This is a genomic window from Actinoalloteichus caeruleus (assembly GCF_049311605.1).
In the GTDB taxonomy this organism is placed as follows: domain Bacteria; phylum Actinomycetota; class Actinomycetes; order Mycobacteriales; family Pseudonocardiaceae; genus Actinoalloteichus_B; species Actinoalloteichus_B caeruleus.
The window spans coordinates 3,684,097-3,799,439 of sequence record NZ_CP186005.1 but is presented as its reverse complement, the minus strand read 5'-3'; the positions used below and the strand labels follow the sequence as shown (position 1 = coordinate 3,799,439).

Annotated in this window: 76 protein-coding genes and 2 pseudogenes (2 of these 78 only partly in view); 46 read left to right on the top strand and 32 right to left on the bottom strand. The window is 72.6% G+C overall.

The features are described from left to right. The 4 genes from ACOJVX_RS15155 to ACOJVX_RS15140 all read left to right on the top strand — a co-directional run. Positions 1-131, top strand: partial view of a DEAD/DEAH box helicase gene (locus tag ACOJVX_RS15155; RefSeq protein WP_026419791.1) — the end only. The gene continues 2,653 nt to the left of window position 1, outside the view; the window shows 131 of its 2,784 coding nt (coding positions 2,654-2,784); its start codon lies off the left edge, out of view; it ends in the stop codon at positions 129-131. Positions 132-322: 191 nt separating this feature from the next. After that, positions 323-1,003: a DUF4333 domain-containing protein gene (locus ACOJVX_RS15150; protein ID WP_030105313.1), complete on the top strand. Its 681-nt coding sequence runs from the start codon at positions 323-325 to the stop codon at positions 1,001-1,003. 161 nt (positions 1,004-1,164) lie between these two features. After that, positions 1,165-2,376 (top strand): GNAT family N-acetyltransferase, encoded by a 1,212-nt coding sequence (locus ACOJVX_RS15145; protein ID WP_026419789.1) that lies wholly within the window; start codon positions 1,165-1,167, stop codon positions 2,374-2,376. A gap of 158 nt (positions 2,377-2,534) precedes the next feature. Continuing rightward, the gene (locus ACOJVX_RS15140) at positions 2,535-2,912 is read left to right on the top strand and encodes a phage holin family protein (RefSeq protein ID WP_026419788.1); all 378 of its coding nucleotides are present in this window, start codon (positions 2,535-2,537) and stop codon (positions 2,910-2,912) included. A gap of 58 nt (positions 2,913-2,970) precedes the next feature. On the opposite strand, the gene ACOJVX_RS15135 is transcribed toward ACOJVX_RS15140, so the two are convergent. Continuing rightward, on the bottom strand, positions 2,971-3,918 hold the full coding sequence (locus ACOJVX_RS15135) for a 5'-3' exonuclease (RefSeq protein ID WP_103056560.1): 948 nt from the start codon (positions 3,916-3,918) through the stop codon (positions 2,971-2,973). Positions 3,919-4,082: 164 nt separating this feature from the next. Between ACOJVX_RS15135 and ACOJVX_RS15130 the strand changes: the two genes are divergently transcribed. Then, positions 4,083-5,237, top strand: coding sequence for a M24 family metallopeptidase (locus ACOJVX_RS15130; protein WP_026419786.1), 1,155 nt, complete (start codon positions 4,083-4,085; stop codon positions 5,235-5,237). Beyond that, positions 5,234-5,686 carry an Lrp/AsnC family transcriptional regulator gene (locus ACOJVX_RS15125; protein WP_016697474.1) on the top strand — a complete coding sequence of 151 codons (453 nt, stop codon included), beginning with the start codon at positions 5,234-5,236 and terminating at the stop codon, positions 5,684-5,686. Before ACOJVX_RS15130 ends, ACOJVX_RS15125 begins: the two co-directional genes overlap by 4 nt. Positions 5,687-5,820: 134 nt before the next feature. Here ACOJVX_RS15125 and ACOJVX_RS15120 read toward each other — a convergent pair whose 3' ends face one another. From ACOJVX_RS15120 to ACOJVX_RS15100, 5 genes are all read right to left on the bottom strand, one after another. Next, positions 5,821-6,894 carry a GDSL-type esterase/lipase family protein gene (locus ACOJVX_RS15120; protein WP_026419785.1) on the bottom strand — a complete coding sequence of 358 codons (1,074 nt, stop codon included), beginning with the start codon at positions 6,892-6,894 and terminating at the stop codon, positions 5,821-5,823. Between the two features lie 54 nt (positions 6,895-6,948). Continuing rightward, positions 6,949-7,668, bottom strand: coding sequence for an ABC transporter ATP-binding protein (locus tag ACOJVX_RS15115; protein WP_026419784.1), 720 nt, complete (start codon positions 7,666-7,668; stop codon positions 6,949-6,951). Further along, positions 7,665-8,387: an ABC transporter ATP-binding protein gene (locus tag ACOJVX_RS15110; protein WP_103056561.1), complete on the bottom strand. Its 723-nt coding sequence runs from the start codon at positions 8,385-8,387 to the stop codon at positions 7,665-7,667. The genes ACOJVX_RS15115 and ACOJVX_RS15110 overlap by 4 nt, the downstream gene beginning before the upstream one ends. Beyond that, positions 8,380-11,013, bottom strand: coding sequence for a hypothetical protein (locus ACOJVX_RS15105; RefSeq protein ID WP_418154641.1), 2,634 nt, complete (start codon positions 11,011-11,013; stop codon positions 8,380-8,382). Before ACOJVX_RS15105 ends, ACOJVX_RS15110 begins: the two co-directional genes overlap by 8 nt. A gap of 108 nt (positions 11,014-11,121) precedes the next feature. Next, complete coding sequence (locus ACOJVX_RS15100) at positions 11,122-12,555, bottom strand: KamA family radical SAM protein (RefSeq protein WP_418154640.1); 1,434 nt, start codon at positions 12,553-12,555, stop codon at positions 11,122-11,124. A 192-nt stretch (positions 12,556-12,747) separates the two neighbouring features. Between ACOJVX_RS15100 and ACOJVX_RS15095 the strand changes: the two genes are divergently transcribed. The 5 genes from ACOJVX_RS15095 (at position 12,748) to ACOJVX_RS15075 (ending at position 18,475) form a co-directional block, all read left to right on the top strand. After that, entirely contained in the window at positions 12,748-13,281 is a 534-nt protein-coding gene (locus ACOJVX_RS15095; protein WP_051314193.1) for an FxsA family protein, read from the top strand. A 79-nt stretch (positions 13,282-13,360) separates the two neighbouring features. Then, on the top strand, positions 13,361-15,007 hold the full coding sequence (locus ACOJVX_RS15090) for an amidohydrolase (RefSeq protein WP_422646869.1): 1,647 nt from the start codon (positions 13,361-13,363) through the stop codon (positions 15,005-15,007). 191 nt (positions 15,008-15,198) lie between these two features. After that, positions 15,199-15,828, top strand: a complete 630-nt coding sequence (locus ACOJVX_RS15085; RefSeq protein WP_026419780.1) for a DUF1707 SHOCT-like domain-containing protein — start codon at positions 15,199-15,201, stop codon at positions 15,826-15,828. A gap of 75 nt (positions 15,829-15,903) precedes the next feature. Then, complete coding sequence (gene lnt, locus ACOJVX_RS15080; RefSeq protein ID WP_422646868.1) at positions 15,904-17,625, top strand: apolipoprotein N-acyltransferase; 1,722 nt, start codon at positions 15,904-15,906, stop codon at positions 17,623-17,625. A 52-nt stretch (positions 17,626-17,677) separates the two neighbouring features. Beyond that, the gene (locus tag ACOJVX_RS15075; RefSeq protein WP_026419779.1) at positions 17,678-18,475 is read left to right on the top strand and encodes a polyprenol monophosphomannose synthase; all 798 of its coding nucleotides are present in this window, start codon (positions 17,678-17,680) and stop codon (positions 18,473-18,475) included. Between the two features lie 111 nt (positions 18,476-18,586). Here the strand turns inward: ACOJVX_RS15075 and ACOJVX_RS15070 are convergent, their stop codons facing one another. After that, a complete protein-coding gene (locus ACOJVX_RS15070; RefSeq protein ID WP_016700176.1) occupies positions 18,587-18,931 on the bottom strand; it encodes an RNA polymerase-binding protein RbpA in 345 nt (114 codons plus the stop codon). A gap of 240 nt (positions 18,932-19,171) precedes the next feature. Further along, positions 19,172-19,933 (bottom strand): thymidine kinase, encoded by a 762-nt coding sequence (locus ACOJVX_RS15065; protein ID WP_026419778.1) that lies wholly within the window; start codon positions 19,931-19,933, stop codon positions 19,172-19,174. 106 nt (positions 19,934-20,039) lie between these two features. Here ACOJVX_RS15065 and ACOJVX_RS15060 point away from each other — a divergent pair, with 106 nt between their 5' ends. From ACOJVX_RS15060 to ACOJVX_RS15050, 3 genes are all read left to right on the top strand, one after another. After that, entirely contained in the window at positions 20,040-20,402 is a 363-nt protein-coding gene (locus ACOJVX_RS15060) for a hypothetical protein (RefSeq protein ID WP_026419777.1), read from the top strand. 84 nt (positions 20,403-20,486) lie between these two features. Further along, positions 20,487-22,472: a putative bifunctional diguanylate cyclase/phosphodiesterase gene (locus tag ACOJVX_RS15055; protein WP_422646867.1), complete on the top strand. Its 1,986-nt coding sequence runs from the start codon at positions 20,487-20,489 to the stop codon at positions 22,470-22,472. An 86-nt stretch (positions 22,473-22,558) separates the two neighbouring features. Next, positions 22,559-23,218 (top strand): VOC family protein, encoded by a 660-nt coding sequence (locus ACOJVX_RS15050; RefSeq protein ID WP_422646866.1) that lies wholly within the window; start codon positions 22,559-22,561, stop codon positions 23,216-23,218. 278 nt (positions 23,219-23,496) lie between these two features. On the opposite strand, the gene ACOJVX_RS15045 is transcribed toward ACOJVX_RS15050, so the two are convergent. After that, a complete protein-coding gene (locus ACOJVX_RS15045) occupies positions 23,497-24,546 on the bottom strand; it encodes a tyrosine-type recombinase/integrase (protein ID WP_418155834.1) in 1,050 nt (349 codons plus the stop codon). A 109-nt stretch (positions 24,547-24,655) separates the two neighbouring features. After that, positions 24,656-24,886, bottom strand: a complete 231-nt coding sequence (locus ACOJVX_RS15040) for a hypothetical protein (RefSeq protein ID WP_026419774.1) — start codon at positions 24,884-24,886, stop codon at positions 24,656-24,658. A gap of 179 nt (positions 24,887-25,065) precedes the next feature. Between ACOJVX_RS15040 and ACOJVX_RS15035 the strand changes: the two genes are divergently transcribed. The 3 genes from ACOJVX_RS15035 to ACOJVX_RS15025 all read left to right on the top strand — a co-directional run bounded on the left by ACOJVX_RS15035 (position 25,066) and on the right by ACOJVX_RS15025 (position 28,759). Continuing rightward, positions 25,066-26,205, top strand: a complete 1,140-nt coding sequence (locus ACOJVX_RS15035) for a sensor histidine kinase (RefSeq protein WP_026419773.1) — start codon at positions 25,066-25,068, stop codon at positions 26,203-26,205. Then, a complete protein-coding gene (locus ACOJVX_RS15030; protein ID WP_035292773.1) occupies positions 26,202-26,888 on the top strand; it encodes a response regulator transcription factor in 687 nt (228 codons plus the stop codon). Before ACOJVX_RS15035 ends, ACOJVX_RS15030 begins: the two co-directional genes overlap by 4 nt. A 218-nt stretch (positions 26,889-27,106) precedes the next feature. Next, a complete protein-coding gene (locus tag ACOJVX_RS15025) occupies positions 27,107-28,759 on the top strand; it encodes an NAD-dependent malic enzyme (protein ID WP_026419771.1) in 1,653 nt (550 codons plus the stop codon). A 45-nt stretch (positions 28,760-28,804) separates the two neighbouring features. Here the strand turns inward: ACOJVX_RS15025 and ACOJVX_RS15020 are convergent, their stop codons facing one another. The 3 genes and pseudogenes from ACOJVX_RS15020 to ACOJVX_RS15010 all read right to left on the bottom strand — a co-directional run. Continuing rightward, complete coding sequence (locus ACOJVX_RS15020; RefSeq protein ID WP_026419770.1) at positions 28,805-29,440, bottom strand: DNA-3-methyladenine glycosylase I; 636 nt, start codon at positions 29,438-29,440, stop codon at positions 28,805-28,807. 1,048 nt (positions 29,441-30,488) lie between these two features. Then, on the bottom strand, positions 30,489-31,955 hold the full coding sequence (locus ACOJVX_RS15015; protein ID WP_422646865.1) for a hypothetical protein: 1,467 nt from the start codon (positions 31,953-31,955) through the stop codon (positions 30,489-30,491). Positions 31,956-32,476: 521 nt separating this feature from the next. Next, a pseudogene (locus ACOJVX_RS15010) lies at positions 32,477-32,857 on the bottom strand (transposase); the annotation flags it as partial. 976 nt (positions 32,858-33,833) lie between these two features. On the opposite strand from ACOJVX_RS15010, the gene ACOJVX_RS15005 reads away from it, so the two are divergent. The 7 genes and pseudogenes from ACOJVX_RS15005 (at position 33,834) to ACOJVX_RS14975 (ending at position 52,326) form a co-directional block, all read left to right on the top strand. Further along, positions 33,834-43,208 carry an amino acid adenylation domain-containing protein gene (locus ACOJVX_RS15005; RefSeq protein ID WP_422646864.1) on the top strand — a complete coding sequence of 3,125 codons (9,375 nt, stop codon included), beginning with the start codon at positions 33,834-33,836 and terminating at the stop codon, positions 43,206-43,208. Then, positions 43,198-44,865: a phytoene desaturase family protein gene (locus ACOJVX_RS15000; RefSeq protein WP_422646863.1), complete on the top strand. Its 1,668-nt coding sequence runs from the start codon at positions 43,198-43,200 to the stop codon at positions 44,863-44,865. Before ACOJVX_RS15005 ends, ACOJVX_RS15000 begins: the two co-directional genes overlap by 11 nt. Before the next feature lie 32 nt (positions 44,866-44,897). Further along, a complete protein-coding gene (locus ACOJVX_RS14995; RefSeq protein ID WP_422646862.1) occupies positions 44,898-46,622 on the top strand; it encodes a phytoene desaturase family protein in 1,725 nt (574 codons plus the stop codon). Continuing rightward, positions 46,619-47,674 carry an MDR family NADP-dependent oxidoreductase gene (locus ACOJVX_RS14990; RefSeq protein WP_418155808.1) on the top strand — a complete coding sequence of 352 codons (1,056 nt, stop codon included), beginning with the start codon at positions 46,619-46,621 and terminating at the stop codon, positions 47,672-47,674. The genes ACOJVX_RS14995 and ACOJVX_RS14990 overlap by 4 nt, the downstream gene beginning before the upstream one ends. A 611-nt stretch (positions 47,675-48,285) precedes the next feature. Continuing rightward, positions 48,286-49,079 (top strand): annotated as a pseudogene (locus ACOJVX_RS14985) (SDR family NAD(P)-dependent oxidoreductase). 334 nt (positions 49,080-49,413) lie between these two features. Continuing rightward, positions 49,414-51,207, top strand: coding sequence for a thiamine pyrophosphate-requiring protein (locus ACOJVX_RS14980; RefSeq protein WP_422646861.1), 1,794 nt, complete (start codon positions 49,414-49,416; stop codon positions 51,205-51,207). A gap of 198 nt (positions 51,208-51,405) precedes the next feature. Next, on the top strand, positions 51,406-52,326 hold the full coding sequence (locus ACOJVX_RS14975) for an alpha/beta fold hydrolase (protein WP_026420698.1): 921 nt from the start codon (positions 51,406-51,408) through the stop codon (positions 52,324-52,326). Positions 52,327-52,357: 31 nt separating this feature from the next. Here ACOJVX_RS14975 and ACOJVX_RS14970 read toward each other — a convergent pair whose 3' ends face one another. Then, positions 52,358-52,927 carry a hypothetical protein gene (locus tag ACOJVX_RS14970; RefSeq protein WP_051314410.1) on the bottom strand — a complete coding sequence of 190 codons (570 nt, stop codon included), beginning with the start codon at positions 52,925-52,927 and terminating at the stop codon, positions 52,358-52,360. 334 nt (positions 52,928-53,261) lie between these two features. Between ACOJVX_RS14970 and ACOJVX_RS14965 the strand changes: the two genes are divergently transcribed. Beyond that, positions 53,262-53,828 (top strand): AAA family ATPase, encoded by a 567-nt coding sequence (locus ACOJVX_RS14965; RefSeq protein WP_051314426.1) that lies wholly within the window; start codon positions 53,262-53,264, stop codon positions 53,826-53,828. 1,026 nt (positions 53,829-54,854) lie between these two features. Here ACOJVX_RS14965 and ACOJVX_RS14960 read toward each other — a convergent pair. The 3 genes from ACOJVX_RS14960 to ACOJVX_RS14950 form a co-directional block, all read right to left on the bottom strand. Then, positions 54,855-55,799, bottom strand: a complete 945-nt coding sequence (locus tag ACOJVX_RS14960; protein WP_030106643.1) for a ribokinase — start codon at positions 55,797-55,799, stop codon at positions 54,855-54,857. A gap of 129 nt (positions 55,800-55,928) precedes the next feature. Then, a complete protein-coding gene (gene htpG / locus ACOJVX_RS14955) occupies positions 55,929-57,842 on the bottom strand; it encodes a molecular chaperone HtpG (RefSeq protein ID WP_026420695.1) in 1,914 nt (637 codons plus the stop codon). A 159-nt stretch (positions 57,843-58,001) separates the two neighbouring features. Next, on the bottom strand, positions 58,002-59,150 hold the full coding sequence (locus tag ACOJVX_RS14950) for a TetR/AcrR family transcriptional regulator (RefSeq protein ID WP_422646860.1): 1,149 nt from the start codon (positions 59,148-59,150) through the stop codon (positions 58,002-58,004). Positions 59,151-59,428: 278 nt separating this feature from the next. Between ACOJVX_RS14950 and clpX the strand changes: the two genes are divergently transcribed. Beyond that, positions 59,429-60,745: an ATP-dependent Clp protease ATP-binding subunit ClpX gene (gene clpX, locus ACOJVX_RS14945; protein WP_026420694.1), complete on the top strand. Its 1,317-nt coding sequence runs from the start codon at positions 59,429-59,431 to the stop codon at positions 60,743-60,745. 39 nt (positions 60,746-60,784) lie between these two features. Here the strand turns inward: clpX and ACOJVX_RS14940 are convergent, their stop codons facing one another. Then, on the bottom strand, positions 60,785-62,503 hold the full coding sequence (locus ACOJVX_RS14940; protein WP_418153769.1) for an IlvD/Edd family dehydratase: 1,719 nt from the start codon (positions 62,501-62,503) through the stop codon (positions 60,785-60,787). Between the two features lie 173 nt (positions 62,504-62,676). Here ACOJVX_RS14940 and ACOJVX_RS14935 point away from each other — a divergent pair, with 173 nt between their 5' ends. Next, entirely contained in the window at positions 62,677-63,696 is a 1,020-nt protein-coding gene (locus ACOJVX_RS14935; protein ID WP_026420692.1) for a zinc-dependent alcohol dehydrogenase, read from the top strand. Between the two features lie 21 nt (positions 63,697-63,717). On the opposite strand, the gene ACOJVX_RS14930 is transcribed toward ACOJVX_RS14935, so the two are convergent. The 5 genes from ACOJVX_RS14930 to ACOJVX_RS14910 all read right to left on the bottom strand — a co-directional run bounded on the left by ACOJVX_RS14930 (position 63,718) and on the right by ACOJVX_RS14910 (position 73,178). Continuing rightward, positions 63,718-64,473 (bottom strand): thioesterase II family protein, encoded by a 756-nt coding sequence (locus tag ACOJVX_RS14930; RefSeq protein ID WP_337661888.1) that lies wholly within the window; start codon positions 64,471-64,473, stop codon positions 63,718-63,720. Positions 64,474-64,475: 2 nt separating this feature from the next. Further along, entirely contained in the window at positions 64,476-65,207 is a 732-nt protein-coding gene (locus ACOJVX_RS14925) for an FMN-binding negative transcriptional regulator (RefSeq protein ID WP_081715752.1), read from the bottom strand. Between the two features lie 68 nt (positions 65,208-65,275). Next, a complete protein-coding gene (locus tag ACOJVX_RS14920) occupies positions 65,276-66,580 on the bottom strand; it encodes a lysine N(6)-hydroxylase/L-ornithine N(5)-oxygenase family protein (protein WP_035293191.1) in 1,305 nt (434 codons plus the stop codon). 362 nt (positions 66,581-66,942) lie between these two features. Next, positions 66,943-71,973 carry an amino acid adenylation domain-containing protein gene (locus ACOJVX_RS14915; protein ID WP_422646859.1) on the bottom strand — a complete coding sequence of 1,677 codons (5,031 nt, stop codon included), beginning with the start codon at positions 71,971-71,973 and terminating at the stop codon, positions 66,943-66,945. Between the two features lie 11 nt (positions 71,974-71,984). Then, the gene (locus ACOJVX_RS14910; RefSeq protein ID WP_051314402.1) at positions 71,985-73,178 is read right to left on the bottom strand and encodes a cytochrome P450; all 1,194 of its coding nucleotides are present in this window, start codon (positions 73,176-73,178) and stop codon (positions 71,985-71,987) included. A 470-nt stretch (positions 73,179-73,648) separates the two neighbouring features. Between ACOJVX_RS14910 and ACOJVX_RS14905 the strand changes: the two genes are divergently transcribed. Genes ACOJVX_RS14905 through ACOJVX_RS14895 form a run of 3 tightly spaced genes read left to right on the top strand, consistent with a single transcriptional unit; the run spans position 73,649 to position 79,501 of the window. Beyond that, positions 73,649-76,780 (top strand): amino acid adenylation domain-containing protein, encoded by a 3,132-nt coding sequence (locus ACOJVX_RS14905; RefSeq protein WP_422646858.1) that lies wholly within the window; start codon positions 73,649-73,651, stop codon positions 76,778-76,780. 7 nt (positions 76,781-76,787) lie between these two features. Then, positions 76,788-79,232, top strand: a complete 2,445-nt coding sequence (locus tag ACOJVX_RS14900) for an AMP-binding protein (protein WP_422646857.1) — start codon at positions 76,788-76,790, stop codon at positions 79,230-79,232. Then, a complete protein-coding gene (locus ACOJVX_RS14895) occupies positions 79,229-79,501 on the top strand; it encodes an acyl carrier protein (RefSeq protein WP_035293188.1) in 273 nt (90 codons plus the stop codon). Before ACOJVX_RS14900 ends, ACOJVX_RS14895 begins: the two co-directional genes overlap by 4 nt. 364 nt (positions 79,502-79,865) lie before the next feature. On the opposite strand, the gene ACOJVX_RS14890 is transcribed toward ACOJVX_RS14895, so the two are convergent. Both ACOJVX_RS14890 and ACOJVX_RS14885 read right to left on the bottom strand, forming a co-directional pair. Then, positions 79,866-80,915: a beta family protein gene (locus tag ACOJVX_RS14890; RefSeq protein WP_422646856.1), complete on the bottom strand. Its 1,050-nt coding sequence runs from the start codon at positions 80,913-80,915 to the stop codon at positions 79,866-79,868. Positions 80,916-81,228: 313 nt separating this feature from the next. After that, on the bottom strand, positions 81,229-84,426 hold the full coding sequence (locus ACOJVX_RS14885; protein ID WP_418153778.1) for a non-ribosomal peptide synthetase: 3,198 nt from the start codon (positions 84,424-84,426) through the stop codon (positions 81,229-81,231). Between the two features lie 448 nt (positions 84,427-84,874). Here ACOJVX_RS14885 and ACOJVX_RS14880 point away from each other — a divergent pair, with 448 nt between their 5' ends. Both ACOJVX_RS14880 and hutH read left to right on the top strand, forming a co-directional pair. After that, positions 84,875-86,365 (top strand): condensation domain-containing protein, encoded by a 1,491-nt coding sequence (locus ACOJVX_RS14880; RefSeq protein WP_103056578.1) that lies wholly within the window; start codon positions 84,875-84,877, stop codon positions 86,363-86,365. A gap of 85 nt (positions 86,366-86,450) precedes the next feature. Further along, the gene (gene hutH / locus ACOJVX_RS14875) at positions 86,451-87,986 is read left to right on the top strand and encodes a histidine ammonia-lyase (protein WP_026420684.1); all 1,536 of its coding nucleotides are present in this window, start codon (positions 86,451-86,453) and stop codon (positions 87,984-87,986) included. Between the two features lie 197 nt (positions 87,987-88,183). Here hutH and ACOJVX_RS14870 read toward each other — a convergent pair whose 3' ends face one another. After that, a complete protein-coding gene (locus tag ACOJVX_RS14870; RefSeq protein ID WP_422646855.1) occupies positions 88,184-88,849 on the bottom strand; it encodes an LmbU family transcriptional regulator in 666 nt (221 codons plus the stop codon). Between the two features lie 231 nt (positions 88,850-89,080). Continuing rightward, complete coding sequence (locus tag ACOJVX_RS14865; RefSeq protein ID WP_026420683.1) at positions 89,081-90,337, bottom strand: MFS transporter; 1,257 nt, start codon at positions 90,335-90,337, stop codon at positions 89,081-89,083. Positions 90,338-90,898: 561 nt separating this feature from the next. On the opposite strand from ACOJVX_RS14865, the gene ACOJVX_RS14860 reads away from it, so the two are divergent. Both ACOJVX_RS14860 and ACOJVX_RS14855 read left to right on the top strand, forming a co-directional pair. Beyond that, a complete protein-coding gene (locus ACOJVX_RS14860) occupies positions 90,899-91,732 on the top strand; it encodes an arylamine N-acetyltransferase family protein (protein WP_026420682.1) in 834 nt (277 codons plus the stop codon). Positions 91,733-92,169: 437 nt separating this feature from the next. Then, complete coding sequence (locus tag ACOJVX_RS14855) at positions 92,170-93,072, top strand: aminoglycoside phosphotransferase family protein (RefSeq protein WP_422646854.1); 903 nt, start codon at positions 92,170-92,172, stop codon at positions 93,070-93,072. Between the two features lie 74 nt (positions 93,073-93,146). On the opposite strand, the gene ACOJVX_RS14850 is transcribed toward ACOJVX_RS14855, so the two are convergent. Then, positions 93,147-93,980: a helix-turn-helix transcriptional regulator gene (locus tag ACOJVX_RS14850; protein WP_422646853.1), complete on the bottom strand. Its 834-nt coding sequence runs from the start codon at positions 93,978-93,980 to the stop codon at positions 93,147-93,149. 151 nt (positions 93,981-94,131) lie between these two features. Between ACOJVX_RS14850 and ACOJVX_RS14845 the strand changes: the two genes are divergently transcribed. Both ACOJVX_RS14845 and ACOJVX_RS14840 read left to right on the top strand, forming a co-directional pair. Then, positions 94,132-94,398 (top strand): Atu4866 domain-containing protein, encoded by a 267-nt coding sequence (locus tag ACOJVX_RS14845; RefSeq protein WP_026420678.1) that lies wholly within the window; start codon positions 94,132-94,134, stop codon positions 94,396-94,398. Further along, positions 94,395-95,129 carry an SDR family oxidoreductase gene (locus tag ACOJVX_RS14840; protein WP_026420677.1) on the top strand — a complete coding sequence of 245 codons (735 nt, stop codon included), beginning with the start codon at positions 94,395-94,397 and terminating at the stop codon, positions 95,127-95,129. Before ACOJVX_RS14845 ends, ACOJVX_RS14840 begins: the two co-directional genes overlap by 4 nt. A 120-nt stretch (positions 95,130-95,249) precedes the next feature. Here the strand turns inward: ACOJVX_RS14840 and ACOJVX_RS14835 are convergent, their stop codons facing one another. After that, the gene (locus ACOJVX_RS14835) at positions 95,250-95,822 is read right to left on the bottom strand and encodes a TetR/AcrR family transcriptional regulator (RefSeq protein WP_418153783.1); all 573 of its coding nucleotides are present in this window, start codon (positions 95,820-95,822) and stop codon (positions 95,250-95,252) included. A gap of 75 nt (positions 95,823-95,897) precedes the next feature. Between ACOJVX_RS14835 and ACOJVX_RS14830 the strand changes: the two genes are divergently transcribed. From ACOJVX_RS14830 to ACOJVX_RS14820, 3 genes are all read left to right on the top strand, one after another. After that, positions 95,898-96,362 (top strand): DoxX family protein, encoded by a 465-nt coding sequence (locus ACOJVX_RS14830; RefSeq protein WP_418153784.1) that lies wholly within the window; start codon positions 95,898-95,900, stop codon positions 96,360-96,362. A 584-nt stretch (positions 96,363-96,946) separates the two neighbouring features. After that, on the top strand, positions 96,947-99,439 hold the full coding sequence (locus ACOJVX_RS14825; protein ID WP_422646852.1) for a glycosyl hydrolase family 95 catalytic domain-containing protein: 2,493 nt from the start codon (positions 96,947-96,949) through the stop codon (positions 99,437-99,439). A gap of 195 nt (positions 99,440-99,634) precedes the next feature. Beyond that, positions 99,635-100,141 (top strand): GNAT family N-acetyltransferase, encoded by a 507-nt coding sequence (locus ACOJVX_RS14820; protein ID WP_245588983.1) that lies wholly within the window; start codon positions 99,635-99,637, stop codon positions 100,139-100,141. Between the two features lie 133 nt (positions 100,142-100,274). Here the strand turns inward: ACOJVX_RS14820 and ACOJVX_RS14815 are convergent, their stop codons facing one another. Beyond that, entirely contained in the window at positions 100,275-102,818 is a 2,544-nt protein-coding gene (locus tag ACOJVX_RS14815; RefSeq protein ID WP_418153786.1) for an alpha-L-arabinofuranosidase C-terminal domain-containing protein, read from the bottom strand. 78 nt (positions 102,819-102,896) lie between these two features. Further along, a complete protein-coding gene (locus ACOJVX_RS14810) occupies positions 102,897-105,887 on the bottom strand; it encodes a family 43 glycosylhydrolase (protein ID WP_422646851.1) in 2,991 nt (996 codons plus the stop codon). Between the two features lie 469 nt (positions 105,888-106,356). Between ACOJVX_RS14810 and ACOJVX_RS14805 the strand changes: the two genes are divergently transcribed. Further along, positions 106,357-107,343 (top strand): LacI family DNA-binding transcriptional regulator, encoded by a 987-nt coding sequence (locus ACOJVX_RS14805; RefSeq protein ID WP_103057159.1) that lies wholly within the window; start codon positions 106,357-106,359, stop codon positions 107,341-107,343. Positions 107,344-107,421: 78 nt separating this feature from the next. Here ACOJVX_RS14805 and ACOJVX_RS14800 read toward each other — a convergent pair whose 3' ends face one another. Beyond that, positions 107,422-107,979, bottom strand: coding sequence for a TIGR03086 family metal-binding protein (locus tag ACOJVX_RS14800; protein WP_026420671.1), 558 nt, complete (start codon positions 107,977-107,979; stop codon positions 107,422-107,424). Positions 107,980-108,463: 484 nt separating this feature from the next. Between ACOJVX_RS14800 and cas3 the strand changes: the two genes are divergently transcribed. The 6 genes from cas3 to cas1 all read left to right on the top strand — a co-directional run. Continuing rightward, positions 108,464-110,698, top strand: a complete 2,235-nt coding sequence (gene cas3 / locus ACOJVX_RS14795; RefSeq protein ID WP_418153788.1) for a CRISPR-associated helicase Cas3' — start codon at positions 108,464-108,466, stop codon at positions 110,696-110,698. Beyond that, complete coding sequence (cas5c, locus tag ACOJVX_RS14790) at positions 110,695-111,378, top strand: type I-C CRISPR-associated protein Cas5c (RefSeq protein WP_422646850.1); 684 nt, start codon at positions 110,695-110,697, stop codon at positions 111,376-111,378. The genes cas3 and cas5c overlap by 4 nt, the downstream gene beginning before the upstream one ends. Beyond that, positions 111,378-113,153: a type I-C CRISPR-associated protein Cas8c/Csd1 gene (gene cas8c / locus ACOJVX_RS14785; RefSeq protein WP_422646849.1), complete on the top strand. Its 1,776-nt coding sequence runs from the start codon at positions 111,378-111,380 to the stop codon at positions 113,151-113,153. Before cas5c ends, cas8c begins: the two co-directional genes overlap by 1 nt. 57 nt (positions 113,154-113,210) lie before the next feature. After that, a complete protein-coding gene (gene cas7c / locus ACOJVX_RS14780) occupies positions 113,211-114,110 on the top strand; it encodes a type I-C CRISPR-associated protein Cas7/Csd2 (RefSeq protein WP_418153790.1) in 900 nt (299 codons plus the stop codon). A 73-nt stretch (positions 114,111-114,183) separates the two neighbouring features. Beyond that, entirely contained in the window at positions 114,184-114,771 is a 588-nt protein-coding gene (cas4, locus tag ACOJVX_RS14775) for a CRISPR-associated protein Cas4 (protein WP_051314422.1), read from the top strand. Then, positions 114,764-115,343, top strand: partial view of a CRISPR-associated endonuclease Cas1 gene (cas1, locus tag ACOJVX_RS14770; RefSeq protein WP_418153791.1) — the 5' portion only. The gene runs 437 nt beyond the window's last position; the window shows 580 of its 1,017 coding nt (coding positions 1-580); it begins with the start codon at positions 114,764-114,766; its stop codon lies off the right edge, out of view. Before cas4 ends, cas1 begins: the two co-directional genes overlap by 8 nt.

The following is a 115,343-nucleotide window of genomic DNA, read 5'->3' as shown; positions in this document are numbered from 1 at the left end:
GGTGCCGGCAGGTGGTGGACCTCCTGGACCAGTTGCGGGACGTCGTGGGCGCCGGGAACCCGGTCGGGGCGGCGGCGGGGAGGGCGGTCCGTGCCGTGCGACGAGGTGTCGTCGCCATGGGTTCGGTGTGAGCCCACTCCCCGGGGTGACCTCCGGGGCACTCCGGTCCGTGACCGGGTCCCTCGGCGGTCCGGTGTCACAAGCTGAGCTACCACCACCCGAAGAAGACCTGATGGGAGCTATGGTTTGATCGGCGTCCACCGGTTCCGGTGTCCCGAAGCCGGCGCGCCCACGAACACGCACGCTCACGCCGGAGGCCAACATGACCAGCCCGTACGGACCGTCCGGGGGCAACGACCCGCACCAACAGTGGGGGCAGCCCCAGGGCTACCCGGGAACCCCCGCCGGTGGGACGCCGGAACAGTCGGCCGGTTACGGGCAGTACGGCCAGCAACCCGGTTACGGGCAGTACGGCCAGCAGCAGTACGGGGCGCAGCCCGGGTACGGTGACCCGGCGGCACAGCAGGGTTACGGGCAGTACGGCCAGCAACCCGGCTACGGCGACCCGTCCCAGCAGGGGGCCTACGGGCAGTACGGGCAGCAGTACCCGCAGCAGCAACAGTACGGCCAGCAGTACGGGCAGTACGGGCAGCAGTACGGCGGTTACCCGCCCCCCGGGCAGAACAAGAAGTCCGCACTGCCCTGGATCGTCAGCGGCGGGATCGCCGTGGTGCTGGGCGGGGTCGCCGTCCTCGGGTTCGTCTGGCCGGGCTGGTTCAACTCCAAGGTCTTCGACTCCGACGCCATGGCCGGCGAGGTCCAGCGGATCCTCACCGACACGTGGGGCATCGGCGACGTGTCGGGGGTGAGTTGTCCCAGTGACCAACCCCTGGAGGCCGGCCACAGCTTCCAGTGCGAGGCGACCATCGGCGGGAACCCCGTGCAGGTCGACATCCAGGTGAAGAACGAGGACGGCGACTACGAGGTCGTCCAGCCCTCCTGATCTCCGGTGCCCCGGCGGGCGCGGCCGGCGGCGGGGTCCCACCGGCTCCGACGCCGAGCCGTCGCCCGGGCATCCGCCGGTGCGGGCCGTCGCGGTGGTCGGGGGCGGACCGAGGGGAAAAACACGTCGCGTCCCGGGCTCGCCCCGGGCAGGATCGCCCCATGACCCGCTTTGACGTCGAGCCCGTTCCCGTCAGCCGGATCCGGGAGACCAACGAGCTGTTCCGTACGGCGCTGCACGCGCCGGTCTCCTCCGACGAGAAGTGGGAACTCGCGGCCCGCTCCTACCAGACCGGGCGGACCTGGGGAGTCCTCGACGAGGGTGAGTACGTGGGGACGGCGAGCTCGTTCGGTGCCCTGTTACGGGTCCCCGGTGGCGCGGAAGTGCCGATGGCGGCGGTCAGCAGGGTGGCGGTGCGCGCCGACCACACCCGGCGCGGCATCCTCACCGAGCTGATGCGCACCCAGCTCACCGACGCGGCCCGGCGGGGCGAGCCGACGGCGACCCTGCGGGCCAGCGAGACCGCCATCTACGGTCGCTTCGGCTACGGCGTCGCGGACCGGAGCCGTTCGGTCCAGGTGCGGGCGGACCGGGCCCGGATCGGTGACCTCGGTGGGGAGGGCACGGTCCGGCTGCTCCGGACCGACCAGCTGGCCACTGCGCCCCCCGAGATCTACGCCGGTTTCGGTCCGTACCGGACCGGCATGATCAGTCGCCCGGCCGAGTGGTGGGTGCCCAGGGTGGAGATGCCCCTGAAGGACGGCCGGAACCTGCGGGGAGCCGTCCACACCGGCTCCGCCGGCCACCGGGACGGCTACGTGCTGTACGAGGTGAAGGTCCCGGACGATGCGGGCTTCGACGGCGCCGTCCTCACCATCCACGACCTGCACGCGCCGGAGCCGGCGGTGCGGCGGCGGCTGTGGCGCTTCCTCCTGACGACTGACCTGGTGGGCACGGTCGAGATGCACACCGCACCCGTGGACGAGCCCCTGGAGTGGTGGGTCGGCGACCCCCGGGCGGTGCGCACCAAGGGGATCGAGGACGCGACGTGGCTGCGTCTCACCGACGTGCCGGCAGCGCTGGCGGCCCGGTCGTACGGGAACGCCGAGCCGGTCGTCCTCGAGGTGCGTGACTCCCTGCTGCCGGACAACTCCGGCTGCTACCGGGTGACGGCCGAGGGAGCCGCCCGCACGGACGCCGACCCGGACCTCCGGCTCTCCTCGGCGGCCCTCGCCGCCCTGTACCAGGGGGATGTCCGTGTCTCGGTGCTCGCCACCGCTGGCCTCGTGGAGGTGCTGGACGGCGCCGCGCTCGCGAGGGCGGACGTGCTGTTGGGGGCCGAGGAGACCCCCTGGTGCGGTACCTACTTCTGACCGGCCCGGGTGGGAGGTCGCCGCTCACCGGGTCGGGCGTCGGTCGGGGCTCCGTCCGGGAACTCCCGGCAGCTGCCCCGCGGCGTCGGCTACGGTAGCCGCGAAGACGATCGCGGCCGGGGGGTCGCGGAGCCGAGCCGAGAACGGGGTGCGTCACGGTGGTCCTGATCCTGCACGTCCTGATCACCGCCGTCGCGGTGTGGGCGACGACCCTGCTCCCCGGCGTGCAACTGGAGGGCGGGACCACCGGGGCGCGGCTGGGGACGCTGTTGGTGGTGGCGGTCATCGTCGGTCTGGTCAACGCGGTGCTCAAGCCGGTCGCGAAGACGGTGGGGTGCCTGTTCTACCTGCTCACGTTCGGCCTGATCGGCCTGGTGGTGAACGGCCTCCTCTTCATGTTCGCCAGTTGGATCGCGCAGCAGTTCGGACTGCCCTTCTCGGTCTCGAACTTCTGGTCGGCGGTGCTCGCCGGGCTCATCGTGTCCATCGTGTCCGCCGTGCTGTACAGCGTCACCAGGAAGGTCATCAAGTCCTGAACGCCCCCGACACCGAACTCCGGGCAGCGACCGCCCCGGGTGCGGGGCGGTCCCGGGGCTACCGGAGCGCGGCCGCCAGCCGATCCACCGACCGGCGCAGCCCCCACCGCCGCCCGAGTTCCACCAGCCGCTCGGGGTCGGAAGGGCTGTCCGGGACGGCGGAGTCGCGGTCGGTCAGCAGCGGAGCGTCCCGCACGACCCGCACCACGCGGGTGGCGCGGGCGAGGTAGTCCCCGGCGTCGACCAACGCGGCCCTGGCCCGGGGTGGGACGCGGGAGTCCCCGGCGCCGGCCGCCGCCTGCAGCTCCTCGACGGTGCCGAACGTGGAGATGAGCCGGGCGGCGGTCTTCTCGCCGATCCCGGGAACACCGGGCAGGCCGTCGGAGGGGTCGCCGCGCAGCACCGACATGGCCTCGTAGGCCGGTCCCGCGATCTCGACCGGGAGCTGGTAGCGCTCGGCGATCTCCGAGGGGCCGAAGAGTTCGGCCTTCGCCCAGCCGCGTCCGAGGTAGAGCACGCCCGTCGGCGTGGGTTCGGTACGGACGAGTTGGAAGAGGTCGCGGTCTCCCGTGACGATCTCCACCGGGTCGGCGCGTTCGCCGGCGGCCCAGGTGCCGATGACATCGTCGGCCTCGTGCCCGGCCGACTGGCTCGTCGCCAGTCCGGCGGCGGCCAGGACGTCGAGGATGATCTCGACCTGCGGCGCCAGCGTGTCCGGCACCTCCTCCGCGTCCGAGGAGCCCTCCGCGACGCGGTGCGTCTTGTACGAGGGGAGGGCCTCCACGCGGAACGCCGGCCGCCAGTCGGCGTCGAGGCACGCCACGAAGCGCCGGGGCCGCCGGTCGGTGAGGATGCGGGCGACGGTGTCGGTGAACCCACGGACGGCGTTGACCGGGGTGCCGTCTGGCGCGGTCAGGGACTCCGGCAGGGCGTGGAACGACCGGAACCACAGGCTGGCGGAGTCCAACAACACGAGTGGACCGTCGACGAGCCGACTACCGGACACCGCGAACTCCTCACCGCCGAACGGGACCGGGCGGAACCAGGGTGGTGGCCCGTCGCCTTCGTGACAGGGCCACCCTAGCCGCCCGGTGTGACGGACCGCCGAGCGTGACCGGACCGGTCGGTCGTCCTCCCCGCCGCCCCCGGCGCGTCGCTACGCTGTCGGCCATGGTCTCGCCCTCATCGTCTCCCCTGACCGAACCGCGGCTGTTCAGGGACCGCCTCTCGCGCGTGGCCGAGGCCGCGCGGCACGCCGACGTGGACGCGCTGCTCGTCGCGCCAGGCTCCGACCTCCGGTACCTCCTCGGAATCGACAGCGGATCGTTCGAGCGGCTGACGGCGCTCGTCGTCCCCTCGGCCCCAGGACGACGCCCCGCCCTGGTGACCCCCAAGCTGGAGGAGCCGGGGTTCGCCGCACTCGACACCACGGCCCTCGGCCTGGACCTGGTGACGTGGTTCGACGGCGAGAGCCCGTACGACCTGGTCCTGGAGCTCGTGACCAGGGCGGGCGCCCCGGCCCGGCTCGCCGTCGGTGACTCGATGACGGCGCAACACGTGCTCGGGCTGCGGGCCGCCGCGCCGGGCGTCGAGCAGGTCCTCGCCGGAGCGGTCATCCGCCAGATCAGGATGCGCAAGTCCCCCGAGGAGATCGAGGCCCTCGCCGAGGCCGGCGCGGCCATCGACCGGGTGCACGCCAGGATGGCCGAGTGGCTTCGCCCCGGGCGGAGCGAGGCGGAGGTGGGCGCGGACATCGCCGCCGCCATCGTCGCCGAGGGGCACGCCGAGGCGGAGTTCGTGATCGTGGGTTCCGGTCCCAACGGCGCCAGCCCGCACCACGAGCTCTCGGACCGGGTGATCCAGCCCGGCGACGTGGTGGTCGTCGACATCGGGGGCCCGACCCCGGCCGGGTACAACTCGGACTGCACCCGCACCTACGCGGTCGGCGAGCCAGCCGACGCCGACGTGCGCGAGGTGTACGCGGTGCTGGAGCGCGCCCAGCGTGCCGCCGTCGACGCCGTGCGGCCGGGGGTCACCGCGGAGTCGGTCGACGCGGCGGCCCGTGAGGTGATCAGCGCCGCCGGCTACGGCGAGTTCTTCGTGCACCGCACCGGCCACGGCATCGGCCTGGACGTCCACGAGGAGCCCTACATCGTCGGGGGCAACGGCGACGTGCTCGAACCGGGCACGACCTTCAGCGTGGAGCCGGGGATCTACTTCCCCGGCAGGTGGGGCGCCAGGATCGAGGACATCGTCGTGGTGACCGAGACCGGGGTGCGCCGGCTGAACACCGGACCCCGGGCGTTGACGGTGCTCTCGACGTGAGCGCCCAACTGGAACCCATCGACAGGTCCATCCTCCGCGAGCTCGCGTCGAACGGCCGGTGCAGCTTCACCGATCTCGCGGACCGGGTGGGGCTGAGCGTGTCCGCCGTGCACCAGCGGGTGCGCCGGCTGGAACAACGGGGGGTGCTGCGGGGGTACTCGGCGCGGTTGGACGGCGAGCAGGTCGGCCTGCCGCTGACCGCCTTCATCTCGCTCACCCCCATCGACCCGGCCGCTCCCGACGACTACCCGCAGCGCCTCCAACACCTGCCGCAGATCGAGTCGTGCTACTCGGTGGCGGGGGAGGAGTCGTACATCCTGCGGGTCAGGGTCGCCTCACCGGTCGGGCTCGAGGACCTGCTGCGCCAGATCCGCGAGGCGGCGAAGGTCGCGACCCGCACCACCGTGGTGCTGTCGACGCCCTTCGAGAACCGACCGCCCGCGGTCTGATCCCTCCCGTGGGCGGCCACCGTCCCGGCCCCATCCCGACACGGATGGGGCCGGGGTCTCCGGGGGCGAGATCCTCGGGGTGGGAAGGATGGCCGCCGCGCCTCGAGGTCGGCCCGGGGAGCGGGGCCGGCCGCTCAGCGGTCGTCGATCACCCGGTCGTCGGGCACCACCGTGAGCCGACCGTCGGGTCCTGCGACGCAGGCCGCGGACCGGGCGCCGTCGGCCAGGAAGTCGGTCAGGCAGCGCCCGAACTCGGCGTGCCCCTCGGCGTTGGGGTGGAATGACTCCTGGATGGCGTGCGGAGCCCGGTGGTCGTCCCCGAGGCCGTCCCAGTCGATCGTGAGCCGGGTGAACCACTCCTCGCCGTCGTCCCGGGAACAGGCCTCGCGGTCGAGGCCGGCCTGGGAGAGGTCGAGGAACCGGACCCGCGCCTGCCGGGCCACCTCGGCCAGGCCGTCGGACAGGGCGCGCACCGCGTCCCGCTGCATCCAGCTGGTGTCGCTCTCCCGGAAGGGGCAGCCGGCGAGGCCCCGCAGACCCGGGATGACCCTGGTGCCGATCGGGGAGGCGTAGGACTGGAGCACGAGTTCGTAGCTGGCGTCCGGATAGCCGTGCTCCCGCATGACCTCCCTGATGTCGGCGAGCGCGGAGCGCACCTTCGGCGCCATCTCGGCGACCCTGTCCTCCCAACTCGGGGACAGGGTCTCGCCGCAGTGACCGCCGTCCTGCTCGAACCAGGCGCGCACGCAGTGCCCGAGCACGTCCGAGAAGCGCGGGTCGTCGTTGGCGCCGACCGCCACGACGATCGCGGCGACCCGGTACTCGCCGGCCAGTTCCCGGAGCTGTTCCGCCTGGGAACCCTCCGTGTTGTGCACGGCGTCGCCCAGCCCCACGTGTTCGGCGCGGGCGCCGGAGCACGCGAGGTTCACCGTGCGGTCCACGCCGGGCACCCGCAGCTGGTGCACGGTGGCGTGGCTGGACCGGTGACACCAGTTGTCGTCCTCGCCGTCGGTGCCGGGTGCGTAGTCGCCCGCGCCCTCACCGGACATCGTGGAGTCGCCGAGGGCGACGACGACTCCCGGCGCGTCCCAGGGCGGTTCCGGCAGCACCGGGAGCGGCCGGTCGGACACGACCAGCAGCAGGGGGAGGGCGATCATCAGCAGGACGAGGAACAGGGACACCGGGCGGAACGGGGCGGGCGGGCGCATCCTGGACAGTTTATGTGCCCTTCCGTCCGGTTCGGGAGGAAATAAGGAGCCCACTCATCCGGTCTCCACCCTCCCGGCCGGGGCCGGGACGAGCCCGTCCGCCCCGACGAGACCGGGGACGAGACGTCCCTCGGAGAGCACCAGGCAGCGGTCCGCCACCGCGTGCACCTCGTCGTCGTGGGTCGCCACGAGCACGGCGGTGCCCTCGTCCGCCGCCGCTCGCAGCGCGACGAGCACAGTGGACAGGCTCGCGTGATCCAGGTGGGCGGTGGGCTCGTCGGCCAACAGCACCGCCGGACGCACCGCGAGCGCCCGTGCCAGGGCGACCCGCTGCCGCTGGCCGAACGACACCTGGAGCGGGTACCTGTCGGCCAGGGCGGCCACGCCCAGGCCTCCCAGCAGCGAGTCCACCCGGTCCGCCACCTCCTCGGGAGTGCGCGTGGTGAGCATCCGAAGCGGCAGCGCGACGTTCTCCGCCAGCGTCAACTCCTCCGACAGCCCCATCGTCTGCGGGAGCACCGCGAGGCTGGTCCACGGTGTCAGCGGGGTGACCTCGTCCCCCAACACCTCGACGGAACCGGAGTCCGGTCTGTCGAAGGCGGCCAGCAGGGTGAAGAGGGTGCTCTTGCCCGAGCCGGAGGGGCCGGACACCGTCACGACCTCCCCCGCGGCGACGTCGAGGTCGAGACCGTCGAGGACCTCGATCCGGCCGCCGCCCTGGTTGAAGCCCCGTCCCAGGCCCCGTACCCGGAGCCGTGCCTCCGCCACCGTCATGTCGTTCCCTCCTTCGCGGCCCCCGAGTGGAGGTGGCCGTCGCGGATGCGCACGACCCGGGGCCCCAGTTCGAGCAGCCTCGGGTCGTGGGAGGCCACCACCAGGGTGACCCCGAGCCCGTGCAGTTGGGTCAGCGTCTCCACCACCAGCTCCGCGGAGCGGTGGTCGAGCTGGGAGGTGGGTTCGTCGGCGAGGACGACGTCCGCGCCCGCTCCCACCGCGCAGGCGAGCGCGAGCCGCTGCTGCTGGCCACCGGAGAGCGCCTGCGTGGGCCAGGAGCCGGTCCCGCCGAGTCCCATCCGTTCCAGCAGGGCGGGCCCGGGGTCCTCCCGGCCGGCGAGCTGCGCCCGCGCCCGCAGGTTCTCCGCCACGCTGAGGTAGTCGAAGAGGTTGTCGCCGGGGTTCTGGTAGACGAGGGTGACCTGCCTGGAACGGAGACGGCGGAGCTCGGCGTTGCCGGCCCGGGTGACGTCGCGCCCGAGGACGTGGACCGAACCCGCCGCCGGGCGGGACACCAGGGCCAGCACCCGCAACAGGGTGGATTTCCCCGAACCCGAGGGGCCGGCGAGGATCACGAACTCGCCTCGGGAGACGGCCAGGTCGACGCCGCTGAGGACGGGAACCCGGGTCAGCTGCGTGGAGTAGGAGACGTCCACGCCCCGCAGGCGGAGCGCGGGTCCCTCCCCTGAGGGCGCCGGCGTCGTCATCTGCTCACTCACGGATCAGCTCTCCCACTCGGGCGGTGCGCACCGCGCGCACGGCCAGCCAGGTGGCCGCACCCACCACCGCGAGGGTGGCGACCAGGAGGACGGACAGGAACAGCACGGGGACGGGCGCCGCCGGAACCGGCACCAGGCGGGGCGCCGGGTCGAGCTGGCTCGCGGCGAGTTGGGCCGCGCCCCACCCGACGGCGGCGCCGACCAGGGCCGCGAGACCGCCGATCGTGCCCAGTTCCACCAGGTAGCTGGCGACGAGCGTCCTCGGCCGGACCCCCATCCGGAGGGACAGCGCGCCGGACAGCGCGTTCTGACGGCGCCGCACCTCGATCGCCAGCAGCAGGGAGGTGATGGCCAGCACGGCGAGCACGGTGCCGAGCACGGTGATGAACCCGAACGTCCACTCCATGGTGAGGAACGGCAGGCCGTCCAGGGACGAGGTCCGCTCCACGGACTGGATGGTCCACCCGCCCCCGGCCTGGATGCGGTCGACGACCTCGGCGGCGGGCAGCGCCGACAGCACGGTCCAGGTGTTCACCCGGAACCCGCTCGGGACGGTGTCCCGGGCGACCACGTAGGTGGGGGAGGTGACCCCGGGGAACCCGGTGACCTCGCCCACGGTGCTCAGCACCAGGCCGCTGCCCGCCCGCAGCTGGTCACCCCCGGGCGCGCCGGCCACGCGGACGGCGGGCACGGCGGCGTCGCCGGGTCCTCGGTCCGCTTCCCCTGCGCGCAACGCCGACAGGGCCTCGTCCACGGCGGAGGCGATGCGCCGGTCACCCAGCCAGCCTCCCCGGTGGAAGGTGTCCGGCTCGACGACGAGGACCGTGACCTCGCGCGATGGGTCGGCGATCGAGGTCGTGCTGCGACCGACCAGGGTGCTCCGCTCGGCGATGGAGGCGGGTACCGCCTGGTCGGCGTTGACGGTGGTGTTGCCCACGTCCACCGCGCTCTCACCGCCGACGAGCACACCGGACTTGGCGTCGAATGCGTCCCGCTGGGCACCGACGATGCCCCCGCCCACGGCGAGCACCCCCACGGCGAGCAACGCGAGGGCGGTGACCCCCACGGCCGTCCCGCCGGAGGCCGCCAGCCGGCGTATCCCGAACTGGAACGCCGGGCGCCGCCAGGCGCTGAGCCGGTGGGAGCGGACCAACGACCACCCGAGGCCCCGAGCGGTCAGACCGGCGAGCGTGACCACCACCAGCAGCGGGAACGCCAGCGCCACCGGGTCGACGCGGGGCAGCACCTCACCGGACTCGACCGTCAGCGCCCCCTCGGCGAGCCGGAGACCGGACCACACGGCGAGGGCCCCGGTGGCGAGCTCCCACGGGACCAGCCGCAGCCGGCTCACCGCCCGCGAACGGGCCCGAGGGGCGGTCTGGAAGAGCTGGTGCGCGCGGACCGCGACCGTGGCGACCAGCACCGCGAGCGATGCGACGACCAGCCCCCCGACGGCGAGCGCCGCGTCGACGAGGACTCCGTCCCGCAGCACGAGCGACGGTGCGTACAGGCCGCGCGCGAGGGTGGCCAGGGCCAGGCCGGCGGCCGAACCTACCAGGACGGGGAGTCCGAGTTCCAGCAGCGCCCTGGTGCCGAGGGCGAGGGGGGAGGCCCCGTGCGTCCAGAGCAGCCTGGCCTCCCTCGTGCGGCGCTGGAGCCACTGGACCGCCACGGCGGCCATGCCCGCCAGACCCACCAGGAGGCTGACCACGGTCAGGGGAAGCACCGCCAGGGTGACGGTGCGGCTGGACTCGTCGGCCAACTGGAGCGAACGCTCGAGGTAGACGCCCCTGCTGACGAAGTCCTCACGGGCCAGCTCGGCGGAGAGGTCGTCGACCACCGCCCGTGACCGGTCGTGGAGCGCGGCCGCCTCCTCGGGGGTCGAGGGGGCGTCGACCGGGAACCGCAGCGTCGTGGTGAAGGTCGCGTGGGAGACGTCCTCCCACTGGACCGCCAGTTCGTCGACGACGGCCGGCGGCGGTTGGAGGGAGGAGAGCACGTCCCGGTCCGGCACGAGGACGGGAGGAGCGCTCTGCCACTCGCTGTCCATCGGGCCGGGGACGACGAGCTTCTCCTCGCTGCACCAGTAGCCCTCCCCGGTCCGCTCCAGGTCCTCGTAGACGGCGGTGACCGGTGGCAGCTCGCCGAGCCCGGCCTGCCGGGGCCGGTCGCCGAGGTCCGCGCCGGTGAGCTCGGCCAGCGATTCGGGGATCCAGAGCCCGTCCGTGCCGCCGCCGCGCACCACCGTCACCTGCTCGGCGAGACCGTCGCGGTAGGCGAGCTTCGCCCGACCGGAGGACTCGCCGAAGTCCAGCATGAGGACGCCGCTGTACAGGCCGGCGACCACACCGTCGTCGAACCCGTGGTCGGCCGCCGACCGTTGGGCCAGTGAGGCGGCCTCGACGCTCCCGTCGAAGCGCATCGGGACCAGCTCGACGGCGGGGCCTCGCAGGTGGGGGCAGAACCGGCTCACGTTGTAGTCGACGGCCGCCGTGCGCACGCTGGACACGTGCAGCACGGCGGCGGTCGCCACGAACGCCAGGACCAGGCCCGCGAACAGGGCGACCAGGAGGCTCGACGGTTGTCCCCACGCCACCAGGGGCGCCCGTCTCCACGGCAGCTTCACGCGCGCAGAGTGACATACGTTACTCCGTGCGAGTAGGGATTACCGCGAAAAGGTCATCCCTTCGTAACGCGGGGGAAGGTCGTGCCGGCGACGGGGCCCGGGCCGGGGTCACTGGTCGGCCCACCACCGCTGTCCCCGCTCGTCGAGCGTGTAGATCGGGTCGTAGTACGGGTAACGCCTGGTGAGGGCGTCCGGATCCTCCGCCTCGATGCCGGTCCGGTAGTTCTTCGTCCAGTAGGACACCCCGTGCTCGTGGTCGTACTCGGCGAGCTGGTGCACCCACCGCTTCCCGACGTAGGGCACATCGCAGATCAGCCTCGGGGTGGCGTAACCGGGCAGGTAACCCATGATGGCGTGCTGGAGGCGCTGCGCCTCCCACACCGCCAGCCGCCAGTGCTCGGCGTTGGGGATCATGTCGCACATGTAGAAGTAGTAGGGGAGCACGCCGGCTTCGCCCTGGAGGGCGAAGCACAGGTCGAGCAGCGCCTCCGCGCTGTCGTTCACGCCCCGCATCAGCACGCCCTGGTTGCGGACGTCCCGCACCCCCACGGCGAGTGCCGTCCTGGCTGCCTCCGCGACGAGCGGGGTCACGGAGTTCACGTGGTTGACGTGGGTGTGGATGGCCAGGTTGACACCCCGCCGCGCCGCCGTCCTTGCGACCCGCTCCAGCCCTTCCACGACCTTCGGCTGGAGCCAGTGCTGGGGAAGCCCCGCCAGCGCCTTGCTCGCGAGCCGCACGTCCCGGACGGTCTCGATCTCCAGCAGCCGCATGAGGAAGCTCTCCAGCTGGTGCCACGGCATGTTGGCGACGTCTCCGCCGGAGACCACCACGTCGCGGACACCCGGGGTCTCCCGCAGGTACTGGATCATCCGGTCCTGCCGGTCGACGGGCTTGAGCCCCAGCCTGAGTTTGTCCACCTGGGGAGTGGAGTTGCCGACCAGGTCCATCCGCGTGCAGTGCCCGCAGTACTGCGGGCAGGTGGACAGCATCTCGGCGAGGACCTTGGTGGGGTACCGGTGGGTGAGCCCCTCGACCACCCACATCTCCGCCTCGTGCAGGGAGTCCCTGGAGGAGTGCGGGTGGCTCGGCCACACGGGGTGGCGGTCCGAGCGCACGGGAAGCATGTAGCGGCGCACCGGGTCGGCCAGGAAGGCGTCGGTGAAGGCCTCGGGATCGGTGGGGTCCTCCCGCGCCATCGTGTTGAGCATCTGCGGTGGGAGGAGCATGGACATGGTCGCCATCTCGCGGTGGTCCGCGTCGAGGTCCTCGTAGAAGCGCTCGGTCAGCAGGTCGCCCACCACCCGGCGCAGCTGGCGGATGTTGCGCACGCAGTTGACCCGTTGCCACTGGGCGTCCCGCCACTGCTCGGCCGTGACGTCCCGCCAGCCGGGGAAGCGTCGCCAGTCGGGCTCAACCAATTCCCGCCGCACGTACTCGTAGGGCTGTTCGGCCCGGCCACCCTCTCCGAGGTGGCCGTCGGTGTCGCCCCGGCCTTTCCCAAGATCGTCGCGCTGGCGGGCGATGGCTTCCTGGACAGTCATACTTGGCCTCCAGAATCGGTTCGACCGTAAAAACATCCTTACACACCCGGTCAACTCGGGAAATATTTCGCGTTCTGTGGGTGCGTTAGGCTGGTGTGAGACCGAGGTCCGCGAGGTGTCGGGAGCATTACGGCCCTCCTGTCCGTTGTCGAGACAGCCGTGTAACCGACTCGTGTGGGGAGTGCCCAGCCCGTGCCTTTCCTGCTCCTGGCCATCCTCGAAATCGCCACCCTGATCCTGGTGGGCAACGCCATCGGCGTGCTGCCCACGCTGCTGCTCGTCGTGGCCGGCAGCATTGGTGGCGGGCTGCTCCTGCGCCACGAGAGCACCAAGGCGGTCACCGCCGTCCAGGAGGCCGTCCGCCGCAAGGCGCCACCGGAGGGCGGTGCGAGCGCCACAGCCATCCTCGCCGCGATCATGCTGCTCGTCCCGGGCCTGCTGACCTCGTTCCTCGGCCTGGTGCTGCTCCTGCCGCCGGTGCGGGCCGTCTTCCGTCGCCGACTGCTCTCGCGCCGTGTCCGTTTCGCCCAGAACGCTGTGCGGTTCGCCAGCCGCACCGGCCACCACGGCGCCTCGGAAGGAGTGGTCGAGGGCGAGGTCGTCGACGTCGACGACTCGCACGGGCGGGCACGCCCCGCGGGTGGGGCTGGTGGACCCGAGTCCCCACGACGGCCCGGCGAGGACCCGCCGCAGGACCCCCGGGAACTGCCCGGTGGCGCCACCTGACACCCCTCGGGGGCGATGTCGGCCACTTCGGGACGGGAGCCGGGACAAGCGGCCCACCGCCACCCGGCAGACTGCACCCGTGACCCCCACGTACCACCGCCCCACCACCCTGCTGCGCGGCGGACGCATCCACTCACCCGCCAGCCCGGACGCGACCGCGATGGCGATCGTCGACGACACCGTCGTCTGGGTGGGCCACGACGCGGCGGCGATGGCCCTGTACGGGGACGACGCCGAGATCATCGACCTGGCGGGCGCGTTCGTGGCCCCGGCCTTCGTCGACGCGCACGTGCACGCCACCGCCACCGGGCTGCTGCTCCAAGGGCTCGACCTCACCGGCTGCCGTTCTCTCCCCGAGGTGCTCGACGCGCTCGCCCGCTACCGGGCCGACCACCCCGGTGAGGTGATCTGGGGGCACGGCTGGGACGAGACGTCCTGGCCGGAGCGCCGCGTGCCGAGCCGAGCGGAGATCGATGCCGCCTGCGCCGGCGCGCCGGTGTACCTCTCCCGGATCGACGTGCACTCGGCGCTGGTCTCGACCGCGATGCTCGACGCGGCCCCCTCGGCACGCACCAGCCCCGGCTACCACCCCACCGGCCCGCTGACGACCGAGGCGCACCACCTGGTCCGCCGGGTGGCGCAGGACAGCCTCACCCCCGCGCAGCGGCACCGCGCCCAGCTGGCGTTCCTCCGGCACGCCGCGTCCCGGGGGATCGCCGCGGTCCACGAGTGCGCGGGCCCCGACATCTCCTCCCCGGCCGACCTCACCGAACTCCTGGGCCTGTCGCTGGAACCCGACCTGCCCGACCTGGTCGGCTACTGGGGCGAGCTGGACGGGCTGGGCGCCGCACGGGAACTCGGCGCGGCCGGCCTCGCCGGGGACCTCTTCGTCGACGGCGCCCTCGGCTCCAGGACCGCGCACCTCCACTCCCGGTACGCGGACGCGGAGCACAACGGGCTGAGCTACCTCGACGCCGACCAGATCGCCAGGCATCTCGTCGCGTGCAGCAGGCACGGGCTCCAGGCCGGATTCCACGTCATCGGGGACGCCGCGACCAGCGCGGTCGTCCGGGGGTTCGAGTTGGCGGAGGACGTCCTCGGGTTGCCCGCGCTCGTGGCCGGACGGCACCGGCTCGAACACCTCGAGATGGTGGACGCCCACCAGGCTGCCCAACTGGCCCGGTGGGGCGTGGTGGCCTCCATGCAGCCGAACTTCGACGCCGCCTGGGGCGGCTCGGAGGGCATGTACGCGGCGCGGCTGGGCGCGGAGCGCGCCGCCGGCCTCAACCCCTTCGCGATGCTCGCGGCGGCCGGGGTGACCCTCGCGTTCGGCTCCGACACGCCGGTCACCCCGGTGGACCCCTGGTCGGCGGTGCGGGCCGCGGTCCACCACCGCACCCCTGGCTCCGGCATCTCCCCCCGGGCGGCGTTCACCGCGCACACGCGGGGGGGCTGGCGGGCGGCCGGGCAGGCCGACGACCTCCTCGGCACGCTGGTACCCGGGGCGCCGGCCACCTACGCCGTCTGGGAGGCGGGTGAGCTCGTCGGTCCCGCCACCGACTCCCGGGTCGCCCGCTGGTCGACCGACCCCCGGTCGCGGGTCCCGAGGCTGCCTCGGCTCGACGCGGAGGCCGAACTGCCCCGGTGCCTGCGCACGGTCCTGCGGGGACAGGTGATCTACGACCACGAATCGGCCGGGGACGCGACGCTGGACGCGGTCGGGTAGCGGTTCGACAGGCCGCCTCGCGGCACCGGCCGGACACCGGTCCCGCCGCCCCGAGGTCGGGCGTGGTGCCCGTCGAACCCCGTCCTCCGGCCTCCGTCAACCGGGTGATGGACCACCCGACCGAGCGAGGAGTGCGGTGTCTCGGATGAGGGCGCACGGTGGACGGTGAGCACGCCGTAAGCTCACCAACCATGGACGGCCCCGATCGGACGCCCGAGATCCGCGTCTCGGACAAGGAACGCAACGACATCGCCAGCCTGCTCAACGACGCCGTCGGTGAAGGACGCATCACCCTGGACGAGTACACCGAACGGGTGGGACAGGCCTACGCGGCCACCACTCGCGGTGAGCTCGACGTCCTCATCGCGGACCTGCCGGTCGCCCGCTCCGTGATGGGCGAGGGCGGTCCGTCCCCGGTGCCGGTCGCCGCTCCCGGTACCGAGGTCGACCAGCCCGAGGGCAAGCGCAAGTGGCGGATGGCGATCATGGGTGGCGACTCCATCAAGGGGCGGTGGCGTGTCCGCCGCCGTCAGGGCTTCTTCGCCCTGATGGGTGGGGACGAGATCGACATGCGCGACGCCCAGCTGGACGCGCCCGTGGTGGAGCTCGTGCTCGTCTCGATCATGGGCGGCCACACCGTGGTCGTGCCGAAGGGGGTCCGGGTCGAGCACGAGGGCGGGTTCAACCTGATGGGTGGCACCGACATCAAGATCGACGAGTCCGCCGTGCACCCGCATTCTCCGACCGTGCGCATCCGCTCCTACTCCTTCATGGGCGGCAACGAGATCAAGAACCCCAAGGAGAAGAAGAAAAAGAAGTGACCGGCCGGCGCGGGTCCTCCCGCACCCGACCGACCGCCCCGACGGCCGGCGGCCTCCCGTCCGTAGGCTGTCCGGGTGGTGTCTGAAGCCCTCGACGCGCCGGACGTTCCCGGGCGTTCCCCTCGCCAGGACCGCCGGTCACCCGTGCCGGGGTTGGTGGCGCGGTTGCTGGCCGTGGCGGGCGCCGGGGCCGTCTGGTACGCGGGGTTCCCGCCCCGGGACCTGTGGTGGCTCGCGCCGATCGCCTTCGCGGTCCTCTTCGCCGTCGTGTCCGGGCGTACCGCCCGTGCGGGCGCCGGGTACGGCCTGGTCTTCGGGCTCGGCTTTTTCCTGCCCCTGCTCACCTGGATCGGCGAGTACGTCGACGTCGGTGTCCTCGCGTGGGTGGTGCTCGCACTCCTGCAGGCGCTGTTCGTGGGGCTCGCCGGCGCCGGGATCGCCCTGGTGTCCCGGCTACCCGCCGCGCCCCTGTGGGCCGCCGCGTTGTGGGTCGCCGGTGAGGCGTTGCGCTCCCGCATCCCCTTCGGCGGGTTCCCGTGGGGGAAGGTGGCCTTCGGGCAGCCGGAGGGGGTGTTCCTCCCCCTGGTCTCACTCGGGGGAACCGCCTTCCTCGGGTTCGCCGTCGTCCTCTGCGGTTTCGGGCTCGGGGGCCTGCTGAGGCTCGGCGCCACCCACCTCGCCGCTCGCCGGACCCGGCGGGGCGACGGCACCGTTCCGGCTCCCCGGTCGGCCGCGCCCCTCGCCCGGCGCGCCGCCCCCCTCGTGGCCCTGGCCGCGCTCCCCCCGTTGGCCGGCGGGGTGGCCGGCGCGTTCGCCGGTGCCGCTCCCGCCGACGGCACGGTGACGGCCGCCGTCATCCAGGGCAACGTCCCCCGGATGGGCCTGGACTTCGTCAGCCAACGTCGGGCGGTGCTGGACAACCACGCCGAGCGGACCCGGTTGCTCGCCGAGGACGTGGCGGCGGGACGAACGGCCCAACCCGATCTCGTCGTGTGGCCGGAGAACGCCTCCGACATCGACCCGGTGCGCAACGCCGACGCCTACCAGATCATCGAGGCGGCGGTCTCGGCGGTCGGGGCGCCGACGCTCGTCGGAACGCAGGAGGCCCCGAGCGTGGGGGACCTGCACAACACCGCCCTGCTCTGGCTCCCCGGGCAGGGGCCGGTCGACTCGTACCGGAAGCGGGAGATCCAGCCGTTCGGCGAGCGGATGCCGATGCGCTGGTTCGTGCGCCTGTTCAGCGAGGACGTCGACCGGGTCCAGCGGGAGTTCCAACCGGGGGACGAGGCCGTGTCCTTCGCGATGGGGCCGGCCTCCGTCGGCGTCGCGACCTGCTGGGAGATCGCCTTCGACGACCGGGTCACGAGCACCGTCGGGAGCGGAGCGCAGATCCTGGCCGTTCCCAGCAACAACGCCACCTTCGGGTTCACCGAGATGACCGACCAGCAACTGGCGATGTCGCGGGTACGGGCGGTGGAGCACGACCGGGCGGTGCTGCTGCCGGCCACCAGTGGTGTGAGCGCGATCATCATGCCGGATGGCCGCGTGGTCCAGCGAAGTGAGATGTTCACCTCGACGGCGCTGGTCGAGGAGGTGCCGCTACGGTCGACCACTACGCTAGCGACCCGTCTCGGTGCGATTCCGGAGTGGGCGCTGGTGGCGACCGCCCTGGCCGCACTGGGATGGGTCGCCGTCCTGGGACGTCGCGCGCGAGGCGTGCGTCCCGCCCCGGAGTCCGCCGCCGCGCCGTCGTCCGCCGCGACCGCGCGGTCCGACGCCGGGCAGTCGGACGGCTGACCGCGAAGCACACGACGTTGCCGGCCGCACTGGGACCGGCGAGGAGGAACGGATGGCCGGAGAAGCCGACACCCCCGAGGACCGCCCGAGCAGCGTCGGCGCGGTACTGGTGGTGATCCCCACCTACAACGAGCGGGAGAACCTGGGCCCGATCGTGACGAGACTGCACGCGGCGGTGCCGGCGGCGCACGTTCTCGTGGTGGACGACGGCAGCCCGGACGGCACGGGGGAGCTCGCCGACGAGCTGGCGGCCGCCGACGAGCGGATCCACGTCCTGCACCGCACCGCCAAGGCGGGGCTGGGCGCGGCCTACGTCGCGGGCTTCAGCTGGGCGTTGGAGCGCGCCTACGACGTCGTGGTCGAGATGGACGCCGACGGTTCCCACGCCCCCGAGGAGCTGCCCCGGCTGCTGGACGCGCTGGGCAACGACCAGATCGGTGCCGACCTGGTCATCGGCTCCCGGTACGTGGCGGGCGGCAGCCTGGTGAACTGGCCGTGGCACCGCGAGTGGCTCTCGCGGGGGGCCAACATCTACGCGAAGCTGGCGCTCGGCGCGAAGGTGTCGGACATGACCGGCGGCTACCGCGCCTTCCGCCGCGAGGTGCTCCAGAAGATCAAGCTGCACAACGTCGCCTCCCAGGGCTACTGCTTCCAGATCGACCTGGCGTGGCGGGCGATCGAGGCCGGTTTCCAGGTGGTGGAGGTGCCCATCACCTTCACCGACCGGGAGGTCGGCACGTCCAAGATGAGTGGTTCGATCGTGCGCGAGGCCCTCATCAGGGTCACCAAGTGGGGGCTGCGGAGGCGAGGGACGCAGCTGCGCGCCCTGGCCACCGGCAAGCGCGCCTGACGGCCCCGGCCGAGCGGAGGTGACTCCGCGCACGAGGAAAGGCCGCCCGGGAGTTTCCCGGGCGGCCGGCGACGGTGTCAGGATCGACGTCCTCGTGGGGCGGCGTGGGCCTCAGGCGGAGCGGGTGCGGCGTCCGCGCAGCTCCTCCAGCCGCTCCGAGAGCAGTTCCTCCAGCTCGGGGATGGTGCGGCGCTCCAGGAGCATGTCCCAGTGCGTCCGGGCGGGCTTGGCCTTCTTGGGTTCCGGCTCGCTGCCGTCGATCATCTTCGACTCGCTGCCGTGCAGCCGGCATTCCCAGTTCCCCGGAACCTCGGCGTCATCCGAGAAGGGCACCTCGAAGTCGTGTCCCTTGGGGCAGGCGTACCGCACCGTACGGCGCGGTGCGAGGTCGTGGTTGCGGTCGGTCTCGTAGCTGACCGCTCCGAGCCGGCTGCCACGCAGAACGCGGTCGGCCATGACGGTGTCCTTTCGCTCGGTCCGAGGCTGGCGCCCCGGTCAACGTGCTCACCGAGTGCAACGACTTTCGCGTCGCCGTCGTTCCCGGTTTGGCCTAACTGGTTGCCCACGGTGACGTGTTTCACGCATCAACGAAGACTTCCTCCATAGGGATGCAGTCGTCTGCCGTTCGTGACGCGTTATCCGCCTTGTGACTACCATGACCACTCGAATGGGTGATAGTGCCAGAGTGGCACGCTATCAAGCCAGTGTGAGTTGTCCGTGCGCCGCGGGGATGGGACCCAGATCACCGGATCGGAAGTGTCGGCGGCACAACACTTGATAACGCACAGTAGTCGTGGCCTCGTTGTTGGGACCGCCCTCCTCCTCGGAGGGGGAGCCGTCACCCGCCGTGGTGTCCGCCACGAGCACGGTGTCGCCCGCCCGCACGAGTGAACCGTTCACCACCCTGCCGTTGAACCGTCCGGGGGAACCGCACCAGCAGAGCACCTCGACCTGCACCGCCTGCAGCTCGTCGGCCACCTCGAAGAGCCGCTGGGCCCCCGGAAACAGCCTGCCGCGGAAGTCGGTCGCGATGCCGAAGCAGTAGACGTCCAGGTGCGCCAGGTCGGCCAGCTCCGCGAGTTGCTCGACCTGGCCCTCGTTCAGGAACTGCGCCTCGTCGACGATCAGGTAGTCGACCCGGCGGCCCGCCGCCCACTGCGCGCGCACCAGACCCCGGACGTCGGTCGTCTCGTCCAACTCGATGGCCTGCCTGGCCAGCCCGATCCTCGTCGAGATGCGCGGGCTGCCGGACCGGTCGAAACGCACCAGCAGCAGACCGACCCGCCCCTGCCTCGCGTGGTTGTGGTCGATCTGGAGTGCCAGCGTCGACTTCCCGCAGTCCATCGGACCGTAGAAGAAGCGGAGGCGGCCGGGGACCGTCGCGGCCCGGCGGCCGGACTCGGCCGGGACGGCGGACAGCGCGTCGGTCGGATCGGCGGCGTCGGCAGGGGTAGTCACGGGCGTCGACCCTATCGGCCGCCCGTGTGGACGGGTCAGGCCGCGCGGTCGTGCGCTCCGGTGTGCCGACACCCTGTTCCGAGCGTGCTCGACTACGGTCGGCACCGTGGAAGGACCGCCCGAGACCACCCGCGTCGTCGCCCGGCGCGGCGAACCCAGGCACTGCGGCTGGTGCGGACGGTCCCTGGAACCAGCCGGCCGAACCGGCCGACCCCGGCGCTACTGCGGCCAGGCCTGCCGGCAACGCGCCTACGAACGGCGGTCGGCGGTCCAGCGAGGCAGGCTCCCCGAGGACTCCGTGGTGCTTTCGGCTGAGGAGGTGGCCGACCTCCAGGACAGGATATTCCAGCTCAGATGCGCCGCTGAGGACGTCGCCACCGGCGTGGAGGACGGCGCGGACCTCGGCGAACTCCGAACGCTGGCCACCGAACTGGTCGTCACCGCCCGGCGGCTCGAGCGGCTCCGCTGAGCGACACATGCCAGCGACCGCTTGCCGAGCGCGCCCCTCCGCCGCGACCATTGCTCCAGTAGGGCGGTTTACAAGGAGGGAAGGGTGACAGGAGACGACTCCGTTCAACACACTGTGTTGCACCATACGGACGTCGGATTTGCCATCACCGACTCACGTGGCCGGCTGCGCTGGGTCAACCCGGCGATGGCCGAGCTGCTGGGCATCGACGAGGCCCACGCGCGGGGCCGGTCCCTGCCCGCCCTCCTGCCCGCGGCCTGGGAGGGGGCGGAGGGCACGTCCACCGTCCAGCGGCTCACCACCACCAACAGGGGAGTCCGCTGGTTGGAGATCAACTGGCACCCGCTGCCGCCCAGCGACGCGCACCTGTGCCGCGTCGTCGACCTGACCGGCTCGCGACAGGAGGAGCTCGAGGTCGGCTCCGAGACCACCCGCCGGTCCCCGGAACGCAGCCGGATGGGCAACTGGGAGTGGGTCATCGCCGAGGACCGGGTGGTGTGGTCGGAGGGCATGCGGGAGATGTCCGGCTACCCGGCCGACGCCGAGATCGACTACGACGCCTTCATGCGCATGATCCACCCCGACGACGTCGCGCTGGTGACCAGGGTGCTCACCCGCTCGCTGGGCACCGGGGAGCCCTTCACCTACATCCACCGCGCTCGGGGCGCGGACGCGACGGATGTCCGGGTCTTCGAGTGCTTCGGGGAGGTGATCACCGACGATGACGGGAAGCCGGTGCGGCTCGTCGGCAGCGCCCACGACATCACCCAGGCGCACGAGGTGCACCACGAACTGCGCAGGATGGCCGAGGAGGACCCGCTCACCGGACTGCCGAACCGCCGGGCCCTGACGGCGAGGCTGGAGCGGGAGATCGCCTCCGGTGCCCGGGGAGCGCTGGTCGTCATCGACCTCGACAACTTCAAGGACGTCAACGACCTCCGGGGCCACATGGTCGGTGACCGGGTGATGTGCGCCCTGGCGACCGCCCTGCGCAACCGCCTGCCGGAGAACCACTACCTCGGGCGGCTCGGTGGTGACGAGTTCGCCGTCGTGATGCCCGGGGTGGACCAGGCGCTGGCCAAACGGACGGCCCAGCAGCTGGCCGCGGCCGTGGCCACGATCCCGGTCGCCGTCGCCGGGGTCACCATCAGGGTCACGGTGAGCACGGGCGTCGCCCCGTTCGACTCCGGACCCACCTGGGAGGCCGTGCTGGCCAACGCCGACCTGGCCCTCTACGCCTCGAAGGGCGCCGGCCGGAACCGTGTCACGGTCTACGACCCGGGGCACTACGCCGACACCGCGAAGCGGGTGGCCGTGCTGGAACGGCTGCGCACCGCCCTGACCGACGGTCACCTGGCGCTGCACGGGATGCCGATGGTCGACCTCCGCACCGGCCGAACCCTCGGCTACGAGCTGCTGCTCCGCCTGGAGGACGATCTCCTGCCCCGGCTGGGCCCCGGCGACTTCCTGCCCGACGCGGAACGGACCGATCTCATCCTGAACATCGACCGCTGGGTGCTCGGACAGGCCGTCGACACGCTCGCGGCGCACCCGGACCCCGGGCTGCGGCTGGACGTCAACGTCTCGGGGCGCACCCTCGACGACGAGGAGTTCGGCGACTTCGTCCTCGACCGGATCCGGAGCAGTGACGTCCCGCCCGGCCGACTCGGCCTGGAGATCACCGAGACCGCGGCGCTCACCAACCTCGACGCCGCACGACACCTCGCCACCCGGCTGCGGGAGGCCGGCTGTCGCATCACGCTGGACGACTTCGGGTCCGGATTCGGCTCCTTCGTCCACCTCAAGCACCTGCCGATCACGGGACTGAAGATCGACGGTGAGTTCGTCCGTGGTATCGATCGGAGTACCACCGACTCCGTTCTAGTGACAGGGATCATGGAGATCGCCAACGGCCTCGGGCTGACCACCGTCGCGGAGTGGGTCGAACGCCCCTCCCAGGTCAACGCACTCACCAGGCTGGGTGTCGAGGTGGCTCAGGGCTTCCACCTCGGGAAGCCGAAACCACTGTCCGCGATCGTGTTACGGCCGAACGGAGTATTGCCGCGTTAGGGGTGGCGCATCAGGATCAACTGACCGCACCGACGACCCGCGGAACCTGCCATCCGCGTGCTCTGCCCCACGGGAGAACCACCGAAGTGAACACCGCAGTGCCCGTCCGGGGCATCCGCCGGTTCGAACTGCTCACCGCCTCCCCGGAGGCGTCCGTCGAGTTCCACGCCGCGCTCCACGACTGGGTGCTGCTCTCCCGGGACGGCGGAGTCCAGAGCTGCTGGGTGGGCGACCGGCTGGCCGCCACCATCCGCTTCCCCGAACACGGCGAATCCCTGGGCTGGCGGGTGATCTTCGGGACCGGTCCGCAGGCCGAGGAGCCCTCGGCCTCCCAGCACCCCTCCGCCGTCGTCGAACCAGGCCGGGTGGCGCACGGGCCGTGGGCGCCGGCTCCCCGCTCCGGTGAGCCCTGCTGGGCCGAACTCGCCGCGGCGAGCGCCGACGAGCGCTGGACGTCGGCGGTCGGCTGGGAAATGGCCGAGGGGGCCTACACGCTCGAGGGCAGGGCGGTGTCCGGTCGCCGTCCGGTACCGGAGACCTCCCCGGAGGCGGGGGAGTGGACCTGCTGCCTGGCCACCGACGACCTCAGCAGGACGCTCGACCGCGTCCGGGACCTGGGCGGGACCGTGCTGGGGGAGGACCCCACCAACCCGCTGGGGCGCGCGGTGACCGTCGCCGACCCCGACGGCGCCCGCTACGCCCTGGTGGAACAACCGGGCGGCTGGGGTGGCGCGCTCGCCACGTGACGGCCCGGGGAACGCGGGCCGCACCACGGCCCGCGACGGCGGCGGGCCGCGCCCACCCGTCCTCCGCTCCCGGCGGTCGCCGCGAACCCGAGGACGGGGGAGCTCCGGGTTCGCGTGCCGACCGGGCCGGGTGCTCGGTTCCGGAGCGGGTGCGCGGTGCCCTCACCCCGCGCACCAGGGCCGCCGGCACCGCCAAGCACCCGCGTCCCCCGATCGGACGGGGGGACGCCGACGCGGCGTGCCAGGGAGTGGTCCGGGCCGGCCCGTGCCCGCCGAGCTCACTCCGCGTCGGGTCGCCCCGCCAGCTCGGACGCCCGTCCCGACGGGGAGCAGCCGGAGCCGTCCGCCTCCGACCGCTCGGTGGCCTCGGCCACCGCGGCCAGCGCCCGGTAGGTGCGGTTGCTGGCCGCGGCCGCGCGCTGCTCCCTTCCCGTGGCCTCGATGTAGTTCTGGCTGGTCGCCAGGCTGGCGTGCCCCAGCAACGCCATGATCTCGGAGGCATTGGCGCCGTCCTCGGCGAGCCTCGTGGCGAAGGTGTGGCGAAGCGCGTGCAGGCTCGCGCCGGAGGGCACCCTGTCGTGCAGGCCCGCCCACCGGAAGCAGGACTTCACCAGGTACTCGAGGGCGCCCCGACCGATCGGCTCCCCGCGCTGGTCCACCAGCAGCGCCGCCGAACGGCGCTGCCGGCGGTGCGGGAACCGCGTCCGGCAGGACGCCAGGTAGCGTTCGATCACCCGCTCCAGCGGCCCTTCGATGGGGATCGACCGTTCGCGGCTCCCCTTGCCCCGGACGTGCAGCCGTCGTTCCCCGGGACGCCCCACCACCGAGTCCAGGGTGAGCTCCCGCATCTCCCCGGCGCGCAGCCCGGTGACCAGGCCGAGGGACAGCACCAGGACGTCCCGCTCCGGCCACGGCCGGCGCGCCCGGCGCGCGCCGGCCGCCACCGCGCGCAACAACTGCTCCGGGGTCCCCTCACCGCGCAGCGGCTTGGGGGACAGCGGCGGGGTGCGCGGCCGGTCGATGGCCGCCATCGGATTGCCCGGGAGGATGCCCTCCGCCACGCAGAAGGTGAGGAACTGGTTCCAGGTGGACCACGCCCGCAGCACCGAACTCTTGGCGTGGGTGTCGGCGAAGCGGCCGAAGGCGGCGCGCAGCGCCTCCGCGTTGGCCCCCTCGATCCCGAGGTCCGCCACGGCGACCGCGTGCTCCTCGGCGAGCAGGCGGGTGATGCCAGCGAGGTCCCGCCGGTAGGCGGCCGTGGTGTGCGGTGAGTCCTTCCGGGGCCGCCTGGCCGTGAAGAACGCCTCCTGTGCCCGTAGCAACCGCATACCGATCTTGATACACCGCCGGCGATGAGCTCGCCGATGACCGGGGGGCGCGATGGTGACCAGGCGGGATGGGGCGGCCGGCCCCACCCCGCGACGGGACGGTCGCCCGTCAGCCCCTGCCCAGCCGGTCCGAGAGGACCATCAGGACGACCCCGAGCACGGAGACGGTCAGGTTCGCGTACACCTCCACGCCCGAGAAGGCCTCGAACCGTTCGAACACCTCGCGGTTGAGCCCGTTCAGCAGGAAACCCAGGATCGGCTGCGCCGCGAGGTGGTCGATCGTGCCGCTGATCCCCATGAGCGTCAGGAGGAACCCAGCCGCTCCCATCAACTTCGCCATGCCGGCACGCTAGCCACGGCGCGGCCCCGGGCGCCTCGGTCCGAGGGAGCGACCCTCCGGACGGAGGTGTCGACAGGGAGCCCCCACCTCCGTCGAAGGTCCCGCCCAGCACCGACTTCGGTATCGCGAACCCGGCCGAGGCGCCTCGGCCGTCGCCGGGGCTCCTAGGCTCACACCCCATGACCGCGGTGAGACGCTGGCGCCGAGGGCGTCGGGACTGGCTGGTCGATCTCGGGCTCTTCCTGGCCGCGGCCACCTACGGGCTCTGGACGGCGGCCCTCTACCGGCAGGACCCCACGATGCCGGGCTGGCTGTCCGCGACCGACCAGCTCCTGGGGGTGGCGGGGTGCGCGGTCCTGTGGTGGCGTCGATCCTGGCCAACGCCCATCGCGGTGGGCTTGGTCGTCACCGCCACCGTCGCGGAGACCGCGGCCGGTGCGATGGTCGCGGCGCTCTTCTCGCTGGCCGTCCGTCGCCCACCCCGGGTGGCCGTCGCCGTCCTCCTGCTCAGCCTCCTCTCGGCAGCCGTGTCGGTGGGGTGGCGCCCCGAACCGCCCGAGGGACGCCCGCTCGTCCTCCTGCTGGGGGTCGCGGTGCACTCCGCCGCCACCGCCTGGGGTATCACGGTGCGACAGCGCCGGTCGCTGTTCCAGTCGTTGCGCACCCGCGCCGAGCAGGCCGAGGCCGAGGCCGAGCTGCTCGCGGAGCGGGCCCGCCGGTCGAGCCGGGACGAGATCGCCAGGGAGATCCACGACGTGCTGGGGCACCGGTTGTCGCTGCTGAGCCTCCACGCCGGCGCCCTGGAGTACCGGGCGGACGCGACCCCGGAGGAGACGCGGCAGGCGGTGGGGGTCATCAGGAGCAGCGCCCACCAGGCCCTCCAGGACCTGCGGGAGGTGATCGGCGTGCTGCGCGCCCCGGAACCGGACCGCCCCCAACCCTCCTTCACCGACCTGCCCGCGCTGGTGGCGGAATCGAGCGCCGGCGGGGTCGACATCCGGTACCACGGCGAGGTGGTCGGCGCGGTGCCCGGCTCACTGGGCAGGACCGCGTACCGCATCGTGCGGGAGGCGGTGACCAACGCCCGCAAACACGCCCCGGGAGCCAGCGTCGTGGTGCGGGCCAGCGGCCGCGCGGAGGACGGGCTCACCCTCGACGTCGTCGATTCCGGGGGAGTGGCCCACTCGGCGGTGCCCGGGTCGGGCCAGGGCCTGCTGGGACTCCGCGAACGGGTCCGCCTCGCGGGCGGCGACCTTGAGCACGGCCCCCGGCCCGAGGGCGGGTGGCGACTGCGGGCCTGGCTACCGTGGCCGACATGACCGGTGTCCGGGTCCTGCTCGTCGACGATGACCCCCTCGTCCTGGCCGCGCTGACGATGATGTTGAAGGGCGCGGAGGGCATCGCCGTCGTCGGCCAGGCCGCCAACGGCCAGGAGGCGCTGCGGGCGGTGACGACCACCCCGGTCGACGTCGTGCTGATGGACATCCGGATGCCGGCGATGGACGGGCTGAGCGCCACCGAGGCGATCCGGGCACGCCCCTCGCCGCCGGAGATCATCGTGTTGACCACCTTCGACGCCGACCGGCACGTGCACCGGGCACTGTCAGCCGGCGCGGTCGGTTTCCTGCTCAAGGACACCCCGCCGGACCACCTCGTCGACGCGATCCGTCGCGCCGCCTCCGGCGACCCGGTGCTCTCCCCGTCGGTGCTGCGGGGGCTCATCCGGCGCTCCGTCGGCCCCGAGAACGGTGCGCGGTCCCGCCGTGCGGAGGAGGCGCGCGGGAGACTCGCCCCGTTGGCCGAGCGGGAACGCCAGGTGGCGCTGGAGGTCGGGCGGGGTCTGTCCAACGCCGACATCGCCCGCGCCCTCCACCTCAGCGTTCCCACCGTCAAGACCCACGTGTCAGCCGCGCTCGCCCGCCTCGGTCTGACCAACCGCGTCCAGCTGGCACTGCTGGTGCGGGAGGCGGAGCTGGACCAGCCCGACCCCGACCCCGGCTGACCAGCCTCGACGCGACCCCGTCGGGCCGGCGACCCGCGCCCGGGAACGGGAACGGGATCCGCTCCCACCTACCCGGCTCGGCCCGGCCAGAACCGCCCCGAGGGCCGCACCCCGGTCGGGACACCCGGCCACCGGGGGAGCGAGCGCCGCCCGCCGCGCATGCGCCACGGCCCCGGGAAGGCGATGATGCGGACACGGCCGGCCGGGAGGGGAAGCGGATGACCGAGGTACCGGAGGTCCTGCGGGATGCCCTCACCAACCAGGGCACGGCGTTCTCCCGGGCGGACCGGGAACGGCTCGGTCTCGTCGGCTGGCTGCCCGACGCGGTGCTCACCCTCGACCAGCAGGCGCGACGCGCCTACGAGCAGTGCCGAGCCCAGCCGGACGACCTCGCGGCGAACCTGTACCTCGAACAGCTGCGCGACCGGAACGAGGTGCTCTACCACCGGCTGCTCACCGAGCACCTCACCGAGCTGCTGCCCATCGTCTACGACCCCACCGTCGGCCAGGCGGTCCGCCACTACAGCCACGAGTACCGGTCCCCCCGTGGCGTCTACCTGTCGATCGACCACCCCGAGGACATCGGTCCAGCCCTCGACACGCGGGGGTTGGGACCCGAGGACGTCGACCTGCTGGTGGTCACCGACTCGGAGGAGATCCTGGGCATCGGCGACTGGGGCGTGCACGGCGTGCGGCTGGCCGTCGGGAAGCTCTCGGTGTACACGGCGGCGGCCGGCGTGCACCCCGCGCGGTGCCTGCCGGTGGTGCTGGACGTCGGCACCAACAACCAGGCCCTCCTCAACGACCCCCTCTACCTGGGGGCCAGGCACAGCAGGGTGACCGGCGAACGTTACGACGACTTCGTGGCTGCCTTCCTCGACGCGGTCGCCGACAGGTACCCGCATGCGTTGGTGCACCTGGAGGACTTCGGACCGGGCAACGCCCGGCGGCTGTTGGAGGCGTACGGGGACACCCGCCGCGTGTTCAACGACGACCTCCAGGGCACGGGGGCGATCACCCTGGCGGCGGTGATGAGCGCGCTCCGCGTCACCGGCACCCCCTTCCGCGACCAGCGGGTGGTGGTGTTCGGCGCCGGGACCGCCGGGGTCGGCATCGCCGACCAGCTGCGCGACGCCATGATCCGCGACGGGCTGAGCCGGGAGCAGGCGACCTGCCGGGTGTGGCTGGTGGACCGCCAGGGGCTGCTCGTGTCCGACATGCGGGAGCTGCGCGACTACCAACGGGACTACGCCCGGCCGCCCGATGAGGTGGCCGGCTGGGGCAACGGCGCGATCGACCTGTTCTCCACCGTGCGGCACGTGCACCCCACGATCCTCGTGGGCACGTCCACGGCGGCGGGGGCCTTCGACGAACGGGTCGTCGCCGCGATGGCCCAGCACACCGAGCGCCCCGTTATCCTCCCGCTGTCCAACCCGACCGAGCGCGCGGAGGCGAAGCCCTCGGACCTGCTGTCCTGGACCGGTGGACGAGCCCTGACCGCGACGGGCGTTCCCGTCGACCCGGTCGACCTCCGGGGCACCCGGTACGTGATAGCCCAGGCCAACAACGCCCTGCTCTACCCGGGCCTCGGGCTCGGCGTCATCGTCGCCCGCGCCGAACGCGTGACCTCGGGCATGCTGCTCGCGGCGGCGGAGGCGGTGGCGGGGCAGGTCGAGGAGGTGGGACCAGGAACGCCACTGCTGCCCCCGGTCCGCGACCTCCGCGCGTCCTCGGCCACCGTCGCCGCGGCCGTCGTCCGCCAGGCCGCGCGGGACGGCGTCGCCGGGCGGGAACCGGACGACGTCGTCCAGGCCGTCCAGGACGCGATGTGGTGGCCGGAGTACCCCGGGCCGGACGCCGGCCGGGCGTGAGCTCGGGCCGGACGCCGGCGCCACTCGCGCCTTCCGCGAGCCCGGTCAGCCCGAGGGCCACACCCCGGAGGTCCCCCGCCGGTGACAGCCCACGAGGTGGGTGTCGATCATGCCGACCGCCTCCATCAGCGCGTGCGTCGTGGTGGGCCCGACGAAGGCGAAACCGAGCCGTCGCAGCGCCGTCGACAGGGCGGTGGACTCCGGGCTGGTGGTCGGCACCTCCGCCGTGGAACGCGGTTCCGGTGTCCGCTCCGGTTGGAACGACCAGAGGAACGAGTCCAGTCCGCCCTCCGCCCGCAGGTTGAGGACGGCGACGGCGTTCGTCCGAGCCGCCTCGATCTTCCGGCGGTTGCGGACGATCGCCGCGTTGGTCATCAGGCGTTCCACGTCCTCGTCGGTGAAGGCGGCGACCTTCTCCGGGACGAAGTCGCAGAACGCCTGCCGGAAGGCGGCGCGCTTGTTCAGGATCGTCAACCAGGACAGCCCGGCCTGGAATCCCTCGAGGGTGATCCGTTCGTACAGCTCCTGCTCCCCGCGTACCGGCAACCCCCACTCGGTGTCGTGGTAGTGCCTGTTCACCGGGTGTGAGGCCGCCCAGACGCAGCGCCGCAGCCCGTCCTCACCGAGTGCGGCCTCCTGCCCGGCCCTGGTGGGGTCCGGTGGGGTGGGTGTGTCCGGCATCGGTGTCGTGCTCCCTCTCGTCTCGTGGGTTCTGGTCGTGCGCCCGCTGCCAGGGCAGCCCCGTCACGCGGGGCGTTGTCGAGGCGCCCACCTCGCGGGCCGCTGTCGGGGTCGGCGGCGCCGGGGAGGGTTCGCGGCACCGCGGGGTGGGGGGAGGCGGACGGCCCACCCAGGACCAGGAGGCCACCGGACCCACACGGTGTCGACGTGCGGTCCGCTCCGCCGGGAGACGACCGGGTCGAGGACGCGCTCGTCCCCCCGGTGCGTGCCCATCCGCGCGGCGGCGTCGCGGTGGTCCACCACCACCGCGTCCGGTCGGTAGCGGTCGACGACGGCTGGCGCCGCGGCGGCGGTGAGCGCCTCGCGACCCGGGCCGGCGCGAGCCAGCCGGGAGGCGCGGGCACGGGTCCGCCTCCAGCGTCCTCGGCGGCGCGCGTGTCGCGGTGGGGCCGCCAGTGCCGGCCGAGGCGCACCGACGTCCGACCACCACCGGGGAGCGTCGCCGCGTGGAGCGGCACCGGGCCCCGGGCCGACTCCCGGCAGGCGGCGACCAGGCGTTGCCGCCTGTGCGGGTCGAGCCAAGCCGGCACCGGCACCGCGCCCGAGGCGAGTTCGCGTCGGGCGGCGGGAAACAGGGCGCGCACCGAACTCCTCCACCAGGTCGTCCCCCGGCCCTGGGGCGGGCCGACGTCGACCGCACAGTAGCCGCGCCGCCCGACAACCCGTCGGGCAGCACCGGCACGGACCGTGATCGCGACTGTGCGGGCGGCGGCCCCAGCGGCGGGGTCCGGGTGCCGCCAGCGGGCGCCACCGGTGCGCCGTCCGTGTCCGTGCCCGTCCCACCAGGGGCGGGGTTCGCGGGTGTACCGGGCGGGGCGTGCTCGGCGACGCGGGCGTTCCGCCGCCGCGGGGCGGTCGCTCCGGTCCGTTCGAGGCGGGACGGTGCCGGCACGCGGTGGTCGGGACGCGGCGTGGCCGGTCCTGCCTCAGACGGCCGTAGCGAGCGCTCGCGAACGACCCGGTGGTCCGCCCCCGGGTGACCAGCCGCTCACCGGTGACTGCCGGGGCCGGACCGGTGAGCACCCGCTCCGACGGGAGAGGGCCGGAGGGAGTCCGCCATCTCCCGCACCAGCTCGCGCCAGGGAGCCGACGGGAACAACGCCCGCACGGCCTCGTGGTTCCTCCGCAGTGCCTCCACCGCGTCCCGGTCACCGGCCCGCGCCCCGGCCATCCACCGGGACAGCGCCGCCGCCGCGCCACGCGGTTCCGCCGGGTCGGCCACGACGCAGGTGACCCGCCCCTGGTAGACGGACTCGAAGGCGTCGTAGTCGGTGACGGCGCAGGGCACGTCGGCGAGCGCGGCCAGCGCCGGCCCCAGCCCCACCGTCTCGACGTCGGGCAGGTTGGGGGTGAACAGCACGGCGCCGCCGGTGGCCCGGCAGATCCTCAGCAGGTCGATCTCGTCCAGCCGCCAACGGTCGTCCTCCCGGTGACTGGTGAGCGGCACGCCGTCGAGGAAGCGAACGGAACCGGTGACGTCGAGGGCGCGGACGTGGTCGAGGACCTCGGCGGCGTAGGGCGGGTCCTCCTCCACGCTCCCGAAGACCAGCAACGCCGGGTCCGGATCGCCCGCGTCCCTCGCCGTGCGCAGCATCTCGGCGAAGACGGAGACGGAGATCTCCACGCCCTTGACCCGGAACAGGCGGACGGGTACCAGGACGACCGGCTGCCGGTCGGTCAGCCCGTTGTCGACGAGGAACTCCCGGTGGCGCGCGTCCAGCTCCGGGGACTCGGGCAGGACCGGGAGCACGTTGGGGGTGACCCGGGGTCGCGATGCCGTGGGGTAGCCGGCGGCCTCCTCGGCGAGGCCCTCGGTGACCACCGCCCACCGGTCGCTCGGGAGCCCTCCCGGCACCGGCGTCAGGCTGTTCGGCGCGGGTGGGTAGAAGCGCGCATCCCCCTCGGGGATGGCGCAGCTGCCGAAGAGGTCGTGGTCCCAGTAGAGGACACCGCCGGGCCTCCCGTCCCGCCAGTAGCGGGCGGCCGCCCGTCGGAGCGCCAGGTTCACCGGCACCGCGTCCGAGAGCGTCAGGTTGACCGCGATCACCCAGTCGATGTCGTGGTCGGACAACCACCTCGTGAAGTGCTCCTCGTAGGGGCGCGCGAGGCGGTCGATCCGCTCGCGCAGCCGTCGGGTCTCGACTTCGGAGAGGGTGGCGGCCCGTGCGACGGCGAGGCGGATCTCCGTCAGCTCCGCCATCAGGCTGGTGCGTTCCTGGTCCACCGGTACGGCGTCGGTGACCGTGAGCCAGTGGGGGTAGCGGGAACCAGCCATGCCCCTCGGGAAGTAGTCGGCCTTGTCCGCCCGCCACGAATAGCCGAGGTCGGCGGCCACCGGGGTGTGCAGCACGCCGTCGTCGACGGCGTGGTCCACGACGTTCCGGAAGACGGTGAGCAGTCCGCTCACCGGGAGGCCGTCACCCGACACCAGACCCCACCGCATCATCGAGCCCACGCACCGCCGTTCCTCGTCAGGGACTCTCCGGCGGCGGCGGCCCCCGAACGTCCTCCCCTCCCGGACCCCGGTCCTCGGTCCGCGTCGTGTTCTCCGGTCGAGCACGACGGATTCGAGGCTAACGCTGGTAAACGACGATGACAATGGCGCTCAGGTGAGCGCATTTCGAGGAGGTGGCGCAGGGAATGCCGATGTCTCACGTGGTCGGTCCCGTTCCTGGCCGGAGCCGCGAGGATTCTCGAGCGAGTCGTGGAATCCGGTTTAGGAGTCCGGGTAGTGCCAGGGAGTGGAGAGGGGAGGCGTGTCGCCAATCGAGACGAGTCGTGAACGACGAGTGGGTGCGGGGGAGCGCGGGTTCCCGGTCCGCGAGCGTGGCGGAAGGTCACGGTGACGGGGTGTCGGGAGCGGGGTGCTGAGGTGAATTCCGTAATACCGTCGGCGCCTCGGGTGGTGCTCGGGTCCCTCCCGGCTGCCTCGGCTCATTTCATGACCAGCAGTTCGTTTTCCGCTCGTGCCGGGAGTCGGGCGGCCGCCGCCGTGAGCACGCTCCGTGCCCAGACGCGCTCCGCCTGGTCCAGTCCTCCTCGTCGTACGGCGCCCTGGAGGCGCTGCCACACCCCGGCGTTCGACCACTCCTGGAAGCGGCGGTGGGCGGTGGGTGCGGACACGGAGAAGGACGCCGGGAGGTCGCGCCAGGCGCAGCCGCTGGTCAGGACGAACACGATCGCCGTGAGGACGGCCCGCTCGTTGACCCGGGCCCGCCCGCCGCCCTGTGGGCGAGGTCTCGGGGTGGGCAGCGTCGGTTCGACCAGCTCCCACAGCCAGTCGGGTACCAGGCGTCGGGCCAGGTCTCCTGGTGCGGCCTTGGTGTCACGCACGTTCACGGGCACTCCTGACGTCATGGGTGGGCGCGGTGGTGGGGGAGCGTGGCGGGCGGGGCGATCTCGCCGGGTCCGGGCCGGGCGGGGCTGGGGCACCGGGAGGGAGCCGGTGCCGGACGCCGGCGCACGACGGTGTGCGGGCAGGTCGGACCCGCGCGCCGCCGAGACCCGTCCGAGGGTCGACCGGTGGACGCGCGGTACGGCTGATCATGGCCCCGTTCGGGGTAACCGTACGTGGTCGCTGGTCCTGTGGGACAGCCGCCGCCCGGGTGATGGAACGGCGTCAGCGGATCGTGGCTGCCGACGGGTCGCGGACTGGGGATTTGGAGGGTCAGGATGTGAGGGTGCTTCGTATTCTTTGGGTGTCCGCTCGCCGAATGTGGCGGAGAATTCGGGAATAATGGCAGGTGTGGGATGGTGCCAATTGAGATGTCCCCTGCGGTTGGCTAAAGGGTGTCGGCGTCCGGGGTCGTGATTGTCGACCGAGCAATAACATACCCCCCTGCTCCCCCTAATGGGTGCATTGTTGAAGATTGCGTATAGCCCAATTGTGCAGCCCGTTGCTCGTGTGGGAGTATGCCTGCGCGGAAATGGTTCACATGGTCCGTAACTCGCAGGGAGTAGTAGCTCGCCGAACCAGTGGCAAACGAGTGTTGGTCAGTTTCCTACCTGATCTCCCATGTGACGCGTCGGAGGCTCACGTCTACGCGCGGTGCTGTGGGGCACCTGGGAGTGATGGCGCCGCGACCGCTGCGCCTCCGGAGTCCTTGCTTCGGAACGCAAGCTCCTTCGACGTCGAAGGCGGTCACCGGCGTTCCGTGTACCCGTTTCGCGTCCTGCCCACAGCGTGTTCGAGGTCCCGGCGCCACTGACCGTGGTCGGCCGCCGGTGCCGGTGACCTTGTCCGGCCGCCCGGCCAACAGCGCGGGCAGCCCACGCCCACTCTTCCCCGGCGCCGTCACGAGGTAACACGGCGCCACGACCCGAGGACTTCACGGTGACGGATTTAGGTAACGCCCCAACCGGCGACAGGATCGCGATCATCGGTATCGGTTGCCGGCTGCCCGGCGGCGCTTCCGACTACCGGACGTTCTGGCAGAACCTCCTGGCCGGCAAGGACTGCATCACCGACACCCCGGCCGACCGGTACGACGTGCGGACGCTCGGCAGCCGCGACAAGGCCAAGCCCGGACGCCTGGTCGGCGGCCGAGGTGGGTACATCGACGGCTTCGACGAGTTCGACCCCGCCTTCTTCGGGATCAGCCCGCGTGAGGCCGAGCACATGGACCCCCAGCAGCGGAAGCTGCTGGAGGTGTCCTGGGAGGCGCTCGAGGACGGCGGGCAACGCCCCGGTGAACTCGCCGGCCGCGACATCGGTGTCTTCGTCGGTGCCTTCACCCTCGACTACAAGATCCTCCAGTTCGCCGACCTCAGCTTCGAGACCCTCGCGGCCCACACCGCGACCGGCACGATGATGACGATGGTGTCGAACCGGATCTCCTACTGCTTCGACTTCCGGGGACCCAGCGTCTCGATCGACACCGCGTGCAGCTCCTCGCTGGTCGCGGTGCACCTGGCCTGCCAGAGCCTGCGCCGGGGTGAGACCGAGCTCGCGCTGGCCGGCGGCACCCTGCTGCACCTCACCCCGCAGTACACCATCGCGGAGACCAAGGGCGGGTTCCTGTCGCCGGACGGCCGGTCCCGCACCTTCGACGCGTCGGCCAACGGCTACGTCCGTGCCGAGGGAGTCGGAGTGGTCGCGCTCAAGCTCCTCGACGAGGCGATCCGGGACGGCGACCCCATCCACGCCGTCATCACAGCCAGCGGTGTCAACCAGGACGGCCGGACCAACGGCATCACGGTCCCCAACCCGGACGCCCAGGTCAGCCTCATCGAACGGGTCTGCGCGGACGCGGGCATCCGACCGGGCGACCTCCAGTACATGGAGGCCCACGGCACCTCCACCCCCGTGGGTGACCCGATCGAGGCCAACGCGCTCGGCCGCGCCCTCGCCGTCGGGCGGGCACCCGGAACGCGCTGCTACGTCGGCTCGGTCAAGACGAACATCGGGCACACGGAGTCCGCCGCTGGGATCGCCGGCCTCATCAAGACGGTGCTGTGCCTGGAGAACCGGACGATCCCGCCGCACATCAACCTGGACCAGGTCAACCCGGCCATCGACCTCGACTCCCTGCCCTATGAGATCCCCACCTCGGTCACCGACTGGCCCGAGCACGAGGGGCCGGCCCGCGCCGGGGTCAACTCCTTCGGCTTCGGCGGCACCAACGCCCACGTCCTGCTCGAGGAGGCACCGGTCCGCGCGTCCGGTGTGGAGCGTTCCACGCCCGGGGAGTTCGGCATCCTGCCCCTGACCGCCCGTGACCCCGAGGCGCTGCCCGAGCTCGCCGGGAACATCCGGGCCGAACTCGCGCGTGACCACGAACCCGTCAGCCTCGCCGACCTCGGCCACACCCTCGCCCGCCGCCGCCAGCACCTGGAGCACCGCCTGTCGGTCGTCTACTCGTCCCGGGAGTCCCTCCAGGACCGCCTCGCCGAGTTCGCCAGGGGCGAGGCGCACCCACACCTGCTCGTCGACCAGTGCCGGGACGCGGGGGACCGCCGGTTGGCCTGGGTGTTCACCGGCATGGGACCGCAGTGGTGGGCGATGGGCCGCCAGCTCTTCGAGTCGGAGCCGGTGTACCGCGAGGCCGTGGAACGGTGTGACGCCGCGCTCCGGCTGTTCGCAGACTGGTCGTTGATCGAGGAGATGAACGCCAGCGAGTCCGACTCCCAGATGGCCGAGACCTGGCTGGCGCAGCCGGCGAACTTCGCGGTCCAGGTCGGGTTGGCGGCCCTCTGGAGATCCCGGGGAGTCCACCCCGACGCGATCGTCGGCCACAGCACCGGGGAGATCGCCGCCTTCCACGAGGCCGGCGTCTACACCCTGGAGGACGCGGCGCGGGTCGCCGTGCACCGGTCCCGGCTCCAGCAGAAGCTGGTCGGGACCGGCACGATGCTCGCCGTCAGCCTGGCCGAGGAGGAGGCCGCCCGCCGGGTCGCCCCCTACGGCGACCGGGTCTCGATCGCCGCCGTCAACAGCCCGACCGGGATGACCCTGGCCGGCGACCAGGACGCGCTGGCCGAACTGGCCGGCGCGCTGCGGGACGAGCAGATCTTCGCGAAGTTCCTCACCGTCCGGGTGCCCTACCACAGCGCTCGCATGGACCCGATCAAGGAGGACCTCCTCTCCTCCCTCTCCGAGCTCGACCCGCGCCCTGCCCAGCTCCCGCTCTACCTGACCGGCGAGGAGGGACGGGCCCACGGCACGGAACTCGACGGCGGCTACTGGTGGAAGAACGTCCGCGACAGCGTCCGGTTCCGGGCCGCCGTCGACCGGATGGCCGCCGACGGGTACAGCGTGTTCCTGGAGGTCGGGCCGCACCCGGTCCTCGCCCACTCCATCAGGGAATGCCTCGGCGAGCACGGGGTGGACGGCCGCACGATCCCCTCGATCCGACGGCAGGAGGGCGAGGTCGAGCGGTTCACCCAGTCACTCGCCGCGCTGCACAACCTGGGCGTGGCCATCGACTGGGCGACGATCCACCCCACCGGGTCCACCGTGGCCCTGCCCCGCTACCCCTGGCGGCGCGACCGCTACTGGGTGGAACCGGAACCGGTCCGCCAGATCCGGCTCGGCGAGGTCGACCACCCGCTGCTCGGCCGCCGCACCGGCAACGCCGAGCCGACCTGGGAGGCGCGGCTCGACGTCGAGACCGTGCCCTATCTGGACGACCACCGCATCCAGGGCAACGCGTTGTTCCCCGCCGCCGGCTACGTCGAGATGGCGCACCAGGCGGTCCGCGCGCTGACGGGAGGGGCGCGGGCCACCGTCGCGGACGTCGAGCTCCGCAAGGCCCTCTTCCTGCCCGACTCCGAGGTGCGCACCGTCCAGTTCTCCCTCTCCTCCTCCGGCGCCGAGTTCCGGATCGCGACGGTCGCCGACGCCGGAGCGGAACCCACCGTGCACGCCACCGGGGTGGTCCGGGCCGGCCAGCGTCGACGCCTCAGCTCCACCCTGGACGTCGACCTCGTCCGCGACCGGGCGAGCCGGCACCTGGACGCCACGGCGTGCTACACGGGACTGGCCGAGGTCGGCTACCACTACGGCCCTGCCTTCCAGGGCATCGAGGAGGTGTGGATCGGGTCCGGGGAGGCCCTCGCCCGGATCCGGCCGACCCGGGACCTGGGCGCGGACGCCGAGGACCACCACCTGCACCCGGTCCTGCTCGACTCCTGCTTCCAGACGCTGCTCACCCCCTTCGTGCTGGGCGCGGAGGCCGAACGGCTCGACACCGGGATCAGACTGCCCCTCTCCATCGGCGAGGTCCGCGTCGACCCGGTGGGTGACCGTGCGCTGTGGGCGCACGCGCGGCTGGGCGTCGGTGACGGTGACGAGCTCATCGGCGACATCGACCTCTACACCGAGGACGGCACCCCGCTCGGCCGCGTCAGCGACTTCCGGGCCGCCGACGTCGAGAAGGCCTCCACCGCCGTCAGCGTCTCCACGATCGACGGGTGGCTGGCCACCCCCACCTGGGTCGAGGCCCCGTGGGAGCACGACCGGACCGCCGACACCCCAGCGGCGCCGGGGAACTGGCTGATCCTCGCGGACCGGGGTGGGCTGGGCGAGGCCCTGGCCGCCCTGGTCACCGGGCGGGGCGGGCGAGCGCACCTGGTGCGACCCGGGCCGGGTTACACGCTGGGCGCCGAGCGACCGGAGTCGACCGTCGCCCCCGGATCCCGGACCGACCTGCGCGCGTTGCTGGCCGACACCGCCGCCGACGGCGGCTTCGACACCGTCGTCCACCTGTGGAACCTCGACCTGCCCCACCTCGCCGACACCGGCCGGGAGGACCTCGCCGAGCACACCAGCCTCGGTGCCTACACCCTCCTCGCTCTCGCCCAGGCCCTGACGGACGAGGGGGCCTCCGCCCGCCTCCACGTGGTCACCCGGGGCACTCAGGCCGTACGCGCCGACGAGGCCGTCGAGCCGCTGGGCGCGCCTTCCTGGGGCGTGGCACGGGTCCTCTGGTACCAGGAGCTCGTCGACAACCGGGGCAAGCTGGTCGATCTCGACCCGGGCGCCCAGCACACCGGGCCGGACCTCCACGCCGAGGCCGAGGCCCTGCTGCGGGAACTCGCGGTCGACGACGAGCACGAGGTCGCGTTGCGCGGCGACCAGCGGCACACCAACCGGCTCCGCCCGCCCGAGAACCTGACCCGGCCGCTGCCGCCCCGGCTCCGCGCCGACGGCAGCTACCTGGTCACCGGCGCGTTCGGCGCGCTCGGGCGCCTGCTGTGCCGGACCCTGGTCCACCGGGGGGCGCGCCGGCTCGTCCTCGTGGCCAGGAGGACGCTGCCCGACCGGTCCCGCTGGAGCGAACTGGACCCGTCCACCCGCGAGGCCGAGACCGTCCGGTTCGTGCGCGAGCTGGAGGCGCTGGGCGCCCAGCCGGTCATCGCCCCCGTCGACGTGACGGACGAGGACGCGCTGTCGTCCTGGCTGGTCGAGCACCGCCGGAGCGGCGCCCCGCCCATCCGCGGTGTCTTCCACCTCGCCGGTCACGTCCGGGACACCCTCCTGCCCGAGATGGACCGGGACACCTTCGACGCGGTGCACGACCCCAAGGTCGTGGGCGGCTACCTGCTGCACAAGCACCTGCTCGACGACCCCGTCGAACACTTCGTCCTGTTCGCCTCGATCGCCTCGCTGCTCACCACGGCCGGGCAGAGCAACTACGCGGCCGGCAACGCCTTCCTCGACGCGCTCGCGCACCACCGGCGCGCCCAGGGGCTCCCCGCGCTCAGCGTCGACTGGGGGCCGTGGGCCACGGGCATGATCGAGGAACTCGGCCTGATCGAGCACTACCGGGTCAGCCGGGGGATGAGTTCCCTCGCCCCCGAGGCCGGGATGGCCGTCCTGGAGAGGGTCCTCGGTCTGGACCAGGCCCAGCTGCTGGTCGCCACGGTGGTGGACTGGCCGGTGTTCCTCGCCTGGTACACGACGCCACCGCCCCTGGTCGCCGACCTGGCCGCATCCGGAGGCGCCGGATCCACCGCCGGGACCAGCAGCTTCCTCGACGAGTTCCGCGCCGCGGACGAGGAGCTGCGGCGTGATCTGCTCGGTGCCCGCTTCACCGAGATCACCTCCTCGGTGCTGCGGGTGCGCTCCGACCAGGTGGAACCCGACTCGAGCCTGAACACGTTGGGGCTGGACTCGCTGCTGGCGATGGAGTTGCGCACCCGACTGCACACGGAGCTCGGTGTCGCGTTGCCGGTCGTGGCCCTGCTCAGCAGCTCACCGATCGAGGAACTGCTCGACGGCCTGCACACGCAGGTCCGCGACCTCGTCGCCGAGGACGGCGACCAGGGCCCGGATGCCACCGTCATCGAGGTGTACCAGGACGAGGGCGAGTACCCCCTCACGCAGAACCAGAAGGCGCTGTGGTTCCTCAAGCAGCTGCACCCCGACGGTTTCGCCTACAACATCGGCGGTGCCGTGGAGGTCCGCACCGAGCTCGAACCGGAACTCATGTTCGAGGCGGTCCGGGCGCTGATCGACCGGCATCCCAGCCTGCGCACGAACTTCCTGCTGCGGGACGGGCAGGCCGTCCAGCGGGTCTCCCCGCGCGCGGAGGCCGACGTCGCCCTGTTCGACGTGGCCGACACGGCGTGGCCCGAGATCTACCAGATGATCATCGACGAGTACCGCAGGCCCTACGACCTGGAGCGGGATCCGCTGGTCCGGTTCCGCCTGTTCCGCCGAGGGCCGGACCGCTGGCTGATCATGAAGGCCGTCCACCACATCATCTCGGACGCGATCTCCACCTTCACCTTCATCGAGGAGCTCCTCGCCACCTACGAGACGATGCGGGCCACCGGGCGGAGCACGGCCGACGCCGAGCTGCTCGCGGCGGCCGGGTTGGCCCCGGTCGGCGCCCGGTACCTCGACTTCCTGAACTGGCAGAACCGGTTCCTGGCGAGCGCGGACGCGCGCCGGATGCGCGAGTACTGGCTCAACCACCTGCCGGCCGAGGTACCGATCCTGAACCTGCCCACCGACAAGCCCCGGCCACCGGTGCAGACCCACAACGGCGCCTCGGAGTTCTTCACGCTCGACGAGGACCTCACCGCCCGGGTGCACGCACTGGCCCGGGAGCACAACGTCACGGTCTTCGTGGTGCTCATCGCCGCCTACTACCTGCTGCTCCAGCGCCACTCCGGGCAGGACGAGGTGATCGTCGGCAGCCCGGTCACCGGGCGGACCGAGCAGCAGTTCTCCTCCGTCTACGGGTACTTCGTCAACCCGCTGCCGCTGCACGTCGACCTCGGGGGCGCGCCCTCCGTCACCGAACTCCTGGACCGGGTCCGCGGCACGGTCCTCAACGGACTCGACAACCAGGAGTACCCCTTCGTGCTGCTGGTGGACGAGCTCGGTCTCCAGCACGACCCCAGCCGCTCCGCCGTGTTCCAGGCGATGTTCATCCTCCTCGTCCACCGGGTGGCCACCGAGAAGTACGGCTACCGACTCGACTACATCGACCTCCCCGAGGAGGAGGGACAGTTCGACCTCACCCTCTCCGCCTACGAGGACGAGGCCGAGCACCGCTTCCACTGCGTCTTCAAGTACAACACCGACCTCTTCCTCCCCAGGACCATGCGGCGACTGGCGGAGCACTACGTCAACCTGCTGACCGGGCTGACCTCGGCGGCGCCCGCCGAGCCGGTCGACCGGCTGCCGCTGTTGGGTACCGAGGAACGAGCGGAGATCCTCGACGGCTGGAGCGGGGCGAACCGGATCGAGGCGGCCGCCCGCCGCCCGGTCCACGACCTCATCGCCGAGGCGGCGGCCAGGACGCCCGACGCCGTCGCGGTCTCCCTGCCCGTCGAGGACGGCCCCAGCCAGCAGCTGCGGTACGGGGAACTGATGCGGAGGGCCGACGAGATCGCCGGCCACCTGCGGGCCAGGGGAGCGCGCCCCGGAGCGGTGGTCGCGCTCTGCCAGGAGAAGTCACCCGAGCTGATCTGCACCGTCCTGGCCGTGCTCCGCACCGGCGCCGCCTACCTGCCCCTCGACCCCGGGTACCCGGCCGAGCGCCTCGACTACATGGTCAGCACGGCCTCCGCCGCGCTGGTCGTCGCCGACCCGCCGGTCCGCGACCGGCTCACCGCGCTGCCCTGCGCGGTGGTCACCCTCGACGAGCTCGCCGCCGACCCCGACCCCGGGTTCGTGCCGGCACCGGTCGACCTCGACTCGCCGGCCTACGTCATCTACACCTCCGGATCCACCGGCAGGCCCAAGGCGGTGCGGGTCAGCCACCGCAACCTCGCCTCGGTCCAGGAGGCCTGGCGCACCGAGTACCGGCTCGACGACGAGGTGCGGGTGCACCTCCAGATGGCCAGCTTCTCCTTCGACGTCTTCACCGGTGACCTCGTCCGCGCCCTCTGCTCCGGCGGAACCCTGGTGCTGGTGGACCGCGACCTGCTGTTCGACACGGCACGTCTGCACCGGACGATCCTCGCCGAGCGGGTGGACTGCGGCGAGTTCGTCCCCGCGGTCGTGCGGACCCTGGCGACCTACTGCGAGAACGAGGGGGAGCGGCTCGACTCCCTCCGCCTGCTGATCGTCGGTTCCGACGCCTGGAAGGTCGAGGAGTACCAGCGGCTGCGGAACCTGTGCGGGCCCAGCACCCGCCTGGTGAACTCCTACGGGCTGAGCGAGACCACCATCGACAGCGCCTACTTCGAGGGTTCGGTGGACCACCTCGAACCCGGACAGATGGTCCCGATCGGACGGCCGTTGCCCGGCAGTGAGCTGTACATCCTGGACGAGCGCGGCGAACCGACCCCCGCGGGGGTGCCGGGCGAGCTGTGGATCGGCGGCGAGGGCGTGTCCGACGGCTACGTCGGTGACCCGGAGCAGACCGACGCGCGCTTCGTCACCCGGGTGCTCGGCACGGCACCGGACGCCCCGGCGCTGCGGCTGTACCGCACCGGCGACCTCGCCCGCTGGGACACGGCTGGGGGGGTGGAACTGCTCGGCAGGGTCGACAACCAGGTCAAGGTGCACGGTCACCGCATCGAGACCGGCGAGATCGAGTCCCGGCTCACCTCGTGGGACGGGCTGTCCGAGGCCGTGGTCACCGTGCGCGCGGACGGCCGGGGGGAGAACGTCCTCTGCGCCTACTGCGTCGCCGTGCCCGACGTCGGGTTCGACCGGCGCGAGCTGCGCAGGCACCTCGCCGAGTACCTGCCCACCTTCATGATCCCCACCCACCTCGTCGAGCTGGACGCGCTGCCCCTCACCCCCAACGGGAAGGTCGACATCGCCGCCCTCCCGGCCCCGGACGGCGCCGACGACGAACAGCCCTACGAGCCCCCCACCACCCTGTACGAGGTCAGGATGGCCGCGCACTGGGAAGCACTGCTCGGCGTGGAGCGGGTCGGCCTCCACCACGACTTCTTCGAACTGGGCGGCGGGTCGATCAAGCTGATCGAACTGATCTACCACCTCCAGAACGAGTTCGCGGTCAGCATCCCCGTGAGCCAGCTCTTCCGGGTCACGACCCTGCACGGCATGGCCAGCGCGGTGCAGGACATCGTGACGGGTCGGACCGAGGGAGCGCTGCCCTACCTGCGGTTCAACCCCGACCGGGACGACACCGTCTTCTGCTTCCCACCGGCCGGCGGGCACGGTCTGGTCTACCGGCAGTTCGCGGCCCAGCTCGACGAGTACCGGCTCGTGGCCTTCAACTACCTCACCGGGGACGACAAGGTGGGTCGCTACGCCGACCTGGTCGAGTCCCTGCGGGAGGAGGGCCAGCTGCTCCTCCTGGGGTACTCCCTCGGCGGGAACCTCGCCTACGAGGTGGCCAGGGAACTGGAGGCCCGGGGCCGCGTGGTGCGGGAGGTGGTGATCCTCGACTCGCACCGGCTGACCGAGACCTTCGAACTGGCCGAGGAACACCTGGCGGTCTTCCAGGAGGAGCTCAGCGACCACCTGAGGCGGCACACCGGTTCCGACATCGTGAGCAAGGAGACGATGAGCCAGGCCAGGGACTACCTGGAGTTCTCCAGCCGCACCCCCAACACCGGCACGATCGTCGCCCCGATCACCCTCGTCTCGGACCAGGACCGCGTGGACTCCTACGCGGCCACCGCCCCGGGCAGCTGGTACGGCGGCTCCAGGACCCGCACCACCGTGCTGCGCGGATCGGGCACGCACGCGGAGATGCTCGACCAGGAGCACGCCGAGGCCAACGCCGACCTGCTGCGCGTCCTGCTGGCCGGGGGTGTCGTCGATGCCGCGTGAGAGGCGACCGGTGTGGGAACGCCGCGATCCCGTGCCAGGCGAACCGCCCCGGGTGATCATCATCGGCGCGGGTGTCAGCGGGATGGCGACCGGCTGCTACGGCCAGATGAGTGGCCTGGAGACCCGGATCTTCGAGAAGCACGTCCTGCCGGGCGGTTGTTGCACCGCCTGGGCCCGCGAGGGCTACGTCTTCGACTACTGCATCGAGTGGTTGATCGGAACGGCGCCGGGCAACGACGCCAACCAGGTGTGGCGGGAACTCGGGGCGCTGGACGGCAAGACCATCACCAACTTCGAGATGTTCAACCGGGTCGTCGACGAGGACGGGCGGGAGGTCATCTTCTACAACGACCCGGACCGCCTCGAACGGCACCTCACCGAGCTGTCCCCGGTGGACGCGCCGCTGATCCGGTCCTTCTGCCGGGACCTGCGGCGGTTCACCGAGTTCGAGCTGTACCCCTTCCTCACGCCGCCGCCCCTCCGGACCCTGCGGGAGCGGCTCCGGACCCTGCGCACCGTGCTTCCCCGCTTCCGGCTGTTCTGGCGGACCGCGGCGACGCAGATGCACACCTTCGCCGACCGGTTCCAGGACCCGTTGTTGCGCCGTGCGTTCCGCAACATCTTCTTCCAGGACCCCGAGACGTTCCCGGTGCTGCCGTTCCTGTTCAACATGGCCAGCGCCTACCACCAGAACGCGGGGTTCCCCCAGGGCGGCTCGCTGGGCCTGGCGCGTTCCATCGAGGACCGCTACACCGGTCTGGGCGGGCGGATCGACTACCGGAGCCGGGTGGAGCGCGTCCTGGTCGAGGACGGCCGGGCGGTCGGAGTGGAGCTGAAGGGAGGTGAGCGGCACTACGCCGACCACGTCGTCTCGGCCTGCGACGGGCAGACGACGATCTACCAGCTGCTCGGCGGCGAGTACACCAGCCCCCGGGTCGAGCGCCTCTACGACGAACTGATCGACCGGCCGGGGATCCTGTTCCCCGCGGTGGTGTCGGCCTTCGTCGGGGTGGACGGCCAGTTCGACGCGGCCGACCCGCACAGCTCCACCTACCTGCTCAGCGACCAGGAGGCGGAGCGGCTGCCCGGGGCCCTCCAACCCAGCCTGGTCGTGCAGCTGCGCTCGCACTACTCGGAGGGATTCGCGCCACCGGGCAAGTCGGTCATCCACTGCACCTACTTCAGCGACTTCCACTACTGGGCCGAGCTGCGGAGCACCGACCGGAAGGCCTACTGGGCCAGGAAGCGCGAACTCGCCGACTTCGTGCGTACGGTGCTCGTGGACCGCCTGCCGCACCTGCGGGACCGGATCGAACTCGTGGACATCGCCTCGCCCGCGACGACGCTGCGCTACACCGGGAACCACGTCGGCAGCATCCTCGCGTGGAAGGCGTTCTCCGACGCGGAGGACGTCGCCAACGAGCTGATCGCGAAGGACCGGATGCGACTGCCCGGTCTGGCGAACTTCTGGATGACCGGGCAGTGGGTGGGAATGGGGGGGCTGATCCGGGCCGCCTCCACGGGCCGGTTCGTCACCCAGTACCTCTGCGCCGAGCTGGGGCTGGGGTTCCGGGCCGAGGAGAGCGCCAACGTCGAGCCGTGGCATCCCGACCGCCTCGGTTCCCTGCCCCAACTCGACCAACGGCCCGTGCGGTAGCCAGGCGCCGGTGAACCAAGGAGCCACCACGCATGCCCAGCCCAGAGCACACACGAAAGACGATGATCATCATTGGCGCGGGCCTCGGCGGTCTGTCCACGGGGTGCTACGCGCAGATGAACGGCTACGAGTCCCGGATATTCGAGATGCACGAGATCCCCGGTGGGTGCTGCACCGCCTGGGACCGAGGGAACTACACCCTCGACTGCTGCATCAGCTGGTTGCTCGGCAACGGCCCCGGCAACGAGATGCACCAGATCTGGTTGGAGCTCGGCGCCCTCCAGGGCAAGGAGATGCGCCACTTCGACGTCTTCAACATCGTCCGGGGCCGGGACGGCCGAGCGGTCTACTTCTACTCCGACCCCGACCGGTTGGAGGCCCACCTGCTGGAGCTCTCCCCTGGGGACGCCCGGCTGATCCGGGACTTCTGCCACGGACTGCGCAGGTTCCGCAAGGCCATCAACGTGTACCCGTTCCTGAAACCGGTCGGGTTGATGACGACCTGGCAGAAGTTGCGCATGTTCGCCTCCTTCGCCCCCTACTTCAACACGGTCCGCAAGTCCATCTCCGTGCTGATGTCGGACTACTCGTCGAAGTTCAGGGACCCCCTGCTGCGCGAGGCCTTCAACTTCATCCTCTACGAGCGGCACCCCGCCTTCCCGGTGTTGCCGTTCTACTTCCAGCTCGCCTCCCACGCCAACCAGTCCGCCGGGGTGCCCGAGGGCGGGTCCCTCGGGTTGGCGACCTCCATCGAACAGCGCTACCGCCGGCTGGGTGGCACGGTCACCTACAACGCGAAGGTCGAGGAGATCCTCGTCGAGAACGACACCGCGGTGGGCGTCCGACTCAGCGACGGGCGGGAGGAACGGGCCGACATCGTGGTCTCCGCCGCCGACGGCCACACCACGATGACCAAGTTCCTCAAGGGGCGCTACCTGAACGAGGAGTACCGGCAGCTCTACACCGACACGATCACCAAACCCGGCATGGTCTTCCCCGGGTACTTCACCCTGTTCCTCGGTCTCCGGCGGCCCTTCCCTGAGGGCGACCCGTGCACGACGTACCTGTTGGAGGACGAGGAGGCGAAGGACCTCCTCGGCATCCGCCACGCCAGCATCAACGTGCAGTTCCGGAGCCGGCACTACCCGGAGTTGTCCCCGGAGGAGACCAGCGTCGTCTACGCCACGTACTTCTGCGACATCGAGCCGTGGCGGGAGATCGCGGAGGGGCCGGCGCAGCAGGTGCGCGTCCGCCGAGGGGAGGAGCTGCACACCCTCCCGGTCCGACGGGGGCGCGAGTACCACCAGGCCAAACGCCGGGTTCGGGACGCCATCACCCGCTTCCTGGAGGAGCGGTACCCGGGTCTCACCGAGGCGGTGGCCGTCCGCGACATGTCCACCCCGCTCACCCAGGTCCGGTACACGGGCAACTACGACGGCACGGTCCTCGGGTGGCAGCCGTTCGTGGACAGCGGCGAGACGCTGGAGGAACTGGTGAAGAAGTACGGGCCCGGGCTCCCCGGGCTGCGCAACTTCTACCAGTCCGGGGTGTGGGCGACCACGGGCGGCCTGATCCGCGCTGGAGCGGCGGGACGACACGTCATGCAGTTCGTGTGCCGGGACGACGGCCGGGAGTTCACCGCGAGCGTCGACGAGTCGGCGCCCCCACCGACCCATGTGGTCATTCCCGTTGGACCGGCGGCCGCGCCCGCCGCGGCGCCGAATACCGAGATCACCGTGACAGGGAGTGTGCGTTGAAGGTCGAGAAGTGGGTGGTTCGCGAGCACGTCGAGGGTGTCCCCGACGTCGGACGGGTCTACGAGAAGGTCGTCGAGGAGGTGGACGTCCGCCTCCGGGACCACGAGATGCTGCTGCGGACCCTGTACGTCTCGGTGGATCCCTACCTGCAAGGGATCGCGCTGGACACCCCGGTGGGCAACCACATGGGCGCCGACTCCGTGATGGAGGTCGTGGAGGCCGGGCCCCGCGCACCGCACCGGGTGGGGGACCTGGTGCAGGGGTTCGGGGGCTGGCGCAGCCACCTCGTCAGTGACGGTGCGGCCGAGCTGTGGCAGACCGGGACGTTCCCGATGGTGTTCCCCGACTACCGGCGGCTGGACCCAGCCTGGTATGACGAGACCCTTCCGCTGTCCACCGCCCTGGGCGTGCTCGGCGGGCCGGGCATGACGGCCTGGGGGATCATGAACAGGTTCATGACCGTCTCACCGGGCCAGACCATGGTCGTCAGCGGTGCCTCGGGGTCCGTCGGATCGCTGGTGGGGCAGCTCGCGAAGCGGGCCGGAGCCCGGGTGGTGGGCACGACGAGTTCGCCCGAGAAGTCCGACTACCTGCGGGAGCTCGGGTTCGACGAGGTGGTCCACTACAGCCAGGGCGATGACGCCGAGTCGGTGCGCGCCGCCCTGGCGGCGGCGGCGCCCGACGGGGTCGACCGGTACGTGGACTGCCTCGGCGGCAACGTCACCGACGCGGTCTTCGACCAGCTGAACGTCTACAGCCAGGTCGCGGTGTGCTGGCAGTGGGCGGCGCAGATCGCCAACGAGCACGTGGGACCCCGTCTTCTGCCGTACATCATGTTCCCCCGCACCACCATCCGAGGGATCTTCTCGTTGGAATGGTTCACCGACGAGAACTGGGCCGCGCTGCACGAGGAACTGGGCGGGCTGGTGCGCCGGGGCGAGATCACCTACCACCAGACCGTCCGGCACGGTTTCGACGAGATCCCCGCCGCCTACCGGAGCCTCTACGTCGACCGGGACGTGAACCGGGGCAAGGTCCTCGTCGAGCTCTGAACCGGCGCCGGGGCCCGGCTCGCCTGGTCCGGGCGCCGGCCGGTCGTGCCCGTTCGGGCGGGCCTCGGCCGTCGCGGGGTGACCAGGATCTCGGGGCGGCTGGTCCTGGACTCGTCCCGGGGGCGCGACCGGCCTGAGCCTGGCGGGCCGTGCGTCCCGCCCCCACTCGGCGGGAGCCGCCGAGTGGGGGATCGTCCTCGGTCGAGGTCCCGACCGGCGGTGTGGGCGCGGCGGGACCCGGCGGATCCTCGTGGCGTCGTGCGGCAGGGCGTCCGGTTCCGCGTCGTTCGGGACCGCGCGTTGGCCGGGCGGCCCGGCCAACGCGGCCGCCCTTCCGGCATCCGCGAGTCGGCGACGCCGGAGGCCCGGAGCTTCCTTCTTCCTTGTGCTCGCCGTCGCTTCAGTGTCAACCAAATTCAAGCTTCGAGCGCTCCCGCGAAGCCGATGCCACCACCCCACGCGCTCAGCCACCCTCCGGCGCCCTCCCGCAGCGGTTCCCCGTCCCGGCACCAGCTCCCACCCACCCCTCGTCGAGCGCTGCGGAGAGGAGGAGGAACCGGCAGGATGAACGCCGAACCCTGGACCCCGGGATGCCGGAACGAGGTGCGGTGATGAGGCTTGACCTGACCGGCCGGACCGCGCTGGTCACGGGCTCCACGCAGGGCATCGGGGCCGCGATCGCCGTGGGCCTGGCGCAGGCCGGGGCGCGGGTCGCGGTCAACGGGCGGCGACCCGGGACGGTGGCCGAGGCGGCGGACCGGGTCCGAACCGAGGTACCCGGTGCCGACGTGGTGCCCGCTCCCGCTGACGTGACCACCCCCGAGGGAGCGGCCGCGCTCACCGAACTGCTGCCCGAGGTGGACATCCTCGTCAACAACCTCGGCGTCTTCGGAGCCCAGCCGGCTCTGGAGATCAGTGACGCCGAGTGGCGCGGGTACTTCGACACCAACGTGCTGAGCGGCGTGCGACTCACCCGGTCCTGTCTGCCGGGGATGATGCGGCGGGAGTGGGGGCGGGTGCTCCACGTCGCCAGTGATTCGGCCATCGTGATCCCCGAGGAGATGATCCACTACGGCGTGTCCAAGACCGCCCTGCTCGGGGTGGCGCGGGGTTTCGCCAAGGCGGCCGCCGGCAGCGGAGTCACGGTGAACTCGGTGATCGCCGGTCCCACGCGCACCCGGGGCGTCGAGGAACTCGTGCGGCAACGGGTGGGCCCGGACGTCCCCTGGGAGCAGGCCAGCGCGCCTTCATGCGGGACCACCGGCCCCAGTCCCTGTTGCGCAGGCTCATCGAACCGGCGGAGATCGCGAACATGGTCGTCTACCTGAGTTCGCCGCTGGCGAGCGCGACGACGGGAGCCGCGGTGCGGGTGGACGGCGGCTACGTGGACTCGATCGTCCCCTGAACGGCGGTCGACCGGGGGGCGGGGCGGCTCATCGGGACACCGGTTCCACAGGGGGTGGCGGCCCGGGCCGAACGTTCCCGCGAGGGCGGGCAGGTGTGAGCCGGAGGCTGGTGGGTAGTCCTCGGGCACGGGTGGCGGTCGCTCCGCGTCGCGGAGAGCGCGGGCCGGGGACACCTGGCGGAGTGGTCGCGCCCGCCCTCGGTGTTCCGGACCGACCGGCGGCTCTCCTCCCCGGTGGGTGGTGCTCCTGGCCCAGTCGTCGGGGTATGAGCGCCGGAACGACCAGCCGCGCCCCTATCGCACGGAGTCCGGGAACGACAGGAAAGGGTGTGGCATGAGCGAGACCGTGGGTGACTACCTGGTTCGGCGGCTGCGGGACTGGGGGGTGCGGCAGGTCTTCGCCTATCCGGGGGATGGCATCAACGGCATCGTCGCCGCTTTCGGCCGGGCTGACAACCAGCCCCGCTTCGTGCAGGCACGCCACGAGGAGATGGCCGCCTTCCAGGCCGTGGGGTACGCCAAGTTCAGCGGCCAGGTCGGTGTGTGCCTGGCGACCTCGGGGCCCGGGGCGATCCACCTGCTCAACGGCCTCTACGACGCCAAGCTCGACCACGTCCCGGTGGTGGCCATCGTCGGGCAGACCGACCGCAGCGCGATGGGCGGCAGCTACCAGCAGGAGGTCGACCTCCAGACGTTGTTCAAGGACGTGGCCAGCGAGTACCTGGTGGAGGTCAACGTCGCCGAGCAGTTGCCCAACGCCCTGGACCGGGCCATCAGGGCGGCCGAGGCGTCGCGTTCCCCCACGGCGCTGATCGTCCCCGGTGACCTCCAGGAGGAGGAGTACACCCCGCCCCGGCACGAGTTCAAACAGGTCCCGTCGAGCCCGCCCAGCCACGTCCGGTCGGCCGTGTCGGCGCCGGAGAGCGACATCGCCGCCGCGGCCGAGGTGCTCAACGCGGGGGAGCGGGTGGCGATCCTGGTCGGGCAGGGCGCCAGGAACGCCGCCGCCGAGGTCCGCGAGGTCGCCGACCTCACCGGGGCCGGAGTGGCCAAGGCCCTGTTGGGCAAGGACGTCCTGCCCGACGACCTGCCCTACGTGACGGGCGCGATCGGCCTGTTGGGGACGCGGCCGAGCTACGAGATGATGCGGGACTGCGACACGCTGCTGATCGTCGGTTCCAACTTCCCGTACTCCCAGTTCCTCCCGAAGTACGGGCAGGCCAGGGGCGTGCAGATCGACATCGACGGCCGCTTCATCGGGATGCGGTACCCGACCGAGGTCAACCTGGTCGGCGACGCCGCCACCACCCTGCGCGCGTTGGCGCCCCTGTTGCGGCGACGCGAGGACTCCGGGTGGCGGGGGACCATCGAGAGGAACGTGGCCGACTGGTGGACCACGGTGGACCGGCAGGCCGCCGTTCCGGCCAGGCCCGTCAATCCGATGCGGGTGGTCTCCGAGCTGTCCAGGCGCCTGCCCGACAACGCGATCGTCACCGCCGACTCCGGCTCGGCCGCCAACTGGTACGCCCGCAACCTGCGGATCCGCGGTGACGTCCGGGGTTCGCTGTCCGGGACCCTGGCGACGATGGGGCCGGGGGTCCCCTACGCGATCGGCGCGAAGTTCGCCCATCCCGAGCGGCCGGTCGTGGCGCTCGTCGGGGACGGGGCGATGCAGATGAACGGCCTGGCCGAACTCATCACGATCGCCCGGTACCGGAACCTGTGGTCGGACCAGCGTTGCGTCATCTGCGTCTTCCACAACAACGACCTGAACCAGGTGACCTGGGAGCTGCGCGCGATGGGGGGTGCCCCGAAGTTCGAGGAGTCGCAGACCCTGCCGGACGTCGACTACGCGGCCTTCGCCCGTTCGCTCGGGTTGACGGCGATCACCGTGGACGATCCGGAGGACCTCGGAGCGGCGTGGGACCGGGCCCTGAGCGCGGCCACCCCGACGGTGCTCGACGTCCACTGCGACCCGGAGGTGCCGCCGATCCCGCCGCACGCCACCGCCGAGCAGGTGCGGTCGGTGACGGAGGCCGTGCTGAAGGGAGACCCGGAGGCCTTCCACATGATCGCGCAGGGGCTGCGGACCAAGGCGCAGGAGTTGCTTCCCGGGCAGCGGGGCTGAGGCGGATCGCCAGCCGGTCCTGGTGGGGCGGGACCGCCCCAGGCCCGTGGTCGGCGGGCCGTGGGATGGGCCGCCGATCGAAGCGGGGAGGGCGCCGGCCGGGTGCCGGAGCGGCTCGGACAGTATCCCACACCGGGTCCCGCCGCTCGGCGGTGTTGGGCGCTGGAGCGCGGCACGGCACCCGTTATGGTCCCGCGCATGGCAGCGGAGAACGGCACCTTCGTCCACTCCGGTCCGGTCCGCCTGTGGGCCAGGCGGGTCGGTGACGTGGAGCATCCCCCCGTGCTGCTGGTGATGGGGACCTCGGCCTCGTCGGTGCTGTGGCCGCCGGAGCTGGTGGACCGGCTCCTCGCCGCCGGTTGCCAGGTAGTCCTCTTCGACCACCGGGACACCGGGCTGTCCGACACGGTGGACTTCGAGCGCGATCCCTACACCGTCGCCGACATGGCGGGTGACTGCCTCGCCGTCCTGGACGCCTTCGGCATCGCGTCGGCCCATGTGGTGGGGATGTCGCTCGGGGGGACCATCTGCCAGTGGCTGGCCGTGCACCGCCCTGACCGGGTCCGCGGCCTGACGGCGGTCATGACGTCCCCGCTGGGGGAGGACCCGGAACCGGCCTGGCGGCGGGCGTTGGCGGGCCAGGATCCCGATCCGGGGGCGCTTCCCCCGCCCGCGCCCCGGTTCCTGCGCCATCTCGCCGCTCGCGCCGAGACCGGGGGCGAGACGCGTGCGGATCGCGTCGAGTCCGCCACCGAGACGTGGCGGGTCCTCCACGGGGAGGTGCTCCCCTTCGACGAGGCCGAGGCACGTCGGGTGTCGGCCCTCGGGTATGACCGGGACCGCGACCCGAACTCCGGGGACAACCACGCGCTGGCGGGGCGGATGACCGAGGACCGGCGGGTGGACCTGTCCCGGATCGCCGCGCCGACCCTGGTCGTGCACGGCACCGAGGACCCCGTTCACGCGGTGGAGCACGGCCTGCGGCTGGCGGCGTTGATCCCCGGCGCGCGGCTGCGCGTCGTACCGGGGATGGGGCACGGGCTGTTCTCCCCGGGACTGCCGACGACCGTGGCTGATCTGGTGGCCGGACACGTCGCTGACGTCGAGCGCCTCGGCTGAGCCGGAGCCGCCGTGGTGGGAGCGGCGGGGCTCAACCCGTCGGGGTCGGCGGGGGCGGCGCGGACCGTTCCTGGGCGGGTGGCCAGCCTGCGAGCACCTCCCGGGCCACCTCGGGGACGGACCGACCCGTGGTGTCGACCACCACCGTGTCGGGTCGGCCGGTGCGTCGTCGGATGGTCTCCACCTGGCGTGCGGTGCGGACCAGTTGCTCCTCGGCGCCGGACCCCACCTCGCGGCGGAGGACGCGGTCGGCCAGGGTCGACTCGTCCGCGGTGAGGCGAGCGACGGTGAAGGCGGCTCCGGGAACGGCGTGGGCGATCCAGGGCAGTTCCGAGGCGATGTCGGCGAAGACCCCGGTGAGGACGAGGCGGCTGTGACCGGCGGCGGCGAAGTTCCCCCAGATCGCCGCGAGGTTGCTGCCGGCCAGGCCGGCGCCGGGTGAGTCCGGTGGGGGCTGGGGGTGGACGCGGTCCAGTTCGTCGGTGTCGATCAGGGCGTGCGGCACGTCGCGGGCGGCGAGCAGGCGACCGATCTCGTAGGCGGTCGTCGTCTTGCCCACCCCGGCCGGTCCGCGGAGCACGAGGACGTGAACGGGTTCCACGTCCGGGATTCTGCCGGTGGCGGGAGGGTTGGGGCCATCGGATATCGCCGTGGTCCGCGCGGCCGGGATGGGAGCCCACCGTGTTCCCCGGGGAGAGGGTGCGGGCGGTGGTTGGGTGGCGGAGCGCCCGTCAGCGGTGAGGTGGGGCTGGAGATCGCGGTTCCCCGGAACCGGTCCGAAGGGCGGCAGCCGTGAGCCGCTCGTGGGCTGGGACGCGGGTGGCGGAACGGGTGACGCGGGGCGCCGGGGGAACGGGACCGCGCGGCCGGAGGGAACATGATCGACACCACTCCGGGGTGGGGAACATTCGGGTGGATTCGGCCGTTCTGTGGCCATGCGTCCTGCCAGTCCTGAATTGACCGAATTTCACGCGGTTCTCACGCGGAATGATCTCGTTGTGGTCGCGGGACTGCCAGGAGCCGGAAAGAGCACATTGTTGCGGAACGCCGAGAACACCGTCGGCGCGGTCATTCTCGACTCGGACCAGATGCGGAGCTGGCTGGGGACGACCCTGCCCTCGTGGGTCGGCTACCGTTGGTACCGGCCGCTGGTGCATCTCTGCCACCACGCCCGCATCGCGGTGTTCTGCGCGCTCAGCGCGCACCCGGTGGTCGCGCACGAGCCGGCCACCCGGATCAGCACCCGGGTGGTGCTGCTCCTCGTGGGTGCGCTGACGGGACGGACCTGTCATTTCGTGTGGGTGACCGCACGGGTGGGGGAGGCATTGGAGGGGCAGCGGGCGCGAGGTCGGGTCCTGGGGCGGCCGTCCTTCGCGCACCACGTGCGCCGGGCCCGGCGGGTGGAGCGGGCGTTGTTGGGGGGTCGCATCCGGGGATGGCGGTCGGTCACCGTGCTCCGGAGGCCGGACACCGGTGCCCGGCTCGTCCTGCGGAGGCGGTGACCGCACCGCTGGTCGCACCCTCGACCCTGGGTCTTCCTCGTCCCGTTCGGTTCGGGGAGAAGCCGGGTCAGCGCGGCCAACGGGCCGTGGGCGGGCGTTCGCGTCGTCTCGCGGCGACCCGTGCGCTGGGGGGCCCAGCACCCGGCCCAGCACCCACTCGTCGTTCGAGGTGAGCACGGCCCCCGTGCGGCACCGGAGGTCCGGGGGCCGTGGCGGGCGGAGCCCACCCCTCGGCCAGCGCGGAGGGGGCGGTCCAGCCGGCCGTGGAGTCCCCTGGTGCTCCGCGCGGGCGCGCCGTGGCGTCCCCAGGGGCGGGTCGGTGAGGTGAGGACGATCGCCTCAGGCCGACGCCGACGCCGACGCCGACGCCGACGGGGTCGAGGGCGTCGAGGGCCAGCGGGCGGTCGAGCAGGGCCGCCACGTCCGCCCCTGGAGGCGCCGCTCGGGAAGGACCCCGGTGCGGGGAGTCGAGTGCGGCGACCAGCTTCCTGAGGCCCTCGTCCAACACCACGTCCAGCGGGTCCGTCGGGAATCGAAGTAGTGGTGGAAGGAGCTCCCGCTCACACCGAGGGAACGGGTGATTCGATTCAGGTAGTGATATTCGTGGCCCGATTCCGAGAATTCCCGTGCGGCGGTGGTCAGCAGTCGTCGTCGCCGGTCCGGCGGTATGGAGATCCGCGTTTTCCTGGCGCACCGCCGCGGGTTGGCGATTCGGGTGGGAACTCGGGTGCCCTCGGCCGTTCTCCCACCGCGAGGGCGATGCGGGCGATGCCGGTGGCGCCGTCCGGGCGAGGGTGGTGGGCGGGGGATCCGCCGGGCCGCGTCGCCTGCCCGCCCAGACGCGACCCCCCGGCTGGTGACCACCTCGTGGCCCGCGCCGGGTCTCGGACGGCACCGGCTCCTTCGACGGCCCCCGTACCTCGGCAGCGGGGGTGGTCGACGGGGCCGACGTCCCAGCCGGCCGACGTCCCAGCCGGCCGGCGTTCGGCCGTGCCCCGGGGGAAGCCGGCTGTCCCCGCTTCCCGCTCAGGTCGGGCCGAGTTCGGCGGAACGGGCGAACGACGGCTGCGCGCCGGGCCTGGTCACCGAGAGGGCCGCGGCGCGCACGGCGGTCCGCGCGGCGTCGATCAGCGACGCGCCACCGGCCAGCCGTGCCACCAGCGCCCCCGCGAAGGCGTCGCCCGCTCCGGTCGAGTCCACGGCCCGCACCGGGGGAGCGGGCACCATGATCGGCTCCGCGTCCCGCTCCGCGACCACGGCCCCCGCCGGGCCGAGCGTCACCACCGCGGAACGCGGCCCGAGGGCCAGCAGGTCACGGGCGGTTCGCCGCGCCCGCACCGAGGGCGGTCCGGTCGCCTCGGCGCCGGGGGGACCGGGCAGTGCGGCGGCGAGCAGGTGGGACGCCTCGTGTTCGTTGACGATCAACGGGTCGAGGGCACCCAGGACCTCACCACCGAGGTCGGCGACAGGGGAGAGGTTGACCACGACCCGCACCCCGGCCTCGGTGGCCACCCGCACGGCCCGCCGCACGGCGGGGAGCGGCACCTCCAGGGAACAGGTGAGCACCGTCGCCGTGGCGATCCGGTGCGAGGCCGCGTCCACGTCGGCCTCGGAGACCGAGGAGTTCGCCCCCGGTGCCACGACGATCGAGTTCTCCCCGTCCGCCGTGACGGTGATGTAGGCGACGCCGGTGGGCCGCTCGTCGTCGCGCACCAGGTCGGTACCGACGCCGGCGTCCCGCAGTGACGCGCGCAGCAGGTCACCGTGCTGGTCCGTGCCCACGGCGGCGAGGAGGGACACCCGGCCGCCCAACCTGGCCGCGGCCACCGCCAGGTTGGCCCCCTTCCCCCCGGGGGCCACCGTGGTGTCCGAGCCGAGCACGGTCTCGCCCGGGCCGGGACGGCGGTCCACGGTGACCACCAGGTCCGCGTTGGCCGAACCGACGACCAGGACACCACCACGCTCGTCCACCAGCGCCCCCTCGCGCTCTCGATCGATCGGTCGGCCGTCGTCACCGGGCACCCCGCGACCCGTCGCCCGCCGGGCCGGCACGGTGCCCGGCCCGGGGCGGGAACCCTGTCCCGCCCCGGGCCGGCGGGGTCACAGCCCGCTGGCCAACCGGTCGGCCAGCAGGCGGGTGAAGCGCGGCGGGTCGCTCAGCTCGCCGCCCTCCGCGAGCAGCGCCATGCCGTAGAGCAACTCGGCCGTCTCGGCGATCCCCTCGTCGTCAGCCCGCTCCTCGTGCGCCTTGCGCAGCCCGCTGACCAGCGGGTGCGCCGGGTTGAGCTCCAGGATCCGCTTGGTGTGCGGAACGTCCTGGCCCATCGCCCGGTAGAGCTTCTCCAGCTCGGGCGTGACGTCGTGCTCGTCCCCGACGAGGCAGGCGGGGGAGGTGGTCAACCTCGAGGACAGCCGCACCTCCTTGAGGTTGTCCTCCATCAACGTGCCCATCCAGGACAGCAGGGCGGCGAACTCCTCCGCGCGCTGGTCGCGCTCGCTGTCGCCGCTCTCCTCGTCGTCCTCGGCCTTCAGGTCGGCCTGGCCCTTGGCGACGGACCGGAACTTCCTGCCGTCGAACTCGCCGACGGCATCCACCCACATCTCGTCGACGGCGTCGGTCAGCATCAGCACCTCCAGGCCCTTGGCCTGGAAGCCCTCCAGATGGGGGGAGTTCTCGATGACCGACCGGGTCCGACCGGTCAGGTAGTAGATCTCCTCCTGACCGTCCTTCATCCGCTCGACGTACTCGCGCAGCGAGGTGGTGGCCTCGGCGTCGTTCGTCGAATGGAAGGAGACGACGTCGAGGATCGCGTCCCGGTTCGCCGCGTCGTTGAGCAGCCCCTCCTTGACGACCGACCCGAACTCCTTCCAGAAGGTGCGGTACTTCTCGGGTTCCTCCGCCATCATGGTCTTCAGCGCGCCGAGGACGCGCTTGACCAGGCGGCGGCGCATCAACTGGATCTGGCGGTCCTGCTGGAGGATTTCCCTGGAGACGTTGAGCGAGAGGTCCTGGGCGTCGACGACGCCCTTGACGAAGCGCAGGTACTCGGGGAGCAGCGCCTCGCAGTCGCCCATGATGAAGACGCGCTTGACGTAGAGCTGGAGGCCGCGTCGTCCCTCCCGCATGAACAGGTCCATGGGGGCGCGGGAGGGCAGGAACAGCAGGGCCTGGTACTCGAAGGTCCCCTCGGCCTTGACGCTGATGGTGTCGAGGGGGTCGCTCCAGTCGTGGGTGAGGTGCTTGTAGAACTCGGAGTACTCGGCCTCGCTGACCTCGTCGCTCGACCGGGCCCACAGCGCCTTGCGCGAGTTGATGGTGGTGGGCTCGGGCTCGGCGCCCTCCTCCGCGCCGGGCGGCACGACGTCCATGCGGATGGGCCAGGTGATGAAGTCGGAGTAGCGGCGGACGATCTCCTTGACCTTCCAGTCCGCGGCGTAGTCGTGGAGCGCGTTCTCCTCGTCCACGGGCTTGAGGTGCAGCGTCATGGTCGTGCCCTGCGGCGCCTCGTCGACCGACTCCAGGGTGTAGGTGCCCTCGCCGGTGGACTCCCAGCGGGTGCCGACGGTCTCGCCGGCGCGACGACTCACGACGGTGACCCGGTCGGCGACCATGAAGCAGGAGTAGAAGCCGACTCCGAACTGGCCGATCAGTTCCTCGGAGGCGTTGGCGTCCCGCGTCTCCCGCAGTTTCCTCAGGAACTCGGCGGTGCCGGACTTCGCGATGGTGCCGAGGTTCTCCACGAGTTCGTCACGCGACATCCCGATCCCGTTGTCGCGCACGGTGAGGGTGCGTTGTTCCCCGTCGGTGGAGAGGTGGATGTGCAGGTCCTCGGTGTCGACGTCCAGGTCCTTGTCGGCGTAGGACGCGAGACGCAGCTTGTCGAGCGCGTCGGACGAGTTCGAGATCAGCTCGCGCAGGAAGATGTCCTTGCTTGAGTAGATGGAGTGCACCATCAGTTGCAGGAGCTGGCGAGTCTCGGCCTGGAACTCGAGGGTTTCCGTTTGCGTGTTCACTGGTTTCCTTTCAGGAAGGCCGCACCGCGGCCGAGGGTACGACCACCGTCGCCCCGGCACCAGGGTGCCCGGCCGGGGAGGTGTGACCGGGGCTGCCGTCGGGTGCGCGCCGGGAGCCGACGTCCTCTCGGACGGCCCGGTCGGGCGGTCTCGTCATCGTCAACCCGGGTGGCGGGACGGTCCCGGGGCGTCGTTCACGGCGGAGGTCCAGGCCGCCGCCACCGCCTGACCGGCGCCGAACCCCTCCGCGCTCGCCAGGACGCGGCCGTCCCGGACGAGGGCCGCCCGTTCCGTGGTGTCGCTGACCCCGTCGTCGCCCAGCTCGGCAGCGAGGGCGGTCGCGCCGGCGCAGATCACCCGGAGCCGGGGCCACGCGGCGCGGGGGAAGGACGAGCGGAGCAGGGTGCCCAGGCGGGTCACGGTGAGCCGGGCGAGCGGTCCCAACTCCGCCGGCTCCCCGGTGACGACGCCGACCGTGACCGGCGTGCCGGCCGGTGCCGTGCGGACGGCGGCCTCCACCGTGGCCAGCCGGTGCAGGCCCAGCACCAGCACCACACCGTCCTCAACCCGGGCCGGTTCCCCCCGGACCGCGTCCATGCCCACCGGGTACGCCCACGGGCGGTCGGTCGTGGTGGCCGGCGGGGGGTCCGAGGTCACGGTGATGCCCCGGTCGAGCCCCAGGTCGGGGAGGCGTTCGCAGGCGCGCACGATCGCGAAGGGTTCGACGTACCCCGGTGCTGTCGAGGCCAGCTGGCCCGCCCCGTGCAGGAGGGTGAGGGCGGTTTCCGCGAGGCCAACCAGATCGCGGGCCGGTGAGCCGGGAGGGTGGAGGTTCTCCAACGCCAAGCCGAGCAGGAGCGCGTCGAGCTTGGTCAACTGGGCGAAGGGGATCCGGGCGTGTTCGTCGGCCAGGATCTCCGGGAGCAGGTCCATGCTCAGCCGGGCACCGTCGTACCGCTGGTCGGTGGCCAGCGGCAACCCGCCGACCCAGGCCCTGGCGAAGGCGCTGAGCGCCTGCCCGGCGGAGGTCGCGGTGTCGGGGCCGTGGCCGGGGTGCGTGGAGGGGGCCTCCCCCGGGGGGACCACCGCCCGTCCCGCCCGCTCCGCCTCGTGGGCCAGCACGGCGAAGTACAGGGCTCGTTTGCCGGGGAAGTTCGAGTAGATGGCGCCGCGGGTCAGGCGGGCGCGGGCGGCGATGCTGTCGATCTTGGCGTCGCGGAACCCCCGGTCGGTGAACTCCGTCCGAGCCGCGTCCAGCACGCGGGCGCGGTTGCGTTGCCGCGTCTCCGCCCTGGTGAGCCGGCCCATCATCCACCTCGCTTCCGTCGCCGCTCAAGATACCGCCACCGTGTATATGATCGGATCATCTGACTGTGGCCGCCGCCCCGTGGAGTTCGCCATGACCAGCGTGGGTCGCGCCACGCCACCCCGTCCACCCGTCCCCGGCCCCGGGGTGTGGAGACCCGTGTTCCGCCAGCCCTCCGCCCTCCGGCGGTGCGGCTCGAACCCCTGGGAACCCGTCGGGCGCCTCGGCCGGCGTCCCCCGTGTTCCCTTCCGCCAGCACCCGGTGAGGAGACGTTTTCGAGTGACACGTATCGGTGACGGCGGCGGTCCGCTGCGGTGTTCGTTCTGCGGGAAGAGAGGGGAGCAGGTCAGACGGTTGATCGCGGGCGCGGTCGGCGTGCGGATCTGCGACGAGTGCGTGGGCCTGTGTCGGGAACTCCTGGCCGAGGAGATCAGCAGGTCCCCCGAGGAAACGCCCTCGGCGCCGCTGACCGAGTTACCCCGCCCCCGTGACATCCACGCCTTCCTCGACGAGTACGTGGTGGGGCAGGACGCAGCGAAAAGGGCACTGGCGGTGGCCGTCTACAACCACTACAAGCGGGTGCTGCGCCCGGAGGGGGAACCGGGCCGGCACTCCACCTCCCGGGAGGCCGTCGAACTCGGGAAGTCCAACGTCCTGCTGATCGGCCCAACCGGTTCCGGGAAGACCCACCTCGTCCAAACCCTCGCCCGGGTCCTGGACGTGCCCTGCGCCATCACCGACGCCACCGCCCTCACCGAGGCCGGCTACGTGGGTGAGGACGTGGAGAACATCATCCTGCGGTTGCTCCAGGCCGCCGACCACGACGTCAGCCGGGCGGAGAAGGGCATCATCTACGTCGACGAGATCGACAAGGTAGCCCGCCGGGGGGACAGCCAGAACGCGGCGAGGGACGTGTCCGGTGAAGGGGTGCAGCAGGCACTGCTCAAGCTCCTGGAGGGCACCGTCGCGAACGTGTCCCCGCAGGGGGGCCGCAAGCACCCGCAACAGGAGTACGTGCAGGTGGACACCACCAACGTGCTCTTCGTCCTCGGTGGAGCCTTCGCCGGTCTGGAGCACATCGTCGAGCAGCGGTCGGGACACCGGGGGATCGGGTTCGGCGCGGTCCTGCGCGGCGCCCAGGACCGGGAGCGCGACCGGGAGGCGGCGTTGCTCGACGTGCTGCCCGAGGACCTGGTGCGGTTCGGGCTCATCCCCGAGTTCGTCGGCCGGGTACCCGTCGTGACCACGCTGCGGCCCCTGGACCGGGCGGCGCTGGTGCGGATACTCACCGAGCCCCGCAACGCCCTGATCCCCCAGTACCAGAAGCTGTTCCGGATGGACGGTGCGGAACTGGAGTTCACCGGGGCCGCCGTCGAGGCGGTGGCCGACCAGGCCCTGCTCCGGGGGACGGGGGCCCGCGCCACCCGCGCCGTGCTGGAGGAGGTCCTGCTCACCAGCATGTACGCGGTGCCCAGCCGGGGGGACGTGGCCAAGGTCGTGGTCAACGAGGACGCCGTGCGGCACGGGGTCGATCCGGTGATCGTGCCCAGGCAGCGACCCCAGCGGCGTCGACAGCGCCGCGACCGGTCGGCCTGAGCACGGGGGCGGCCGCGCCGGTGCCGTGTGGCGGCGCGGTCAGTGGGACTCCCTGTGCACGGTCGAACCGCTCGAACCGGTGAGGAAGTCCAGGTCGGCGCCCCGGTCGGCCTGTTGCACGTGGTCGACGTACAGCCGTTCCCACCCCCGGGTGGGGCGGGCGTAGGCGTCGGTGGTGGCCGGGGGCGGTTGGCGTCGGCGCAGCTCCTCGGCGGGCACGTCCAGCCGCAGCTCGCGGCGGGGGAGGTCGAGGACCACCGGGTCCCCGGTCCGGACGAGGGACAGCGGCCCGCCCGCCGCCGCCTCCGGGGCGACGTGCAACACCACGGTGCCGTAGGCGGTGCCGCTCATCCGGCCGTCGCAGATCCGCACCATGTCCCGCACACCGCGTTCCAACAGCTTCCTCGGCAGCGGCATGTTGGCCACCTCCGGCATCCCGGGGTAGCCGCGCGGCCCGCACCCCCGGAGCACCAGCACCGAGTCGGCGTCCACCTCCAGATCGGGGTCGTCGATCCGGGCACGCAGGTCCTCGACGGACTCGAACACCACGGCGGGACCCCGATGGCGCAGCAGCTCGGGGGAGGCCGCCGCCGGTTTGATGATCGCCCCGTCCGGCGCGAGGTTCCCGCGCAGCACGGCGATCCCGGCGGACGGTCGCAGCGGGGCGGAGCGGTCCCGGACGACCTCCGGGTCCCACCGGGGGGCCTCGGCCACCAGGTCGACCAGCGGCGGGCCGGTGACCGTCAGGGCTGTCGGGTCCAGCAGGTCGCTGACCTCCCGCAACACGGCCAGCAGACCACCGGCCCGGTGCAGGTCCTCCATGAGGAACCGGCCGGCGGGTTGGAGGTCCACCAGCAGCGGGACGCCGGAACCGATGCGGTCGAAGTCGTCCAGGGTCAGCTCCACGCCCACCCTGCCGGCGATGGCCAGCAGGTGCACGACGGCGTTGGTGGAGCCGCCCACGGCCGCCAGGGCGACGATCGCGTTGTGGAACGAGGCCCGGGTGAGCAGGGTGCTGGGACGCCGGTCGAGGGCGACGAGGTCCACGGCCAGGCGCCCGCTCCGGTTGGCCTCGGCCAGTAACCTGCTGTCGGGGGCCGGTGTGCCGGCGAGACCGGGCACGACCATTCCGAGGGCCTCGGCGACCAGCGCCATCGTCGACGCGGTTCCCATCGTGTTGCAGTGCCCCCGACTGCGGATCATCGCCGACTCCGACGCGGTGAACTCCGCCGAGGAGAGGGTGCCCGCCCGCACCTCCTCGCTCAGCCGCCAGACGTCCGTGCCGCAGCCGAGGGGGCGGCCGCGGAAGGTGCCGGTCAGCATGGGGCCGCCCGGCACCACGACGGCGGGCAGGTCCACCGAGGCCGCTGCCATCAGCAGGGCCGGGATCGTCTTGTCGCAACCACCGAGCAGGACCACGCCGTCGACCGGGTTGGCGCGCAGCATCTCCTCCGCCGCCATCGCGGCCAGGTTCCGCCACAGCATCGCGGTGGGCCGCACCTGGGTCTCACCGATCGACATCACGGGCAGGTCCAGGGCTATCCCCCCGGCCTGGTGCACGCCGTCCCGCACCGCCCCGGCGACCTCGTCCAGGTGGGAGTTGCACGGAGTCAGGTCCGAGGCCGTGTTGGCGATGGCGAGGTGGGGCCGGCCGGAGAACGCGTCGGCGGGCAGGCCCCGCCGCATCCAGGCCCGGTGGATGTAGGCGTTGCGGTCCACGCCCGCGTACCACTGGTCACTACGCAGCTCACGAGTCACGGTTGGGGTCCCGTCGTCGGCTGTGCGGTCCTGCGTGCTGCCGGGGCGCCGACGCTAGCAGAGCAGGCCACGGTCCGGGAACCCGTCGCCACGCACCGTGCACCCCGGGGGCTGGCCCGGGACCGGGGCCGCCTCGTACCGTGGGTGCCGGTGCTCCCGGGGAACGGAGGCGCATGAGAGCGTTCGTGGTCGTCAGACCGGGCGCGGCCGTGGTCCGCGAGGTCGACCCGCCGGTGGCCGTGCCCGGGGAGGTGCTGGTGGACGTCTCCCGGGTCGGGGTGTGCGGGACCGACGTCGAGTTCTTCACCGGGGAGATGCAGTACCTGCGGGACGGGCACGCCCACTACCCCCTCCGGCTCGGCCACGAGTGGACGGGCACGGTGGCCGCCGTCGGCACCGGTGTCGACGAGGCATGGGTGGGACGGCGGGTGGTCGGCGACACCATGCTGGGTTGCCGCGCCTGCGACCGGTGTCGGCGCGGCCGCCGGCACGTCTGCGACCGGCGCGTCGAGGTGGGCATCCGAGGAGGCCGGGACGGCGCGCTCGCCGAACGGCTCGCGGTTCCCGCCGACTCGCTGCACGCGGTCCCGGACGCGGTGGACGACACCGCCGCCGCGCTGGTGGAACCCGGTGGGAACGCCCTGCGCGCGGTGCTGGCGGCACGTCTGGCCCCCGGGGACCGACTGCTGGTGCTGGGACCGGGGACCATCGGGCTGCTGGTCGCGATGTTCGCCCGGGCCGAGGGAGCCGAGGTCCACGTGCTGGGACTCCCGGGCGCGGCGTTGGACTTCGCCGCCGAACTCGGTGTCGCCGAGCCCCACACCCGTGACGCGCTCCCGCCGCTGACCTTCCACGCCGTGGTCGACGCGTCGAACGACCCCGCCCTGCCGGCGCTGGCCGTGGACCTCGTCGAACCAGGGGGCCGCGTCGTCTACGTGGGCCTGGCCGGCGCGCCGAGCCTGGTCGACACCCGCGCGCTCACGCTGCGGGACGTCACGGCGGTCGGGGTGCTCAGCGCCTCCCCGGCGTTGGCCGCGACGATCGACCGCTACGCCAGCGGGAGCGTGGACCCCCGACCGTTGGTGGCGGCGACCGTCCCGCTCGGCGGGGTGGCGGGCGTGCTGGGCGGCCGACGACCACCAGGGGCGCTCGGGGGCCCCAAGATCCAGGTCGACCCCCGCCTCCCCGGCTGACCGGAGCCCCTGGCCGTGTCCTCACCGCCGGTCGAGTTCGGCCCGGATCGCGTCCCCGATCGCCGTCACCCGTTCCTCGGTCACGGTGTGCCCGCCAGGCCAGAGGCACACCCGGCACCGGACGTCGGTCCGCCGCGCCCACCCGCGCAGCCCGTCCACGGTGCACAGGGGGTCGTCCTCGCCGCCGACCGCGAGGACCGGGACTCGGAGCAGGTCGAACGAGGGTCGGTAGGACACGCACAGTTCCAGGTCGGCCCGCAGGATCTCCAGGACGATCTCGCGGAGTTCCGGAGTCCTCACCACGAGGTCCGTCGAGGGGCCGGGTGGGAGCCAGGTGCGCAGCACCTCCTCATCCGGCAGCCGGGCGAGGTCCGGCCCCTCGGCCAGCGGTCCGCGTCCCTCGGCCTCGGACCACCCGGACACCACCAACAGTTCGGGTTGCCTCGTCCCGTCCCGGTGGGCGGCCGCGGCCATCTCCGCGGCGAGGAAACCGCCCATGCTGTGGCCGAACAGGACGTGCGGGCGGTCCAGCTCGTCGGCGAGCTCGGCCCGGAGCATCCTCACCAGCTCGGCCGCGTCCGAGGGCATCGGTCGGGAGAACAGGTTCTCCCGACCGGGCAGCTGAACCGGACGGACCCGCAGTCCGGGACCGAGCGCCGTCGGCCAGGAACGGTAGGTGGACGCGCCGGCACCCGCCTGCGGGAGGCAGAACACCGGCAGCGCGTCGTCGGTGTCGTCCTCGACCGACGGCAGGAAGGGGTTGCGGGGTGCTGGCACGGTCAGTGCTCCCCTCGGATGGCGTCAGCCGGCGGGGACATCCGTGCTGCGGACTGGGCGGGGCAGCCGGGAACACCGCCGGCGGCGTCGGGGGGGAAGCGCCGCATCAGCTCGGCGACGGCCCGCTGGTGTGGCGGCGCTCCCGGGGAGGTGAAGGCGGCCAACACCCCCTGCCGGGCGTGCCCGGGCTGTTCCTGGCCGAGTTTGAACATGCCCTCGACGGTGCCGACGTCCACCCGGAAGGCGCTGACACCGGGCAGCAGCTGCTCGAAGTAGTCCAACGAGCCGGTCATGTCCCAACCCGCGCCGAACCTGCGCTCGTAGAGCAGGGCGGTGGAGCGGACCACGTGGCGGGTGTCCTCCGTGCTGTCGAGCGGAGTGAGGTGACCGTGGACGTGCACGGAGGTGAAGTTCCAGGTGGGCGCGGCTGTGTCCCGCCCGTAGTGGGCGGGGGAGACGTAACTGTGGGGTCCGGTGAAGGTGAGCAGGCACGCGCCGCCACCCGCGAGGGCGTCCCGGTGCGGGTTCAGGCGGTTGAGATGCCCGAGGATCGTCAGGTCCGCCGGATCAGGGACGTCTCGCCCGGCGTCCGCGTCCGCGGCGAGCAGGACCGGGACGTGCGTGGCGAACAGGGCGCCGTCCGCGTGGGACACGAGGGTGGCCAGGGGAAAGGACCTGATCAACTCAACGAGGGGACGGGTGTCAGCCGCCCGGTACTGGTGGGGCACGAACATCGGTGGGCTCCTGGTCGGCGGACGCGGGCTGGGCGGGCCGTCCCCGAGGGACGCGGGGTCGGGCCGGGTCAACGCGACACGAGGGCGCGGGTGATCTCACCGCTGCGGACCGCGAGGTTGGACAACAGAGTCGAGGAGAGACCGTGGCTGTGTTCGGTACCGCCCTGGAGGTAGATGCCGGCCCGCACCGTCTCGGTGGTGGTGATCCGGTAGTCCCGCTCCACCCTCGGCCAGCCGTTCGCGTCCAGTTTGCACAGCGCGGCGAGCTCCCCGAGTGGACGCAGGGCGTCCCGGGGGCGGTAGCCGGTGGCGAGGACGACGACGTCGCACCTGCGGTTGGTGACCCGGCCGTCGGCCAGGGACCGCACCGCCACCGACACCTCGTCGTCCCCCTCCTCGGTCGCCACGACCCGCGACAGCCGTTCGAACAACAGCCGGGGCTCTCCGGCGACCCGTTCCTGGTAGGACCGCCGGTACAGCTCGTTGATCAGGCCCCCGTCCACCGCCGAGTAGTTGGTGCCGGCGTGGGTCCTCAGGAGGTTCTCCCGCGCGGGGAGCGCGGCTTCGAAGAACTCGTCCACACCGGCCGGGTCGAACAGCTGGTTCACGAACGGACTGTCGTCGGCCGGGGCGAAACCGTAGCGGGAACACACCGACCGCACCGTCGCCGTGGGGAAGGCATCGTGCAGGTGCGCCATCACCTCGGCGGCGCTCTGCCCTGCCCCCACCACCACGAAGCGGGGCCTGCTGGGAAGCAGTTCCCGGACCCCGTCCAGCCGGTGCAGCAGTTCGGAGCTGTGCCAGACCCGGTCGGACGGGGTGATGCCCTGGGGGAGCACCGGTTCGAGGCCGGGGGCGAGCACCACGTTGCGGGTCCGCACCCTCCGCGTCGCGCCAACGCCGCCGTGGGCGGCCACCACGTCGAAGGCGACCACGTCCGGCCCCTCGTTCACGGGGAGCACGTCCACCACCTCGTGGCCGTAGTGGACGGAGCCGGTGAAACGACCGGCCACCCATTCCAGGTAGTCGTGGTACTCCCGTCGGGACGGGAAGAAACTCTGGTGGTTGACGAAGTCGACGAGACGGTTCCTGTCGTGCAGGTAGGAAACGAAACCGAAGGAGCTCCGGGGATTGCGCAGGGTTACCAGGTCCTTGAGGAAGGACACCTGGAGCGTGGTGTCCGGCAACAGCATTCCCCGGTGCCAACCGAAAACAGGTTGACGTTCCAGGAATTGGGCTCGCAACCGCGTTTTCGGTGGTGCGGTCTCGTTGTGTTCGGCGATCGCCACGGCCAGGGCGAGGTTCGAGGGTCCGAAGCCCACTCCGACCACGTCACTGACCTGGTTCCCGTCGACCGGGACCGAGCCGTACATCGTGATTCCCTCCGTTGCTCGTCCGGTGGGTGCGAAGTCGTCGCACGGTGTGCGGGGGCAGGGGTTCCCAATTCCCCGATCCGTTCCACCGCTGGGGCGGGACCGTTTTCCGTCGTCCCGCCGGCGGGACGGGACGAGTGGTCCCGGGTCGGTTCAACGTCGAATCCAGTATCGGCGGTGAATTGGTCCCTCGGCCACGGGCGGGACCGACGATTCGCTGTGCCGGGCCCGGGTACGGGCGCACGGGCCGGGTGCGGACGCGTCCAGTGGCCCTCCGCCTCGCCGGCCCCACCCGGCGTCTCTGCTCGGGATGCGGACCGTGGCGGTAGGCCGGTCCTCGCGGGAGGGGGAGCCGGGCTGGCTCAGGCGGCACGGTCGTCGTCACCGCCCGTCACGCGGAGCAGGGCCGCGAGACCGGCGGCTGTGGTCGTCCCGAACAACGAGCGCAGTGGAACCGTCACGCCGACCAGGTCGGCCAACCTCGCGGCGACCTGGGGAACGAGCAGCGAGTGACCGCCGACGGCGAAGAAGTCGTCCTCGCCGTCCAGGTCGTCTCGACCGAGGACCTCGCGCCACGCGGCGAGCACGGCGGAGAGCCATCGGTCGGACTCGGCCGAGGTACGGGTCCGACCGCCGTGCCGAGGCCGGGGATCCGGGAGCCGCCGCCTCTCCAGCTTCCCGCTCGACGTCGTCGGCAACGCCTCGACCACCTCGAAGTACGAGGGAACGAGGGGGCGGGGCAGTCGTTCCCGCAACAGCGCCACCAGGTCGTGCTCGGCAGGAGGGCGGTCGGCGACGATCCAGGCGACCAGCACCGGTCCCGTCGACGAGCCCAGTTCCCGCAGCCCGACGGCCGCCGCCCGCACGTCGGGGTGCCGCACCAGCTGCGCCTCGACCTCCGCTGGTTCGACCCGCCAGCCCCGCACCTTGAGCTGGTCGTCCCGCCGGCCCGCGAGGGTCACCGACCCGTCGGCTCGGCGCACCCCCAGGTCCCCCGTCCGGTACAGCCGTGACCCGGGGGGCCCGAACGGGGCGGGCAGGAACCGCGCCGCCGTCAACCCGGGGGAGCCCCGGTAGCCCCTGGCCAACCCGGCTCCCGAGACGAAGATCTCCCCGACACAGCCTTCTGGCACTGGTCGCAGCCGCTCGTCGAGCACGTGGACCCCGGTGTGCCAGATCGGGACACCCCCCGAGGTGGGCCCAGCGGGCACCACCTGGGCGGCCACGCTGTCGCCGCTGGCCTCCGACATGCCGTAGAGATCCAGCAGCCGGGCCCGGGGGAAGACCTCGGTGAACCTCCTCACGAGCTCGGGACGCAGCGGTTCACCGCTGCTGATCCACAGCTCGCAACAGGACAGCCCGCCCCTGGCGGGGTGTTCCAGCAGCGCGGACAGCAGGCTGGGTACCACGGTGATCCGCCGGACGGAGTGCCGCCGCACCAGGTCGATCAGGGCCGTGACGTCCTCGGCCTCGTCATCGGTGGCCAGCACCACCCGCCCACCGTGCGCGAGTGGTCCGAGCAGTTCCGTCAGCCCGTCGGCGAACCCGATGGAACTCTTCGCGCACACGGGAACGTCCTGGCTCCACGGGTGCGCGGAGTGGAACCACGCCAACCGGTTGGTGAGCCCGCCGTGCGGACCCACCACCGCCTTGGGGCGGCCGGTCGACCCCGAGGTGTGCAGCAGGTAGGCCGCCGACTCCCGGCTGAGATGAGCCGGCGGGAGGCCGTCCTCGTCGGAGGCGGCGGGCACTCCCTCCGCCACGGCGCCGTCGACGACGATGGTGGTGGCCCCGGGAGCGCCCGGGACCGGCCAGCGGGGGTCCGAGGAGGTGAGGACCACGTCGGGTTCGATGTCGGACAGCAGCAGGGCGAGCCGCTCCTCGGGGGCGCGCAGGTCCAGTGGCATGGCGACCCCGCCGGCGCGGAACACCGCCAGCAGCGCGGCGACCATGTCGGGAGAACGGGGCAACGCGACCGCCACCACACGCTCGTCGGCGATGCCGGCGCCGCGCAGCATCCGGGTCAGGACGCGGACGAGGTCCTCCAACTCGGCGTAGGTGGTGGTGGTACCGCCGCACACCAGGGCGACCTCATCCGGCCGCAGCCGGGCCTGGTCGGCGACGAGGTCGGGCAGCGGACGCCAGGGCCCCTCGACGGGCGTCGCCGCGCGCCACTCGCGTCGCACGTCGTCGGGGCCGACGAGGAGGTCGGCGAGCGGCCGTTCCGGTTCGGTGGCGGCCGCGCGGAGCAGGTGGAGGAAGTCCTCGGCGATGCCGACGACGGTGGACTCGTCGAACAACGCGGCCGAGTAACCGAAACCGCAGCTGAGCCGCCCGTTGGACTTGACGATGCTCAGCGACAGGTCGAACTTCGACGGTGGCGCCACGCCGGCGAACCCGTCGATATCCAGTCCCGGGATGATCCCGGTCGTGTCGTCCTCGTGCTGGAGCTGGAACATCACCTGGAACACCGGGTGGTGCGTCAGGTCGCCGCCGGTGGCGAGCTCCTCCACCAGGCGTTCGAAGGGCAGGTCCTGGTGGGACTGCCCGTCGACGGCGACCTTGCGCACCCGGGCGAGCGCCTCGAGGAAACTTCCAGCCCTCGAGGAGGTCCAGCGCAGGGGTACCGGGTTGATGAACAACCCGACGAGGTCCGTCAACCGGGGGTCGGGGCGCCGGTCGAAGGGCACACCGACCACGATGTCCTCCCGGCGGTCCGCCGACCGCTGGGACAGGACCGCTCCGAAGGCGGTGAGGGTCGTCATGAACAGCGTGGCGTGCGCCCGCCTGCCCAGCTCCTCCAACGCCGATGTCAGCTCGGCGTTCACGACCAGTTCGAACTCGCCGTCCGAGCCCTCCCGCAGGTCGTGGTCGGGGTGGCGGGGGCGGTCGCTGACCAGTTCGAGCACCGGCGGCGCATCTCGCAGGTGCTCCCGCCAGTACCTCAGGTGCTCGGCCATCGCTGGGGAGGCCGTGGACCGCCGTTGCCAGACGGCGAAGTCCCCGTACTGCACCGGTACCGGTGCTGGTTCCTCCGTCCCGGGGGCGGCCTGGTAGTACTCGGCCAGCTCCCGGCGCAGCACGCCCAGCGAGGTCCCGTCGGAGATGATGTGGTGCAGAACGACGCACAGGACATGGTCCCGTTCGCCCAACCGGACCAGCGTGTGGCGCACGAGCGGTCCCGTCGCCAGGTCGAAGGGGCGGAGTTGTTCGCCGCCGACGATCCGCCGCGCCGCCTCGACGCGGTCGCCGTCGGCGGTGCTGACGTCCACCACCGGCAGCTGGACTGCCCACGGTGGCAGCACGCGTTGGTGGGGAACCCCGGCCTCGTCGGGGAACACCGTGCGCAGCGCCTCGTGGCGGGCCAGGGACGTGGAGAGCGCGGAGCGGAGCCGGTCGAGTTCCAGGGGGCCACGCAGGCGCAGGGACAGCATGTTGTTGTACATCGCGCTGTCGGGGAACATCCTGCCGAGGAACCACATGCGCTCCTGCGCGTGGGACAGCGGTGTGGGCTCCCCAGGATCCCTGGGACGCAGCTCGACCAGAGGGGGCACATCACCGACCGGTGCCTCGCCGACCCGCCGGACCCGGGCCGCCAGCTCCCGGACCGTGGGGAAGTCGAACAGCGCCCGCAGGGGCAGCTCGACGTCGAGGGCCTGCCGCAGGCGGTGCACGACCTGCGCCAACAGCAACGAGTGCCCGCCCAGCGCGAAGAAGTCGTCGCCGGGCGCGATCTCGTCCCGACCGAGGACGGCCCGCCACACCTCGATGATGGTGCGTTCGACCTCGTCCGGTGGGGCGGCCTCCGCCGGAACCACCACCTCCTCGGGGGCCGGCAGCCGGCGCCGGTCGACCTTGCCGTTGGCCGACAACGGCAGTTCGGGCAGGAAGACGACGTGGCGGGGCACCATGTGCGCGGGAAGCCGTTCCCGCAGGTACGCGCGCAGCGTGTCCGGTGTCGCCGCCAGCTCCGGCCCGCCGGCGGCGACCAGGTACAGGGCCAGTGAGGGGTCATCGGTGTCCAGGTCGCGGGCGACCACCACCGCCTCGTCCACGTCGCAGCGCTCCCGGACGAGCGACTCGATCTCCGCCGGCTCCACGCGGTAGCCGTGCAGTTTGATCTGGAAGTCGGCCCGACCCAGGAACTCCAGGGTGCCGTCCGCGCGCCACCGCCCCAGGTCGCCCGTGCGGTACATCCGCGCCCCCGGTCGAGGGGAGTACGGGTCGGCGACGAAGGTGCGGGCCGTCAGGTCGGGACGGCCGAGGTAGCCGCGGGCCAGCGGTGGACCACCGACGTGGATGACGCCGACCACGCCCACGGGGGCCAGGTTGAGGTCCCGGTCCAGGACGTAGATCCGCGATCGGGACACCGGGGTGGAGACCGAGGAGACCTCCGGCCCGACCACCACCTCGGCGGACGTCGACCGGGGGCAGGTGACGACGTTGACCTCGGTCGAGCCGTAGTGGTTGTCCAACACGGCTTCCGGCAACCCGGCGAACAGCTCGCGCACGGCGGGCGTCACCACTTGACGGTCCCCGGTCGTGATCACCTCGCGCAGGGAGGCGACCCCCTCCGGCGCGGCGCGGGTGTACCGGGCGAGCTGGTCGAGTGCGACCACCGGGAGCAGGACCCGTTCGATGCGGTGCCGGTGGATGAGCCCGGCCACCTCTGCGATGTCGAAGCGCTGCTCGTCGTCGGCGACGATCACGTGACCCCCGGTGCTCCAGGTCGCCCACAGCTCGTAGCAGCCCACGTCGGAGGTGATGGGGAAGTAGTGCAGGACCCGGGAGCCGTGCCGGTACTGGGCGCGACTCCACTCCATCAGGTTGACCTGCGGCAGGTGCCGCATCGCGATTCCCTTGGGCCGCCCGGTGGAGCCCGACGTGTAGATCACGTACAGCAGCGAGTCCGGACCGGCGCCGCGGACCACCGGAGTTCCGGGCGCCGTCGACAGTGCCTCCAGGTCGAGTGGTGCGGTCGGCGCGTCCGTCGACGACCGCACCAGCCGTTCCGTCTCCGGCTGGTGCAACACCAGGTCCGGTCGTGCGTCGGTGAGGACGAACCGGAGGCGGTCGGCGGGGTGGTCGGGGTCGAGGGGCAGGTATCCGGCGCCCGCCTTGGCCACTCCCAACACCGCGACCGCCATCTCCACGCCGCGACGGGTGCAGACCCCGACGAGCCGTTCCGGCCCGACGCCCTGGTCCCGCAGCGTGTGCGCGAGGCGGGTGGCCAGCGTGTCCAGCTCCCGGTAACTGAGGACCCTGCCGCGCGCCTCCAGGGCCGGGGCGTCCGGAGTGGCGGCGACGTGGTGGTCGTACCAGTCCAGCACGGTGCGGGTGCTCGCGGCGGTGCCGGGGGTGGAGGGAGGGGGCTGCTTCGTCGCGTGGACCATGACGTCCTCTCTCAGGAGGCGGAGAAGGTGACCGGGAGTTCGCGGGGGCCGCGCAGCATGGGACCGAGGGTCCAGGCGATGTCTTCGGGCGGCACCGCCAACGTGAGGTACGGCAGGCGCCGGAACAGCACCCGCAGCGCGGTTTCCGCCTCCAACCGGGCCAGTTGGGCCCCGATGCAGCTGTGGACACCGTGCCCGAAACCCAGGTGCCCGCCGTCCGACCGGTCGGGCAGGAACGCGTCCGGCTCGCCGAACCTCGCCGGGTCCCTGTTGGCGCCCGCGAAGGAGATCACCACCCGGTCGCCAGGCTCGATGACCGCCCCACCCACTTCGAGGCGTTCGACCGCGTAGCGGTGCACCGAGGACTGGATGGGGGAGTCGATCCGCAGGGTTTCGTCGACCACCGCCCGCAGCGCCCGGGAGTCGGCGAGGACAGCCGGTTCCCGGTACTCGGGCCGGGTCAACAACCGCAGGACCGCCGAACCCAGCAGGGGGACGGTCGTGGTGTGGCCGGCGCCCAGCAGCACGTACACGAGGCCGTGCAGTTCCTCCTCGGAACGCAGCCGCCCCTCGTCGAGCTGGTCCAGCAGGTGGCTGAGCAGGTCCGCGCCCCGGTGGTGCCGCTTGTACCCGATGAGCGCGGCCACGTAGTCGGCGGTCTGCTTCACCGCGTCCGGGTCGTCCGCGCCGTTCAGGTCGCTGCGCATGAACAGGTCCATGACGACCTCCGGGGGGCGCCGTTCCCTTGGAGGGATCCCGAGCACCTCGTGGATCACCGCCACCGGCACCGGCAACGTGTAGCCGGGCACCAGGTCCGTCTCCCCGGCCCGCTCCATCGCGTCGACGGCCCGCGAACAGATCCGTTCGATGGCTGGCTGGTGCGCGGCCAGCGCCCGGGGCGTGAACGCGGAGGCCAGGGACCGCCGGAGCCGGGTGTGGTCCGGGGCGTCGATCCCCAACAGGTTCCCCGCCACCGGAGTGCCATCCTCCGGTGGCGCGGGGTCGGTGTTGCTCAGGCGCTCGTCGGTGAGCAGCGCCCTGCCCACCTCGTAGGAGGTGACGAACCACAGCGGGGCGGTTCCCCCCGAGGCGGGCACACTGCTGACCGGCATCTCCCGCCGCAGCCAGGCCAGGTTCGGGTAGGGGTCTGGATCGCCGGGGGCGGTGCTGCTCTCCCGCTCCCCGGAACCGTTGATCGCAGCCATCAGCTCGTCCTGTTCGCTCGTGCTGTCGTCGGGCCCGCGCGGGTGTCCGAACCGTTCCGGGAAACCGTCCGCGTGAATGCGCGAACCGGTCCGGCGGAAAACGCTACGGCTCCCGGAACGCCGCTCCCAATATCGCGGCGAAGGGAATTCGTATCCGGGTCGCGAACGGCGGACGGCGGACGATGGTCGGTGTCACGCCGACGACGGTCCTGGTGGAAGCCTTGCCCGTCCCGCCGGCGGGACACCGCCGGGCCCGCCCGCCGGTGGCCAGGGGCACGGGAAAACGTGCCGTTCCCGCACTGTCGGCGCCGCTGAATTGCTGGGTAGCATCGGCCGCTGTCGATCCGCGAATAGCGCGGTCCCCGTGCCGTGGGGAGGTTCCGTTGGGCGAACACGCGTCGCGGGAGATTCGCGGTGCGCCGCCGGTCGGCACACCGCAGTCCCGTTCCCCGTCGGCGGTGCGCCGACCGATGTCGGTGGTGCAGCAGGGAGTGTGGCGCGCGCACCAACTCGAACCCGACGACCCTCGGTACACGGTGGCGGCGACGCTCACCGTGCGCGGCGGCCCCGACCCCGAGCTGTTCGCGGAGGCGCTGCGGGTCGTGTTCCGTGCGGCCGACTCGCTCCACGTGCGCGTCGAGGAGGACGGCGACGGCCCCTGGCTGGTTCCCGTCGACCCCGCCCGGTGGTCCCCGGACGTCGTCGACCTCTCCGACGAGACCGACCCCGCCGAGGCGACCCGGTCCTTCGTCGCCGCCGATCTCGCCCGGCCATTCGACCCCGAGACCGGTCCCCCGTTCGCCGAGACCCTGGTCGTGGCGGGCACTGGCACCGTCACCTGGTACCACCGAGCGCACCACCTGGTGCTCGACGCCACCGGTTTCGAACTGCTGCGGGAGGGCACCGAGGCCGTGTACGACGCGCTGCTCACCGGCCGCCCCCTCCCGCCGACCGCCTTCCCCGACGCGGCACGGCTGTCCGAAGCCGACATCCGATACCGCCGCTCGCGGGACCACGACCGGGACAGGCGGTACTGGACGAGCCGGTTCGCCGATCGCCCCCGTGCCGTCGGCGTCACCGCCGGTGCGGGTCGGGCGGCGGGGCGACCCCCGCGCGCCAGCACGGCGCTCCCCCCGAGCTGGAGGAACGCAGCTGGCTCCGACCTCCGGGCCGGGCCAGCCCTGTTCGTCGCGGCGACCGCCGCCTACCTGCACCGGCTCACGGGAGCGGAGGACGTGGTCCTGCGCCTGCCGATGACGGGCCGGCTGGACCCGGCCGCCGCCGCGGTCCCGGGTATGGCCGCCACCGTCGTCCCGCTCCGGCTGACCGTCGGCCCGGACACGTCCTTCCGCGAACTGGAGAGCACCGCGGCCACCGAGATCCTCCGCGCGACCAGGCACCAGCGTTACGGATTGGAGGAACTGCGACGGGAACTGGGGGTCGTCCACTCGGGACGGCTCCAGGGCGGAGCGATGCTCAACATCCTGCCGTTCAACCCCGCCCCCTCCTTCGGGCCCCACCCCGCCGAGCTGGAGGCACTGGCCAACGGTCCCGTCGAGGACCTCACGATCTCGGTGCGGCCCACCGCGGACGGTGGGTTCACCCTCGACGTGGACCTCCCGCCCATCGGGTTCACCGACGAGGACGTGGCAGCCCACCGCACCCGCCTCGTGGGGCTGCTCGCCCAGCTGACCACCCACCCCGACCTGCCATTGGCCGAGGCGGACCGACCGCCCCCGGACCTTCCGGACCCGCTCGCGGAGACGCCCCTCCCCGCAGGCGGGCCGTCCACCGTCCTGTCGGTGTTCGCGGCGACCGCCCGCCGGCTGCCCGGGCAGATCGCGGTCCGGGACGCGCGCACCAGCCTCACCTACTCCGCGTTGGACACCGCCTCCCGGCGACTGGCCGCGTCGCTCCTCGACCAGCGCCTGGACCCTGAGGACGTGGTCGCGGTCGTCCTCCCCCGCACGGTCAGCTGGTGCGTGGCGCTGCTCGCGGTACTGCGCGCGGGCGGCACCGCCCTGTCCCTTCCCGCCGAGGACGACCCCGACCAGCTGCGGGAGGCCATCCAGGAGCTGGGCGCACGACACCTGCTGACCACCGAGGAGCTGCTGCCCGGAGTCGAGCGGACGACGTCGGTGTTGCGGCTGGCGCACGACGGCGCCCCCACCCCGCCCCACGTCCACACCCGACCGTCGTCGGCGCCGGCACGGCAGGCCGCCCTCGACGCCCCCCGCATACCCCCTCGACGGGCGGCCTACCTGATCAGGACCTCGGGCTCCACCGGGCGGCCCAAGGGAGTCGTCGTGGAACACCGGTCGCTGGCGGCGCTGGCCGAGCGCCACCACGTGGCCCTGGGCGCCGGCGAACCCGGGAGGCGGCACCGCGTCGCCCACACCGCGCCGGTGAGCTTCGACGCCGCACTCGACCCGCTGGTGTTCATGATGGTCGGGCACGAACTCGTCATGGTCGACGACGCCACCCGACGGGATCCCGACCGGCTGGTCGACCTCCTCCGCGGCCGGCGGTGCGACGTCCTGTCCACCACCCCCTCCTACTTCCGGCAACTGCTGGCCGCCGGGGTGCTCGACGAACCCGACCTGGCCCTGGTCCTGCTCGGCGGGGAAGCGGTCGACCAGGCGTTGTGGACCCGGCTGCGCGCCACCCCTGGGGTGCGGGCGTGGAACCTGTACGGCCCCTCCGAGTGCACCGTCGACGCGATGGTGGCCGACACCTCGGACAGCGCCCTGGTCACTCTGGGGGGCACCGTCCCCGGATCCCACGGGTACGTGCTGGACGGGCGGCTCCGCCGGCTCGGCCCTGGGTCCACCGGTGAGCTGTACCTCGCCGGTGCCTGCCTGGCGCGCGGGTACCTCGGACGCGCGGGCCTGACCGCCGAGCGGTTCGTGGCGGACCCGTGGGGAGCGCCGGGCGATCGGATGTACCGGACGGGAGACCTGGTGTCCTGGACCCCCTCCGGGGTGTTGTCCTTCCTGGGCCGGGCCGACGACCAGGTCAAGATCCGTGGGGCCAGGGTCGAACTCGGCGCCGTCGAACGAACGTTGCTGCGGCACCCCTCGGTGCGGGAGGCGGCGGCCACCACCCGGCCCGACGCGCAGGGCGACGCCGCGTTGGTGGCCTTCGTCGTCCTCGAGACCCCCGGCGGATCGTCGTCCGGGGGCACCGGAGAGGCGAGCACGCCGCCCACCGCGGCCGAGTTGCGGACCTGGCTCACCAGGACGCTCCCCGAACACCACGTCCCGTCCCGCCTCGTCCCGTTGTCGGCCCTGCCCACCACGAGCCGGGGGAAGCTCGACCGGAACGCCCTCGCCGAGATCCCCCTGGAGCAGCAGGAACGCCCGGTCGAGCCCACCAGCGAACTGGAGGCGGTGCTGTGCGGTCTGTTCGCCGATGCCCTGTCCCTACCCGCCGTCGGAGTGCACGACGACTTCTTCCTGCTCGGAGGGCACTCGCTTCTCGCGAACCGGTTGCTGCGGGGCATCCGACGGCGGCTCGGCGTCCGCTGCACGATGCGGGCGGTGTTCGACACCCCGACGGTGGCCGGGCTGCTCGGACGTCCCGAGTTCCAGGATGCGAGGTGACCACGGCATGACCGACGACCACGCGCACCCGGCCCCCGCCCCGCCCGGCCCGACGTCACCACGCACCGACCACGCCGCCGCGGGCACGCCGTCGACACCACCGACCCTGCGGGCCTGCCTCGACCTCCTCCCAGCCGGGCTGCCGCTGGTGGACGGCCGCTCCGCCGGCGAGATCCGGGCCGACGCCGACCGGGCCGCCCAGCTGTTCACCGAGGCCGGCGTGCGGGGGAGGGTGACGGGGCTGCGCGTGCCCAACGGAGCCCCGTGGCTGGTGGCGTTGCTGGGCCTGCTCGACGCCGGAGCGGTACCGCTGCTCGTCGCGGCCGACACCCCCGTGCCGGAACTGGAACGCGTCCTGCGGCGCGCCGGTGGCGACCGTTGGGTGCGGGCGGTGGACGGCGTCGGCCGCCCGGAGCTGGAGACGACCAGCTCCGCCGGGCCGGGCGGGCCGGGGTCGACGACCACAACACCCCCGCCGCTGCTGATCAACACCTCCGGCTCGACCGGGACCCCCAAGAGCGTCGCCCGAGGTCAACGGTCCCTGCTGGTCGAGGCCGCGCACTACCGGGACCGCTTCGGGGTGCGTCGCGGTGACGTCCTGCTGCTCCCGCTGCCTCTCCCGCACGCCTACGCCCTGAGCTGGTTGGCCTGCGGGCTCCTCGTCGGCACCGACATCCGCCTGCCCGCGCCGACGGCGCTGCGCGCGGTGGACTCCGCGCTGCGGACCGAGGCCACGGTGGCCGCCCTGGTTCCCTCCGTGTCCCGGCTGCTCCTCGCCAGGGCCGGCGGCCGTCCCGCTCCGGACTCCGCGCCGCTGCGCGTCGCCGCCCTCGGAGCCGGAGCGGTGGACGCCTCGCTGGCCCGCGCCTTCCCCGCCACCTACGGTGTCGGGCTGTCCCGGGTGTACGGGTCGACCGAGACGGGGGTGATCGCCACCGCGCCTCCCCACGTGCCCCCGCTGACCGTGGGCGTCCCGGTGCCAGGGACGGTGACGCGGATACTCGACGCCGGGGGCCAACCCGTTCCCCCCGGTGTGGAAGGCACCCTGTCGGTGCGGATGGATCACCTCGACGGATGGGTGGACACCGGGGACGTGGTCGTCGGCGACGACCACGGCGTGCTGACCGTGCTGGGGCGGCGGTCGACGGCGATCCGCCGAGGGGACCGCTGGGTGTCCCCCGTCGAGATCGAGGGCGTCCTGCGGGAACACCCCGAGGTGGTGGAAGCCCGTGTCACCGGTTTGCGGATCGGCGAGGCCGGGGACAACGCGGTGCTCGCCGAGGTCGAGACGACCGGTCCGGTCGCCGTCGACCCGGCGGAGCTGATGCGGTTCGCCCGGGCCCGGCTCACCCCCTACAAGCTGCCCAGCGAGATCCGCCCCGTGGCCAGCCTGCCCCGGGCGTCGTCCGGGAAGGTCCTGGCCCGGCCCCGGTACCGGCCGGCGGAGCCGGCTGCCCTGCTCGCCGCGGCCAGCGCGCACCGGGTCTCCGACGTCGTGTTCGCGCTCGCGCGCTCCGGCCTCCTCGACGTGCTCGACGGCACCCGGGACGCCTTGGAGGTCGCCGCCGACACCGGGCTGCCGCCCGTCGAGGTGGAGGCGCTGCTCACCACGGCGGCCGAACTGGGACTGCTGCTCAGGGGGCCGGCCGAGGGCGGGCCGCCGCCGGGTTCCACCGGAGCGCTGGGGACGGCGATCGACGAGGAACGCCGCCGCCGCGCCGCACCGGACCTCCCCACGGCGGTGGCCCCACCACCCGGGGCGGACGCGCCGGCGGTCCAGGCGGCACGTCGGATGTCCTCGTTGCGCCGCGCCGTCCTGCTCGGCACCGCGCGGGACCGGGGCCGGCGAGCACTGGCCCGGGCCGCGCCACCCCCTGCCGCCCGGGTGTTGGAGGTCAGCGCCGACGGACCGCACTGCCTCACCACGCTCCTGGCGCACGACCCCCGGGCGTCGGGTGTGCTGGTGGACCTGGCGGCCGCCGTCGACGTCTCCGCCGTCCCCGGCCGGATCACCGTCGTCCACGAGTTCCCGGTGCCCACCGCCCCGACGCGGTGCGCGGACGAGGACTCCGTGGCAGCCGCCGACGGCTCGCGGGTCGTGGCGGGCCCGGAGGTGCGGGCGATGCGCTTCGACCTCTGCGTCGTCCGGGACGCCGTGCACCTGCCCGGGCCGGGGTCCGACGTCGCCGCGCTGCTCGCCGTGCTGCGCCCGGGCGGGACGCTGCTGGTCGACGACCTGTTCACGGAGGACCTGGGCCACGACGGCGGGGCGGCGGTGGACCGCGTCGCCAGCGGCGAGACGGCGTGGGCCAGCGCCCAGGACCTGGCGACGGGCCTGCGCCGCCTGGGGGCCGTCGAGGTGCGGGTCGGCGGCGACCACGACGGTCCGTGCCAGGTCGTCGCCCGCGCCCCCGCCACTCCCACCGGCCCGACGGAAGGACGCCCCGAGTGAACCACGACCACGACCACCTCGAGGATTCCCTGCGGGACCTCCTGGTGTCCACCCTGGAACTCGGCGGGGCACGCGACAGCGTGCCCGGGCGGGGGCTGCTCGACACCCTCGGCCTGGACTCCGTGTCCTGCGTGCGGTTCCTCCTGGCCGTGGAACGCGAGTTCGACATCGAGATCGGTGACGACGACCTCACCCCCCAACTGGTCGACGACCTCACCGTCCTGGCCGACTACGTGCGGACCCGGACCTCGCCGTCGAACACCCGGTGACCCGCCCAGCGGCGGTGACGGCGCCGGTGATCTCCCGGAGGACGTCGGCACGGAGGCGGCGTCTGGTCGTCCTCCCCTGGTCGCCGGGGTGCGCGCCCGCCGCGTGAGTGCGCACGGCGCCGGCCACGCCGGGGTGCCCGGGAGGGAAGCGCCACTCCCGACGAGGCCGCGAGGCAGCCGTCGCCCAGCACATGATCAGCAGCACCCGGTGGCACCTGCCCGAGGGGGACTCGACGGACTCGTCGCCACGACCGGGCCGGGGCAGGGGCCTCCGCCCGTGGACGAGGCCAGGCCCCTCGCGCCGTCGCCGCACCGGGACGGGCGCCAGGGCACGTGGAGGTACACGGGGCTCCCAGCGTGGTCCTCATCGGACGGGCGCACCGGGCGGGCGGTGGGACAGCTGGGCGAGGTGGTGGGAGGTCGCGTAGGCGATCCACGACTGCGCGGTACCCACCGAGATCCGAGGATCGGTCCGGCACCGGTGGAGGCACCGGTCGCCCCAGGAGAAGCCCGGTCCCGCGTAGTCCCGGTGCCCGACCACGTCCTCGGCGACCTCCCGGAAGTAGCGGGCCGAGGCCCCGCTCGGGACCACGCGTCCTGTCCTGCCCGGCACCCGGCGGGCGACGGTCAGCCGGTGCCGGAGCAGCGTGTAGTGCAGGTAAGGGTTCGGTGGAGCCTGGGGGGACGGCTTGGAGAAGGAGGGTGCGGGGTGGACGGCGCCGTAGTCGCCGTACCGCAACGGGAACCCGAGCTCGGGGTGGACCTGCTCCCACAGGTCCACCTCGGCCAGGGGGCGAACCACCCGGTCGTGCCCGCTCCGCTGCCGTGGTGTCGACCCGGCCAACAACGTCATCGAGCCCAGCGGGACCTCGCCCGCTACCCACCGCCCCAGCGAGACCACGCTCCGGACCCGCCAGGGTTCCACCCGTTCCACGAAACCCTCGTCGAGGACGAGGTGCAGCCCACCGGTGGGCAGCCCGAGGCTGGTGCTGAGAGCGCGCAGCCGGGCCACCAGCCACGCCGGGTCGTGCTGGGAGGCGGAGCGGCAGCGCACCGCCACCGGCCGCGCCTGGTGCTCCAGCAGGTTCCGAACGTGCCGCCGCTCGCGGTCGTCGGCCGTCGCCGCCACGACGGGGAGGAGGGGAGGGGCGTCGTGCCTGATCAGCCCCAGCGTGTCTTCGATGCGCCGTTCGAGTTCGCCGAGCGGGTCGCCGAACCGGGCGAGGGCGCTGTCCGGCCCCAGGTGGGTGGGGTCGATCCACAACGGACGGCCGTCCCACGCCGCCCGCTTGGCCGCGTCGACGAGCCCCGCCACCTGCCCGCCGTCCCGGCTGAGCTCCACCAGGATGTCGACCGGCCTTCCGGTCGTCGGTGTTTCCCGCAGTGCCCGAAGCTCCGCCTTCCTGCATTTCACCGCGAGCACCGCGCCCGCTCCGGCCGTCACGAGGGGACGGCGGTGTCGCACCCACCGGGCGGTGCGGCCACGCCCGAGCACGGTGGCGGATCCTGGGAGTGACGACGTCGTTCACCCACGCCCGCGTCCTCTCCCGGCCCTCCCGGCATGGGCCGCGATCGTCAGCTCTGGTTCCTGCCCTGGCTTCCAGGTTCCCAGGTGGACGCTTCGACCTCGATCGGCCGAACGGGTGCGCCGGGGCATGACATGGCATCGCTGGACGCTGGACGCTGGACGCTGGACGCCGGGCGCGGGGGCTACCCGGCCGGGTCCGTCACGTCCCCGCCTCGGCGGTGAGTTCCGCCAGGACCCTCGCGCGCACCGCCGCCGCCTGCGACGCCACCGTCCGGTGGTCGAACACGTCGCGGACCGTCAGGTCCACGTCGAAGATCTCCCCGAGGCGGGCGGCGAGGCGGGCGGCGGCCAACGAGTGCCCGCCGAGGGCGAAGAAGTCGTCGTGCACCCCCGGGGGCGCGGAGGTGAGGACCTCCGCCCAACACCCCGCGATCAGTTCCTCACCCTCGTCCCGGGGAGGCACGGACTCCACCACCGCGGTGGCGGGTTCGGGCAGGCGGGAGCGGTCCACCTTGCCGCTGCTCGTCATCGGCATGGTGTCCACGGGCAGGATGACGGTGGGCACCAGGTGTTCGGGCAGCCGGGCGCGGGCGTGCTCCGCGAGCTCCGCCACGGCGACGTCCCGCCGAAGTTCGACGTGGGCGACGAGGACGTCACCCCGACCGGAGGCTCCGACGACGGCCATCCGGACAGCGGGGTGCGCCAGCAGCACGGCCTCCACCTCGCCCGGCTCGATCCGGAACCCCCGCACCTTGACCTGCCGGTCGGTGCGGCCGTGGAACCGGAGTTCCCGACCCCACCAGCTGACCCGGTCTCCCGTGCGGTACATCCGTCCCCCGCTGGGCCCGAACGGGTCGGCGACGAACCGGGCCGCCGTGCCCGTCGGGTTGGCGACATAGCCCCGGGCCACCCCCGAGCCGCCCAGGTACAGCTCGCCGGGCGTCCCGTCGGGAACCGGGCGGAGCCACCGGTCGAGCACGTAGCACCGCACACCGGGAACGGGAGCGCCGATGGTCGTCTCGCCCCAGGGGGCCCGCAGGGCGCCACCGGCGGTGGCGACCACGGTGTTCTCGGTCGGCCCGTAGTGGTTGACGACCTCGATGTCGGCGCCCCTCGCCTCCCGTGCGTGCAGGACGTCGCCGCCGGTCAGGAGCCGGCGCAGCCCTCCCCGGGTCAGTACCGGGTGGTCGAGCAGGGCCTCCGCCAGCGGGGTGGGCGCGAACGCCGAGGTGACGCCACGGTCGGCGAGGTACGCGGCGAGCAGGTCGGGTCTGGCGAGCACGTCGTTCGGGGGCACCTCCAAGGCCGCTCCGGCGACGAGCGCGGGCCAGATCTCCCAGGCAGCGGCGTCGAAGGACACGCGGGCGAGTTGCGCGGTGCGCTCCCCTGGCCGGGGGCGGTACCGGTGCAGGTGCCACCGCACGAGACCGCCGAGGGTGCGGTGGGAGACCGCCACCCCCTTGGGGTGGCCCGTGGATCCGGAGGTGTAGACGACGTAGGCCAGGCAGTCGGGGTGCCCCACCTCGGACACGGCTGGCAGGGGAGGGGCGGCGACCTCGGCCGCCTCCCCGTCCGGGTCAACGACGACACCGGCGGCGTCGACCGCCACCACCGGTGTCGTGGGGAACCGGTCGGCGGTCGCGAGGTCGGTGACCACGCTCGTCGCGCCCGCGTCGGCGAGGACGTGGCGCAGGCGGGCCGACGGTAGTGCGGGGTCCAGCGGGACGTACGCGCCGCCCGCGCGCAGCACCCCGACGAGGGCGGTGACGAACGCGGCTCCCCGGGGCAGGCACACGGCCACCACCCGCTCCGGTGCGGTACCGAGGGCGGCGAGCCGTCGCGCCACCCGTTCGGCCCGTGCGGCCAGCAGCCGGTACGTCAGCTCCACACCACCCGCCGACACCGCCACCCGGTCCGGGTGCCGGGCCGCCGCGCGCGCGACGAGGGCGGTGACCGTGCCCTCAACGGCACCCTCGGGGTCCGGTGCGGAACCCGCGCATCCACGCTCGAGCAGTTCCCGCCGCTCCGGCTCGTCGAGCAGCGGGATGCGCGACAGCGGGAGGGTCGGGTTGCCCAACGCCGCGACCAACAGCCGCGAGTAGCGTTCGGCGAACCGGCGTGCCCAAGCCCCGGTGAACACGCCCGTGTCGTGGACGACACCGACCGACAACCCCTGGTCGGTGTACCGCAGGTGCGTCTCCAACTCGAAGTGGGCGGCGACCACGGGCGGCGGCAGCAGGGTCGTGTCACACCCGGGGAGGCGGAGCCCGCCCCCACCGGTGTCCGACCGTTCGTCGGTGACGTCGAACCAGTGGCGGAACAACGGGTTGTCCTCCCCGGACCGTTCCAGTCCGAGCCCTGCCACCACCTCGTCGAAGGGGAGTCCCTGGTGGTCGTGGGCGTCGAGCACCCCGTCACGCACCCGCGCGGACAACTCCACCAGCGACGGGTCCCCCGCCAAGCTGGTCCGGATCGCCACCGTGTTCACGAAGCACCCGAGGGTGTCCTCGACATCCGGGTCGAGCCGGCCGTCCGCGGCCGTGCCGACCACCACGTCCTCGACACCCCCCAACCACCCGAGGAGGAACGACTGCACCGCCATGCCCACGGCGAACGGAGTCACGCGGTGCCGCCGTGCGAACTCCGCCAACGCCGCGTCGAGGGCAGGTGGGAGCGGGAGGACCACCTCGGCCCCCGCCGGTCCGTCCGCCCGGCGGGACGCCACGTCCGGGGTGAGGCTGAGCACCGCGGCACCGCTCAGTTCCTCCCGCCAGTACGCGAGGTCCTCCGCGTCGTCCTCGGTGTCGCGGGCGGCGGCCTCCCGGGCCGCGTGCTCGAGGTACCCGACCCCGGCCGGCGGGAGCTCAGCTCCTCCGCCCCGCGCGGCGGCGTAGCCGGCGGAGAGCTCCGCCTCCAGGGTCGGCCTCGACCCGCCGTCGAAAACCAGGTGGTGTGCCGCGAACAGCAGCAGGGCGCGTGTGTCCGTCAGCCTGTACAGGACGACCCGGACGAGGGGCCCCGTGAGCGGGTCGAACGGGGCGGCGACCTCGTCCAGGACCCGGCGCCGGGCCTCACCCCGAGCGTCGCCGGTGCCCCGCAGATCCGCCACCTCCAACCGGACCGCCTCGGCCGGCCCGAGCCGTTGACCCGGCCAGCCCCCGTTCATGGTGATCCGGATCCGGAGCACCTCCTGCCGGGACGCCAGCGAGCGCACCGCCTCGGCCAGCGCCGGGACGTCGAGCTCCCCGGTGATCTCGTACAGCGCGGGCACGGTATAGGCGTCGCCCAGGCCGAGCTGGTGCAGGAACCACAGCCGCCGTTGCGCCGACGACAACGGGAAGACCGTGCCCTCGGCCGCCGTGTCCGTCGGCCGACAGGTCGTTGTGTCCTCTGTCACGGGATACCTCGAGAAGACGTGGGCCTCACCCGGGAGCGAACACGGGTTCGGCCGGAAAGCGAGGATTCCCGCGGTGCTCGGGTGTGGACGGACGGGGGAAACGTGCTCAGCCTACGAATGTCCCCCCTGCCCCCGGAACGGCGAGCAACCGCGACTTCCCGCTCAGCCGCGCCCCCGGGGGACTCCGAGAACCGCGAGTCGTCCCGCCGGCGGGACAGGACGGAATGGCCATCCTGTCCAGCGACAACGACGTCGGGTCGTCGGACGGACCTCGGCGCGTCCCCGCTGGTCGGCCTGGCGGCCGCTGGCGTGGGGAAAAGGCTCCTTCCCACCATTTCCAGCATCGGAGAATCCGCCCGGTGCTTCCTATGCTGGCCCGGATGGTGGCTTTCCGGCGCGCGGCGCGGAAGGAACACCGGGAGCGCGATGGGAATGAGGAGCCTCGGACGTGAACCAAGCGCAGGAATCCGGAAACGCGACCAGCACCGCCGGAACCGTCGAGGAACTGCTCCAGCGCCGAATGGCGGGACGGGCACGGCGCGAACGGACCAGTATCGGGTCCGTCACGCGGGCCGACCCTCCGCGGCTCTCCTACGAACAGCGGCGGTTGTGGTTCCTCGACGGGCTGGTTCCCGGCAGCGTCGCCTACACGGTGCCCAGCGTCACCCGGTTCCGGGGCCCGTTGGACCTGCCCGCGCTCCAGTCGGCGGTCGCGGCGGTGGTGGCACGGCACGAGGCGTTGCGCGCCCGGTTCGACGAGGCGGCGGGCGAACCCTTCCACCGCGTCGACGAGGACGGCGGAACGGAGTTCACCGTCGAGGACGTCGGCGGGCACCCCGATCCGGAACGCCGTGCCAGGGAACTGCTCGCCGACGACCACGACGTCCCCTTCGACCTGCGGACCGGGCCCCTGCTGCGCACGCGGGTGCTGCGGCTCGCCCCCGAGGACCACGTGGTGTCCACCGTGTTCCACCACATCGTCTTCGACCGCGACTCGCTGGCGATCTGGAACGCGGAACTCGCCGAGGCCTACACCGCCCACCGGGCCGGACGGTCACCGGACCTGCCGCCGCTGCCGGCGCAGTTCGCGGACTTCGCCGCTTGGCAACGCCAGACGTTGACGGAGGAGCGGATCGAGGGTTCTCTGCGGCACTGGGTGTCCCGCCTGACCGGAATCCCCACCGTGCTCGAACTCCCCGCCGACCGCCCGCGCCCCGACCTGCCCTCGCACCGCGCAGGCGCACTCGACTTCGTGGTGCCCGGGGAGGTGTCGGACCGGGTGCGCGCGCTCGCCGAACGCCGGGGTACCACCGTGTTCACCGTCACCCTGGCCGCCTGCCACGTCCTGCTCGGCCGCTACACCGGTCTGTCCCACGTCCTGACGGGTTATCCGAGCAACGGTCGGACCGAGGTCGAACTGGAAGGCATGATCGGGTTCTTCGCCAACTCCCTGCCCGCCCACGGCGACCTCTCCGGGGACCCCACTTTCGAGGTCCTGCTGGACCGGACGCACGACGCCCTGCTCGACGGCCACCAACACCGTGCCGTTCCCTTCGACCGCCTGGTCGACCGGCTCGTCCCCATCCGGGACCTCAGCCGCAACCCGCTGGTCCAGGTCTGGTTCGACGTGGCGACCGGGGGCGGGGGGACGACGGCGTCCCTGCCCGGTGTCGAGGCGACCAGCTTCGACGTGGGCTCCTCCCACACCCGGTTCGACGTCGAGATCCACGTGGAGGACCACCGGCCAGCCCCGTTGGAGGGCCGCGTCTTCTACGCCCAGGACCTGTTCGAACCCGAGACCGTGCGCCGTCTCCTGCACCACTACACCGTGCTGCTGGCGTCGTTGGTCACCGAACCGGGCAGGCGGATCTCCCGCGCTGAGCTGTTCGACCGGGCGGAACGGGAACGTCTGCTCGCCTGGGGGGCCGCCCCGGTCTGACCAGGCGGGTCAGGTCGAGCCCGTGGGGCAGGAGACGCGGCCGTACGGGAACGGCAAGCACACCACGACCAGGAAAGGGGACAGCGTGGAACCGGTGTTGGTCGGCGGGTCGGTCCTGACCGAGCGCGATGTCGTCGGCGTCGCCAGGTCCGGGCGGCGAGTGGCCTTCGCGCCAGGGACGGAGGAACGCGTCCGGCAGGGGCGCCGCCGACTCACCGACGCCGAACACGCCTACGGGGTCGCTACCGGACTGGGAGCCCTGGCCGGCACCCCCGTGCCCGCAGCGGACCGGGCCCGGGCCCAGCACCACGCGATCCGGTCCCATGCCGCCGGGGCGGGCGCCGAGGTCGAACGGGACGTCGTGCGGGCGCTGATGCTGCTCCGGCTGCGGACGCTGGCGTCGGGCCGCACCGGGGTGCGCCCGGCGATCGCCGTCGCCCTGGCCGACCTCCTCAACGCCGACCTGACTCCGGTGGTCCGCGAGTACGGCAGCCTCGGCTGCTCGGGAGACCTGGCGCCGCTCGCGCACGTCGCGCTCGCCCTCGTCGGCGAGGGAACGGTGCGGGATGAGAAGGGGGTCGAGCTGCCGGCCCGGGAGGCGCTGCGTGGCGCGGGCCTGCGACCCGTCGAACCGAGGGAGAAGGAAGGCCTGTCACTGATCAACGGCACCGAGGGCATGTTGGGACAGTTGTGCCTGTCCAACACCGATCTCTCCCTCCTGCTGTCCACCGCGGACCTCGCCGCCGCGATGACGGTCGAGGCACTCCTCGGCTCCCCCGATCCCTTCGACGAGGCGGTGCAGACGCTGCGACCACACCCCGGCCAGCGCGAGTCCGCTGAGAACCTGCGGTGGCTGCTCGCCGGGTCGGCCCTGACCGCTCCACCGACGGGCCCCGGGCAGGCCACCGCCACCGTGCAGGACGCCTACTCCCTGCGGTGTTGGCCCCAGGTGGCCGGCTCCGCCAGGGACACGCTGGGGCACGCCCGGCTGGTCGCCGACCGTGAACTCGCCGCGGTCGTGGACAACCCGGTCCTGGTGGGCGACGGACGTCTGCTGTCGAACGGGAACTTCCACGGAGCCCCGATCGCGCACGTGCTCGACTTCCTCGCCGTCGTCGTCGCCGACGTGGCCAGCATCAGCGAACGACGCACCGACAGGCTGCTCGACCCGGCGCGGAACAGGGAACTGCCGGCGTTCCTCGCGCACGAGCCGGGGATCGACTCCGGGCACATGATCGCGCAGTACACCCAGGCTGCGGTGGTCGCCGAGCTCAAGCGGCTCGCCGTTCCGGCCAGCGTCGACTCCCTGCCCACCAGTGGAATGCAGGAGGACCACGTGTCGATGGGGTGGGGGGCCGCCCGCAAGCTGCGTCGAGCGGTGGAGGGACTGCGCCTCGTGCTCGGCGTGGAGATCCTCGTCGCGGCCCGGGCCCTGGACCTGCGGGGCCGGTCCCTGCTCGCCCCGGCGACCTCGGCGGTGGTGGCGGCTCTGCGCGGGCACGTGGCCGGGCCGGGTCCCGACCGGTTCCTGGCACCCGAGATCGAGGCGGCCACGGCCCTGGTCGCGGAGGGAACCCTGGTGGGCGTGGCCGCCGAGGCAGTGGGCCGTCCCCTCCACTGAGGCACGGACGCTCCGGGGCTGTTCCCGACGCGACGCCCCAGGGCGCCGGACCCGGGCACGGTGACCGGTCCGCGCGCGGCTCGGTCCCTCGCCCGTGCGCTGCCCGGCGGTCCTGGGCCCGGCTCGGCCGAGCCCAGGACGCGAACGTACCGGGTGCGGATCCCGTACCGCGTGCGGACCGGGTGGCGACCGCTCGGTCAGCCGACCGTGCTGCCGTCGACGGTCTGGGCGCCGCTGGCGTCCCCACTGGGCAGCTCCCGCCCCGCCGCCTGGTCGAGGACCGCGGCTATCCACTTCTCCAGGTCACTGCTGGCCCGGGCGGCGGCCTCCTCCCAAGCCCTCCGTTGTGTGGGGTCGGCCTTCACCGCGATCCGCGCCGCACTGGCCTTCCTCGTCCCTGGAGTGGTGCTCCGCGCGGCCCGCAGCCGGTTGCGGAGCTGGTTGCGTGACCACGAATGGCGCGCCGCCCGTTCCAACCACCGGTCCTGTTCCTCCGGGGGGAGCGCGGCCACCTCGGCATGATGCTGGAAACTGAGATCGGCGCGGCGCCGGTGGGTGGGGAACTTCCCCGCGACCCAGGCGTAGTTGCGAAGCGTCTGGTAGTCCAGATCAGTCTCCACAATGGCGCGGTGATACCGGTCCGGGTACTTCACCTGGCCGTAGAGTAGCCAGTCCCCCAACCACCACGACGAGGATTCCGCCACCGCGAAGATCCGTCGACCTATTCGTACCCACTCGTCGATGCCGATGTGGTCGTCCAACGCGAGAAAGGTCCGCCACCCGTGTGCCTTCCGCCGGGGTGGGTCCTGCGGGGTCAGTTCTCCTGTCGTCGCGGTCAGTTCCGAGTCTGGCACTGTCGTCACGGCGTCCATCCGTTCCCTCACGATTTCCGGGCGTTCGGTTGACTCCCCCCGCATTCCGCGGTTCCGGTTGTTCCTGTTTCCCTGTTGGCCCCACGTCGTGGGGACGCGTCGTTCGTCCTCCTTCTCCGTCGCCGGTCGCCTGTCGCCGGCACCCCCGAGGACGGTCAGGGGCGTCGTCGACCGCTCGGTCAGGACCGAGCGTGTGCTGTGCGGGGAATGGCCCTCGACCGATCAGTGGTCGCGGGCGAGCCTGGTGGTCGATCTGCCGACGAGGAGGACGATGCCGAACGCCCCGAGCGCCGTCAGCACGAACGGTATGCGGGGTGCGTCCTCGACGGTCAGGAAGCGTTCCGCGAACGCGACGACCACGCCCCCACCGACCATGCCGAAGGCCGCGACGCCCCAGGAGGCGGTCCGGGCGGCCGCGTTCACCCGGCCCAGGATCTCGGAGGGCGTGATGCGCTGCCGGATGGAGATGACCGCCACCGAGTAGGTCAGGACGAACGCGCTCGACACCAGGTAGGCGGCCATCGCCACCGGCACGACGGGGAACAGCGCCATCAGCAGGAAACAGCAACCGGCGCCGAGCAGGCTGAGCATGGGCATCGAGCCTCGCGGCAGCCGCGCCGCGAGCCAGCCGCTGAGCTGTCCCCCTGTCACGCCCCCGACGGCGGTGGCGACCATGAGCAGGCCGAACCCGACCGATCCCAGGGCCAACGTGTTCTGTGCGAACAGCACCTGGGTGGACAACACCATCGAGTACAGGCCGTTGAAGACGACCGTGCCGAGCACCAGTCGGCGCAGCAGCGGGTCCCGCCAGATCGTGGTGACCCCCACCCCGATGTCGCGCCAGGCCGGGCGTTCGGCCGCGCGGCGTCCCTCGGCGGCGGCCAGGCGGCGTTCGCGCCGGCTGAGGACGGCCAGCAACATCGCTGAGACGGCGGTGGCCAGGGCGTTGAGCAGGAGCGGAACGGCGAGACCGAGGGTGATCACGAAACCACCGACCGGGCGGCCGATGAACTCCTGCGCGGAGATCTCCGCCGTCCGCAGGTGTCCGTTGGCCCGTTCCAGGTTGTCCCTGCTCACGAGGGCCGGAACGGCGCTCTCGGCCGCGGTGTCGTAGAGGACCTCCATCATGCCCAGGCCGAACGCGATCAGGGTGAGGACGGGGATCGTGACCAGGTCGGTGGCCATCAACGCCGCGAGGACCGCCCACAGCACCACCCGGGTGCCGTTGGCCACGAGCATCAGGTCGAGCCGGGGGAACCGGTCCACCAGGACACCCGCCGGAAGGGCCAGCAACAACCAGGGCGCTCGTCCCGCGCTGGCCACCAGCGTGATGAGTACCGGATTGTCGGTGAGGTGGGTGGCGATCCAGGGCAGCGCGATCATGGCGATGCCGTCGGTGAGGTTCGACGTGAATGAGGCTGACCAGAAGTTCCAGAAGCGACGGCCTAACGAGCGTGACGGTCCCGTGGCTACTGGCATGAGCGGATGCTAACACGCTGGATCATCCACAGTGGTCCGCGAATGTTCGACGCGAACTCCGTCAAATTGCGTACTCCGGCCCTCGCATTGCGCGCTCAGGGCGTGTTCGGTGGTTGTCAATGCTTTGTCAGGACGGTGGACGCGCCAGTCGTGTTCGGCCCGCTGATCCCGGCAGTGTGGGTTCCGCGAGGGGCCGGTGCTGGTCGAATTCGTATCTCCTCCCCGTTGTTGGTTGCGCTGCTTCGAATCGGGTCGCCGGTGATGGCCGAAATCGGGGGGAGCCACGGATCGGGCCGTCGAGGAAGGAGGAGCATTCGTGTGGGTGAATGGGCGACGCCGTTCGGCGCAGTGCCGTCCGGCTGTGCTGGGCCGTCCGGAGGTGTGCGTTGCTCCGCGGGGCCACCCCTCATGTGGCGGCGTTGGCCCGTCCTGGTCGTCCACCTCGTGTCCGACCCGAACGCCAGGGTCGGCCGCTCTGTCCGCGCCTCCTGGGCGGGATGGGCCCTCGGCCGCGAGCGGGGAGTTGACCTGAACCATAGTTGAGGGTGAAGGGTTCGCGGTATGACCACCGAGCCGAACGACCTGTGGCACACCGCCGAGCTGGACCTCGACGCCTACCTCGCGCGGATCGGGCAGCCAGCCGCCGAACCGTCACCCACCGCGCTGGCCGCGCTCCACGAGGCCCACGTCAGCACCATCCCCTTCGAGAACGTCGAACCCCTGCTGGGCGGGGCGCCGGCCCTCGACCTGCCCTCGATCACCGACAAACTCGTCCACCGCCGGCGAGGCGGCTACTGCTTCGAACACGCCCTGCTCTTCGCCGCCGCCCTCGACCGCCTCGGCTACTCGGTCACCCGGCTGGTGGCCCGGGTTCCCGCCCTCGACCGGGGGCCCAGGACACACCTGTCGCTGGCCGTCCGGTTCGGCCACACCACGTACCTGGCGGAGGTCGGTTTCGGTGCCGGGGTGCTGCGACCCCTGCCGTTGCGGCACGGCACCGTGGTCGACCAGGGCGGCTGGCCACAGCGGATCACCCGCGAGCAGGGCATGTGGGTCCTCAGCAAGAAGACGGCCGAGGGCTGGGAGTCGATGCACGCGCTCGACGACACGCCGCAACTGCCCATCGACTACGTGGTCGCCAACCACTACACCGCCACCCACCCGAAGTCCCCGTTCACCTACCGCCTGGTCGTGATGCGCACCGAGGCGGGGAGGACGCGGCAGCTCGTCGGTGACCGGTACACCGTGGAGACCCCCGACGGGACCCGCGAGGAACGCCGGATCGGGCCCGACGAACTCGACGAGCTCCTCCGGGAACTGGACGTGGTGTTGGAACCCGAGGAGTTGGCGGGGGTCGTGGAACGCTACGCCGGCCCTGGCGACGTCGAGGACTGAGACGCCCCGGCCACGCCCCGGTCCTCCACGCCCTCGCCGAACCAGCCGCGCGCGGCCGCGGAGGTCACCCCGCCGCGAGGACTGGAGGCCGCCCTGCCCGGCCGTGCACCGCCGGCGCCTCCAGCGCTGACCCCGTGCCGGATCCGCCACGCGTGGATGCCGCCCACGCCGCCGGAGTCCACCGTGGTCTCGCCCGCCCGCCCGCTCGGCGTCTCCGGTCGACGCTGGGCCAGCCACGTCGGGGAGCCGTCCGACGACCGCTCCGACCCGGCCTCAGCCACTCAGGACCGCGGGAGGACCTTTCCGGCCACCTTGAGCCCCGGAAGGGAGCGGCTTCCGCCTCGTTGACCGCCCACCGGGACGGCGCCGCGCTCCCACTCCGGGCTCCGCCCCTCGCCGTGGCCCCGGGGGAGCGCGGGCCGGTACCGTGACCCGGCATGACCGCCCCCGAGGTCGAGATCACCGAGGAGCTGGTCCGGGACCTGCTGCGGGAGCAGCACCCGGATCTCGCGGGGCTGGCCATCAGCGAGGTGGCGGGTGGGTGGGGCAACCAGATGTGGCGGCTCGGGGACCACCTGGCCGTGCGCCTACCGCGCACCCGGGGTGCCCCGGCCCTCCTGCGCGAGGAGTGCCGGTGGCTGCCCGAGCTGGCCCCGCGCCTGCCGCTCCCGGTCCCCGAACCCGTGCGCACCGGGGAGCCGTCCGCGCGGTTCCCGAAGCCCTGGGCCGTCATGACCTGGGTTCCAGGGGAGCCACTCGACCGCGCCTCCCTCCGCTCCGGCGGCCAGGCGGCCGACACCCTGGCCGGCTTCCTCCGGGCACTCCACGTGGCGGCGCCAGCGGACGGGCCGACCAGCGCGGACCGCGGCGGCCACCCCAGGGAGCACGCGGACGGCTTCGACCACTTCTTCCGCGTCGTCGTCCCCGACGACCTCGCCGCCGACGTCCGGGCCGTCTGGGAGGACGCCGTGGCGGCGCCGGAGTGGGATGGCCCGCCGCTCTGGGTCCACGGCGACCTCCACCCCGCGAACGTCGTCGTCGCCCACGGCGCCCTCGCGGGTGTCATCGACTTCGGTGACCTGTTCTCCGGCGATCCGGCGTGGGACCTCGCGGCCGCCTGGGTCCTCCTCCCCGCCGGCGCCGCCGCGCCCTTCTTCGACGCCTACGCACGGGCGGACGAGGGGACGATCCGGCGCGCCCGGGGGCTGGCCGCCCTGAAGGGCCTGTTCCTCATGCTCATGGGCCAGAACGGCGACCGGGGCCTTCCTGGCGGCAAGCCGACGTGGGGGCCCGCCGGCCGGGCGGCACTCGACCGTGTGCTGCGCGACGCCCTGACGTAGGACGACGCGGCGCCCGCCCCCGCGCCCTGCCCGGGCGTCCCGTGGTGACGGCGGTCGCGGGGAGGTGGCCGGGATCAGCCGTCCCCGACCCGGCTCGTGGCGCTCAGCGTGCCCAACAGGGCCAGCGCCCTGGCACTCGGGCTCCCCGGCTCGGCGTGGTAGATCACCAACTGCTGCCCCGGGGCGCCCCGCACGTCGAAGGACTCGTAGGACAGGGTGAGCGCCCCCACCTCCGGGTGCTGGAAGTCCTTGGCATCCCGGGTCTTGCCCCGCACCGAGTGGCGCGCCCACAGCTCGCGGAAGACGTCGCTGCCCGCGCTCAGCTCCCGCACCAGGTCCGCCAACGCCACCGACCCCGGTTCGTGCCCGGCTCCCTCCCGCAGGCTCGCCACCGTGGCCTGCGCCACCCACCGCCAGCGGGGGTAGAAGCGCGGAGCGGCCGGGTCGAGGAACACCACCCTGGCCAGGTTGTCCACCACCCCGAACGGCGAGTACAGGGCGTCGGCCAGCGCGTTGCGGGCCAGCACGTCCAGGCGGCGTCCGAGGACGAGGGCCGGTGTCCCCGGATAGCCGTCCAACAGTGCCCGCAGGGTGGGGCTCACCACCTCCACGGCCGGCCGGACCTCGGTCGGGGGAGCGCCGCCCGCCAACCGGTACAGGTGGTCGCGGGCGTCCTCGTCCAGGTCGAGGGCCCGGCTCAGCGCGTCGAGCACCTGCCCCGACGGGTGGCGTTCCCGGCCCTGCTCCAGTCGCGTGTAGTAGTCGACGTTCACCCCGGCCAGGACGGCGACCTCCTCGCGCCGCAGCCCCGGGACGCGGCGCTGCCCGCTGAACACCACCGCGGCGTCCTCCGGACGACGACGCGAGCGGCGCGCCCGGAGGAACTCACCCAGACCCTCGGCACCCATGTCCCCGAGCCTAGGGCGGTGTGCCCGCCGGCTGCCTGGGTGTGGCACACCCAGGCACGCCCCGACCGGCCCCGGCGAGCCCTGCCCGGCCCGCCGCCACCTCGACAGGGTGGGGGAGGAAGAACGGACCAACGACGAGGGAGACGAGGGGATGGACACCAGCGCATCCCGCGAGGACGTCGACGTGGTGGGCACGTGGGTCACCGCCGACGGCCACATCCGCCAGGAACTGCGGCCCGACGGCCGCTACGACGAGGCGCGGGGATCACGGCGCAGCGCCTACACCGGCAGCTACACCGTGACCGGGAACCACCTCGACTACGTGGACGACACCGGGTTCACCGCGACCGGCGACATCCGGGACGGCGTCCTCCACCACGAGCACCTGGTGCTGTACCGCGAAGGAGGGGCCGCATGACCGGCCAGGCGAAGGTGGTGCTGGTCACCGGGGCCAGCAGCGGCATCGGGGAGGCCACCGCGCGGCGGTTGGCCGCCGACGGGCACCGGGTGCTGCTCGGAGCCCGGCGCACCGACCGGCTCGACCGGATCGTCCGCGAGATCGAGGAGGCCGGCGGCGTCGCACGCGGGCACCGGGTGGACGTCACCGACCTCGACGAGGTCCGCGCGTTCGTGGACGCGGCGCTGGCCGAGTTCGGCCGGGTCGACGTCCTGGTGAACAACGCCGGCGTGATGCCCTTGTCGCCGTTGGAGGCGCTGCTGGTCGACGAGTGGAACCGCATGATCGACGTCAACGTGCGGGGCGTGCTGCACGGCATCGCCGCCGCCCTGCCGGTGATGCGCCGGCAGGGGGCCGGGCACGTCGTCACCATCGCCTCGGTCGGCGCGCACGAGGTCGTGCCCACCGGCGCGGTCTACTGCGGTACGAAGTTCGCCGTCCGCGCCATCGCCGAGGGGCTGCGGCAGGAGTCCGGGGGAGACATCCGGGTCAGCGTCATCTCCCCCGGGGTCACCGAGTCGGAACTGGCCGAGAGCATCTCCGACCCGAGGGCCAGGGCCGACATGGACGTCTACCGGTCGGTGGCCCTGCCGGCCGAGGCGATCGCCGCCGCGATCGCGTTCGCCGTGGACCAGCCCGCCGAGGTCGACGTGAACGAGATCGTGGTGCGGCCCGCCGCCAGCGTGAACTGAGGCGGTGGGCAGGACCGGTCGGTCCTGGTCGGCGCGCGGCGGTGGCGCCGCGAGGCCCGGCCAGGGCTGGTCCGCTGTCCACGGTGGCCGTCGTGGTCCTCCGCCGCGAGGGGGAGGGGATCAGCGGGTGAGCACCCCCGCGACGGCGCGGGCCAACTCGTCGGGGTCGGCGTCCGGGTGGGACCGCCCGGGCAACGCCCCGGACGACCAGAGGGTCGCGAAGCCGTGCACGAGCGACCAGGCGGCGACCGCCCCCGTCCGGGGGTCCTCCGCCAGGACGCCCCCCGCCGTGGTGGCCACCGCGGCGTGCAGGACATCCCCGGCCCGGTCTCGGGCGGCGGTGAGCACGGGGTCGGCCTCGGGCAGCAGGTCCGGCCGGAACATCGTCGCGAAGTGCGCGGGGTGGTCGAGGGCGAACCGCACGTAGGCCACGCCGACCTCGACGAGGCTCCCGGTGGTCTCGGTGGCGGCGCGCAGGCGGTCGGCCAACAGGTCGAAGCCCTCGGCGGCGACGGCCGCCAGCAACCCGGGTTTGTCGCCGAAGTGGTGCGCGGGGGCCGCGTGCGAGACGCCGGTGCGGCGGGCGAGTTCGCGCAGGCTCGCCGAGGCCGGCCCCACCTCGGCGATGAGGGGGACGGCCTGGTCGAGCAGCGCCCGGCGCAGGTCGCCGTGGTGGTAGGAGGACGAACGCACGGTCCCCACGCTACGTCACCGACGCACCCCGGATCTAGCCGTTGACAAGTTCATCCGTCCGGGGGAATCTTGTCGGTGGAAAGATTCGGTGAGGGGGAACTGATGGCTCCGACGGTGTGCCTGTTCGCGACCTGGCTGGTGGCCCGGCTGGTCGGTCTGCTCGGTGTGGAGGCGGTCGGCGACTGGCAGTCGTCCCTGCGGGTCGGGGTGGCGGCGATGTTCGTCCTCACCGGACTCGCGCACTTCGGGCCGCCGCGCCGGGACATGATCGCGATGGTGCCGCCCCGCCTGCCCCGAGCCCCGCTGCTGGTGACCGTCACCGGGGTGCTGGAGCTCGCCGGGGCCGTCGGCCTGCTGGTGCCCGCGACCTCCATGGCCGCCGGGATCTGCCTCGCGCTGCTGCTCGTCGTGATGTTCCCGGCGAACGTGCACGCGGCCAGGAGCGGCGGCGAGTTCCGGGGCCGACCGGCCACCCCGCTCGGGGTCCGGACCGTCCTCCAACTGGTCTTCCTCGCCGCCGTGCTGGCCAGCACCGCCTAGTCGGACCCGGCCGACTGGCCGGGCCGCCCCACCAGTGCCACCGCCCCGCCGAGCAGCGCCGACAGGCCGACCAGGAAGTGGTCGACGTCCTCCGGCCGCGATCGCCTCGACACCCAGCTCCGGTGTCGCGGCCACCGTCCACGAGCGGTCGCCCCGTCGGACGCCGTCTGGCCAGCGCAGCGCGAAACCGACGGCCGACGCCTCCACCGCCGGGACGGGACCCGGATCGATGCGCGACGCGACCTCGACGATGTCCAGTTCCGCGATGGCGCGGTGGGGGTGCCGGTGCACCTCCAGGTGTCCCGGCAGCCCGTAGCGCTCGGCGAGGGCCGTGGGCGACGGCGCACGGTCATCGCCCGAGCGCCCCGTGCCCACGCCGGAACACCTACCGCCACCCGGGCGTTCGCCCCCCACGTCGGAACGATCCGAGGGGATCGGTCCAGCGGGCCTCGGCCCGGCGAACGTCCCGGTAATCGGACGAATGCGGCGAACGGGGCGATCACCTCGCCGCTGGCACTGGTGTTCCGAGCCGCCACTGGGCAGCCTGGGGGGTGATCTCGTGCTGTCACGACCAGGAGGTGCTCGTGTCCGGTGACCACGACAGGGCCGCGGATACCGAACTGCGCTACGACGCTCCCGCCCGCCGGTGGACAGAAGCGCTCCCGGTCGGCAACGGCCGACTCGGCGCGATGGTCTTCGGCGGGACCGCGACCGAGCGGCTCCAGATCAACGACGACACCTGCTGGTCGGGGGCACCCCACCAGCGCACCGGCCGGGAACTCGCCTCGGGCGACGGACCGGCCCTGCTCGCCGAGGCCCGATCCCACCTCGCCGCCGGCCAGGTCCGGGACGCCGAACGCACCCTGTCCCAACTCCAGTTCGGCAACACCCAGGCCTACCAGCCCCTGGTCGACGTCCGGCTGACCCAGCTCGACCCGACCGGACGCCCCCTACCCGAACCCGACCAGGGCAGCTACGGCCGATGTCTCGACCTCGCGCACGCACTGGCCAGCCACCACTTCACCCGGGACGTCGTGCGGCACCACCAGGAGGTGTGGGCGAGCGCCGCCGACCAGGTCCTCGTCCTGCACCGCGTCGCCAGCGCGCCCCACACCACGCGGGTGGCACTCGACAGCCCCCACGTGGCCGCCTCGGTCCGGTTCCACGGTCACGACCTGCCCGGCATCGCGGGAGCCGACGCCCACGTGCCGATGCCGTCCCGCCCCCTCCAGGGCGGGGACGACCCGGGCGATCCCCGCCGCTACCCCGAACAGGGCGGAACGGTCACCGCGCTCGTCGGAGCCCGGCTGCTCACCGACGGCACCGTCACCGTGGACGGTGACGGCCTGCTGGTGCGCGACGCCACCGACCTGGTGCTGCTGCTCGCCACGGCGACGGACTACGTCGACCCGTCCACCAGCCCGCACGGGGACCTCGACACCCTGCGGTCCGACCTGGACGCACGCCTCGACGCGCACCTGCGGCGGGTGCGCGACGACGGGGGACCCGCCGCCCTCCGCGACGCCCACTCCCGCGACCACCGCCGGCTGTTCGACCGGGTCCGACTGCGCCTCGCGTCCTCCGGCGGGGACGAGGAACCCACCACCCACTCCGCCGACATCCCGACCGACGAGCGGCTGCGCCGGCACGCGGCCGGGGAGCCGGACCCCGGCCTGGCCACCCTGGCCTTCCACTTCGGCCGCTACCTGCTGATCGCGTCCTCCCGACCCGGCTCACTGCCCAGCAACCTCCAGGGCATCTGGAACGACCACCTCGCCCCGCCGTGGCGCGCCAACTACACCACCAACATCAACCTGGAGATGAACTACTGGCCCGCCGAGGTCACCAACCTCGCCGAATGCCACCAACCGCTCCTCGACTGGCTGGAACACCTGCGGCGGCGGGGGACCGGCGTCGCGGGCCACGTCTACGGCCTCCCCGGCTGGACGGCGCACCACAACTCCGACGCCTGGGCCTTCGCCGACGCCGTCGGAGAGGGAGCCGACGACCCGGCCTGGTCGTTCTGGCCGTTGGGCGCGGCCTGGCTGTGCCTCCAGGTCTGGGACCACTACGACTTCACCAGGGACCGGGAGTTCCTCACCACCGCCGGCTGGCCCCTCGTCCGATCCGCCACCGAGTTCGTCCTGGCCTGGCTGGTCGAGAACCCCGACGGCACCCTCGGCACCGCACCGGCCACCTCCCCGGAGAACCGCTACCTGGCCGGCGACGGGGAGTCCGCCGCCGTCGCCACCTCCACCACCTCCGACCTGGGTCTCATCCACAACATCCTCACCGCCGGACTGCGGATGGCCACCGCCCTCGGCGACGAGGCCACCGCCGAGGACCAGGACTGGATCCGGCGGGCCCGCGCCGCCCTCCGGCGCCTGCCCGGCGAACGCGTCGGCCCCGACGGTCGCCTCGCCGAGTGGTCGACCGACGTGACCGACGCCGAACCGGGACACCGCCACACCAGCCACCTGGTCGGGGTGTTCCCGGGAACCCGCATCGACCCGGAACGCACCCCGACCCTGGCCGCCGCCGCCCTGCGGACGCTGGACGGCCGGGGACCCGACTCGACGGGCTGGGCACTGGCCTGGCGGATCGCGTTGCGCGCGCGCCTGCGGGACGCCGCCGGGGCGGCGGACCTGCTGCGCCGCTACCTCACCCCGCTGCGGGAGGACGCCCCAGACACCCCGACGACCTCGGTGCCCGGCGGCGTCTACCCGAACCTGTTCTGCGCGCACCCCCCGTTCCAGATCGACGGGAACCTCGGTGTCACCGCCGGCGTCGCCGAGCTCCTCCTCCAGTCCCACCTGACCTCCGAGGAGCTGACCGTCGTGGACCTGTTACCCGCGCTGCCCGCCGCCTGGGGCAGCGGCGAGTTCACCGGGCTCCGGGCCAGGGGAGCGGTCACCGTCGAGGCGTCCTGGCGGGACGGCCGACTCGTCCGGGCCGCCGTGGTCTGCGACGCCGACCGCCGCGTCCTGGTCCGCTGGCCGGAGGGACAGGTGGTGATCGACCTGGTCGCGGGCCGGAGCACCGAGGTCACCCCGGCCGAGGACGTCCCGGCGCCCTAACGGCGTCGGTCCGACGGGCTCCCCGGCGCCGGGCATCCCCACCCCACGCGGCGGGGATGCCCGGCGAAACCCGGGGCCACCACCCCACCACGGCGACCACGGCGACCACTCCCGGCGCCCGCCCGCCCCCGATCCGGCGTCGATCCGCCCACGACGGAGGTTCGGCACCCGCCCCGAAGTCGGTAGCGTGCCGCCGTGGACGACTACCCGCCGATGGCCACGCACCTGGAGACCGACCGCCTCTCCCTGCGCCCCTGGGCGGAGGGAGACGCCGAGGAGTACCGGGCGCTCATCACCGAACGCGGAACGGGCACCCCCGGGGTCGAGGAGTGCCGCGACCGCATCCGGCGCCTCCTCGACACCACCCGCCGGACCGGTCTCGCACTGCTCACCGTGCGCCTCCACGGCCAGGACGACCTGCTCGGCTACTGCGGCCTGATCGTCGGACGCGCCACCCGCGAGGAACCCGAGATCGCCTACGAGCTGTTCCGCCGGGCCCACGGCCGCGGCTACGCCACGGAGGCGGGGCGGGCGGTGCTCACCCAGGCCACCGCAACCGGTCGCGGCCGGCTGTGGTCGACGGTGCGCGCCTGGAACGCGCCCTCCCTGCGCGTGCTGGCCAAACTCGGCTTCCACCGCGACCACGTTGACCCCGACGACGGGCGCGGTGAGCTGGTCTGGCTCACCCGCCCCCTGCCCTGACCGGGTACCCGGCGCGGACGCCCCCACCATGACCGCGCACCACGCCGCCGGCACACCGACAGCTTTCGGACCCGGCCCGGCTGACGCCAGCGGAGCGCCAGCCGGACCGGGACCCGCGCGGACCAGCGACGGTTCAGATCCTCGCCCGGATCCGCAGGAACGTGATCGAGTGCGGCGGGAAGGTGTGCGTGAACTCCGGGCCCACCCCGCGCACCACCGACTCCTCGGGCCGGATCGGCTGCTCCTCCGCCGTGTTCACCGCGTCCGGATCACCCCGCAGCGTCGTGACCCTCGCCGTCCGACCCACCGGGGCACCGCCGAGGTCGATCTCGGTGCGCGCCGCCGAGGCCTGCGCGTTCACCACCTTCACGATCAGCTCACCGGCCTGCTCGTCGTAGGTGACGACCTGCCGGAACGGTTCGGCGACCTGGTCGTCGGTGAAGGACCCCCAGAGCTCGCCGTCGAGGAACAGGGACACCTCCCGGCCCCGCACCTCCACCCGGGCCTCGTACTCCCGCCCGGTCTCGATCCGCGTCGGCCGCTCCACCATCGTCGACTTGCCGCCGTCCACGGACCGCTCCACCGCCGAGGTGGTGTTGTTCCACCCGCCCAGGTTCCACCAGTAGTGGTTGCCGGTGTCCCGCACGCCGAACGCGATGAGGAACCCCTCCTGACCGGCGAGTTTGGTGGCGGTCACCTCCAGGTCGTAGTCGCGCCACTCCGGGTCACCGGCCACCACCAGGGTGTCCTCCGCCGAGGTGTCGCGTTGCACGTAGGCGCCGTCCTCGACGGCCCACTCGCCCCGGCCGCCCGGGTGGCTCCAGTGGCCGTCCCCGGCCGAGAAGTCGTCGGCGAACAGCACCTCCCCGTCGGCGGAGGTCACCCGGACGTCGTCGTAGGCGGCGCTGGTGGCCCAGGTCGACAGCCCCACCGCCCCGGTGATCGGTTCGGTGAGCACCGGGGTGCCGCTGGCCTCGCTGGGCACCACCCGGTCACCGACGTTGGTCATGAACAGCTTCTGCGTCTCGTAACTGGTCGACCCCCAGGACCGGTGGTTGTCGAACCAGATCAGGTCCGGGCTCCACTGCACGTAGTCCACGTTGGCCAGCAGCGGCGCGTAGGAGGCCATCCGCACGATGTCGGCGTTGCGTTCCAACCCGGTCATGAACGCCGCCTCGGCCAGCGAGTTGCGGAACCGGTTGTCCTGCGAGGCGTACTCGCCGAGGAACACCTCCGGGCCCTGCCGGTCGTAGGAGTCGTAGCGGTCGTTGTTCTCCAGGAACCATTGAGGGCTGTTGTAGTAGTGCTCGTCGACCATCTCCACACCGGCCTCGCGGTTGAGCTCCCACAACCGGTCGAAGGTCGCGCCGGCCGAACTGGGCCCGGAGTTGCCGACCACCACGATCTCCGGGTACTCCGCCTCGATCGCGTCCCGGAACTGGACGAAACGTTCGAAGAACTCCTCCGGCAGGTTCTCCTCGTTGCCCACCGCCAGGTGGGTCATCCCGAACGGCTCCGGGTGCCCCATCTCCGCGCGCAGCGACCCCCACTCGGAGTCGGCGGGCCCGTTGGCGAACTCGACGAGGTCGAGGGTGTCCTGGATGTGCCGGGCCAGCAGTTCGGGGTCGTCGGTCGCCTGGTTCTGCCCGCAACCGGTGACCAGCGCCGGCACCACCGGCAGCGGGGTCGCCCCGATGTCCTCGGCGAACTGGAAGTACTCGAAGTAGCCGAGCCCGTAGGACTGGTTGTAGCCCCAGAAGTTCTTGTTGGTGGCGCGTTCCTCCACCGGGCCCACGGTGTCCTTCCACTGGTAGGAGCGGGCCCTGGGGTAGTCGGGTCCCTCGTACCCGTAGTGGCTGCCGGTGTTCACCAGGCACCCGCCGGGGAACCGCAGGAAACCGGGTTCCAGGTCGGCGATCTTCTCCGCGAGGTCGCGGCGCAGGCCGTTGGGCCGGTTCATGAAGGTGTCCTGCGGGAAGAGCGACACCATGTCCAGCCGCAGGGTGCCCGTCCCGCCACCGGCCACGGTCAACCGTCCCGTGGTGCTGTCGGCCTCCGCCGTCACCGTGCCCGTGTACCGGGTCCACTCATCGCCGGTGACCTCCAGCCGCAGCGGCTCGGCCAGCGCGGCACCACCGGCGTCGGTGAGGCGGACGGTCAGCGGGGTGCCGCCCGCGGCGTCGGTGCGCGCCCACACCGAGAAGTCGTAGCCGGCGTCCTCGCGGACCGCGATGCCCGTGTTGTACCCGGAGTTGGTGACCCCGAAGGCGGCGTCCGCCCCGCCGGCGCCAGCCAGCTCCAGCCGCAGGTAGCGGCGGTTGCGTTCGTTCATCCGGTGCTCGTCGTCCACCACCTCGGCGGTGCCAGCACCGCCGGCCAGGGAGACCGGGGTCCACGCGGTCAACCCCGTGTAGGAGGGGTGGTCCACCGGGTCGTACTCGAAGGAGCGGTTCTGGACCAGCTCCGCGTACAACCCGCCGTCGGCGGCCCGGTTGATGTCCTCGTAGAAGATCCCGTACATGTGGTCGGCGATCTCCGGGCCGTCCCCGCGCGGATCCACCCGCAACGTGTAGTCGGTCGCGTCCTGGGCCTCGGCGTCGAGGGGAACCGTGATCACCGTGGCCGCCGCGACGGCGGCGCACAGCGCCAGGGGTAGATGTCGGCGTGCTCGTGCCATGCGTGCTCCCAAGGGGTTGGAGGAGGAGGGCAGCCCGCACCGCCGGTCCGCGCACGGACCGGTCGGCACGGGGAGGGCTCAGTCGTCGTCCGGCGCGCAGCGCCCCGGCGTCCCGGCGCAACCAGGGAGGTCGAGCGGGGTGGCCACCGACGGCACCGGAACGGGGTGCGGCGCCACCCCCTCCAGCGTCGGGACCACCGGCTCAGCCAGGCCGTCCGCGCCGAAGGTGAGGCGGTCCAGCGTCGTCTCCCGGTGCGTGCCGTCGCCGTCGGGAACCGCGAACCGGTGGTAGGCGATGTACCAGTCGTCGGTACCGGGGACCCGCAGCACCGAGTTGTGCCCCGTCCCGAGGATCCCCTGCGCCGGGTCCCCGCTCAGGATCACGCCGTGGCTGGTGAACGGCCCCAGTGGGCTGTCCGCCGTCGCGTACCCCACCCGGTAGTCGGGGCTGCGGGTGTCGTCGATGGAGTAGGTCAGGTGGTAGGTGTCCCCCCGCCGCACCACGAACAGCCCCTCCCGGAATTCGTCCAGGCCCGACAGCCGGCGCACCGAGGAGGGGTCGAAGGACACCATGTCCTCGTTCAACGGCACCACGAACGGCGCGCCGTTGCCCCAGTACAGGTAGGCCTGCCCGTCCTCGTCGACGAAGGCCGCCGGATCGATGGCCTGGCCCACCCCACCCGGGTTCGCCGACACCAGCGGAGCCCCCACGTCCTCGAACGGGCCCAGCGGGGAGTCCGCGACGGCGACCCCGACCTGCTGCGCGGCCGTGAAGTAGAAGTAGTAGCGGCCGTCGCGTTCGGCGATCGTCGGCGCCCACGCGTTGCGGTCGGCCCAGGGCACGTCGGTCCCCAGGTCGAGGATCACGCCGTGGTCGGTCCAGTTCACCAGGTCCTTCGAGGAGAACACGCTGAACGTCGTGGAACCCCACCCCGGGAAGCCGTCCGTGGTCGGGTACAGGTAGTAGGTGTCGCCGAACACCGCGATGTCGGGATCGGCGTGGTAGCCGGGCAGCACCGGGGTCCGCAGCTCCCGGGCCACCACCGTCCAGTCCCGACTCGCCCCCGAGGGCGAGGTCACCGTGTAGGTCAGCGGTTCCCGCAGGTCCACCCGACGCCGCCCGTCCGGGGAGACGCGCGCCCCCGGAGCCAGCTCGAGGACCGGCGACAGCCACTGGCGCCGGGTCCCCGGCTCCACCGGCAGCGTCACCGTGGCACCCACCGGGTCGATCACCGCCGGCACCGCCAACTCCGGCAGATCCACCCCTCGGATGACGGTGCCGTTGCGGGACAACCCGGCGACCTCCTCCGCGCTCAGGGCGCGGTTGTGTAACCGCACGTCCCGCAGCCGACCGGTGAGGTGGTGGTCGGCGGAGTACTGCGAGCGCCCCAGGTAGTTGGCCGTGGTGCGTCCGCCGCCGATGTCACCGGGGCGGATGGTGATCCCCTCGTTCCTGGCGACCTGCACCCCGTCGAGGTAGAGGACGGCCGTGCCGCCGTCCACCGTGTGCGTCAGGTGCCGCCACCCGCCCCGGGGCAGACCGCGCTCCGCCGCCACCTGCTGCTCCGTGGACCAGTCCCCGGTGGCCAGCGCGGCGCGTAGCCCGCTGTCCTCGGTGCCTCCGGTGGCGAAGAGGTAGCCGTCGCCCACCCCGGCCCGGTCGGTGTTGCCGAAGCCGTAGAGGAAGTAGGGCGTCGGCTGCGCCGGGTCGACCCACACGTCGGCGCTCACGGTCACCGCGTCCAGCCCGGACAGCAGGTGGTCGGGCAGTGCGACGTGGCCGTCGGTGCCCCTGAACTCCAGCGCGTCCCCGACCCACCGCACGTCGCCGTGAAGCGTCCCGTGGTAGCCGTGCCCGGAGACGTCGACCGCCCGCGACCCGGCCTCGGGTTCACCGGCGGCACCGTCCAACGGCCAGTGCGCCACCAGCCCGGACTCGTCCGCCTCGACGGGCGGCACCGGTCCGCCGGCGAGCCGGTCGTGCTCGGCCTGGGTGAGGGGGATGACCGAACCGTGCCGGGCGCCCGGCGGGAGGCGGTAGTCGCTGGACATGGTCCAGCGCCCGGAGTCGAGGTCCGTGGTCTCGAAGGGCACGTACCCCCGGCCGCCGAACTCGTCGATGAACAGGTGCCAGCGGTCCCCGGAGTTCGCCCGGAACACCGCCGGCCCCTCGCCGCGCTCGACGCCGGGGGAGTCCTCGCTGGCCCGGCCGACGCAGTCGGCGACGAAGTCCCAGGAGGTGGAGGTCAGTTCCGTTGACCGCTCGGCCACCAGGAACTTGGCGCACGGCGACGAGGAGTCGGGGTCGCGCTCGTCCTTGGTGAACCGGTGGTAGACGCCCTCGTGTTCGATGACGGCCGAGTCGATGACCGAGTGGCCCGGGTCGTGCCACACCTGGGCCTCGCTGAAGGAGACGAAGTCCCGGGTCGTGGCGTACATCATCCGGTTGTGGCTCGTCCCGGTGTGGTCCGGGTCGTCCTCGGCGTACAGCTTGGACGCCCAGAACACCACGTAGGCGTCCAGCTCCTCGCTCCAGTGCGCCTTCGGGGCCCAGGTGTTGCCGGCGTTGGGCGGCGACACCTCGACCGACCGCTGCTCGGACCAGCTCACCAGGTCCGTGGACTCCCACACCATGATGGAGCGGCTGCCGTGCCGCTGCGCGCCGTCCCAGTCCCCGTTGCCGTGGATGCGCAGGTCGGTGGCGATCAGGTAGAAGCGGTCGCCCTCGGGGGAGCGGATCAGGAACGGGTCCCGGACCCCCTCGTCGCCGAGCGTGGAGCTCAGCACGGGCTGTCCGTCGTTGAGTTCGTCCCAGCGCAGCGGGTCGTTCCCCCGGCTGAGCGCGAAGTACACCTGCTCACCGTCGGGCCGGCCCTCGCCGGTGAAGTAGGCGAAGAGGTAGCCGGCGTAGGGCTCGGTCGCGGCTTCCGGCTCGGGGGGAGCCGGGTGCGGCGTCGCCGTCGCGGTTTCGGACCAGAGGGAGGCCGCGACCAGCGCCGGGGTGAGGGCGGCGGCGACCAGTGCGGCGAGTCGGTGGCGGGCGGGGCGGGGGCGTCGTCCGTGGGGCATCGTTGTCCCGTTCGTGTCGAGTCCCGGCGAGCGGCTGAACCAACGGATGTGAGCGCTAACACAGAGTCGGTGACGAGGACGTTACGGAGTGCGACGTCCTGTGGTCAAGAGGCCACCCAGGCGGCGACGAGCGGGCGGCCGTGGACCTCGTCATCCGGCACCTCGCCCTGACGGACGTGCTCGCCACGACGCCCGAGCCAGCCCGGCGCGAGGACGGGCACCGCCCCGCCACCTCCACACCGCCCACCCGCGACACATGCACCGACGCCAGCCCGCAGCCCAGGGCAGCGCCGCCCCACCCCGGCCGCGCGGCGCCACCCCCACCCGTTCGCGCACCCGGCGTCAGCCCTCCGGGCCACGGCCGGAACCGGCCACGCGGGGCTAGCATGATCACGTGGCGCTCCGAGCGGAGACGAGGCTGCCAGTGGACGACACGCCCGTGCGCGGACGACCGGCGCGGCACCCCGCGATGACCGACGTGGCCCGACTCGCCGGCGTCTCCCACCAGACCGTCTCCCGTGTCCTCAACGGACACCCCCACGTCCGCGAGCAGACCCGGCTCCGCGTCCGCGCCGCCATCGACGAACTCGGCTACCGCCCCAACCGCGCCGCCCGAGCGCTGGCCACCGGCCGGTCGCAGGTCATCGGCGTGGTCGCGCAGCACAGCACCCTCTACGGCCCGGCCTCGCTGCTCGCCGCGCTGGAACTCGCCTCCGACACCGCCGGGTTCGCCGTGCGGGTCCGCCGGGTCAGGGCGCTGGACCGCGCGAACATCCTCGACGCCGTGGACCGCCTCCGCGACGACCAGGTGGCGGGCATCGTCGTCATCGCCCCCACCCTCTCCGCCAGCGAGGCGCTGGCCGCCATCCCCACCGACGTGCCCCTGGTCACCGTCGACGGCGACCCCGACCGGGCCACCGCCCTCGTCACCGTCGACCAGGTGTCCGGCGCCCACCAGGCCACCCGCCACCTGCTCGACATCGGACACCGCACCGTCTGGCACGTCTCCGGCCCACCGGACTGGTTCGACAGCGCCGGCCGCGTCGAGGGCTGGCGGCGTGCCCTGGAACGGAGCGGCGCGGAGGTGCCGCCCGTGGTGGCCGCCGACTGGAGCGCCGCAGCCGGCTACCACGCCGGCCAGGCGCTCGCCCGGATGCCCGAGGTGACGGCCGTCTTCGCCGCCAACGACCACCTCGCGCTCGGCGTCCTCCGCGCGATGCACGAACGCGGCCGCCGGGTGCCCACCGACGTCAGCATCGTCGGCTTCGACGACGTCCCGGAGGCCGCCTACTTCACCCCGCCGCTGACCACCGTCCGCCCCGACTTCGACGCGGTCGCCGGGGACGCGCTCGGGCTCCTCCTGGCCCAGATCGAGGACGGAGAGGTCAGCGTGGCGCGGCGGACGCGGGAACCGGCCCTCGTCCGGCGGGACAGCGTCACCGCACCACCCGGGTAGCGGCTGGCGGCGGCCCGGGGAGGGCTGAGACGACCCGCACCGGGGCGGCTGGTCCTGTCAATTCGCCCCGCGCCCGGCTCAGGCGGTCCGGCCGAGGAGCGCCAGGATGCGGGTCTGCTCGTTCACCTCGCCCACCACCGGCACCGGCGGCTGGCACACCCCCTCCGAGTAGAGGGTGTCGCCCATCCGCTCCATGAAACCGGCCACCATCTCCAGGTTCTCCGGAGGGATCGTGGTGTTCCCCCCGGTGGCCTTCGCGATGTCCCAGGCGTGCACCACCAGGTCAAAGCAGTAGAACGCCCCGATCGTCGCCGCCAGCGTGCTCCGCCCGAACGGCGTGTCATGGGCGCGGTTGGCCCGCATCGGGTCGTCCAGCACGTCCTGCACCGCGTCCCGCGTGTGCTCCCAGGCGCCGAGCGGCGCGGTCTCCACGGTGGGCCCGGCCGGGACCTGGATGCCCACCTTGCGCAGCACCGAGTTCTGCGTGTCCACCACGTGCGCGAGCACGTCCCGCGCCGTCCACCCGACGCACGGCGACTGCGACTCCCAGCCGCTCGCCGGCACGGCACGAACCCGCTCGGTGAAGGTGGCGGCGAGTCGCCGGTACAGGCCCCCGGTGGTGTTGTCGTTGCTCATGCGGCGATTCTCCCTGCCGCACCACGAGGCTGATCACCCACGGCCACCACGGTGCTGGGGGCCCTGCCGGGCAGTGGTCTTGTGGAGCGGGAGGGTCGCGCCACCGTTGAACCGGGCGGGCCGGTGGGGCCAGTGGCCGGGCGGCGGCCAGCCCGCACCCCGTGGGGCGGATCGCGTCAACCCCACGCGGCGTTCCCTGCCGCCACCCGCGAAGGCGGGTCGGCTTCGCGTCGGGAGAACTTCACCCCACCGGATAAACATGGTGCGATCCGGGTGAATGGCTGATGAAGAATCGCTCGTTGTGTGATCAAGATACTAGTGCGAAAGAGTGGACGGCGAATCACCGACCAGGTGCGAGGTAGTGCCGATGGTCTGTCCTGCCTTGCTCTGTTCAGGTGAAAATATCGCAGCGGATGTCTTTTCTGTCGGGCGCGAACTCTAAAGTCGCGCCGACCTCAACGAGAGCTGCCCCGACAGGAAATTCGTGATGAATCAACTATGGGCGCACAGTCGCAACGACAAGGGCGAACGGCACACCCTGCGGGACCACCTGATCTCAACCGGTGAGCTCGCGGCACGCTTCGCCGAGCCCTTCGGCGCCGCGCCGCTGGCCCGAGCCCTGGGGCTCTTCCACGACGCGGGGAAGGCCAGCTGCTCCTGGCAGGAAGCCCTGCTGGCGGTGGAGGGGCAGGACCGCCGGACCGGGGTCCCGCACAAGGAGTTCGGCGCGGTGGCCCTGCGCGGCCCCGCCCACGTCGCCGCCCTCGCGGTGCTCGGCCACCACGGCGGCCTCACGCGGCCATCGGACCTGTCCGACCTGCCCGACTTACCCGCCGAGGACCCGGAAACCCTGCGTCGTTTCCTCGACGCGGTACCCGAAGCCAAGGACTTCCTCTCCGGCGGCAACCTCATCCCCGAAAACTGGCGCCGTTGCCAGTCCACCGCCGAGGTCGGCATTCGCCTGGTGTTCTCCGCGCTCGTCGACGCCGACCGCCTCGACACCGGCGCGCACAGGGCGGGGACCGAGTTCACGGTCCGGCCCGCCCCCGACATGGAACAGCTCTGGAAACGGTACGACCAGGAACGGGTGAACGTCCTCGCGAAGCGCGCCGCGAGCGGGAAACGCGCCGACCCGGTCGTCGACACGGCCCGCGAACAGGTCTACCAGTACGCGGTGCGCGCCGCCGAGCGGCCCGGCGGCCTGTTCAGGATGGCCGCACCCACCGGGTCGGCCAAGACGATGGCCGCCGGGGCCTTCGCCCTGCGGCACGCCGCCCTGCACGGCAAGTCGCGGGTCATCGTCGCCGTCCCGTTCACCACGATCACCGAGCAGAACGCGGGCCAATACCGGGAGCTGCTCGGCGCCGATGTGGTGCTCGAACACCACTCCTCGGTGGACCTGGACACCGCGCCCCGCTGGTACCGGCCGGCGGCGGAGAACTGGGACGCCGACTTCATCGTGACCACCACCGTCCAGCTGTTCGACTCGCTGTTCGGCCGCAAACCCCAGCGGTCCCGCAAACTCCACCGCCTGGCGAACTCGGTCATCGTCCTCGACGAGGTCCAGGCCCTCCCGCTGAGCCTGCTCACCCCGATCCTCGACGTGCTGCGGGTCCTCGCCGAGGAGTTCGGCACCACGGTGGTGCTCAGTTCCGCCACCCAACCGGCCTTCCAATCGTTGCCCGTGTGGAAGGACTTCCCGGTCACCGACATCGTCCCCGACCCCACACGGCTCTTCGACGACCTCCGCAGGGTCCGCTACGAGTGGTGGTGCGACCCCCGCCCCACCCTGGCCGAGGTCGCCGAGGCAGCCCTCGACGAACGGCAGTGCCTCGTGGTCGTCAACACCACGGGCAACGCCCGCACCGTCTACCGGCACGCCAACCCCGACGAGACGTCCCCGCACGTCCTGCACCTGTCGGCCCGGATGTGCGGGGCCCACCGGCAGCAGGTGCTCCACGAAGCCAACCGCCGCCTGGACGCCGACGAGCCCGTCCTCCTGGTCTCCACCCAGCTCATCGAGGCCGGCGTCGACATCGACTTCCCGGTCGTCTACCGCGTGCTCGCCGGCGCCGACGCCGTCCAACAGGCCGCCGGCCGCGCCAACCGGGAGGGCACCTTGGGCCGGGAGGGCGGCCGGGTCGTCATCGTCGTCCCCGAGGACGGCGGCTATCCCGGCGCCGAGTACCGGGCCCTCGCCGAACAGACCAGCGTCCACTTCTGGGCGGGCCAGGACCCCGACCGGCTGGACGCGCTCGACCGCTACTACCGGGGCGTGTACTCGGCGCTGAACCTGACCGAGAACCGCCGCGCGAACGCCGTCCAGCGCGGGCGGGCCGCGTTCGACTACCAGTCGGTGGCCGAGGGCCCGCTTCTCGACGCGGGCGGCGCTGGGACGGCCAGGGACCGGGAACTCGCGTTCCGCATGATCGACGAGGACACCGTCCCCGTCGTCGTCGACTTCCACGGCAAGAACAAGGACCACAAGGGAGAGGGACCGCGCCTGGTGGAACGCCTGCGCTCGTCGGCGAACCCGACCCCCCAGGACTTCCGCGCGGTTCAACCCTATGTGGTCCCACTGCCCCGGGCGTTGCTGAACCGCCCCGACATCCGAGCGATCTGCCGTCCCGTCGTCGGCGACCTGCACGAATGGGCTGGCGACTACCACGAGGCGTACGGCATCGACACGACCGACATCGTTCAGGAGGAAGTGTGGTGAAACCGAGTTCCCCGCGCGAGGAGTGGGACCCGGTGGTGGTGCAGGTGTGGGGCGACGCGGCCCTGTTCACCCGCCCCGAACTCAAGGTCGAACGGGTCACCTACCCGGTGATGACGCCCAGCGCGGCCGTGGGCGTGCTGGAGGCGATCTTCTGGAAACCGGAGTTCGACTGGCGGGTGACGGCGATCGAGGTGCTGCGCCCGGTCCGGCAGTTCACCCAGCGCCGCAACGAGACCAGCGACCTGCCGCCGTTGGCGGAGGCCGCGAAGGGTGAGCGCCGCGTCGACACCGCCGCCCACCGGGTCCAACGCTTCGCGCTGTGCCTGAAGGACGTCGCCTACCGCATCCACGCCCAGGTCGAACTCCGACCGCACGCCACCCACCGGGCGGAGGCCTACCGCGACCAGTTCCGGCGCCGAGTGCGGCGGGGAGCCTGCTTCCACCAGCCCTACCTGGGCACCCGCGAGTTCTCCGCCTACTTCGGCCTGCCCGACGACACCCCCGCCGTCGAGACCTACACCGAGGACCTCGGGCTCATGATCCACAGCATCGACCACTCCACCGAACCCCCCACGGCGCACTGGTTCCACGCCGAGGTCGTACGGGGACGGATGAACGTCCCGCCCTCCGGGGTGGCGGTGCCCCGGGCCACCCCGGTCGGCGTGGGCGGAGGTGCCTGATGCTGGTCAAACGCCTGGTCGACCATGCCCAGCGCCAGGGGACGAGCAAGCCGTTCCACCGGGAACGGGAGCTGCACTGGCAACTGGAGATCAGCACCGCCGGCCGCCCACCTCTCCTCACCCGGGTCACCGACCCGGCGGCGACGAGGCCGGGGCGGGGGGTGAGCCGCCAGGTCCCCGCCGTCGTCCGCACCGTGGGCATCTCCCCGAACCTCGCGGCCGACGACATCCAGTACGTGCTCGGCTGGGCCGACGAGAAGACGAAACCCGAACGGGCCGCGAGCTGCCACGCGGCCTTCGTCGACCTGGTCACCCGCTGGGCCGCCGACCCGGCGGCCCAGGACGACACCCTCGCCCAGGCGGTGGCCGCCTTCTACCAGCAGAACGGGCCGCACCGGGTCGCGGAACCAGAGGGCTGGACGTCCAAGCAGGGCGTATTGCTCGTCGTCGACGGTGTCCCGGCCACCGAGGCGTCCTCAGTGGTGCCGTACTGGTCCACCGAAGTCGCCCGGCGCAAGGCCGGTGGCGCCGCCACCGGGCTGTGCCTGTCCTGCGGCACCGTCGCTCCGCTGGTCGACACCGTCCCCGGCAAGGTGCCGAAGAAGCTCGTCCCCGGCGCCTCCAACGACGCCGCCCTGGTCAGCGTCAACGAACGGGTCTTCGGCTACCAGCTGACGACCGGCCTCACCCACACCCCGCTGTGCATGGTGTGCGCCGACAGCATGACCACCGGGCTGGTGGCCGTGCTCTCCAGCGACCACACCTCCAGCTACGCCCGACAGGACAGCAAACTCGCCTGGTGGTACAGCGGCCCACCCGAGACCGACTGGATGGCCCAGCTCGAACAACCCGACCCGAGCGCCGTCTCCCGGCTCCTCACCTCCCCACACGAGGGGAAGGCGGTCGCCAACGGGGGGAAGGACCTGACCCGCTTCCACGCCCTCACCGTCAGCGGCAACATCGCCCGCATCATGGTGCGGGACTGGGTCGAGATGCCCCTGCCCGAACTCGAACGGAACATCAGGTCCTGGTTCGAGGACATCGAGATCGTCCGGGCACGCGGCCACGACCGCCCCCTCCGGCTGTGGACGCTCGTGCTGGCCACTGGCCGGTGGCAGCCCAAGCTCAAGGCCTACGCCGAGATGGGCAGCAAGTCCTCCCGCCGGCCCGAGCGGCTGCACCGACAGCTCGTCGCGACCGCGTTGCGGAACACTCCACCACCCCCGGAACTCCGCCACCACCTGCTGGCGCGCATCACCAACGACGGACGAGTGGACGCCTACCGGGCGGCGCTGCTCCGCCTCTCCCTCGTCCGCCAGTACGGAAAGGACCACGTCATGCCCGGTCTCGACGAGACCAACACCGACCCCGCGTACCTGTGCGGGCGGATCTTCACCCTCCTCCAGCGCATCCAGCGCACCGCGTTGGGCGATGTCAACACCAGCTTCGCCGACCGCCACTTCGCCGGTGCCCTGAGCAAGCCGGACCAGGCGGTAACAACCGGCTTGCGGGAGGCGCAGCCCTGGTTGAAGAAGTTGTGGCGCGACAAGACCAAACGCGGCCTGTCGGTGCGCCTCGACCGGGAGCTGGCCAGGATGACCACGCTGCTTGAGGCCGCGGCGCTCCCCGCCCGCTTCACCACCGCCCAGCAGAGCTGCTTCGTCCTCGGCTACTACCACCAGAAGGCCAGGTACGACGAGGAGATGCTCGCCGCGTTGGAGAAGAAGAACAAGGAGGCGGAAGGCGGGCCCGACGCCGAGCCCGACACTCCCTGAGCGTTCCCAGCCCAACCCGGCCCCGATCCACCTGACGAACCCACTGGCAGGAGAACCATGAGCAACGCCGTACCCGCACACCTCGACCCCACCGTGCGGCACGACATCGTCTTCTACTTCGACGTCACCGACGGCAACCCCAACGGCGACCCCGACTCCGGCAACCGGCCACGCCTGGACCTGGACACCCAGCACGGCCTGGTGACCGACGTCGCGCTCAAGCGGAAGATCCGCAACACCCTGGCGTTGGCTGGCGACGGCGACCCCCGCTACGGGATCTTCGTCGAGGCGGGCCACGCCCTGAACACCAGGCTCCTGGAAGCCGCGAGCGCCAACGGCGCCGAGGAGGAGAAGATCAGCACCGAGCAGGTCATGAACACTCGTGCCTGGCTGGCGAACCGCTACGTCGACATCCGCCTCTTCGGTGCGGTGCTCTCCACGGGGAGCAAGGTCACCAAGCGGCTCGGCCAGATCTACGGTCCGCTCCAGGTGACGATGGCGCGCAGCGCCGACCCGGTGAGCCCGGTCGACCACGCGATCACCCGCGTCACCCAGACGAAGAAGGAGGACATCGACAAGGGGGAGAGCACCGAGATGGGCGGCAAGTGGACCGTCCCCTACGGCCTCTACCGCGCCGAGCTGTACTACTCGGCGGCCCGGGGCAGGCAGACCGGCGTGGACAGCCGTGACCTGGAGCTGCTGTACCGGTCGATGACGATGATGTTCGACCACGACCGTTCCGCGACGCGCGGCCGGCTCGCCCCGCGAGGTCTCCACGTGTTCAGTCACCAGGACGCCTTCGGGAACGCCCCCGCCCACACCCTGTGCGAGCGCGTGGTGGCCGAGCGGACCGAGCCGGACAACCCGCTCCCGCCGAGGTCGTTCACCGACTACAAGCTGCGCGTCGACTCCGCGGCACTGCCCGACGGTGTCACCCTGACCACGGTGCTCGGCTGACGTGATGGGGTCCTCACACTCGGAAGGGGCCGGGCCGCGGCCCGGCCCCGAACCCAGCGTCACCCTCGGAGGGTTGGAGCACTACGCCTACTGCCCCCGGCAGGCGGCGTTGATCCACGTCGAGCAGTACTTCGAGGATGATGCGGCCACGACCAGGGGTTCGCTGCATCACGAGGTCGTCGACCGCGGCGACACCACCAGGAACCGTCGCGGTGTGCGCCAGTGGAACTCGCTGCCGGTGCGCAGCACGCGGCTGGGCATCCACGGGGTCTGCGACACGGTCGAGTTCGGGCCGGACGGTCCGGTGCCGGTGGAGCACAAGTCCGGTGGCTACCGGCCTGGGGGACCGGCCGACGTGCAGGTCGCCGGCCAGGTGTTGTGCCTCCGGGAGATGTTCGGGGCGGAGGTGCCCCACGGGGTCGTCTTCGCCGGGCAACGCCGTCGGCGGCACGTCGTCGAGGTCGACGCCGCCCTGGAACGCCGGGTGGTTGACACGGCCGAGCGACTGCGCGAGCTGATCACCACCGGGACCACGCCGCCCCCCGTGCACGACAGCCGCTGCCGCCGGTGTTCCCTCCGGCCCGGGTGCGTGCCCGAGCTGCGCGCGGCATCGCCCGGGGACCCTTTCACACCACGTCCGTTGGGAGAGTGGGATGACTGAAGCACTGAGGACCCTGTTCATCTCGACCCCGGGCACGAGCTTGGGGTTGGACGGCGACGCGGTGCGGATCACCAGCCCCGACAGGCCCGGCCGGCACCTGCAACCCCTGGTTCGACTCGACCACCTGGTGGTCAACAAGGGGGTGCACGTCTCCGAGGACCTGTTCCACCGGTGCTCGGAGGACGGCCGGTCAGTCACCTGGTTGAGTCAGAACGGCAAGCTGCTCACCAGGACCTCCGGCCGGCAGACCGGCGGGGCGCGGCTCCGCATCGAGCAGGTCCGGGCCTACGACGACCCTGCCCGCCGGCTGGCCCTGGCCCGCGCGTTCGTGGCCGGCAAACTGCACAACTGCCGCCAACTGGTGCTGCGCATCGCACGGGACAGGCAGGGCGGTGATCGGGAGTTGCTGCGGGATATCGCTGCCGACCACGCCGCCACGTTGCCACGCCTGCGGGAAGCCGACGAGCTGGACACGATCCGGGGTCTGGAGGGCAGCGCCGCGCGGCGGTACTTCCAGGCGATGGGCGTGCTGATCCCGGGGGCGAACCCGGGGCGGACCCGTCGTCCACCCA

Bases quoted from the DNA above. Each gene is read 5' to 3' on its own strand.
- ACOJVX_RS15150 (WP_030105313.1), top strand. From the start codon at position 323: ATGACCAGCCCGTACGGACCGTCCGGGGGCAACGACCCGCACCAACAG.
- ACOJVX_RS15145 (WP_026419789.1), top strand. From the start codon at position 1,165: ATGACCCGCTTTGACGTCGAGCCCGTTCCCGTCAGCCGGATCCGGGAG.
- ACOJVX_RS15130 (WP_026419786.1), top strand. From the start codon at position 4,083: ATGGTCTCGCCCTCATCGTCTCCCCTGACCGAACCGCGGCTGTTCAGG.
- ACOJVX_RS15120 (WP_026419785.1), bottom strand. From the start codon at position 6,894: ATGCGCCCGCCCGCCCCGTTCCGCCCGGTGTCCCTGTTCCTCGTCCTG.
- ACOJVX_RS15115 (WP_026419784.1), bottom strand. From the start codon at position 7,668: ATGACGGTGGCGGAGGCACGGCTCCGGGTACGGGGCCTGGGACGGGGC.
- ACOJVX_RS15100 (WP_418154640.1), bottom strand. From the start codon at position 12,555: ATGACTGTCCAGGAAGCCATCGCCCGCCAGCGCGACGATCTTGGGAAA.
- ACOJVX_RS15085 (WP_026419780.1), top strand. From the start codon at position 15,199: ATGGACGGCCCCGATCGGACGCCCGAGATCCGCGTCTCGGACAAGGAA.
- ACOJVX_RS15075 (WP_026419779.1), top strand. From the start codon at position 17,678: ATGGCCGGAGAAGCCGACACCCCCGAGGACCGCCCGAGCAGCGTCGGC.
- ACOJVX_RS15070 (WP_016700176.1), bottom strand. From the start codon at position 18,931: ATGGCCGACCGCGTTCTGCGTGGCAGCCGGCTCGGAGCGGTCAGCTAC.
- ACOJVX_RS15045 (WP_418155834.1), bottom strand. From the start codon at position 24,546: ATGCGGTTGCTACGGGCACAGGAGGCGTTCTTCACGGCCAGGCGGCCC.
- ACOJVX_RS15040 (WP_026419774.1), bottom strand. From the start codon at position 24,886: ATGGCGAAGTTGATGGGAGCGGCTGGGTTCCTCCTGACGCTCATGGGG.
- ACOJVX_RS15035 (WP_026419773.1), top strand. From the start codon at position 25,066: ATGACCGCGGTGAGACGCTGGCGCCGAGGGCGTCGGGACTGGCTGGTC.
- ACOJVX_RS15030 (WP_035292773.1), top strand. From the start codon at position 26,202: ATGACCGGTGTCCGGGTCCTGCTCGTCGACGATGACCCCCTCGTCCTG.
- ACOJVX_RS15025 (WP_026419771.1), top strand. From the start codon at position 27,107: ATGACCGAGGTACCGGAGGTCCTGCGGGATGCCCTCACCAACCAGGGC.
- ACOJVX_RS15020 (WP_026419770.1), bottom strand. From the start codon at position 29,440: ATGCCGGACACACCCACCCCACCGGACCCCACCAGGGCCGGGCAGGAG.
- ACOJVX_RS15000 (WP_422646863.1), top strand. From the start codon at position 43,198: ATGCCGCGTGAGAGGCGACCGGTGTGGGAACGCCGCGATCCCGTGCCA.
- ACOJVX_RS14995 (WP_422646862.1), top strand. From the start codon at position 44,898: ATGCCCAGCCCAGAGCACACACGAAAGACGATGATCATCATTGGCGCG.
- ACOJVX_RS14980 (WP_422646861.1), top strand. From the start codon at position 49,414: ATGAGCGAGACCGTGGGTGACTACCTGGTTCGGCGGCTGCGGGACTGG.
- ACOJVX_RS14975 (WP_026420698.1), top strand. From the start codon at position 51,406: ATGGCAGCGGAGAACGGCACCTTCGTCCACTCCGGTCCGGTCCGCCTG.
- ACOJVX_RS14965 (WP_051314426.1), top strand. From the start codon at position 53,262: ATGCGTCCTGCCAGTCCTGAATTGACCGAATTTCACGCGGTTCTCACG.
- ACOJVX_RS14950 (WP_422646860.1), bottom strand. From the start codon at position 59,150: ATGGGCCGGCTCACCAGGGCGGAGACGCGGCAACGCAACCGCGCCCGC.
- ACOJVX_RS14935 (WP_026420692.1), top strand. From the start codon at position 62,677: ATGAGAGCGTTCGTGGTCGTCAGACCGGGCGCGGCCGTGGTCCGCGAG.
- ACOJVX_RS14925 (WP_081715752.1), bottom strand. From the start codon at position 65,207: ATGTTCGTGCCCCACCAGTACCGGGCGGCTGACACCCGTCCCCTCGTT.
- ACOJVX_RS14920 (WP_035293191.1), bottom strand. From the start codon at position 66,580: ATGTACGGCTCGGTCCCGGTCGACGGGAACCAGGTCAGTGACGTGGTC.
- ACOJVX_RS14915 (WP_422646859.1), bottom strand. From the start codon at position 71,973: ATGGTCCACGCGACGAAGCAGCCCCCTCCCTCCACCCCCGGCACCGCC.
- ACOJVX_RS14910 (WP_051314402.1), bottom strand. From the start codon at position 73,178: ATGGCTGCGATCAACGGTTCCGGGGAGCGGGAGAGCAGCACCGCCCCC.
- ACOJVX_RS14905 (WP_422646858.1), top strand. From the start codon at position 73,649: ATGTCGGTGGTGCAGCAGGGAGTGTGGCGCGCGCACCAACTCGAACCC.
- ACOJVX_RS14900 (WP_422646857.1), top strand. From the start codon at position 76,788: ATGACCGACGACCACGCGCACCCGGCCCCCGCCCCGCCCGGCCCGACG.
- ACOJVX_RS14865 (WP_026420683.1), bottom strand. From the start codon at position 90,337: ATGCCAGTAGCCACGGGACCGTCACGCTCGTTAGGCCGTCGCTTCTGG.
- ACOJVX_RS14860 (WP_026420682.1), top strand. From the start codon at position 90,899: ATGACCACCGAGCCGAACGACCTGTGGCACACCGCCGAGCTGGACCTC.
- ACOJVX_RS14855 (WP_422646854.1), top strand. From the start codon at position 92,170: ATGACCGCCCCCGAGGTCGAGATCACCGAGGAGCTGGTCCGGGACCTG.
- ACOJVX_RS14850 (WP_422646853.1), bottom strand. From the start codon at position 93,980: ATGGGTGCCGAGGGTCTGGGTGAGTTCCTCCGGGCGCGCCGCTCGCGT.
- ACOJVX_RS14845 (WP_026420678.1), top strand. From the start codon at position 94,132: ATGGACACCAGCGCATCCCGCGAGGACGTCGACGTGGTGGGCACGTGG.
- ACOJVX_RS14840 (WP_026420677.1), top strand. From the start codon at position 94,395: ATGACCGGCCAGGCGAAGGTGGTGCTGGTCACCGGGGCCAGCAGCGGC.
- ACOJVX_RS14815 (WP_418153786.1), bottom strand. From the start codon at position 102,818: ATGGCACGAGCACGCCGACATCTACCCCTGGCGCTGTGCGCCGCCGTC.
- ACOJVX_RS14810 (WP_422646851.1), bottom strand. From the start codon at position 105,887: ATGCCCCACGGACGACGCCCCCGCCCCGCCCGCCACCGACTCGCCGCA.
- ACOJVX_RS14805 (WP_103057159.1), top strand. From the start codon at position 106,357: ATGACCGACGTGGCCCGACTCGCCGGCGTCTCCCACCAGACCGTCTCC.
- ACOJVX_RS14800 (WP_026420671.1), bottom strand. From the start codon at position 107,979: ATGAGCAACGACAACACCACCGGGGGCCTGTACCGGCGACTCGCCGCC.
- cas8c (WP_422646849.1), top strand. From the start codon at position 111,378: ATGCTGGTCAAACGCCTGGTCGACCATGCCCAGCGCCAGGGGACGAGC.
- cas7c (WP_418153790.1), top strand. From the start codon at position 113,211: ATGAGCAACGCCGTACCCGCACACCTCGACCCCACCGTGCGGCACGAC.